Below are 91,675 nucleotides of genomic sequence, written 5' to 3'. Positions count from 1 at the left end.
CCTGTCCGCCTTCGCCAGCAACTGACCATCGGCGTGTTCGACTGGAGCGGATCACGGCCCGCTGCCGGTTGACAGCTTAGGCGCCTGAGGTGTCTACAGCGCGGCCAAGGCGGGACTGATGTCGCTCACCCGCACCCTGGCCGGCCACGCCGCCGCCCGGGGTGTCCGCGTCAACCTGGTGGCGCCGGGCACCGTCCGCACCACGGCCTGGCAGGGCCGCGAGGACGATCTCGCCGTAGCGGCCGGGCTGTATCCGCTGGGCCGGGTCGGTGAACCGGAGGACATCGCGGCCGCCGTCGCCTTCCTCGCCTCCCGCGACGCGTCCTGGATCACCGGCACGACCCTGTGCGTCGACGGCGGCCTGACCGGCGTGAACACCGCGTTCCGGCAGGCGGTCAGGTTGCACGGTGGCGACGGTGACGGCGACGGCGACGCCGGGAGCGGGAACGTCCGGACGCGCGGCTCAGTGCAGTGACGCTGGACCGCGTCGAACACCCGGTCCGTGGCCGCGTCGATGTGCCGGCGAGGAATGTCACTGTTTCGTCCCGGCCTCTTCGGCCGTACAACGAAATACCCTCAAGCACGGTCTAGTAGGCAGACAGAAGACGGACACGACAGGAAGGCTCGCCATGGGGGACACACGCAGACGAGGAGCGGTCGCGCTCGGGCTCACCGGGCTGGTCGCACCGCTCACCCTCGCACTGGGGTCGACGCCCGCGCAGGCCGCGAGCTGCACCACGGCCACCGGCCCGAACCAGAAGCAGGTGGAGAAGTTCCTCGGGCGGCCCGTCGACGGCCGGCAGTCCGCCGCCGACTGCAAGGCGATCCAGGCCTTCCAGACCAAGCACGGCATCACCCCGAACATCGGGTACGCGGGACCCGTCACCTGGGGCGTGATGGATCTCATGAACAAGCAGAAGGCCGTGGGGAACAACCCCAACCGGGACGGCAAGTGCCCCGTGAACAAGGGCCGTATCGCCTGCGTCAACCTCACGCTCCAGCTCAGCTGGATCCAGGACGGCAGCCGGCTGGTCTACGGGCCGGTCCCGGTCCGCACGGGCAGGGACGGCTACGAGACCCGCACCGGCCTCAAGAAGATCTACTGGCGTGACATCGACCACGTCTCGACCATCTACAACGTGTCCATGCCGTACAGCCAGTTCTTCGACGGCGGTCAGGCCTTCCACTCGGTGGGGCTCAGCATGTGGAACCCGCCCGGCTCGCACGGCTGCGTCAACATGACCCCGACCACGGCCAAGAAGTACTGGTCGCTGCTCAAGAACGGCGACGACGTCGCCGTGTACGGTCGCAAGCCCGGCACCTGAGTGACGAGCTTCACGGTCCGTTATGTCGCCTGATGAGCCTTTACTCACATCATCTTCACGTCAAGGACCGTATGCTTCACGCCATGTGCACCACTCTTGACAACGACACTCAGCGATCCGCTGCCGAAGTCAACGAGGAGATCCGGGCCCTCTGGTTCCGGGCGGGTGGGACGCTGAGCATGGAAGAGCGGCGCGAGTACCAGCGCCTCGTCCTCGAGTGGGCGGAAGCCGCCCCGTCGTCGGCGACGCGGGCCGCCTGACCTTCCGCGTCCCGGCCGGGCTCCCCGATCCAGGGGAGCCACCGCCTCGGACCTCGGCACCGGCCTCCGGCGGCTCGGCTCCAACTCCGGTCACCCGGACTCGACTCCGAGCCGCTCGGCCCCAACTCCGAACCGCTCAGCCCCAGCTCTGCGAATACTGCCGCCGATAGGCCTTGCGGTCCTGCTCGGTACGGATGAAGCGGGTCGCCACCAGCGCGATGACGCTTCCCCCGATGACGAGCAGGCCGGGGCCGACGTTCTGCGGGTCGGTGAGCTCGGACACGAACGTCTGGGCCGTCCCCGTACTGCCCACCGCCTCCACCGCACCCGGTGCCGCCGCACCCGGCGCTCCTCCCTGCGACGCCATGGCCGAAGCCGACGTGGAGGGCGCGAGGGACGGCCGGGCCGCACCACCGGCGGAGCCCTGCGGAGGCTGGCCCGCGAGCGTCACTCCCAGCGCTGTCAGCGCCTTGGTGACCGGCTGGAAGAACGTCGTACCGCCGCTCTTGCAGTCCCCGTTGCCGCCCGAGGTCACGCCCAGCGCGATGCCTTCGGAGAACAACGGGCCGCCGCTGTCGCCCGGTTCGGCGCACACCGTGGTCTCGACCAGTCCGGTGACCGTGCCCTCCGGGTAGTTGACCGTCGCGTTGAGCGCGGTCACCTTGCCGTCGTGCAGCCCGCTGGTGCTGCCGCTGCGGAAGACCCGCTGGCCCACGGTCGGATCGGCGGCGCCGTTGATCCGTACGCCGTTGCCGCCGCCGATGGCGACGACGTTGCTCCCGGCCGACGTCTGCTGCCCGGTGTCGTACTGGATCAGGGAGAAGTCACTGCCGGGGAACGCCGTGGTGACCGTGCGCCCCACCTGCTGGCGGCCCGTGTTGTCGGAGAACCAGACCGATCCGGCGGGGCCGCAGTGCCCGGCCGTGAGGATGAACTCGCTCTGCCCGTTGCTCACATTGAACCCCGCCGAGCAGCGCCCGCCGGTCGAGAAGATCGCCTGTGCGCCGTTCACCCGCGTGGTGAACGTGCCCTGGGTCCGCTGCATCTTCACCGAATCGCCGATGCCGTGCGCCAGTTTCGTCATGCTCGACCAGTCGGTGGCGGAGACCGTGCTGTCGGCCTGCACCACCACCTCGTTCTTCGTGTAGTCCACCGCCCAGGCCGTGCCCGGCACGTGGGGCGCCGAACTCAGAGTCTGCGCTGCGGACTTGAGGTCCTGCATGCTGTGCGTCACGACCTTCGGGCGAGCACCCGCCCGCTTCACCGCGTCCGCCGCGTCCGCGTCGGTGACCGCGACCACGGGACGCCCGTCGGCGGCGATCCAGTTGCCGGCGGTCCGCGAGGTACCCAGCTGGGACACGAGCCCGGCACCTGTCTTCGCTGCGGTCTGCGCCGAACTCGCCGTGGTACGCGACGCGTCGGACGGTTCGCTCGCCATGGCGCGCGTCACCATGAACCCTCCGCAGAGCAGCCCGCCGACGGCGGCGAGGCGCGCCCCCCGTCGGACGATCCGTCGTCGTGCGTGCCTCATGCATGGGCTCCCGAAGCCGTAATGAGCGGCGTCACCACCGCCGAGGGCCCCGGTCGAGGGCCCTCCACTCATACGTGCGCCCACGCCCGCGCGTTCACCACCACCGGGAGGTCTCGTAGAGGTGGCCGGTTCGTGTCGGAACCGGCTGACATGATGAGCGCATGCGTGTACTGATCCCGCTCCCCGACCACGACTTCGACGTCACCGAAGTCGCCGTGCCCTGGCGGATGTTGACGCGGGAGGGCCACGACGTCGTCTTCGCCACCGAGCGCGCGGGCACCCGGCCGGAGGCGGACCCGCGGCTGCTGACGGGCGTACTGTTCGGACAGCTCGGCGCGGAGCCGGAACCCCGCCGTTTCTACGGGGAATTGACCGAGTCCGCCGCGTTCCGGGCCACCGTCTCCTGGGCCGACCTGGACGTGGGGGAGTTCGACGGACTGCTGCTCCCGGGCGGACACGCGCCGGGCATGCGGCAATACCTCGGATCGGTGCCGCTGCAACGGCAGATCGCCCGGTTCTGGACCCTGCGGCGGCCCGTCGGCGCGATCTGTCACGGCGTCCTCGTCCTGGCCCGTGCCCAGGACCCCGCCACCGGCCGCAGTGTCCTGGCCGACCGCCGTACGACCTGTCTGCCGAAGTACATGGAACGGACGGCGTACTTCACCACGGCCTGGCGTCTCGGACGCTATTACCGCACCTACCCCGCCTATGTCGAGGACGAGGTCAGGGCGGCCCTCACCGAGCCGGGCGGGACGTTCGAACGCGGTCCGCGCACGCTCACCCGGCGCGGTACCGCCACCGACGACACCCATGCCTTCGTCGTCCAGGACGGCCACTACCTCTCCGCCCGCTGGCCGGGGGACGCCCATCTGTTCGGCCGCCGCTACCTCGCCCTGCTGCGGGGCACACCCGGCCGCGAGGGCGGCGCGACCTGATGGGTCCGGGCCACACCCGACCGCGGACCCGGGTCCGAGCGCCAGCATCTACCTGAGGGCCCGGGTCCGAGCGGCAACACCTGTGCGGGCCCGGGTCCGAGCGCCAGCACCTACGTGCGGGCCCGGGTCCTAGCGGCAACAGCTACGTGCGGGCCAGGGGCCGTGCGGCAACACCTAGCTGCGGGCCCGGGTCCTAGCGGCAACAGTTACGTGCGGGCCCGAGTCCGAGCAGCCGCACCTAAGCGTGGGCGCGGGTCCGCGCGGCCACCTCGTCCCGCGTCAGATACACATCCGTACGCTCGAAGTCCCGCAGGGTTCCCTTGCGGTCCGCGAGGAAGCCGGTGCGGACGAAGTCGTCGCCCGCGACCGCGTTGAGCAGCCAGTTGGCGCTCGTACGGAACCGGGCGGCACCCGTGCGCAGCGCGTACAGGTGGTATCCGCGGGCCACGACCTGCGCGGGCGCGCCCTTGAGGCCGATGCCGAGCGGTTTGGACACGGCGTCGTGGCCGCCGAGGTCGACGACCAGTCCGAGGTCCCGGTGCCGGTACGGAAAGGTGGGCTGCCCGCGCAGTCTCGCCGCCAGGACCTTGGCGGCGTGCCGGCCCTGCCGGGCCGCGTGCTGGGCGGTCGGCGGACAGGGGGAGCCGTCGTCCTTGGCCAGGTCGGGCACCGCCGCCGCGTCACCCAGCGCGAACACCCCGTCGAGCCCCGGCACCCTGAAGTCGGGCTCGGTGACGATCCGCCCGCGCACGGTCTCGGCGCCCAGTGAGTCGACCAGGGGGCTCGCCGCGACGCCGGCGGTCCACACCAGTGTCCGCGAGGGCAGCACCCGCCCGTCGGTGAGGGTGACCTCGTCCTTGGTGACGGAGGCCACGGACGTGCCCAGCGAGATCCGCACACCGCGGTCGCTCAGCATCCGCAGCGCGCTCAGGCCCAGCTTGTCGCCCAGTTCGGGCAGGAGTTTCGGGGCGACGTCGACCAGATGCCACTTGATGAGGCCGGGGTCGATGCGGGGGTGGTAGCGCTTGGCCGCCGCGGTGGTCAGGCGCTGCAGACAGGCCGCCGTCTCCGTGCCCGCGTATCCGCCGCCGACCACCACGAACTGAAGCCGCGCCGCCTGCTCGTCGTCGTCCGACGTGGCCGCCGCCAGGTCGAGTTGGGCGATCACATGGTCGCGCAGATACACGGCCTGGGCGAGCGTCTTCATGCCGCGCGCCTCGTCCGCGAGGCCGGGGATGTCGAAGGTGCGGGTGACGCTCCCCGGAGTGAGGAGCAGATAGTCGTAGCGCAGGTCGACGAGGTCCCCGGTGATCTTGCGGACGACGCAGACCTTCGCCCCGGGATCGACACCGATCACCCCGCCCGGCACCAGTGCGGTGCGACGCAGGATCCGGCGCAGCGAGGGTGCCACCGACTGGGGAGTGACGACACCGGCGGCGACATGCGGCAGCAGCGGCAGATACAACTGGTAGTCGGTGGGGCTGATCAGGGTGATCCGGCCCTCGCCGGGGGTGAGCGTCCGTTCGAGGCCCCGGGCGGCCTCGACTCCGGCGAAACCCGCGCCGACGATGATGATGTTAGGTCCTTGCATCCGAGCAGCCTCTTTCCACTGGTGCCAGCCGCTAGCCCCAGGCTCACACGGGTCACGGACGTCTGCCACTGCACCGCGGGTACCCCGAGTTGCGTGAAGCACGATCTCTACCGATCAGTAACTACCTCTTCCCCCTCCGTACACGCGCTGCCAGGATCATGTCTGCCGCGACGACGGTCCCGTGACCAGGCGCCGTCGCCGTCGCCGTCGCGATGTGCGGACTCGGCCAACAGATCTGAAAAGGGGACAGGCATGACAGGACTTGGTGTGGCGCGCCGGATGGGCGTGGTGTCGGCGGTCGTGGCGCTGGGGATCGGAGGGACGGTCACCGCGGCCGGGTCCGCCGCCGCGGCCCCGGTCCAGGCGGTGGCGAGCACGTCCGCGACGGCCGGTGTCGACTACGCCACCTGGCAGGTCGATGTCCAGGCCGTCATCGATCAGGCGGTGCCGTACGTCCAGCAGCGCACCGCGAACGCCGGCGGCCAGAAGCTCGCGGTCGTCTTCGACATCGACAACACCACGCTGGAGACGAACTTCCACCCCTGGTACGAGCTGCCCACCCCGGCGGTCAAGGCGTCGCTGGCGCTCGCCCGCTACGCGCACTCCCGCGGTGTCGCCGTCTTCTTCGTGACCGCTCGTCCGGGCATCATCGCCAGTGAGACGAAGTGGAACCTGAAGAACGTCGGCTACCCGGTCGACGGACTCTACGTGCGTGACCTGCCGGACCTCTTCGACGAGGTCGGCGCCTACAAGACCGGCAAGCGCGCAGAGATCGAGTCCCTCGGCTACACGATCATCGCCAACGTCGGCAACAACACCACCGACCTGGTCGGCGGCCACGCCGAGCGCACGTTCAAGCTGCCGGACTACGACGGTCAGCTGTCCTGACCCGGACGGCTCGGGGGCCGTGGGGTAGGCGGACGGGTCCGCCTACCCAAGGTCGCCCGCGCACACGCCCGCGTGGCCGACGCGCGGCGTGAGTTCCACCACCGGCTCTCCACGAAGTTGATCCGCAAGAACCAAGCGATCGCCGTCGAGGACCTGTGTGCCAAAGGACTTGCCCGCACCCGCCTCGCCAAGTCCGTCCACGACGTCGGCTGGTCGGCGTTCGTGACCATGCTGGAGTACAAGGCCGCCCGGTACGGGCGGCAGTTCCACCGGATCGGCCGGTTCGAGCCGACCTCCCAGGTCTGCTCGCATGCGGCGTCAAGGACGGACCCAAGCCCCTCCACGTCCCCATGTGGACGTGTGGAGCGTGCGGGACCGTCCTCGACCGGGACACAGATGCGGCGGTCAACGTCGCCAGGGCCGCCGGACTGGCGGCAACAGCCTGTGGAGCGCAGGTAGGACGGGCACCCGTGCCCGCACAGCGCGGTGAAGCAGGAACCACCCGAAGCGACCCACACGGCTTGTGCGGGAGCAGGCGGGAGTCCCAAGCCTTTGGACCCGGGAGGATGTCAAACTGCGGCCATGGACGAAGCCTCGCTGGACGCACTGGGATCGGGCAAGTACCTGCTGATCACCAGCTATCGCAAGAACGGTACGGGGGTGGCCACGCCGGTGTGGGTGGTGCCGGACGGTACGGCGCTCGGCGCCTGGACCGTCGCGGACAGCTGGAAGGTGAAGCGCATCCGCAACCGGGCCGACGTCATGGTCGGCCCGTGCGACGTGCGCGGCAGGCCCACAGGGGAGCCGGTCCCCGCCACGGCCGAGATCGTCGACGCAGCGCAGACCGCCCACTACCGCAAGCTCATCGCCCGCAAGTACGGGGTGATGGGCCGTCTCACCCTGTTCGGCAGCCGGCTGCGCCGCGGCGACAGCGGCACGGTCGGCATCCGCATCACCCTGTCTTCGTGACGCCGTCGCACCGTCGCACCGTCTCTCTGTGACGTCGTGACCGCGTGAGTTCCGCGGTCGTACGGGGGGTCCCTCACATCGGAACCCCCCGTACGACCGCTTTCGGCTTTCCGGGGCGAGCCGCAGTGCAGGCCGCGGCGCTCGGGGACGGGCAGGCGGCGGCGCGCGCAAGGACGGCCGGCCCGGTTCGTCGGGGTGTGGGTTGTCCATCTGGTTCGTGAGTTGGCCGGATGTGTTCTGTGGGAAGCGTTGACTAGAAAGCGCTTACCGTTTACGTTCCCGTTCAGCAGCGTGACCCGTGTGTGACATCTCGTATACGAGACATCAGATCTCCGAGCCGCACCACCTGGGCAAGTCGCCGTCCCCGGCCCGCGTTCAGTTCGTATATGTCGTGCCGCACGCCATGCGCCGTTCAGATACAGGGACGTAGTTCGTGTATCTGGCTCACGTCAACTCCGAAGGGACACCCCCATGCGTACTCGCCCCCCACTCAAGCGCTCCCGCCTCGCCCTGCTGACAGCCGGGGCCGCCACCCTGGCGGTCACCACGGCACTCGTCCTGCCGCAGTCGGCCGGAGCCGCGGAGACCACGCCGGTCGGTTTCGGCGCCGGGACCACCGGCGGCGGCAGCGCGACCGCCGTCACCGTCACGACGCTCGCCGCGTTCAAGACCGCCGTCACCGGTGACACGGCCAAGGTCGTGAAGGTCAGCGGTCTGATCTCGCTCAGCGGCCAGGTCGACATCGGCTCCAACACCACCGTCCTGGGCGTCGGTTCGGCGTCCGGGTTCACCGGCGGCGGACTGCGCCTGAAGAAGGTCACCAACGTCGTCGTCCGCAACCTGAACATCAGCAAGCCGGTCGCGCCCGCCGACGGCATCACCGTCCAGGCCTCGACGAAGGTGTGGATCGACCACAACGCCTTCTCGTCCGACCTCGACCACGGCAAGGACTACTACGACGGCCTGGTCGACATCACCCACGCCTCCGACTACGTCACGCTCTCCTGGAACACCTTCAAGGACCACTACAAGGGCTCCCTCGTCGGCCACAGCGACAGCAACGCCAGTGAGGACACCGGGCACTTGCGGGTGACGTACCACCACAACTGGTTCAACAACGTCAACTCCCGCACCCCCAGCCTGCGTTTCGGCACCGGACACTTCTACGACAACTACGTCGTCGGTGCCGACATCGCCGTGCACTCCCGCATGGGCGCACAGATGCTCGTCGAGAACAACGTCTTCCGGAGCACGTCCGTCGCCGTCACCACGAACCGCGACAGCGACGTGGACGGCTACGCCAACCTCACCGGCAACGACCTCGGCGGAGCCGCCACCGAGATCTCGCAGGTCGGCACGTTCACGAAGCCGCCTTACAGCTATACCGCCGAGCCGGCTTCGACCGTCGTCGCCTCGGTGATGTCGGGCGCGGGCACCGGAAAGCTCTGACGGCCTTCGCCATCGAGCATTCCCACCCGGCCCACCTCACCACGCTTACCCGACCACCCCACCTGGAAGAAGGCATCGGGACATGACGTCATCAGCACGCCCACGCCCACGCGCCCGGGCGCGCGCCCTCACCGGCACCCTCGCCGCGCTCGGCCTCTCGGCCGCCATGGTGATGGCAGACGGCGCTCTGACGCCGGCGAGCGCCGCCACCTGGCCCACCGCGACCGGCAGTCAGGCCGTCTCCTCCACCATCTCGGTCTCCGGTACCAAGGATTACGGGATGAAGCGGCTCTACGGCACGGGCGACCTGGGGTCGGACAGCCAGGACGAGGACCAGGGGCCGATCCTGGAACTGGCCGCGGGAACCGTCCTGAAGAACGTCATCATCGGCGCGCCCGCCGCCGACGGCATTCACTGCCTGGGCAGTTGCACGCTGCAGAACGTCTGGTGGGAGGACGTCGGCGAGGACGCGGCGACATTCCTCGGCTCCTCGTCGTCCAACGTCTACACCGTCAGCGGCGGTGGCGCGAAGGAGGCCAGTGACAAGGTGTTCCAGTTCAACGGCGCCGGAACGCTGAACGTGTCGAACTTCGCGGTGCAGGCCTTCGGCACGTTCGTCCGGTCCTGCGGCAACTGCAAGACGCAGTACAAGCGGACGATCAATCTCAACACCATCGAGGCGACCTACAAGGGAAGCAAGCTCGTCGGCATCAACACCAACTACGGCGACAGCGCGACCCTCAAGTCCATCAAGATCGTCGGGGACAGCAGCAAGAAGATCGTCCCCTGTCAGAAGTACATCGGGAACAACACCGGGGCGGAGCCGACGACGAACGGCAGCGGCCCCGACAGCACCTACTGCAAGTACGCGACGTCCGACATCACCTACAGCTGACGGTCGTCGCCCGGCGGCTGAACGGACCGGTCCCGCATGCCGGTTCGTTCAGCCGCACACGGCTGTCCGTTCGCGGCGCATCGGCGCATCGGCCCGCCATCGCGGGGCCCGGGCGGACGGCGGCATGCGGTGCGGACCGTCCGCCGTTCTCAGTTCCAGCCGCCGTAAGGGCCGTCGACGAGCTGGAAGACCGGCTGGCGGCGCACCGGATCCTGGGCGGTGGAGAGCTGGACCCGGTCGCCGCTGTGGACGGTGGCGGGCGATCCCATGACCCGGCCCCGTACCGTGAAACCCTCGGCCATCTCGATGAGGGAGACGTTGCGGGCCGCCGGGGTGTTGCGGTGGATCACCGTGGAGTGGCGCACGACGCCTGTGCCGGCGCTCGCTTCCGTCCGCAGGTCGCTGCCCGCGCACACGGGACAGAGGAGGCGGTTGTACATGGCGGTGGCGCACCAGTGGCACCGCTGGAAGAGCAGTACGTCCCCGGTCGGCTCCGCGGAACCGGTGTCGAACACGTCCGTCACGGGGCCGATGCCCGGGTGAAGAGCGATTCCTGGGTGGTACACGATGCCATCTCCCTGCGCTCAGCCGGAATCCGATGTGCGCGGATCGCCGTGCACGATCACAGGTTATGGCACTCAGTGTCACCAGTAAAGGCACTGCGTACCCTCAAAATTGAAGGAGGGTGCGAACGGTTCGGCTCCCGCTCAGTCCCGTCCGAGGGCCGACTCGATCTCCTGGACCACGCGCCACAAGGGTGCTCCGCGCCGCGAGACGACGACCACCACGTCCTCCGGCTCCTCCGGCTCCTCCGGCTCCTCCGGCTCCTCCGGCTCCTCCGGCTCCTCCGGCCCCTCGGGCTCCTGATGCGCCGGTTCGGCGGGTGAGGAGCCGAACGTGTTCTGCACGTACCCGAGCGCTCGATCGACCGCCACTTCGGCATCCCCCGTTCCGTCCGAACGCAGCCAGGAGCGCAGGGCGTTGTTGTGTGCGGCGACCACCGCCGCCGCGACGACATCGGCGCGCAGCGTGTCCTCGCGGGCCCCGGCGGAGCGCCGGCGCAGATACTCGGCGAGGGCACGTTCGTACCGCCAGACGACCGACAGTTCGTACGCGCGCAGGCCCGGGACCTTCTTGGTGAGGCGGTAGCGCTGGACGGAGAACGTCGGGTTCTCGGCGTACATGCGCAGGACGAGCCGGGCGGCGTCGCAGACGCGCTGCACCGGGTCGTCCGTGTCGGCCTCCTCGCTCAGGAACGCCGTCATGTCGGCCAGGCAGCGCTCGTGGTCGGGGAAGACCACGTCCTCCTTGGAGGGGAAGTAGCGGAAGAACGAACGGCGGCCGACGCCTGCCAGCGCCACGATGTCGTCGACCGTGGTCTCCTCGTAGCCGCGCTCCAGGAAGAGCTGGAAAGCGGCTCCCACCAGGGCGTCCCGCATCGGTGGTTTGACGGTGGTCGCGTCGGCGGGCTCGCGGCGCCCCGGTGCCTCGTTCATGGTCGGAAACTAGCATCGAAGCCGAGGAGGTGGCACTCGGTGCGCTCCGAAGAGGGAACTGAGTGCCCTGAACGATCCCGGGATCACATCCGGCACCGGGCCGCCTTCGCGAGGTGTCCGTGCCGGGCCGCCTTCGCGAGGCGCCAGCGCCCGGCCGCGCTCGTCGAACCTGTCTCGAAGGTCATTCCGCCTGCCGCCTGCCGCCTGCCGCCAGTCGCCTGCCTGTGGCACCTGTCGTCTCCCCGCTGGGCCGGCCGCCTCGGAGCACGCGATTCCTCATGTGGCTGATTCGTGTTCACTCGTGAAGTCCTGGCGTGTGCAGCGAAGTTGACAGCCCGTAGGCAGTGATCGAATATGTGGTCGAGCTGGCCCACATGACCAAGGGGTCCAGCGTTCTTCGACCACTCATCCCCGGGACGGCCCCAGGCTGCCGAGTGCTGCCCCGCTGCCGTCGACCGGGTCTCGCATCATCAGGATGGGATCCGCATGTCCAAAGCGAGACGTGTCACCCTTCGCTGCCTGCTGGGGACGGGCGCGGCGGCGTTCGCTCTCTGTGCGGTCACCACGACCGCGTCGGCGACCGACAAGCCCGGCGGTGACGGCTGGGACAAGACCGGCAGCGGTTTCGCCCCCGGGCAGGGAGCCGGTACGGCGACCGCGACCGACCGCTGCCAGTTCTCCCTGGACGGTACGCACTTCTACGACTCCGTCCGGGTCGACGACGAGAACCTGAAGCCGACCGACGACGGCAAGGTTCACATCAAGGTCCGCGCCGCGGACGACGCCGGCAACTGCACCGCCTCGCTGGCCGCGTACCGCACGCACGGCGACACCTTCAAGACCTCAGGAGTCCAGGTCTTCCACGACTTCGACACGGTCTCGGTGAAGTCGGGGGCCACCGACTCCCTCGACATCTCGGTGCCCGACGCCGGCTGCTTCGCGCAGATCGACCTGTACCGCGGGGCCGTCAAGTTCGACGGCAAGCGTGACGCCCAGGACGGTTTCGAGCACGGTGACCTGCCGGCGGGGCCGGACCACGCGGTCATCAAGGACAAGCTCATCATGGCGTGGAACGGCGGGAAGAAGGACTGCACCGCGCAGCCGACCACCCCGGAGACCCCGCCGGCCTCGACGTCGCCCGCGCAGACACCGGGTACTCCGGCCTCGTCTTCGCCCGCGACTCCGGCGCCTCCGGCGACGCCCTCGGCTCCCGAGACGTCCGCGGCCCCGTCCGCCCCCGAGTCGGCCACGCCGGCCGCCCCCTCGCCGAACGGCGGCGGGTCGACTCCGTCCGGCGGTCTCGCCGAGACCGGTGGCGGCAACACCCTGCCGATCGCGGGCGCGGCCGTGACCGTCCTCGCGGCCGGTGCCGCGATCACCGTCGCCACCCGCCGTCGGCGCGCGACGGGCACCCGCGCCTGACGCGCTGGGTCATCGCCCCCCGATGACCCGGTGAAGAGCCCCGGTACTCGCTTCCCGCGCGAGTGCCGGGGCTCGTCCGTGTCCTTGCCGGCCGTTCCGGGGTGACCGCCCCGGCTTCCGGTCCGGCTTCCAGGTCCGGCCGACAGCGCGAGGAGCGTTCGACCGCGACGTTCCGGACAGGGCCGGCACGGTCCTCGGCGGATTTCGACCTGGTCGGTCAGCGGTCGTTGCAGTCCGCCGAGAAGATGTCGGCGCCCGTCATGTGCCCGTTCAGATGGGCCTGCAGGGCGACGCTCACCAGGGTCAGCAGGAGGTCGATGTCCGAGTCGACTTCGAGATGGATGGTCACCCAGCGGGAGCCGGGCACCATGCGGATCGCCGTGGAGGTCTTGAGGTGGTCCTCGAAGCGCCGGATCGCCCGGTCCGTGAGGTGCAGGTCGACATCGTGGTCCGAGTGGAAGTGGACGATCTCGCACTGAGCCGCGCACAGCGCTCGTCCCGTGCCGCAACTCGGCAGGGACTCCGCGAGGTCGGGCCAGTTGGCCAGTCGCGTCATGGCTCTGGAGGCCAAGGTCATGCGCCCATCATGACGAGCACACCTCCCGGCCACCAGGACTTCGGGGAGATGTAATCCCTCCGCAGTCTGGGAATGTCCGGTTTTCGCCCCGAAATTGCAGCCGTTCCTCATCTGCCCGATCCGGCCCAGGGCAAAGGAGAGCGGCCCCGGACTCCATGGCCCGGGGCCGCGCCTGACGCTGGGAGCCGGCCCTGCGGCCGGTCCGGATCACGCCATCCAGAAGAAGACGGCGGTCATCCGTTTGTCCTCCATGGTGGTCCCGCAGTAGTCGGTGGCGCTGTGCATCAGGTTGGCGTTGTAGAGGAGCAGCCGGTTGAAGCGGTGCGGGACACTGATGTCCTCGATGAAGGAGTCCGGCGGTACGAAGCGCGTACCGAGGGCTTCGACCAGGTTGTTGTGCGGTGCGACGACGACGTTGCCGCCCAGCCGGCCGCCGGGCAGGCTCTGCCGGAAGAAGCTCGTTCCGCAGTCCTTGGGGACGTTCGGGTTCAGATAGAGCACCGCGGCGTAGCGGCACAGGGCTCGGGAGTCCGTGTGGGGACGGGGTTCACCCTCGTCCTTGCCGACGACCTGGACGCAGTTGTGGTTGAGCGTGGCGCCCGACGGAGTCGACTGCTGCCACAGCTTCTGCGCACCGGTGGCCTTCTTCACCAGTCGCTCTACGCGCGTCAATTCGTCCGGTTCCAGCCCGGGCATCGTCCGCAGACCCGGCCAGCTCTCCGAGGTGTACGGATGGCCCTTGACCCAGTCGTCCTTGCCGACGCACCGGGCCCGTACGGCATCCGCGTCGGGCAGTACGTTGTCGAAGACCCAGTAGTCCCGGTCACGGGTGGGTTTCCGATAGGGGAGGACCGGCAACGCCGGTGTTCTCGGAGGTTGTGGGGGCATGCGGCCGACCCTATAGACGGGTCCGTCAGCGATCTCCAGGGATTTGGTCAACCTTCCGCCAACTCGGCTTCATGGATTGTCCATGGTGAGGGCCTCCGCGTCCGCAATGACCTGTGTGCGATCCCCCGGCCGTCAACGTGACCTGAGACGAGCCGAGTTCGCAGGCGTCAACGTGACTTGAGCTCAAACGAGTTCGTAGGCCGTCAACGTGACTTGAGCTCAAACGAGTTCGTAGGCCGTCGACGTGACCTGAGCTCAACCGAGTTCGCCCCGCGAGCCTGAGTCGTGGGGCGGTGGTCGGCCCGGCCCGACGGTGATCATCGAGGTGCGTCGGCGCGCTGAACGTCCGGGCCCGCAGCCCCGTATCACTGCACAGGGACGGCGGGAGACCGCGTGTACGGAAGGAGAGCAGTGTGTCGACACGGCCCGAACGCGGGAAGTCCACCGGGCGCTCAGTGATCGAACCCACTCACATCGAGCGCCGCCGCCGCTCCGAGTCCCTGGCGGAGCTGCTGCGGCAGGTGCGCGAGAAGGAGGGGATGACGGAGGCGGACGAGGACTACGAGTCGATCGCCGCGCCCGCGGCCGCTGTACGGCTGCTGCCCGTCCCCGAGGAGGACGAGACAGAGGAACTGCCCCCGGTCCCGGCGGGGGAGGACTACACGGCCGACGCGCCACGGGCGGACGGAGCCGACGCGGCCGACGGACCCGCCACCGGAAGCGCACAGCCCTACGTAAAGAGACCCGGAGGAGCGCACGGCCTCGGGCGCGGTGCGGGCCTGCGCCGCGCCGCGATCACGGTCGCCGTCGTCGCGGCGGCCCTGATCGGCTTCGCCCTCGCCCTCCTGGTGCCGGGCGCGAGCCGGGACGACGCGTCCCCGGCGGGAGCCGGAGTGAACGCCTCGACGGCGCCGGCCGACCGCGCTTCGGGGGGCGCCACCGATCCGGACGGCGCCGGCACTCTCCGGGAGGGTGACAGCGGCCCCGAGGTGACGGCCCTTCAGCAACGCCTGCTCCACATCCCGAACGTGTACGACCACGGCAGCACCAGCGGCACCTACGACGCCACGCTCGCCGCGGCCGTCGCCCGCTTCCAGCTCTGGTACGGCATCCGGGGCGACGAGTCCGGCGTCTACGGCAATGACACCCGGGCCGACCTGGAATCCAGGACGGCGGCCCCCTGAAACGGCCGGGGCGGGCGGCGCGGTGACGGTCGCTCCCCCCGCCCCGGCCCCCTCTCGCGGACACCGTGATGTTCGTCGGGCCGACGCGCGCGCTCCCGCTCGCGCTCATCTGCCCACCCGGCCTCCGCGCGACCCTGACCGAGGACATGGCGACCTCCGGCACGAGGGGCTGATCGTGAGGTGCATCTTCCCTACCAGCGGGGCCCGTTGCACGATCTCCCCGACGATCCGGCCGCCTACGACGCCGTCCTCGGCGCCGTCGCCGAGGAGGCCCTCGCCCGCCTCGCCCCCGAGGGAAACCTCGAACACCCCGCCGCCGGCGACGACATCGGCGACACCTCGCTCGGGATCACCTCCCTGCTGGCCCTCGCCTGGCAGCGCACGAAGGACCCCCGCCTGCCGGAAGCCGTCCGCCGCAGCCTCGCCTTCCACCTGCGCGAGCGCGTCCACACCGAGGACAACCCCGGCTATCCGAATCTGCGCCGCCGCAACTCCGGTGAACCGTACGCCCGTTACGTACTCAAGGCGGGCGCGCACCCGCTCGGCGACTGGCCCAGCACGGTGTGGGCGCTGCTCCAGGCCCTGAACGTCCTGGACGCCGGGGACGGCATCCTCGATGCCGAACAGCACCGCGAACTGGTCGAGTTGGCCCACGGCTACTGGCGATGGCTGACCGAGGTGACCTTCTTCAACCCGCAGGAAGCAGGCAACCAGGCGATCGGCTGTGTCGTCGGCGGCCTGACGCTCGCGCGGCAACTCCCCGCCCCGGACGCCGCGTCGGTCCGCGCGTGCGCCATGCGGCTGTACCTGGAGGAGATCCGCGCCCGCCGTGTGCGCGACCGGGGCGCTCTGCTGCCACCCGAGCACGGCGGCGCGTACGACAACAACTACGGGCCCATCTCCCTGTCCTTTCTCGCCCAGGCCCACCGGATCAGCGGCGAGGACGTCTTCGCCGAGGACGGGGAGGTGCTCGCCCGGTACATCGACGCGCGGCTGACCGTCGGCGGGTTCGACGTCGGTGGCCCCCGGTACAGCGAGCAGCACTGCGGCTTCGAGGCCGTCCTCGGCCTGCGCTACTTCGGCCGGCGCGTCGGCGCCGACCTCGGCCGCTACCGCGGCGACACCCGCTGGGGCCGGCACGCGGTCCACCGCGACGGCGGCGTCGACGGCCACTTCGCGTTCATGCTGGTCTGGCAGATCCAGGACGGCACACGCTGGCACCGCCTCCCCTCGAAGGACCCGGTACGGCACCAACTCCGGGCGGGCCGCGTCTCGGTGGCCTTCGACGACCGGATGACGCCCGCCCTGGTCGAGGCCGCCGGCACCTACTGCCTGCCCGCCGCGGTGCACCGGCAGCACGGCTTCGGCCCGGTCGTCGACGGCTTTCTGTACTGCCGTCCCCTGGGCGAGGTCCGCGTCCGTGATCTGCGCACCGGCCCGCTGACCGGCAAGCTGGTCACCAAGCCGGTCGTCGGCCGCGACCACGTCCTGCGCCACGTCCGGTCCCTGTACGTCACCGACGGCACAGGCCTGTGGCTGACGGTCGCCGTGGAACGCCTTCCGGGCAGTCCCTATCTGCTCGCCGGGCTGCCGTACGCCGTGGACGACGGCGAGCGGGTGCGCAGAACAGCCGAGGCCGAGGTGATGTCCGCCGCCGCCCTGCGCCTGACACACCCGCGGGCCGACGGCGTGGACCACTTCGACGCCCGGTCGGATTCCACGCAGGAGCAGGCGGCCTTCGCGCTCGCCGCCGACCCGCGCGTCTACGGCAACCCGGACGAGGGCTGGCGCCACCTCGTCTCCTCCACGGCCCTCGAAGCGGACCCCGCGCCCGGCGCCCCGGACGACCTGCACGTCTTCGCCGTCCGGTACGGACCCGGAGGCCCCTATGCCCCCACGTTCGCGGGCACGTCGGCCCAACTGACCGTCCGCACCGAGGCGTTCACCGCGCGGATCGGCGATCCCGCGGGTGATGCCCACGGGGAACCCGAGCTGGAGATCAGCCCTCGGTGACCGCCGGCCCCGTGACCGCGTCTCCGGTGACCCCCGACCCCACGACCCCCGACCCCACGACCCCCGACCCGACGACCGCCGCCCCGACCACCAGGTCGGCGCGGTCCCGGGTCGCGGAGACCAGCTCCGCGTTGCGCTGATCCGTTCCGAGCACCCACGCCGTCGCCGTGTCGTGATCCTTCCCGAACTGCTCGTGGCGTGCGACCAGCCGCCGGATGCGGTCGGCCTCGTCGAGCTCGCAGAACCAGACCTCGTCGAGCTGCGCGCGGGCTCGCGTCCACCCGTCCTCGGGCAGCAGCAGGTAGTTCCCCTCGGTGACGATCAGACGGGCGGCCCGCGGAATCGGAAGCGCTCCGGCCAGAGGCTGTTCGAGGACCCGCTCGAAGCCGGGCGCGTAGACGAGATCCTCCTCGTCCTCGCGGAGCCTGCGCAGCAGCGCCGCGAACCCCGCCGCGTCGAACGTGTCCGGAGCCCCCTTCCGGTCACGGCGCCCCAGCCGGTCCAGCTCGGCGTCCGCGAGATGGAACCCGTCCATCGGCACGTGGGCGACGCGGAAGGGCCCGTCCTCGTCGAGCCGCCGGACCAGACGCTCGGCAAGCGTCGTCTTGCCCGCCCCGGGGCTGCCGGCGATGCCGAGGAGGGCGCGTCGGCCGGGACGTACGAGCGCGGCGGCCCGCTCCACCAGGTCGTCGAAGGTCGGACCCGCCTCGGTCATACGAGCCCGGGCCGGGGCGCGAGGACAGCGATTTCCATGCGCCCAGTATCGACGACGCGGGACGCGGGGGAAGTCCTGTGCCGGAGGGGGGCGATCGCAGCACGACGGAAACCCGGCGCACGGCGATGTGGCGCTCGCCACCCGCTGGAGTCGGTTCCCGGGGGCAGACTGCGAGTATGACTGAGCTCGGCCTGCCGAAACAGATCCTGGCCTGCCTCTTCGACCTCGACGGGGTCATCACCAAGACCGCCGTGGTCCACGCGGCCGCCTGGAAGCGGACGTTCGACGACTTCCTGCGCGGCCGCGACGGCGACGGATTCCGTCCCTTCGACGACGCCGACGACTACGCCGCGTACGTCGACGGGCTGCCACGCGCCGACGGCGTCCGTTCCTTCCTCGCCTCGCGCGGCATCGAACTCCCCGACGGAACACCCGACGACCCACCGGACCGCGCGACCGTCCACGGCCTGGGCAACCGCAAGAACGAGCTGCTCCTCGACATGATCCGCACGGACGGAGTCGAGGCCTACGACGGCACCCTGCGCTATATCGAGGCCGTCCGGGCGCACGGCCTGCGGACCGCGGTCGTCTCCTCCAGCGCCAACTGCCGGGACGTCCTGCGCTCGGTGGGGGCGGAGTCCCTCTTCGACGTGCGCATCGACGGTGTCGTCGCCACCGAACGGCGGCTGCCGGGCAAGCCGCGCCCCGACACCTTCCTGGCCGCGGCGAAGGACCTCGGGGTCGAGCCGTCCGAGGCGGCCGTCTTCGAGGACGCGCTCGCCGGCATGGACGCGGGCCGCTCGGGCCACTTCGGGTACGTCGTCGGTGTGGACCGTGTCGGCCAGGGCGCCGCCCTGCGTGCCCACGGCGCCGACATCGTCGTACGGGATCTGGCGGAACTGGGGGAGCGCGCGTGATCACCCATTCGTCGTACGGAGTCGAACCGTGGGCCATGCGCGAGAGCGAGCTGCACCTCGGGCTGCTGCCGCAGAGCGAGTCCGTGTTCGCCCTCGCCAACGGCCATGTCGGCTGGCGCGGCAACCTCGACGAGGGCGAACCCCACGGCCTGCCCGGCTCCTACCTGGGCGGCGTCCACGAAACGCATCCGCTGCCCTACGCGGAGGCGGGCTACGGCTACCCGGAGTCCGGGCAGACGGTCATCAACGTCACCAACGGAAAACTCATCCGGCTGCTCGTGGACGACGAACCGTTCGACCTGCGCTACGGACGACTGCGTTCCCACGAGCGCGTCCTCGACCTGCGCACCGGGCTGCTCACCCGCACCTGCGAGTGGACCTCACCGGCCGGCTCCACGGTCCGGGTGCGCTCCACCCGGCTCGTCTCCTTCACCCAGCGGGCGATCGCGGCCGTCGCCTACGAGGTGGAGCCCGTCGACAGCCGTACCCGCGTCGTCGTCCAGTCGGAGCTGGTGACCAACGAGCAACTGCCCGGCCGCACCGGCGATCCACGGGCGGCGATCGCCCTGGACGCGCCGCTGGTGGCGGAGGAGCACTACGCGGCGGGCCGCCGGCTGCGGCTCGTGCACCGCACCCGGAACAGCGCACTGCGGGTCGCCGCGGCCGCCGACCACGCGGTCAGGGGACCCGACCGGACCACCATGAGCAGCGAGAGCAGCGACGACGTCGCCCGCCTGACCGTGACCTCCGTGCTGGAGCCGGGCCAGACACTGCGGCTGGAGAAAGTCGTCTCCTACGGCTGGTCGGGCAACCGGTCCCTGCCCGCTCTGCGCGACCAGGTCGACGCGGCGCTCGCCGCCGCCCAGCACGGCGGCTGGCAGCAGCTCGTCGACGAGCAACGCAGCTATCTCGACGACTTCTGGGCCCGCTCCGACGTCGAGATAGGAGGCGACGAGGAGATCCAGCAGGCCGTCCGCTTCGCGCTGTTCCACGTTCTCCAGGCCGGTGCCCGCGCCGAACAGCGCGCCATCCCCGCCAAGGGCCTGACCGGCTCCGGCTACGACGGCCACGCCTTCTGGGACACCGAGACCTTCGTCCTGCCGCTGCTCACCTACACCTCGCCCGGTGCCGTCGCCGAGGCGCTGCGCTGGCGCCAGAACACCCTTCCTGCCGCACGTGAGCGGGCGGTCCAACTCGGCCTGCGGGGCGCCGCGTTCCCGTGGCGGACCATAGCGGGCTCGGAGGGCTCGGCGTACTGGCCGGCCGGCACCGCCGCGTTCCATGTGAACGCCGACATCGCCGACGCCGTCGTCCGCTACACCGCAGCCACGGGCGACGCGCACTTCGAACGCGACACCGGCGTCGAGCTGTTGACCGAGACGGCCCGGCTGTGGCGCTCCCTGGGACACCACGACCATCAGGGAAGGTTCCACATAGACGGGGTGACGGGGCCCGACGAGTACAGCGCCGTCGCCGACGACAACACTTACACCAACCTGATGGCCCGCGCGAACCTGCTGGCCGCCGCGGACGCCGTCGAGCGGCACCCCCGGCGGGCCGCGGAACTAGGCGTCGACGAGGAGGAGAGCGCGGCATGGCGCGACGCCGCCGACGCCATGCACATCCCCTACAACCACGAACTCGGCGTCCACGAGCAGAATGCCGGGTTCACCCGATACCAGCGCTGGGACTTCACCACCACCCGCGCCGACCAGTACCCGCTGATGCTGCACTTCCCCTACTTCGACATCTACCGCAAACAGGTCGTCAAGCAGGCCGACCTGGTGCTCGCCATGTACAAGTGCAGCCCCTTCTTCGACGAGGAGCACAAGGCCCGCAACTTCGCCTACTACGAGCCCCTCACCGTCCGCGACTCCTCCCTGTCGGCCTGCTGCCAGGCCGTGATCGCCGCCGAGACCGGCCATCCGGGCCTCGCCTACGACTACTTGGTCGAGGCCGCGCTGATGGATCTGGAGGACCTGGAGCACAACACCCGCGACGGCCTGCACATCGCCTCGCTCGCCGGGACCTGGATGGCCCTGGTGGCGGGCTTCGGCGGCCTGCGCCACCACGGGGACACCCTGGAGTTCGCGCCCCGGCTGCCGGAGCGGTTCAGCCGTCTAGCCTTCTCCCTGGAGGTCCTCGGCCGCCGACTGCGCGTGGAGATCGAGCAGGACGTGGCCACGTACACGCTCGCGACCGGTGGCCCCCTGGAGATCCACCACTACCGCGAACCCTTCACGGTCGACGCCGACAAGCCGCACAGCCTGCCCATTCCGGCGCCGAGGCTGCGCCCCGCCCCGGACCAGCCGCGGCACCGGCGGCCGAACTCTCAGGGGTGAGACGCAGCGCGGGGGCCGCCGGCGCGTCAGTCGCGGGTGATGGCGGGTGCGATGTCCTCGTGCCGCTCCAGGGGCGCCGCGTCGGGTGCGGCGACCCGTGCGGCGGCCGTGGTCGCGGGCTTGCCGCAGAACGCGGACTCCAGTGTGCGGTACATGGTGTTGAGCACGGTGATGTTGTTGGAGGTGTTGGCCAGCGCGGTCAGGCTGCGTTTGCCGTCCTTCGTGGTGAAGGCGTACGTGTAGTAGCCCTGCACGGTGCCGGTGTGCCCGTACACCGAGATCCCGCACGACAGATCGCGGCGGCGCAGTCCGAGACCGTAGGACGTGTTGCTGTTGACCCGCGTCCACTTCGTCATCTGGGTGAGCTGGGCGGCGGAGACGAGCTTGCCGCGCAGCAGTGCGGAGAAGAAGGCGTCGAGGTCGTGCGGCGTGGAGATGATCGCGCCCGCGCTCTGCGCCCACGAGGCGGTCTGCTTGGTCGAGTCCACCAGGGCCGCTCCCGCCGTGTCGGGGTTGAGATAGCCGTTGGCGTGGCGGCCCGGGATCGCGGTGCCGGGATGGACGTAGAAGGTGTTCGTGAGGTTCAGCGGGGTGAAGATGCGCTTCTGGTACTCGGTGCCGACGCTGTGCCCGGTCAGCTTCTCGATCAGCATGCCGGCCACGACGAAGTTGGTGTTCGAGTACGAGTAGGCGGCGCCCGGCGCGTTGGTGCGCGGATTCTTCAGCGACAGCTTCACCAGGTCGCGGTAGCTGAACACCTTGTTGCGGACGGCTTCGAAGCCGGGGACCGTCCGGGCGAACATGTCGTTGGTGTAGTCGTACAGACCACTGCGGTGGCTCAGTACGTGCCGGACGGTGATCCTGCTGTCGGGGAGGAGACCCGGCAGATAGCTGTTGACCGACTTGTCGAGCTTCAGCCTGCCCTCGTCGACCAACTGGAGCAGCACCACGGCGGAGAACGACTTGGTGACGCTGCCGACGCGGAACCGGTCGTTCGTGCTGATGGTCCGTCCGGTGGCCCGGTCGGCGACCCCCTCGACCAGCCGGTGCACCGTGCCGTTGTCGTCGATTCTCGCCATCGCGCCGGGTGCTCCCTGGCTGCGCGCCGTACGCAGGATCGCGCGCAGCCCCGCGTCGTCGGGCGCCGCGGCGGCGGCCACCGCGGCCCGTTCGGTGCCGGCGTGATTCGTGCCCGTCGGCGTCGCGGCCTGCGCCGGGGCCGCCAGCAGGGACACCACGACCGCGCCCAGCGCCGTGCCCGTACCCACCGTTGCTGAGACCATCTGATTCATCTCCCGAGTGCCGTCTGCCGGTTCGACGTCCCGGCTCGAACCGCGCCGCGGATGCGGACGTCGGCACCATCTGTACGCGCTGAAGAGGCGCGCGGGTTGCATTGCCCGGGGATGAAGCGCAAACGGTGAAGGGGAATCGGCGAATTGGCGGAAAGGCGCCGCGCGGGGCGCCGCATCAGACGGGCGCCTGTCCGGACAGGCGCCCGTTCACACGGGCTGTGGGAGACGGCGGGCAGGAGGTGACGCCGGGTCAGCCGCCGAAGAGCTGAGTCCAGTACGTGCCCGCCCGGCTGCCGCCGGCGAGGCCGATGCCTATGTGGGTGAAGTCGCGCTTGAGGATGTTGGCGCGATGGCCGGGACTGTCCATCCAGCCGCGGACCACCTCGGCGGGGGAGCGCTGCCCGCAGGCGATGTTCTCGCCGATGGAGCGGCGGGTGCAGCCCGCCGCGGCGGCCCGGTCCCAGGGCCGGCTGCCGTCGGGGGATTCGTGCGCGTAGAAGTCACGGGCCACCATGTCGGCGCTGTGGGCCTGGGCCGCCGTGGTGAGCGTCGCGTCGGCGGCGAGGGGCGGCAGGCCGGCCGAGGCCCGCTCGGTGTTGGTGAGCGCGATGACCTCGCGTGCCGTCCGCTGCAGGCCCGCCGCGCTGAACGGCCGGGCCCACAGCGCCGTCCAGTACAGGTCGCCCGAGCGGGCGTCGGGGACGCACGCCAGTCCTGCCTGGTCGAACGCGGGATCGCACAGCGTGCGCCGGGACTGCTCGGAGGAGAGGGAGTACTCGACGAACTCGCGCGGGGTGCGTGGGCCGGAGACCAGATGCTCGCCGATGGTCAGGTAGGGGTAACCGGCCGCGATGACGCGCTGGTAGACGGAGATGCCGTCCGGGCTCTCCGAACTGAGCAGACCGCGGGCCGCCATGGCACCGGCGTGGTCCCGTGCCGCAGCCGTCAATCGGGCATCGAGGCGGACGGGCGGGGAACCGGCGGAGGCGCGCGCGGAGTTCACCGGTCCCAGGAATCCGTCCGGGTCGGGCCCGCCATCCGGCGTCCCCATGAGTCCGCCCCTCACCTGGCCGCCGCCCGCAGTCACGAGGCGCCCGGCGCCCGGAGCGGAGGTCTGCCCGGCCCCGGGTGCGGAGAATCGCCCGGCCCCGGGTGCGGAGGCCTGTCCGGCTCGGGGTGCGGAGTCTTGTCCGGCCCAGGGTGCGGAGAATCGCCCGGCGCCCGGCCCGGCGCCCGGCTCCGTGCCCCGCCTCGTCGGGGGCCGGCCACCCGGTGTCGCTCCCCGCACCGCGCCCGGTGCGGTGTTCGGTGCCGCGTTCGGCGTCGCCCCCCGCGGCGTGGTGTCCTCGGTGACGTCGACCCCGAAATCCCGCGCGACGCCCGCCAGTCCGTCCGCGTACCCCTGCCCGAGGGCACGGAGTTTCCAGGCTGTGCCGCGTCGGTACAGCTCGGCGAGGAGCAGCACGGTCTCGCGCTGTGGCCGGGGCGGGGTGAACCGGGCGAGGGCGCGGCCGTCCGACGCTGTGACCTGCACGGTGGGGGAGGGCAGCCGGCCCAGCGGAGTCGCGGGGTCGGCGGGGCTGACGACGACGGTGACGCGGGTCGCCCCGGGCCTCAGCCGCGCCGGATCGATGGTGAGCCGGTCGCCGTCGAGACGGGCGCCGGGCGCGGCCGGCTGGTTGTAGAAGACGAAGTCGCCGTCGCCGCGCACCTTGCCGCCGTCGTCGGTGATCAGCGCGGACACGTCGAAGGGGCCCGGCACCCTGAGGGTCAGGACCCCGTCCGGCAGGGGCGTGTTGCCCCCGGGAACCAGCTCGCTCATGCCGCCGCCCGTCGATGTGATGATCCGTGCCCGCCGCGCCATCGGGCCCGGAGCACGGGCCGTCGACCGCTCAACGGACCACCCGTGCCCTAGGGTTCCCGCGACCTGCGCGCGGTCGGCCGCGTGCCGGGCATGGCCCGGAGGTCGCCGGGGGCGGCCGGCGGCCGGAGCGATGACACGGCGGGTGCGGCGGCGCGCAGCGAGCGCAGGGCGAGCAGCATGACGCCGATGTCGTCCAGGTAGATCGGGTCGGGCAGCAGGTCGGTCGGCAGCACCAGATAGATGACGGCGCCCCAGAACACCCAGCGGGGTCCGGTCGGCAGTCCGGCCAGCCGCAGATCACGACGGGTGCGTACGAGGCGGCGCAGGAGCACTAGCGCCCCCGCGAGCGCGGCGGCTCCGAGGACGGCGACGATGAGGACCAGGGTCCATGCGGTCGAATCCATGCGTCCGTCCAGAGATCTCGTCGGGGTGTGCTTCCCTTCCGTGTGCCCGCTCGCGCCCAGGCTACCGCCCCGGGTACCCCCATCCGTGCCCGCGTTCCGGGACAAGGGTGCGTACGGGTCAGCCCTCGCCGGGTGTGTCCTGGCAGCAGATGACGAAGTCGTCGAAGGCATGCCGGCCGGGTCGCGGGCCGACGGACTCGATGGCCCGGCGGATGTCCCGCAGTTGATCCGTGGTCATCTGCAGGGGCGGCTCGTCGGGCTGGTAGGTGGTGCGCACGGGGTAGTCACGCCCCGGTTCCCGGGTCATCTCGATGTGGCAGCCGAGAACGTGGGTGACGGGGCGGCGCCCGCAGAAGTCGATCAGGCGGTCGACGGTGCGGGTGAAGGCGGGCCAGTCCTCGACGTAGAGGCGCCCCGGGTAGACCGTGTCGCCCGTGAGCAGGAACCCGGTCCAGGGGTCGAAGAACGTCACCGCGGCCTCGTGGTGCCCCGGCGTGGCCAGACATTCCAGCACCCGGTCGCCGAGATCGACCCGGGCGACGGCGTCGGGATCGTCCCGGAAGCCGAAGAAGTCCCAGGCGCTGTCGAGCGCGGCGTCCACGACCTCGGTGCCGGGACGGCCCGTGAACTGGCCGTCCCCCGCGATGTGGTCGCCGTGCGCGTGGGTGTGCAGCACCAGCAGCCCGTAGTCGTCCCGGGGATGCCCGGCCAGCCAGGACTTCATCACCTCGTCGACGACGCGACGCAGGGGGAAGTGGTCGGCCGAGGCCGTGGCGCCCGTGTCGATCAGCACGGCCCGCGCCGTCCCGAACAGCAGGAACATGAAGGGCGCTTCGTAGTCGATCGCCATGTTCTGGCGAAGGATCACCGTGTGCTCGTCGTAGGCGTGGACCTGGATGTCCGGATCCGTGTTGTGCTTGGCCGAGGGCGAGCCGTGGATCCACCGCACGTCGAGAGGTGCGGCAGGTGCGGAATCGTCGCTTCCACGGGCGCCGTCGGTCTGCTGCCCAGCAGTGTCCACGCTGTCTCCTCGGGCTCGGTCCTGCCGGGCCATGGCAGGACCCGGGACCTCAGTTTCGCGGGTGGGCGTGGTCCACCAGCGCCTGGGACACCGTACGGATGCTCCGGGCGATGTGCTGGAGCTGCATGACCTCGGCGGCATAGAGCTTGATGGTGTGCTCGATGACCCCCTCCTGCAGCCCGAGGCCGGGCAGCTCGGAGCGGGCGGTCTGCAGTGCCGTGCGGGCGACCCGTATCTCCTGCTGCACCTGGAGGTGCGCGTGGCGGGCGAGCAGGACGGGGTGCTTGTGCAGGACGGGATAGCTCGCGTAGCGGCTCGGCACCAGCTCGCGCAGCCATTTCACCGCCGATCGCTCCCAGTCGAAGCTGCCGGGGGTCTTGACCTGGCACGGCCAGTCCGAGGTGATCGGTGAATACGTCAGGGCCATGTTCATCGCTTCCGGGTTACGTCGGCGGGGGACTCTGGGGCGGCCCCGGCATAGGGGATGACCGGGGCCGCCACCACGGGTCTCGCAGGCGAGACCCGCTCGAACACCCGGGACCCGATGCGGGTAGGAGCGGACGGCCCCGGGTGGTCATGGGTCGTGACCTGGAAGCATCCGGGGCACGATCCGAAAGAAGTATTTATATATACCTCCGGATGCGCAAGGGCATGAAAACATTCATGCGTGCTTTGATGTGAATGATCCCGTGATGCCGTGGTGACAGCCGGTACGGGAGAGGGGGGTCGGCGGGTGCCGTGAGGTGGTTCGCGCCGTGGCCGCAGGTGCCGCGGGGTGGCTCGTGCCGTGGGGTGGCTCGTGCCGTGGGGTGGCTCGTGCCGTGGGGTGGCTCGTGCCGTGGGGCGGCCCGTGCCGCGGGGCGGCCCGTGTGGTGAGGCGGCCCGTGTGCTGAGGGGGCCCGCGCCGCCGCGTGAGCCCGTCCTCGGCGTGCTGCCGGGGGTCAGTCCCGCAGGAAGAACTGGTGCTGCTCGGCGACCTGCTCGTACTCCTCCAGGCGGGCCTGGGTGCGCTCCGGATCGGCGTCGGTCATGGCCTGGAGCAGCGCCGCCGACAGCACCACGGGCGCCGCGTAGGAGTCGAAGACGAGGCGGGAGCCGGTGCCGGTGGCGAAGGTGACGTCGGCCTCGTCGGCCAGCGGGCCGAGCCCGAGGTCGGTGATCAGGGCCACCTGGAGGCCCGCGCTGCGCGCGACCCGCATGGCCGTGAGCGTCTCCTGGGCGTGCCGGGGCATCCCGAAGGCCAGGACCCAGGTGCCGCCCGCCTCGCGCGACTGGAGCAGCGCGTCGTAGGCGACCGAGCCGCCGCGCGTCACCACCCGCACGTCCGGGTGGATACGGCGGGCGGCGTACGCGAAGTACTCGGCCAGCGAGACGGAGATCCGCAGTCCGAGAACCGTCAGCGGCGCCGACTCCGACATGGCCCGGCCGACGCGGATGATCTGGTCGGGGTCGGCGAAGTCCCGCCGCAGGTTCTCGAGGTTCTCGATCTCGGCGTCCACCGCGGCCTGGAGTTCGTTGCTCGTGACCTCGGCCGGGGTTCCCGGTGTGCTGCCGAGGGTGCTGAGCGCGATGGCCTGGAGGCTCTCCCGCAGCGCGGGGTAACCGCTGAACCCCACCGCCGCCGCGAAGCGGGTCACGGAGGGCTGGCTCACGCCCACCCGCTCGGCGAGGTCGGTGATCGACAGGAACGCCGCCTCGGTGATGTGCTCGATCAGGTAGTGGGCGATGCGCCGCTGGCCCGGGGAGAGCCGGGGGCCGTCGAACAGTTCCCTGAGCTGGGACGTGGGTGCGGCGCCCGCCTCGGGAGCCGTCTTTCCCGAGGTGATCGCGGATGCCTGGGCGCGTGCCTGCTGCGGCGATGGCACCGGTGCGCCTCCTTCATGTCCCACGAGAACTCAACATAGCTCACGGACCCTTCTGACCTGGGCCGGTATTGGCGCAAGCAATGCGTCGGTTCCTCGTTTCGCGCGGGATCGCGGGGTACTCGCACAGGCACCACGACGTGCTCGTTCGCGGGCGCGCGTGCCTGTACGCCGGCGCGAGGGAGAGGGTTTTCATGAGCGTGCAACAACTGCCCGCGTCAACGGTTCACGTGATGCTCGGGGACTGTTCCGCCGTTGATGCCAAGAGCGTGCTCGCCGTCCTGTCCGGCCGCTTCACCGCGGACCGGGAGAGCGCGGACGAGCCCCACGAGTCCGCGAGCGGCAGACCGACGGTGTGGACCGCGCTGTTCGACACGGCCGGTGAATCCGGAGGAGCCGGAGGAGCGGGAGGAGGTGCCGGGCCTGTCGTGGAACTTTCGGGGCAGCCGACTGTGGAGGCACAGGGTGGTCCCCGCGCGACACAGCGTCTGCGCGAGGCCCTCGGTGCCGCCTTCACCGTGCACGAGCTGGGCACGGAGGCCGGTGACCAGGAGGTTCAGATGAAGCTGCGGCTGGATTCGAGTACGGCGCACGAGACACGGTCCGGGTGAACGCCGGGACGGCGGCGCGCGGCGGAGAGATGGGCGCCCGCCGCGCGGCGACCGGATCGGCGCGGGAAGGCGCGGCCCGCGCGGGACTGGCCGCGCGAGGGGTGATCTACGCCCTGGTCGGCGTGCTGGCCCTGCGCATCGCCTTCGGCGACAGCGGCGGGCGGCAGGCGGACCGGGGCGGGGCCCTGGAGGAGATCGCCTCCAAGCCGTTCGGCGCGGCCCTGCTGTGGGCCCTCGGTGCCGGGCTCGTCGGCATGGCGTTGTGGCGGCTGTCCGAGGCGCTGTTCGGTGCGGCCGGGCAGGACGGCGGCGCGGCGGGCAAGCGACTGATGTCGGCCGCGCGGTGCGTGTTCTACGGGTTCGTCGCCTACTCCGTGCTGGCCTTCGCCGCCGGCTCGCGCGGCAGCGGTTCGGGCGACCGGCAGTCTCGCGACGTCACGGCCAAGGCGCTCGGTATGCCCGGTGGCCAGTGGATCGTCGGCATGGCCGGCGCGGGACTGGTCGTGGCGGGCGTCTGGATCGCCGTGCGGGCCGTCATGCGCAAGTATCACAAGCACCTGAAGCTCGGTGAGATGTCGCGACGGGTCCGCAGGGCGGTCGACACGGCGGGCGTGGGCGGCGGGGCCGCGCGTGGCGTGGTGTTCGCCGCGGCGGGCGCCTTCGCGGTCCGGGCCGCCGTGGACTACCAACCCGACCAGGCCAAGGGGATGGACGGCACGCTGCGGTCCTTCGCGGGAACCCCGGCGGGTCCCTGGCTGCTGGCCTGCGTCGCCGCGGGACTGGTCCTGTTCGGTCTGTTCTCCTTCGCGATGGCGCGATGGCGGAAGGTGTGAAGCCGCCGGGGCGCTTCCCATGCGAGGGTGCCCCCGCCGCACGCACGCGACGGGGGCACCCTTGGTGGGCATGGCATGGGCCGGTCAGGGCTGCGCGGTGAGTGCGAAGCTCTGCGTGGCCGAGCCGTCACAGGTGCGCTGGGTGAGCTGCACGCTGTTCGTCGCGGAAGCCGCCGCGCTCAGACACTTGCCGCTGTGCCGGGCGGTGAAGTGGTAACGCCCGGTGCTCTCCTTCACCGGCTGCCACTGCTGGTTCTGGCCGCTAGACCAACTCCACAGCTGCAACGGTGCGTTGTCGGCAGTCGAGCGGTCGGTGACGTCGACGACCTGCTGCGGATTCGGGCGGAGCGTGATCCGCGTGTAGCCGCTGTCCGTCGAGCGGAACTCAAACTGCTGTGCCTGCGTGCCGTTGCACGCGTACTGCTGGATCGCGGTCCCGTTCGCCGTGCCGGCCGAACGGGCGTCCACGCAGGTGCCGTTGCCGGAGTTGGCCAGTGAGTACCAGGTGGTCTCGGAGATCGGGTCCGCTGGTGGCACCGATGTGTCCGCCCCGCCGAGCCACTTGAGCCCGTCCAGCAGGAACCGGTTCTGTGTCGCGCTGGCGAACGTCGACGACAGCGTGGTGTTCGTCGCGTAGTCCATCGCGTTGTGGCCGAAGTTCGCGTAAAGCATCCGGTACTTCGAGTTGGTCCACAGAATCGGGTAGTAGCCGCTGTTCCAGGTCTGGTTGGGGTCCGTGCCGAGCGGGAAGCTGCTCGGGTCGATCGAGGCGAGAATCCTGATGTCCGGGTTCTGCCGCAGGTCGTTGGACCAGCTGTACCACTCGCTGACCGACGAGGTGAAGGTCGCGGGCAGGTTGGCGGTGGAGGGATGCGTCCGGTCCTCGACCTTCAGGACGGCCGTGGTCGGCCCCCAGGTGTTGGACTTGAAGTCACCGCTGCCGAGGAACTGGTTGTGATACCAGGACCAGCTCTGCGCGTCGGTGGTGAAGGCGGAGACATGGAAGCCCAGCCAGCCGCCGCCACCGCGCATGTACTGCTCGAAACCGGAGCGTTGGGCCGCGGTCTGCGGCAGGTCGTCGAGGAACAGGACGACTTGGTACGCGTTCACGCCTCCGTTGCTGAGCAGGTCCCAGTTGTTGCTTGCCGTGTAGGTGAAGCCGTTCGCCGCGGCCTGCTTCGGGAACCAGTCGTTCGCCTCGTGGACGAAGCTGATGTGGGCCGCGTCCCAGGTGCCGTTGTAGAGGGCGAGCACCTTGAACGGGGCCGCCGTGTCGCTCGCGTGCGCGGCGGGCGGCGCCGCGAGGCCGAGCAGGGTCGCCAGCAGGACGAGGACCCGCAGGACACCGCGCGCCGGACCGGATTCGCTGATGCGCATCGGACTCTCCTTCCCGTACGTGTCAGGGGTAGCTGACGAGGTCGGCGACGTTGGTCGAGGAGTTGGACGGACCGCCCCGGTCGTTGACGACGTGCCGGATGGTGCCCGTGCCGCCCAGCGAGACGGTCACCATGTCCTTGAAGCGCACGTTCGCGTTGACGGGCGCCTCGATGGCGTGCTCGGCGGCGACCGCGGAGTTGACGTTGAAGTAGCAGTAGCTGCCGAAGCCGTAGACCTGATGGCTCGTCACGGAGGCGGCGACCTTGTAGGCGGCGTAGCCCTGCGTCGAACCGTTCATCCACGCCGCCTGGTTGGGCGGGTCGTACGGCATCTCGTTCTGGTAGAAGTACGTGCGGCCGCCGTTGCCGTTCCAGACGGTCTGGTACTTCTGGTAGTGCTCGACGAACAGGCCGTACATGGTCACGTCGTCGCCGTTCACGACGAGCCCGGTGTCGGCGGTGTTGCTGGTCCAGCCGACCCCGCTGCCGTGGTCCGCGCGCCACAGCCACAGGTGGTCGCCGATGACGTCGTCGCTGTTGATGGTCAGGCTGGTGGTGGCCTTGCCGACGCCCGCGCCGCCGATGCGGAAGAACACGTCGTGCAGGGAGCTCGGGTCGGCGCCGTGGTCGGCCGAGGAGCCGCTCGGGCCCATCTCCAGCAGCTGCGCGGAGTTGGTGGTGCCCGCGTCGATCAGCAGCCCGGCGAGCTGGACGCCGTTCACATCGGCGACCGTCATCGCGGTGATGCCGTTGTCGGGGACGAGCGTGGCGAGACCGAGGCCCAGTACCACGGTGTCGGCCCGGGTGACCTTGAGCGTCTGGTCGAGGTGGTAGACGCCGGGCGTCACCAGCAGGTTCTTGCCCTGGGCCAGCGCGTCGTTCAGCTGCGCCGCGGTCGCGCCCGGCTTCACGATGAAGAAGTCGGAGAGCGGCAGGGACGTGCCCGCGGGCGTTCCCGAACTCCAGCTCGTGCCCGTCGAGTTGGTGCGTACGGACGGTACGAACACCTTCCAGGCGCCCGCCGGGTCGACGTACAGGAAGGGCTTCTCACGCGAGACCGGCGTCTGGTCCACCGTGGTGTACGGCGGGCTCGGGAAGCTGTTCGCGGGGGCGTTCTTCGCGCCGACGAACACCATGTTCCAGTTGGAGCCGGTCCAGTTCGACCACTCGGTGTTCCGTGACAGCCACTGCTGCTGCGAACCGGAGTTGACCTGACCGTCGATCTTCGTGTCGGCCATGTAGCCGCCGCTGGACCAGCCGCCGTCGTCCAGCGCCAGGTTGCCGCGCAGATGCATCCGCCGGTAGGGGGCCGCCTGCGACACCGCCCACCGGTCGGAGCCGGACGTGGGGGTCACCGACAGGTTCTCCGCCGAACGCCAGAAGTTCTGGGTCGCGTTGCCCTGGAACCAGTCCGCCTCGGCGTGCACCGCGCCCTGGATGTTGACGTCGTCGGGGGACAGGCCGAGACCCGCGACCTGGGTGTAGAAGCCGACGTTCGCGTTGGCGCTGTAGGTGCCGGGCTTGAAGAGGAAGGCCTTGCGCGCGGTGCCGAACTGGTTGGTCTCCTGCTGGGAGAACGCCGAGTCGAGGCTGCTCTGGATGGTCGCGGCCGGGGTCGACGGGTCGAAGACGGTCACGTTCGGGCCCAGGTCCGGTGTCCCCGGCGGCTGTTGGGTGTCCACCGCGTTGACATAGAAGGACTGGGCCGCGGTGCCGTTGCAGGTGTACTGCTGGAGCTGCACGCTGTCGGCGGTGGAGGCGCTCGGCACGTCGAGGCACTTGCCGCTGTTGCGGTTCACGAAGTGGTAGGCGCCGCCGGCCTCCGCCACGGCCTGCCACTGCTGGTTGGTGCCGCCGCCGTACGCCCACAACTGCACCAGCGCGTTGTCGGCGGTCGAGACGTCGGTGATGTCCCAGGCCTTGGTGGCGTCGGCCCGGTTGTCGACCTGGGAGTACCCGCTCGACGTGGCGGCGAACTGCCACTGCTGGGCCTGGCTGCTGTTGCAGGCGTACTGCTGGACCGCCGTGCCGTTCGCCGTTGCGGCGGCGCGGGCGTCGACGCACTTGCCGTTGTCCGCGTTGACGACGGTGGCCCAGCCGGTCGGCACGGCGGCTGCCTGCGTGACCGTGTCGTTCTGGGCGGCGGCGTTCTGCGAGGCGACGGTCAGGCCCGACACCGTCGTCGCCACGAGCGCGGTCACCGTCAGCAGCCTGGCCGTTCGGTGGCGCCCGGACTCTCTTCCGGATCCGGGCAGGGGGAATCTGGACATGGGGGACACTCCTGAACTGGTGGGGGGTTCATGTCCGTGAACATCGAATGCATTCATGGAGTCGTGGTGATCGGTGAACCTAAAGGTCTGCACCAAAGACGTCAAGATATGAAACAAAGAACCCTTTGAAATCGGCTGCGGGCGCAAGGAGTTGAACATCCTGTCAACAGGTGGGCCCTGAACTCGGTGCTACGCCAGGGGTGTTCACAGGTTCGGTGAAGTGGGACCTGCTGTCGAAGTGCTGAACCGCCGGCCGGCCGCGCGGCCGCGAAGGGCTCGCGACGACGTGCGCGCTTCGTCCCGGTGGATCGCGGTTCAATTCTTGAATCCCGGTCACCTGCGGGCTCCGGAACGGCGTCCCAGGTGTGGGGTTTCTTACAAGGTGGTGACAGGGCGGCGAACCACACCCTCCTCACCCGCATCTCAGGGCACTCTGGTTCCGGGTCGGTGACTCCTGTCTGGAGAGACACGGGAATCCACCGGCCACCGCGCCGACCGGCACCGCCGGTTCGTGTCCTGCGGCAAGGGAAGCGGCTGCCGCGGAACAGCGCCCCGGAGCACTTCCGGGGCGCCGTGCGTGTCTTGTCGCCGTGACCAGTGACCAGTGACCAGTGACCAGTGACCCGTGACCTGTGACCAGTGACCCGTGACCTGTGGCCGTGGCTCGTGGCTCCCGTGGTTCGTATGCCGCTAGTCGGTGGTCGTGTCCCGGCGTTCGGACTCGAAGGCGGCAAGGGCGGTCTGTACCCGGTCCAAGATCGTCTCGGTGTCGCCCGTGGCGTCGACCGTCAGCCCCGGTTCGTCGCCGAGCAGCGGCTGCAGGGCGTCGTACTGGGATGCGAGGAGTTCCTCGGGCATGAAGTGGCCGGTGCGGTGCGTGATGCGCCGACGGGCGATCTCACGCTCCAGATCCAGATGCACGAACCACACGCCTGGTCCGGCCGCACGGAGCAGCTCCCGGTAGGTGAGTTTGAGGGCGGAACAGGACACGACCGCGCCGCGCCGGGCCCGGGTGGTGTCGCGGATCCAGTTCGCGAGCGTGTGCAGCCAGGGTTCGCGGTCGGCGTCGTCCAGCGGCCGGCCAGCGCTCATCCTGGCGATGTTCCGTGGTGGGTGGAAGTCGTCGCCCTCCACGAAGGGCACGTTGAGACGCTGGGCGAGCTTCTTCCCGAAGGTGCTCTTGCCGGACGCCGAGACGCCCATGACGACCACGATCGTCGGTCCCGCCCCGGGTGATGGCATGCGGCTCCTCCTGGATCGGTCCGGCAGGACGTGGGTGCCCTCGCCGGAATCCTGGGGGAAGCCCTGGACGCCGGGCCCGCGCGACGACGTGGTCCGGCGGAATACACCCGGACGGGTGCGCCGCGGACGGAGCCCGGTGTCGTTCCGCGCGGTGGATTCGGTGCCGAGGCGGGCCCGCTCGTGCGGCGCTTTCGCTCCGCCGGGCACCGGAGCCGGGCGGTTGCTCCGACGGAGGGACCCGGCTACTTCCAACGGCCGAGCGGGCCGCGCCCGCCCTCGCCGACTCCGGGCGGGAGTGGTTGCCTCGGTGCGGGGTCCGCGGACCGGAAATCGACGTGGCGCGGCGGACAGGACCGCCCCGCGGCCCAAGGAGACCGGCGCTGTGCCGAGCGGGCCCGCGCGGGGTGGGCCGGCGGAGCGACGGCAGGTCGGGTCCCCGCACATGGCGCACCGACGAATGGGAGACGGCAGTGACCTCAGGCGTGGACATCAGTGGGCAGCTTGCGACACTGCCGCTGCTGCGGGGCCAGAAAGCTCTGGTGACGGGGGCGAACTCCGGCATCGGACTGGCGACGGCGATCGCGCTGGGCCGGGCGGGCGCCGACGTGGTCGTCAACTACGTCTCCGGGCAGGAAGCGGCCGAGGACGTGGTCCGGCAGATCCAGGCCTTCGGCGTGCGGGCCTTCGCCCATGAGGCGGACGTGTCCGACGAGGGCCAGGTCGTCGGGATGTTCGCGCGCATGCTGGAGGAGTTCGGCACGATCGACATCCTGGTGGCCAACGCGGGTCTGCAACGGGACGCGACGGTGACGGAGATGACCCTTGCGCAGTGGCACAAGGTCATCGACGTGAACCTCACCGGCCAGTTCCTGTGCGCCAGGGAGGCGACCAAGGAGTTCCTGCGGCGTGGTGTCGTGCCGGAGGTCTCCCGCTCCGCCGGAAAGATCGTCTGCATGAGTTCCGTGCACCAGATCATCCCGTGGTCCGGTCACCTGAACTACGCCGCCTCCAAGGGCGGCGTCCTCATGCTCATGCAGACGCTGGCACAGGAACTGGGCCCCCATGGCGTCCGGGTCAACGCGGTCGCGCCGGGTGCCATCAAGACCCCGATCAACCGCAGCGCCTGGGAGACCCCCGAGGCCGAGGCGGAGCTGCTCAAACTGATCCCCTACCGCAGGGTCGGTGACCCCGAGGACATCGCCGCCGCGGTGACGGTACTGGTCTCCGACCTCATGGACTACGTCGTCGGCACGACCCTGTTCGTCGACGGCGGGATGACCCTCTTCCCCGGCTTCGCCACCGGCGGCTGAGGCCGTGGCACCCGCGCTCACCTCGAGTTCCCCGCCAACGCCCTCACCCGCGTCCACCGCCGGCACCAGCCGATGAGGCCCGCGGGCGCGGGGGTCGGCGGTGCGGCCTCCGGCCGGGCCGCCCCGGGGGTCACCGTCTCCGCCGACGTGTGGGTCGAAACGACCTCGATCGTCGCCGGACTTCTCCCCGTAGCGGCCACCCCGTTCCTCGGGGCGGTCTTCCTCACCGCGGACGCCCGCCGTTTCGACGCCCCGGACCCGATCGCGTACTTCCGGCGGCGCGCCTGGTGCAGCCTCGCCGCCGTCGGCGTCCTGCCCCTGATCGGCCTCGCCGAGACCCGCGGCGCGGGCCGCCCCGACGTGAGCTGACCGCCCGGCCCACCCCCGTACGACGGACCGTGAGAACCGACCGTCGGCCAAACCACCGGCAGGGAGGCAGCCGTGACGGAGAATCAGATCCTTGAAGGCCTCGGACTGATCGTCGTCCTGGCCGTCGGCTCCCAACTGCTGGCGAGCCGGCTGCGGATCCCCGCCCTGATCGTCCTGCTGCCGGTCGGGTTCACCGCGGGTGCCCTGACCGACATCGTCAACCCCGACAAACTGCTCGGCGACGCCTTCTCCCCGATGGTGTCACTGGCCGTGGCGGTGATCCTCTACGAGGCCGGGCTCGGCCTGAACGTGAGCAGGCTCCACGGCCACATGCGACGGGTCGTGGCGCGCCTGATCTGGATCGGCGTCCTGATCACCTGGGCGGCCGCCGCGGCTCTCGCGGTCCCGCTGCTGGGCATGTCGAAGAGCGCGGCGGTCATGCTCGGCGTGATCCTCGTCGTCTCGGGGCCCACCGTGGTCGGCCCACTGCTCCACTTCGTGCGTCCGACCGAGCGCTTGCAGCGCATCCTGATCTGGGAGGGGTCGCTGATCGACCCGGTCGGAGGCATCCTCGGGGCGCTCGTCTTCCACGCCGTCGTCGCGAGCGGCAGCAACGATCTGCGCGGCAAGTTCGCTCAGTTCGCGGAGAGTTCGGCCGTCGGACTGATCGGGGGCGCGGTGGGGGCCGCCGTATTGTGGTTCCTTCTCAGCCGCCTGCACCTGGGCGAGGTGCTGGGCACGACGGCGCAGCTCGCCGCCGCGGTGGGGGTGGCCGCCGCCTGCGACGCGATCCGGGACGACACCGGGCTCATCGCCGCGGTCGTCACGGGGATGGCCCTCGCCAATCTGCCGGGCGTGTCCCTCCCGGCGCGCCGCCCCTTCCTCGAGACCCTCGTGTCGCTGATCATCGGGCTGCTGTTCATCTCCATCTCGGCCACGGTCACCCCGGCGTCGCTGCGGCACGTCATCCTGCCCACGCTCGGTCTCGTCGCCGCCCTGGTCCTGGTGGTCAGGCCACTGGTCGCGTTGCTGTCCACCTTGGGAACGGACCTGCTCCGCGGCGAGAGAGCGTTCATCGGATGGATGGCACCCCGCGGAATCGTCGCCGCGTCCACCGCCTCGACCTTCTCCGCCGCTCTGGTCTCCGATCACGTCGGCGGCGCCCAGAAGATCCTTCCCGCCACCTTCCTGGTGATCGTCACCACGGTGACGCTGTACGGGCTGAGCGCGCACCCCGTCGCCCGGCGGCTGGGCGCGCTGCGCCCGGCGCGGGCCCGCCCGCTGCTCGTGGGCGGCGACCCCTGGGCGATCGACCTGGGACGCGCCCTGCACTCCGCGGGCCTCGACGTGCTGATGTGGGCCGGACGAGAAGAGCAACGTGACCTGATCCGGGCCGCCGGACTGCGCCTCGCACCGGGTGAGCTGCTCGCCGCGGCCACCGGCGAGGGAGCGGAACTCGAAGGGATCACCGGCGTCCTGCTGCTCACCGAGGAGGACGACTTCAACGCGCTGGCGTCGGAGACCCTGCGCGGCACGGTCGACGGGTTCGTCCACCGGCTGGGGCCGCCCGGTCTGAGTCACGGCGTGGTCGCCCCCTATACGACCGGCGACACCCTGTTCGGGGCCGAGCTGAACAGGCCGGAACTGGCCCGCCGCTACGAGAACGGCGCCCGGATCACCCTCCGCTCCGCCGAGCAAGGCATCCCTGCCGGACACGCGCTGCTGTTCCTCGTACGGCCGGACGGGCGACTGGACCCGGTCACCGAGACCCGCACCCCACAGCCCGGGGCCCATGACAAGGCGATCCTGCTCGGTCCGGCCCGGGTACCCGGCATGGCACGGACCGAATGACGACGGCGACTGACGACGGGGACTGACGAAAGACACAGACGACGGGGACTGGCGAGAGAGGCAGACGGCGGCCGGTGCGGGCCACCCGCCCCGGTCGTGTCCGAACACCAACGGGCCAGCACGGATTGCGGTCTGCCGTCCGGCTGGATCTCATGGTTCTCATGTAGCAACAAGCCTCTGACCCAGACGACCTCGTGCCGCCGATGGAGCGTTCGCACTGGGTGGCCTTCGCCGGGATCCTGCTGATGGTCAGCGCCCTGTTCAACCTTCTCAACGGCTTCGTGGCGATCTTCAACCACGGCTACTACTCGACCGTGTACTCCCAGGGCAACCGGCTGCTCATCCTCAACTACACGGCCTGGGGCTGGATCTTCGTCGTCATCGGCATCGTGATGGCGCTGGCGAGTCTCGGTGTGTTCGTGGGCTCCAGGGGGGCGCGGCTGACGGGCATCTTCCTGGCCGCGTTCTCTCTGATCGCGCAGATGATCTTCCTTCCGGTCTACCCGTTCTGGTCGGTGTTCACGATGCTCGTGTCCCTGCTGGTCATCTACGGCCTGCTGGCCGAGCCGAAGCATGTGCACGGGGCCCGGGTCTGACCGGATCCGGATGAGCCCGGGAGCCGGGCTCTCCGCAGGCCAAGGGCGCCGCCCTTTCCCGGAGCCGACGGAGCCGGCCTCTCACAGCAGGGCGATCGGGTTGACCGGTGAGCCCGTGGCGGCCGGAAGCCGCAGGGGTGCGACCACACACAGGAAGGACCAGCGGTCCTCCTGTTCGACAGCGCGGTCGCCCCGTCGGCCGTCAGCGAGGACGTCGGGACGCCGCCGTGCAGGGTGCCGTCGTGGATGACGTGGCAGAGCGCGTCGAGATGGCTGTCGGCGGTCTTGGTCGGGCGTGGGCCGGCGGTCTCAGCCGCGCAGCCCGTCGAGTGCCTCGTCGAGCGTGGTGGCCGCCATGATCAGCGACAGATGGGTGAACGCCTGGGGGAAGTTGCCCAGTTGCTCGCCCGTCGGGCCCACCTCCTCGGCGAAGAGACCGACGTGGTTGGCGTAGGTATGCATCTTCTCGAACGTGTAGCGCGCCTCGGCCAGCCTGCCGGAGCGGGCCAGCGCGTCGACGTACAGGAAGGTGCACAGACTGAAGGTGCCTTCCGAGCCGCGCAGTCCGTCCGGGGAGGCGGCGGGGTCGTAGCGGTAGACGAGGCTGTCGGAGACCAGGGTCCGGCTCATCGCGTCGAGGGTCGACAGCCAGGTCGGGTCCTTCGCGCCCAGGAAGCCGACCCGGGGGATGAGCAGGAGCGAGGCGTCCAGTACGCCGCCGTCGTAGTACTGGACGTACGCCTTCTCCTTGTCGTTCCAGCCGCGCTCCATCACCTGCTCCAGGACGGCGTCGCGCGCCCGGGTCCAGAGCGCGGTGTTCGCCGGCCGGCTCCAGTCGTGGGCCAGACGCAGGCCGCGGTTGAACGCGGCCCAGCACATCACCCTGCTGTACGTGAAGTCCTTGCGCCCGCCGCGGGTCTCCCAGATGCCCTCGTCGGGGCGGTCCCAGTTGTCGGCGAGCCAGTCCAGGCTTCGGGTGACGGCCTTCCAGCCCGCGTAGTCGGCCTGGATGCCGATCTCCCGGCCCTCCGACAGGCCGTAGAGAGCCTCGCCGTAGATGTCGAGCTGGAGCTGGTCAGCGGCGGCGTTCCCGACCCGTACGGGGGAGGAGCCGCGGTAGCCCTCGAAGTGGTCCAGGATCTCCTCGCCCAGCAAGGGTGTCCCGTCCACCCGGTACATGATCTGGAGGGCTTCGCCTTCCTGGTCCAGGCGTTCCATCAGCCGTTCGCGCAGCCAGTGGGTGAACGCCGTCGCCTCCTCGACGAACCCGAGGTCGAGCAGGGCGCGCAGCGACAGGGAGCCGTCCCGTACCCAGGTGTAGCGGTAGTCCCAGTTGCGTTCGCCGCCGACCTGTTCCGGCAGGCCCATGGTGGCCGCCGCGACCGGGGCGCCGGTGGGCGCGTAGGTCAGGAGCTTGAGGGTTATCGCGGAGCGGTGCACCATGTCGGGCCAGCGGCCCCGGTACCTGGAGGTCCGCACCCAGCGCTGCCAGAACTCGATGGTCTCCGCCAGGTTCTCTTCGGTCCCCGGCACGGTGGGCGGCGGCGGTGCCGTGGCGTCCGGCCCGTCCACGGTGAACACGGCCGTCGCCATCTCGCCGGCGTTCAGGGTGACGGAGCTGCGGACGTCCTGTCCGTCCCGCTCCAGAGGGAAGGTGCTCTGCAGGAACGCGGTGATTCCCGGGCTGCGGAAGACGGCGCCGTCCGGGCCGAGGGCGAGGTCGTGACCGGCCCGCCCGTAGTCGAAGCGCGGGCGGCACTCCAGGACGAACCGCATCGTTCCCCGCACCGTCCGCACGGCGCGGACGAGCCGGTGCCGGGCGGAGACGGTCCCGGTGCGGTCCGGGGGCATCCAGTCGAGGACCTCGCCCACCCCGTCCGGTGACATGAACCGGGTCACCAGCACCGCCGTGTCCGGGTAGTAGAGCTGTTTCCAGGCGCCTTCAAGGTGGGAGGGCGCCAGCCGGAAATAGCCTCCGCCGTCGTGGTCGAGCAGCGCGGCGAAGATGCTGGGGGAGTCGAAGCGCGGGGCGGCGAACCAGTCCACGACGCCCTTGGAGGAGACCAGAGCGGAGGACTGGAGATCGCCCACCAGGCCGTGGTCGGCGATGGGCGGATAGCGGTCCATGGCGATCCAATCTCGAGGATCCAGGCATCTTCACTATCCGACATGGCGGACGTGTCCGCTTGTTCACCCAGGGAAGGACGGGGATCGCGGGGGGACGTGGCTGGATTGCCGAACACCGGGCGGCCGGGGTTACTGGAGTGGACCGCTCAACGTCGACGAGGCGCGCGCCGGTGCTCCGGGAGGCAGCGCCGGTGTCCCGGGAGGTAACCGCATGGACATGATCCATGTGCGCATGGTGAGTCCCGCCCGGCTGACCGACGCGGCGGTCGCCCTTCTCACGGCCGACCCCAGTGTCCTCAACCTCGTGGTGCAGCCCGGCATCGCGCGGAACCCGGACGGCGACGCCCTCGCCTGCGACGTGCTGACCGGAGGGGCGAACGGCGTGCTGCGCGGTCTGCGCGAGCTGCGCCTCGACCAGGCGGGTTCCATCGTTGTCGAACCCGTCGACATGGCGTTCTCCGGACGCGCCGAACAGGCCGGTGCCGATCGGCTCGGGGCGCTCTCCCGGGCGCCCGTCTGGGAAGAGGTGGAGGCCCGCATCCGAGCGGAAGGCACCTACGCCCCGAGCTTCTACCTCTACCTCGTGGTCGCCGGTCTCATCGGCGCGGTCGGCATCGTCACCAACTCCCAGATCCTCATCGTCGCGGCCATGGTCGTCGGGCCCGAGTACGGTGCCATCGTCAGTGTCGCGCTGGGGATCGACCAGCGCTCGGCGCCGCGCGTCCGCAAGGGACTGACTGCCCTGACGGCAGGGTTCGCGCTGGCCATCGCGGCCACGTACCTCTTCGCTCTGCTGATCCGCGGATTCGACCTGGAGTCCAAGGCGTTCGACGTCGGCGTGCGTCCCGTCTCCCATCTGATCGACACACCCGACTTCTTCTCGTTCGCGGTCGCCACGCTGGCCGGGATCGTGGGCATCGTCTCCTTGACCGAGGCCAGGACGAGCGCTCTGCTGGGCGTCTTCATCTCCGTCACCACCATCCCCGCGGCGGCCGACTTCAGCGTCTCCGCCGCCTTCGGCAGCTGGACCGAGGCGCGCGGAGCGTTCATCCAACTCCTCATCAACGTCACCGTGTTGATCGTCGTGGGCACGCTCACGCTCAGGGGTCAGCGCGCCATCTGGCGCCGGGTCGGCCGACGCGGCCTCCGGGCCGCCGACGGGTGAGGGACGCACCGGCACGCGAGGACGCGCGGGGCGGGGCGTCCTGTCCGGCAGGCGGGAAGTGTCAGACTGACGCCATGGACGAGCGCGTATTCGACAGGTCGGGTCAGCAGGCTTCGGTCATCGGTCTCGGCACCTGGCAACTGGGTGCCGACTGGGGCGACGTGAGTGAGAAGGAGGCCCTGGCCGTGCTGGAGACGGCGGCGGAGTCGGGGGTGACCTTCTTCGACACCGCCGATGTGTACGGCGACGGGCGGAGCGAGGAGATCATCGCCACCTTCCTGAGCGGCCGGCCGGACCTGCACGTCATGGTCGCCTCCAAGATGGGCCGCCGCGTCGACCAGATCCCGGAGAACTACGTCCTCGACAACTTCCGCGCCTGGAACGACCGTTCCCGCCGCAACCTGGGCGTCGACCGCCTCGACCTGGTGCAGTTGCACTGCCCGCCGACACCCGTGTACTCCTCCGACGCGGTGTACGACGCCCTCGACACCCTGGTCGAGGAGGAGCGGATCGCCGCGTACGGCGTGAGCGTCGAGACGTGCGACGAGGCGCTGGCCGCCATCGCCCGGCCGAACGTGGCGAGCGTCCAGATCATCCTCAACCCCTTCCGCATGAAGCCCCTGCGGCAGGTCCTGCCGGCCGCCCGGGAAGCCGGCGTCGCCATCATCGCGCGGGTCCCGCTGGCCTCCGGGCTGCTCTCCGGCAAGTACACCAAGGACACCGTCTTCGCCGCGGACGACCACCGGACGTACAACCGCCGCGGTGAGGCCTTCGACCAGGGGGAGACCTTCTCCGGGGTCGACTTCATGACGGGCGTGGAGGCGGCGGCCGAGTTCTCCGCCCTCGCCCCCGAGGGGTACACCCCGGCCCAGCTGGCGCTGCGGTGGATCGTCGGGCAGCCCGGCGTCACCACGGTGATCCCGGGAGCCCGTTCACCCGAACAGGCCCGCGCCAACGCGGCGGCCGCGAAGCTGCCCGAGCTGTCGCGCACGACGCTGGACGCCATCGACGAGCTGTACGAGCGGCGGATCAAGGAGCAGGTGGAGAGCCGCTGGTAGCAGCGAGACCGAACCCGGCGGCGGTACGCACGCGTTCCTGGCGGTCCCTGCCGCCGGGCATGCCGTCCTGTGCGGGCCGGTGCCGCCGGGGCGGGTGCGTTCTTGCTGGTCCGCGTCACCGGGGTATGCCCGGTCCCTGAAGGCCCGTACGGCCGGGACGCGCCGGCTTGTCGGTGGTCCGCCCCGCCGGGGCACGTCGACCTCGGGGGCCGGTGCCGCAGGGACGCGCCGGCTTCTCGGCGGCTCGTACCCCCCGCGCAGGCCGGCCCGGAAGCCCGGTGCCGCCGGGGCGGGTCAGTCCCCGGCGGCCCGCGCCGCCGGAAGCGCGTCGAGCTGCCGGTCGTGCACGCGGCTCAGCACCAGGACCGAGACGCTCGCGCCGATCAGCGCGCAGAACATGTCCCACTGGGTGTCCCACACATCGCCCTGGGTCGCGAGGAAGGCGTCCGCGCCATGGCCGCCGATCACGGCGGCCGCCCACTCGAACATCTCGAAGAGGGCGCTGAAGGCGAGGCACGCGCACACGGTCAGCGGCGCCAGCCACCTGCTGCCGCGCAGCGGTGACGTCCTGCTGAGCAGCTCCCGCACCAGGACGGCCGGCACGAAGCCCTGCATGAGGTGCCCGAACCGGTCGTACGGATTGCGGTCGAGCCCGAACGTGTCGCGCACCCAGTCGCCCAGCGGCACCTGTGCGTAGGTGTAGTGGCCGCCCACCGCGAGCACCAGGGCGTGCGCCGCGAGGAGGCAGTACAGCAGGCTCGTCAGCGGGAACCGCCGCCGGCCGATCACCACCAGCGGCAGCCCGACGAGTACCCACACGGTCTCCAGCAGCCAGGTCGTTCCGTCGTGCGCATGCCATGCGGAGAGCGCCATGCCCGCGATCACCACCGCGAGGAGCACGGCCGGGAGGGTCCGGCCGGGGGCGCGCTCCGGGGAAGCCGGGTGCGGGCCGGGCGGGGCGAGGACTGTTCCGGGCATGGCGGGCTCCTTCGTCCAGGTGGCCCCATCGTGGTGGAGGGCCGGGGCGGGTGGCATGAGTACGGGTACTCACCGGCGGACGGGTAATTTCGACGAACACGTTCGTGACGTACTTGTTCGCAACGAACATGTTCGTTATCTTTGAGGGGTGACAGGACAACCAGCTCCCCGCCCCAGCCGCCGCGAGCGCCCGGCGAAGCCGGCCCTGACCAGGGCCGGCATCATCAGTACCGCCGTCGCGCTGATGCGCGCCGAAGGTCTCCCGCGCGTCACCATGCGCCGCCTGGCGCAGGAACTCGACACCGGACCGGCCTCGCTCTACGTCTATGTGCGCAACACCGCAGAACTGCACGCGGCGGTGCTCGACGACCTGCTCGGCGGCGTCGACCTGGGCCCGGCCCGCGCGGACGGCGACTGGCGCGACCGGCTCGTGAAGGTCCTCACCTCGTACACGGCCGTGCTGTTCGAGCACCCGGGGCTCGCCCGCTCGGCCCTGGTGGCCCGCCCGTCCGGTGAGCGCTACCTCGACCTGGCCGAGGCGCTGCTGTCCCTGCTCGACGAGGGCGGTGTCCCCGGTGACAGGGCGGCCTGGGGGATCGACCTGCTGCTGCAGTTCGCCACCGCCACCGCGGCGGAGCACTCCGCGGGGGAGAAGGACACGGTCGACACCGAGGGCGAGTGGGCGGCGCTCGCCGCGGCGGTGCGCGGTGCCTCCCGCGAGCGGCACCCGCACGTCGCCGCGCTGGGCGCGGACCTGCTCTCCGGGCCGGGCGTGGCTCGTCTGAACTGGGGCTTCCACGTCCTGATCAACGGTGTCGTGCTCACGCCCCGGCCGGACACGCCGGAGGCGCCGACCTCCCCCACGCCACCCGACACGCCGTGAGCCCCACCAGCCGACGGCCGTCACCACCCCGCACCGTCACCGAAAGCGGACGGTCAGCCCCGTACCGACCCTTACAAGGAGAACCAGCCATGACGAACACCCACCACCCCATCGCCGTGATCGGCGCCGGTCTCGGCGGCCTCACGCTCGCCCGCGTCCTGCACCTGAACGGCATCGAAGCCGCCGTCTACGACCTGGACGCCTCACCGACCGCCCGCCCCCAGGGCGGCATGCTCGACATGCACGAGGAGTCCGGCCAGGCCGCGCTGCGCGCCGCCGGGCTCCACGACGAATTCCGCGCGGCCATCCACGCCGGCGGCGAGGCCATGCGCATACTCGACAAGAACGCCACCGTCCGGATGGAGGACGCGGGCGAGAACGAATCACGCCCGGAGATCTCCAGGGCCACCCTGCGTGACATCCTGCTCGGCTCGCTGCCGGAGGGCACCGTCCGCTGGGGCGCCAAGGTCACCGGGACACGAACGGCCGGGGACGGCCGCCACGAGGTGAGCCTCGCCGACGGGAACAGCTTCACCGCCGACGTGCTGATCGGCGCCGACGGCGCCTGGTCGAAGGTACGGCCGCTGGTCACCGACGCCACCCCGGTCTACGCCGGAATCTCCTTCGTCGAGATGCATCTGTTCGACGCCGACACCCGTCACCCGAAGGGCGCGGCCGTCGTCGGAGGCGGCATCCTGTTCGCGCTCGCCGAGGAGAAGGGCCTGCTCGGCCACCGTGACCCGGACGGCTCCCTGCATGTCTACGCGGCCCTGCGCACGCCCGCCGACTGGGCGGTCTCCGGCGCCGTCGACTTCACCGACACCGAGGCGGCCAGGCGGAGCCTCCTGGAGCACTTCGACGGCTGGGACGAGAGCCTGCTCTCCCTCATCGCGGACGCGGACGGCGAACTCGTCGCCCGGCCGATCCACGCCCTGCCGCCCGGCCTGCGCTGGGAGCGCGTCCCCGGCGTCACCCTGCTCGGTGACGCCGCGCACGTGATGTCCCCGTTCGCCGGAGAGGGTGCCAACCTCGCGATGCTCGACGGCGCCGAAGTCGCCGCCGCCCTCGTCGCCCACCCCGGCGACACCGAGAAGGCCCTCACCGCCTACGAGGAGGCGCTCTTCCCTCGCTCTGAGAACGCGGCCACCGAATCCGCCGCGAACCTCTCGATCTGCTTCAGTCCGGACGCCCCGCAGAGCCTGGTCGACCTGATGAACCAGTACCGGGGCGACGCCAACTGACGTACAGAGCAGTAGTTGTGACGATTGGTCAGTGAATTCCGGTTCTCGTCGGCCGACGGCGCGACCCCCTTCACCACCGGGTGGGCCCACCCTTCACCACGCCGTCACCCTCCGGACGCGCACGTCACTTCCGGCACTCCCGGGCGCCCTCTATTCTCGCGCCCGGGCCGGGGTCCGGGGAAGTCGCCGGACATCTCCGGTCCGACTGTCCTCGCACCCTGTCCGTCGGAAGGCGACACCTTTTATGCGCCCCTCATGGCCGCGCACAGCAAGACGGTTCGGCAGCAGGTCCGCCGCCGTGCTCGTGACCACCGCCCTCGCCCTGGCGACCCCGTTCCCCGCCGACGCGGGCGGCACCGCCGTGGAGCGGCCGGCGTCCCTGGTGGACCCGCTGATCGGATCGGCGAACAGTGGCACGACCTACCCCGGAGCCACGCTCCCGCAGGGGATGATCGGCTGGTCCCCGACCAGCACGACCGGCGACCAGACCAGCACCGGGGCCGCCAACGGCTACCAGTACAACGTCACCCGCATCCGCGGTCTGAGTCTCACCCATGTCAACGGCGCCGGATGCAACCCCGGTGCCGCGGGCGACGTCCCGATCATGCCGTACGTCGGTGACGTGACCTCCTCGCCCTCCGCCGACACCAAGGACGCCGTTTACGCGTCCAACTTCTCGCACACGGCCGAGAAGGCCGTGCCCGGGCGCTACTCGCTCGGCCTCGCGTCGGGCGCGTCGGCCGACCTCGCGGTGAGCAGGCGGGCGGGCGTCGCCGACTTCGCCTTCCCGGCCGACCGCCCCGCCAACCTGCTCTTCCGGGTCTCCAACTCCCTGAACGGCAGCGAGGACGCGCAGGTCGACATCGACACCGCGCACCGCAAGGTGACCGGCTCGGTGCAGACCGGCGCGTTCTGCGGCCGCCGCGCCAACGGCGGCACGAACAACCGCAAGAGCTACTACCGGCTGTACTTCAGCGCGTCCTTCGACCGGGACTTCTCCTCCGTCGGCACCTGGAAGGACGGCACCCTGTTCGCGGGGTCCACCACCGCTTCGGGCGGGGAGGGCTACGCCACCGGCGCGGACCGGGCGGGCCGGGGCTCCGGCGGGTACGTCGGCTTCGACACGAGTGCTGACAACGATGTCCACATGCGGATCGGCATCTCGTACGTCAGTCTCGGCGGCGCCGAGGCCAACCTGCGCCGGGAGATCGCCCCGAACGCCGGCGTCACGGACGTGGCAGACGCGGGCACCCGCGCCTGGAACCGTGAGTTGAGCACCGTCCGGGTCGACGGCGCCACCACCGACCGGCGCACCACGTTCTACACCGCGCTCTACCACGCGCTCATGCAGCCCAACCTGATCAGCGACGCCGACGGCCGCTACTACGGCATGGACGGCGCCGTGCACCGTCTCGCCAGGGGCCAGCGCGCGCAGTACAGCAACTTCTCGGGCTGGGACCAGTACCGCGCCCAGATACAGCTCCTCGCCCTGCTGAAGCCGCGGGTCGCGGGCGACTTCGCCCAGTCCCTCTACAACTTCGCGCGGCAGAACGACGGGGTCTGGGACCGCTGGGTGCACATCAGTGGCGCCACTCACGTCATGACGGGCGACCCCTCGGCGGCGACCGTGGCCACCCTCTACGCGATGGGTGTCCGCAACTTCGACTACGAGGGAGCGTTCGACTCACTAGTACGGCAGGCCACCGTGCCGCGCCCCGAAGGACTGCTGGACGCCGGCTGCCCCGGCCAGTGCGTGGGCCAACGGCCCAACCTGGCACAGTATCTGACGTCGCATTACGCGGCGCAGGACGTGTGCCACTGCTGGGGCGGCGCCGCCGAGACGCTGGAGGACGCGGTCGCCGACTCGGCACTCGCCAAGTGGGCGCGGCTGCTCGGTCGCGACCAGGAAGCGGCCGTCTTCGCCGAGCGGGGCGCCTACTGGCGGAATGTGTTCAACCCCGCCGCCACGGCCGACGCCGGCTACATCCAGGCCCGCAGGCTCGACGGGTCCTGGGTGACGCCGTTCAGCCCCGGCAGCGATCTCGGCTTCGCGCAGGGCACCAGCGCCACGTACACCTGGATGGTCCCGCAGGACGTCCAGGGGCTGGCCGCCGCCATGGGTGGCCGGGACACGGCCGCGGCACGGCTGGACGGCTTCTTCCACAAGGCCGACGGCTCCTGGTCCGTGCGCGGCGGGGACGCCCTGCGCTACGACCCGACCAACGAGCCCGGCATCCACGCGCCCTGGCTCTACAACGGGCTCGGACAGCCCTGGAAGACCCAGGCGACCGTCCGGCAGATCCTCGACACCGTGTACGGCACCGGCCCCTCGGGCCTGCCGGGCAACGACGACCTCGGGACCATGTCCGCCTGGTACGTCTTCTCCGCGCTCGGCCTGTACCCGCAGACCCCGGGCAGCGCGACGATGCTCCTGGGCGCCCCGGTCTTCCCGCGCGCGGTGGTGCCGCGGCCGGGCGGGAAGAGCATCGTCATCAGCGCGCCCGACGCGGATGCCACGCACCTCTACATCGACGCCGTACGGGTCGACGGGCGCCCCACGCAACGCTCCTGGACCGGCGCCGGTCTCACGACCGAGGGCGGCACGGTGAGATTCCGACTCGGCGAGCAGCCCGACGCCGAGTGGGCAACCGCCCCCGAGGACCTGCCGCAGTGACCGCGCGGCCGCGCGGGAACGGATGTTCCCGCGCGGCCGAACGGCCCGCTCAGTCCCGGCCGGCCGCCCCGCGCAGCGCCGCGATGGCAGTGCCGATCGCCTGCTGGAGCTCCTCCAGGCGCTGCACCATGTCGTCCTCGTAGATGTCGTCGGCGTCGTCGAACGTCAGCTCCTCGAACACCTTCGTGGCCTTCTGCAGGCTGCTGTAGAACTTCGTCCGGCGTTCCTGGACGCGCAGTTCGGGGTCGGCCTCCACCGTCTCGACGACGAGGTTCTTCATCGTGTCGTACGCCTCCGTGGCCCACTCGCCCGCGTCCTCGCCCTCGTCGAGCTCGTCGAGGAGGGACAGATGCCGCTCGGCCTCGGAGCGCAGTTCGGCCGGAGCGTCCAGGGTCTGCCCGGCCGGTGTCCTGATCTGGCCCTTCTCCGCGATCTGGCGCACATAGCCGATACGGTCGGCCGCCCGGTTCTCGGTGGCGACCGCCTTCTTCAGCTCCTCCGTGCGGGAGATGTCGCGGGCCAACTCGGTCTGGAGCGCCGGGTCTTCCTTCACCCGGTCCAGGAGTGCGGCCCGCGCCGCCTTCGCCGTGGAGGGGTCGGCGAGGATCGCGGCCCGCAGCGCGGTCGGGTTCTCGGCCACCTCCAGGGCCTTCGTGGGACGGATGCCCTCGGCCTCCGCGGCCTCGGCGATGGCGGTGCCGCGCTCCGAGGCGGCACTGGAACGGGACGCGTAGTAGGCGGACCAGGCCTCCGCGTCCGGCAGTTCGACGTCCGCGCCGGGGAGCAGGGTCTCGAAATGGGGGACCAGGCCGTCGTCGGCGGCTCTGTCCCAGGCCTTGTAGTAGCGCATGACGCGCTCGGGCGAGCATCCGGCCAGTTCCGCGAACTCCTTCGCGGACACCTTCTGCGTGTCGTCGGCGGACTGCCCGCCGGGACGGACACTGCGGGCCACCTTCAGCGCGAAGGCCCAGCCGCCGTTCCGTGCGTAGGCGCCGAAGTCATGGGCGTCGCGCTCGACGGGGTTCGGCGTGTCGGCGCGCGCGGCGGATTCTTCGGACGAGGCGATGGCTGCGGTCAACGGGAACTCTCCTGGGATGGCGGGGCGTTGATGTCACGGAGGATGAAGCATTGGCCTAAGGTTTGCGTGGAATCAAGCAGTCACGCGTGGACCGGAACCAAGCGGACACCCAAGTAAATCCGAAATGTGTAAGCCAGAAACGACGCGATGTGATGACCTTCACCCCGATGTGGCAGAAAGTGATGAATTCCTTACGGCCGTGTCACGTACGGCTGGGTATCGACCATCGCGCGACCGCGGGAGGATCTTTCGTGCGACCGTTCACTCTCAACTACGCCCAGCCCTCAGGGCAGTCGGCCGCAGTACCCCCGTACCACTTCGACGTGTCCCTGCAACTGAACGTGCTGCCCGACGGCCGCCCGGCCGTCAGCGACCGCGCGTTGCTGATGGCGACCGGCACCACGACGTCGACGGCCGGTTCCCAGACGCACTTCGACGACTGACGGATGCCGCGCGCATGACGGTTCTCATACTCACGGCCGAACAGGACGTCACCGCCGACATGGTGGTGGCCAAGCTGCATGAGCGGGGCGTGCCCATGGTGCGCCTCGATCCCGCCGACCTGCCCGGCAAGGCGGTGCTGTCCGCCGACTACGCCCACGGTGACTTCGACGGCTATCTGTCGGTCAACGGCCATGTGCTCAGCATGGGTGGCCTGCGCTCCGTGTGGGTGCGCAGACCGGGCGAGCCGGCGGCCCATGCCGCCGAACCATCCGCATGGCTCACCGCCGAGACCAGGCAGGCCCTGTTCGGCATGCTCTACTCGGCCTCGACCCGCTGGATGAACCACCCGCGCCGGGCCGAGCAGGCCCGGCACAAGCCCTGGCAGCTGAGGGTGGCCCACAGCAGCGGATTCGCGGTGCCGCCCACTGTGATCACGACCGCCCCCCGGGTGGCCCAGCAGTTCGTCCAGGAGTACGGGGACGTGGTGGTGAAGTCCGCCTCAGGGCCGCCGCCCGGCGAGCCTCCGGCGGCTCTGCCCACCACGCTGGTCGGACCCGACACGGACTTCTCCGGCGTGGCGGCCGGCCCCGCGTTGCTCCAGCGCTACATTCCCAAGCGCGCCGACATCCGCCTCACCGGCATCGGCACCCGGCTGTTCGCCGCCCGCAAGGCCGCCGAGCCCGGTCAGGTGGACGGCCGGTTCGGCGAGACGGGGAACGGCTGGGAGCCCACACCGGTGCCGCATCGCATCGCCCGTGCGGTCCACGACTACCTCGCCTTCACCGGACTCGCCTACGCCGCCTTCGACTTCGCCGAGGACGCGGAGGGCATCTGGTGGTTCCTGGAGTGCAACCAGGGAGGCCAGTTCGGCTTCGTCGAGCTGGAGACCGGGCAGCCCATCGCCGACGAGGTCGCCGTGTGGCTGGCGCAGCGGAGGCCCGGTCTCCGTATCCCGGAAGGACATTGACCTGAGCGTCCGGTGACGGTCGATCATTTCGTGCTTGTCCGGAAGGAGTTGAAGAAGGTCTTCAGCGCCAGCCGGTTGGCGGCGGTGTCCCAGTCGTCCGCCGGGGTCGTCCAGCGCAACGAGAAGCCCCGGTGGTCGCCGATGAGGAAGCCACGGCCGAGGGTGCGCACCCGTACGCCCCGGGACACGGAGTACCACTCCATGTCGGCGCCCTTCATGCCCCGGTAGGTCACCGGCTGGATGTCGCCCACCCGTTCGTAGCCGGTGGAGACGGCACGCAGGGACGGTTCCAGGTCGCTCCAGACGGCCACGGGGTCCGGACCGAGCTGGGTGCTGTAGGTGACGGCCAGGGTGCGCGGGTCGCCGCTCGCGCCGAAGGTCACCCGGTAGGCGAGGTCGTCGGAGGACTGCGTCTCAACCGGTTTCCAGCCGAGCGGGAGGGCGACGCCGAAGCCCTGGGGCGCCCGGTAGAGGGAGAAGCCGGACGGCAGCGTCGCGCCGGCGGTGGCGCTGGGGGAGGGGGACGGGGAGGAGGACGGCTCGGGGGACGCCGTGGGCGTCCGGGCGGGGGTCGTGCCGGCAGAGGTGGGGGCCGCGGACGGCGCGCCGGCTGCCGCCCGTGACGGTGTGGAGCCGGAGGCGTCGTCTCCGCCCGGCAGTCCGCCCATCGTGGCGAACACCGCGACGGCGACGACGGTGACGGCGAGGGCCCCGCCCAGCAGTACCGGCCGGCCGACGGGCAGGCCTCCCCGGGTCCGTCCCGTTCTTTCCTCGTCCGCGCCCTTGGAGCGGAAGTCCCCGGCGGGATCCAGGAGATCGGGCAGCGGCTCCGGCGGCGTGGACTCCTCGAGGTTCTGCCGGAGGATGCGCGTCAGCGCCTCGCGTACGACGGCTTCGGGCACCCGCTCCACGGGGTCCCAGCGCAGCAGGCCCAAAATGGCGGGCGCGAGCGGGCCCGCGTGCCGCGGTGCCCTGACCGGCAGCCGGTCCACCGCCCGCAGCGTGGCCTCCGTCTGCCCCCGGTCCCGCACGGCCGGCTTGCCCTCCACCAGCGCGTACATGATCGCGCCCAGTGCCCAGAGGTCCGCCGCGGGTGCGCCGCCCTCACCGCGGGCCTGTTCGGGGGAGGCGTACGAGGGAGCGGTGACGCGCGTAGCGTCGGTGGCCGCGGTCAGTCCGAACCCGGTCACCGTGACCGTGTCCTGGTCGTCGGCCCACACCTGGCTCGGGCCGAGTTCGCCGTGGAGAACTCCCTCGCCATGGGCGGCGGTGAGGACATCCAGGACGCCGAGCCCGATCCGGGCCGCCCGCACGGGGGCGACGGGGCCGTGCAGGAGGAGTTCGGACAGCGGGACGCCCGGGGGCCGTTCCGTCACGGTCCACACGAAGCCGGGCTCCTCGACCACATCGAGGACCGCGGCCACCAGGCCGGGACAGGCCGGACCGAGAATCTCGGCCGCGCGCAGGATCCGGTCGGCGGCGGGCTCCCGCACCTCCTCGCCCCGGTGCTCGGCGACGTGTGACCGGGTCAGGACGACGGGCCGTCCGAAGGCCGTGTCCTCGCCGTGCCATACGGCCCGCCCCTCTTCGCGCAGGGCGACTTCGAGCAGCCGGTATCGCCCGGCGATCAACTCGCCCGCGGAGTCTTGCGCCTTCGCCATCTTCATCCCTCGTTGCGTACCGGGCACTCACCTTTCCCAGAAGTACGCGGGACGTGACGAAGAGTGTTCAACGGAAGACGGATCGAGATACCTGTTTTTACTCGGCCGCGCCGCCGTCGCGCACCCGTACGAACAGTGCAGGCCCGTGTTCCCCGTCGACTCACCGCACAGCCTCCTGGCCGAGGTAGGAGTCCACGGCCCGCTGTGACCGGCAACTCGCCCTCAGGGGACGGCAGTTGACATCGGACCCGGAACGCGGGGCACTGTCGCCGCCGGGACATGGACACCAGGGAGCCGCCCGGGAAAGATGCCAGATGCACACAGTGCCCTCTGCTCACCGTGTCCGTCCGCTCACCGCCCGAGCCACCAGGAGGCCGCCCGTATGAGTGCCCGACCGCTGCCCGTCAGCCAGCCCGCCGAGCAGGGAGTCGACGCCTCGGGCATCACCGCGTTCCTCGACGCCGTCGAGGCCGACCCGGACATCGAACCGCACAGTCTGATGATCCTGCGCCACGGGCACCTCGTCGCCTCCGGCTGGTGGGCGCCGTACACACCCGAGCGCCTCCAGCTGCTCTACTCGCTCAGCAAGAGCTTCACCTCCACGGCGGCCGGATTCGCCGTGGCCGAGGGCCTGTTGGACCTGGACCAACCAGTGATCTCGTACTTCCCCGAGTTCGAGGCCGACATCACCGATCCGCGCAGCCGCGCGATGCTCGTCCGGCACGTCGCGGCCATGGCCAGCGGCCATCTCGCCGAGACCTACGCCGACGCGCTCCGGCTCGACCGGGAGGAGGCGGTACGCGGCTTCCTGCTGATCCCGCCGGACCGTGACCCCGGCACCGTGTTCGCGTACAACCAGTCCGCCACGTACACGCTCGCCACGATCGTCCAGCGGGTGACCGGTCTGTCGCTGACCGCGTATCTGCGGCCCCGGCTGTTCGACCCGCTGGGCATCGGGGAGACCGCCTGGACACGGAACCGGGCCGGCCGGGAGATCGGCTTCAGCGGGCTGCACGCCTCGACCGACGCGATCGCCCGGCTCGGCCAGCTGTATCTGCGCGAAGGTGTCTGGGAGGGGCAGCGGCTCCTGCCGGCCTCCTGGGTCGCGGAGGCGACCCGCGCGCACATCGCGAACGCGGACGGCACCCCCGAGGGAGCCCGGTCGGACTGGCAGCAGGGCTATGGACTCCAGTTCTGGCGGGGGCGGCACGGATACCGCGGCGACGGCGCGTTCGGGCAGTTCTGCGTCGTGCTGCCCGAACACGACGCGGTGATCGCGACGACCGCGGCGACCGACCGGATGCAGGAGCTGCTGGACCTGATGTGGCGGCATCTGCTGCCCGCGTTCGGAACGGCGCCGCTGCCGCCCGGGGGCGAGGCCGACCACGCGCTGCGCGGACGGCTCGCCCGGCTCGCCCTGCCGCCGGTCGAGGCCGGGCCCGAGCCCGCGGAGCCCGCGGACACCTGGTGGGACGCGGAGTTCGTTCCCGCCGGAGGCGTCTGCGCGGAGCAGCGGACGCTGACGGGCGTGGTCGTCACCGAGGGCGACAAGGGCCCGTGCGTCACCCTGGTCGAGGGCGACCGGCGACTCGAGCTGCGACTCGGCGGAACCGGCTGGACCGTCGACCCCGGCCCGACGCCCACGGCGGTGAGCGGGGGCTGGACCGACCCGGTCACCCTGCGCGTCGACGTGCTGTTCCTGGAGACCCCGCATCGGTTGACCGTGACCTGCTCCCTCCCCGATCGCACCTTCACGGCCCGCTGGCACACCACCCCGCTCCACGCCCGCTCCCTGGCGTCCCTTCACGCACCGTCACGGCTGGCGTGAACGGGCCATCGGAAAACGCCATACCGCGCCACCCCTTCCGCCACGTAGAGATATCTACCAACATGCAAAAGCCGAGGTCCTGGCGGGCAACCGCGGGTCTTCGGCCGGTGCCTCCCTCCGCGCCTGCCGAGCGGAGGGGACTATCTCCGGGGTGATCCGTGACGAACGTGATGTGGATGCAGAGCGTGGAGTGGCTGGCGGCGGCCGCCAGGAATCCGAGAGCGTGCAAACGGGAGTGGGACCAGGGGAACGGTGGCGTGCTCCTGGAGGCCGGACGCTACTGGGACGTGCTGAGCGTGCCCGAACAACTCGGCCTGCTCGCCCTGGACATCCTGTGGTCCGACCCGCTCCAGGTGCCGGGGCCCACCCTGGTCGACTGCACGGCCCGCCGCGTCGGCTTCTTCCTGCCGCCCGACCCCGCCAGCCGATGGGAGGGATCGGGGCTCCGCCACCTCGGCAAGGGCTCGTGGATCGCCGTACCGCCCCCGTACCGTTCCGCGGGACCGCTGGAGTGGATCATCCCGCCGGACGGGACGGGCGCCCTGCATCCGGCCCTCTCCCTGGAACTGGCGCTGCGCCAGGCCAACGGCACCCTGGCCGTCCTGGCACCGTCGGCCGAGGAGTAGCACTCACCAGTCGGCCAGGCCACGCGGCACGGGAACCGCGGGAACGCATCCGTCCTGGTCCTTCTCCGGAACGGGTGCCGCGAAGCTCGCCCACAGCACCTCGCGGGGTTCCGGGACCAGCCGACCCTCGGCCCGCCACTCCGACACGAGCTGAGCGTAGATCGGCGGATGGCCGCCCGGATGAGTGCCCTGATGACCGGGACGGCCGGACGGCTCGGCGTAGGGCCGGCCCGTGCCTGTTCCCATGACCGTCCCCGCGCTCGTACGGGTGCCGGCACCGGCTCGCAGAGCGGGAACGTGTCGCAACGCTTTGTGAGTGCTGTCCATGCCGGAGCAACGTGTGCGTCCGCGCCGGTGGAACGCGCCTCGCCGACCGCCCACCGGGTCGGGTGACCACGTCCCCCGTTCGGCGCAACGCTACGACCCGCCGCTCGCGAAGACCTGTGCCCGCTATCCGGCCCCGTAGAAGTGCGCCTGGCCTCCGCGCCACTTCACCCATGCCGGATCGTCCAGCAGATCCTCCGCGTCCGGCAGACCGGCGCGGCCGAGGAACTCCAGCAGATCCTCGTCCGAGAACGCCACGCCGAGGTTCTCACCCCGCGCGGTCACCTCGCGGCCACTGGTACCCAGGGTCGGATGCACAACCAAAGGAGCCCGTCCGGACATGTCTCCAGGATCGTCCTTCGCGCCGCGCCGCGCATCCGGACGGGCGGATGCGAAGTCGTCGTATGGCGTGAAGTGGTTGTATTCAGTGAAGTGGTTGTCTTCAGTACTGAGTGCGTTGCTACTTCTCTGGGCGAGGAGCTTTCGATGGGCGCGTTGGACCTGACAGCGATCGAAGCGGAGCGTCAGCGGATCCGGGACGCCCATCTGATGCCGGAAAGGCCGGCGAGCACGGCCCGCGGCGTGCACCATGTCGCGCTGCTCTCCTCGGACGTGGAGCGGACCGTACGGTTCTACCAGGGCGTCCTGGGCTTTCCCCTCACCGAGATGATCGAGAACCGGGACTACCAGGGCTCGACCCACTTCTTCTTCGACCTCGGCAACGGCAATCTGCTCGCCTTCTTCGACTTCCCCGGACTCGACCTCGGTCCGTACGCGGAGGTCCTCGGCGGACTGCACCACCTGGCCATCTCGGTCGACCCCGTCACCTGGCGCGGGCTGCGCGAGCGACTCGACGCCGCCGAGGTCACGTACATGGAGGAGAGCGGCACCTCGCTCTACTTCCGCGACCCCGACGGCGCCCGGGTCGAACTGCTCGCCGACCCGCTCGGCGAGATGTACGGCAACGCGGTCCTGTGAGCCCGGGGCCTGGGCCTCAGCGCAGTGTCTCGGCCCAATTCGCCGGGACGCGCCCCGCGGGGCCGGGTGTGGGCTGGTCGAGCGGATGGCTCACCGGGGGAGCGAGCTCGGGACCGGACTCGTACAGCTCCGAGGTGTCGTAGTCCCAGAACCAGTTCTCGCCCGGTTCGAAACTCTGGATGACCGGGTGACCCGTGCTCCGCGCGTGGGCGGTGGCGTGCTTGGCCGGGGAGTCGTCGCAGCAGCCGATGTGCCCGCACTGGGCGCAGCGCCGCAGGTGGAACCACCATCCGCCGACGGCGTCGCACTCGGTGCAGCCGGTGCCGCTCGGCGGGACGGAGGGGTCGATACCGTTGGGCGTGGTCATGACGGCTCCTCGGAGGTCTCCGTGACGGTCAGGGGGAGGCGGACCTGGAAGCGGGTGTCGCCGGGCACGGACTGCACCATCAGACTTCCGTGATGCTTGTTGACGACGATCCGCCAGGAGATGTCCAGGCCGAGCCCGGTGCCCTCACCCACCGGCTTCGTGGTGAAGAACGGGTCGAAGATGCGGTCACGGATCTCGGCGGGTACTCCGGAACCGGTGTCGTGGAACTCGACGAGCACCTGGTCGCCGTCGAGCGCGGTGCGCACTGTCAGCTTCCCCTCGCCGTCCATCGCCGAGACGGCGTTGTCGATGAGGTTCGTCCACACCTGGTTCAACTCGCCCGGATAGGCGGGGATCCGCGGCACCGAACGGTCGTACTCCTTGGCGACCTTGATGCCGGAGCCCATCTTGCCGGCGAGCATCATCAGGGTGCTGTCCAGCAGTTCGTGCACGTCGGCGACCTGGTAGGGCGCGCGGTCCATCTGTGAGTACTGCTTGGCCGCGTCCACCAGGTGCGAGATCCGGGTGGTGGAGTCCTCGATCTCGTTCATGAGCAGCTCGGTCTCGACCGTGTAGTTCAGCCACCGGACCGCGCCTTCGAGAGTCGGCCCGTCCACCGCCGCCGCGACCTGGTCCAGCCAGTCGGTGTCGAGCCCCGCCTGCACGAACGTGGGCGCGAGCTGCCAGCCGCCCGTGATCTCGTGGTCGTCGAGCCAGTCGGCGAGCGCGTCCTCGCGGTCGGAGGCCTCCAGCGGGGTCAGCGGCGTGGCCTTGGCGACCTGCTCGGCGGTCCGCTCCTGGATCTCGACCAAGGTCTCCAGAGTGTCGCGCGCGTACGATCCCGCAGCGATCACCCCCAGCTTCTGCCGCATGTGGGCCACCCGGTCGCGCAGCGCGGAGGTGGCCCGTACGGCCGCCGCGGCCGGGTTGTTGAGCTCGTGCGTGAGCCCGGCGGACAGTGAGCCGAGCGCCAGGAGCCGTTCGCGCTGTCCGATGGTCCGCTGGGTGTTCTGACTGCCGAAGAACATGCCCTCCAGCAGATGGACGGCCATCGGGAACCAGTCCCGCAGGATGGCGGAGAACGTCGCGGCGGGCAGGACGAAGAACCGCGAGGGCTCGGTGACCCGCATGGAACCCTTGTACTGGGCGTCGTCCGGGCCGCTGAGATACGCCTGCATCGCGCCCGCGTACACCCCGCGCTTCGAGGTGCGGCTGATCTCCACGTCGTCCGCGCCGACCCGGCGCGACATCACCACCGTGCCTTCGAGGAGCACGTAGAAGCAGGTGGCCGGATCACCCTCGGTGTAGACCGGCCCGGGGTCGAACTCCTCCGTCCGCCCCTCCCGGCACAGCCGGTCCAGCTGGTCGTCGTCGAGCTTCTCGAACAGGAAGAGCGTGCTGAGTTCCGCCGCGTCGCACGGCACCGACCGCCTGCTCACGACTGCTCCAGATAACGGTGGACGAGCATGACGGCCATGGCTCCCTCTCCGACCGCGGACGCGACCCTCTTCGCCGACTCGGCGCGCGCGTCCCCGGCCACGAACACGCCGGGCACATTGGTTTCCAGGTGGTACGGGGGCCGGTCCAGCTCCCAGCCCCGGGGCGGTTGCCCGTCGGGTGTCATGTCAGGGCCCGCCACGATGAATCCGCGGCCGTCCCTGAGCACCGTGCCCTCCAGCCAGTCGGTGAGCGGGGCCGCGCCGATGAACAGGAACATCCACTGCGCGTCGACGAGTTCGGTGTGGCCGCTCTCCACATCGCGCAGGGTCAGCTGCTCCAGATGGCCGTCGCCGTGCGCGGACTCGACGACCGTGCCGGTGCGCACCGAGATGTTGGACGCCTCGCCGATCTGCTCGACCAGATAGTGGGACATCGAGGCGGACAGCGAGGGGCCGCGCACCAGGATGGTGACGGACTTGGCGCCCCGGGCCAGATACATCGCCGCCTGGCCGGCCGAGTTCGCCCCGCCCACGATGTACACGTCGTGGCCCTGGCAGGCGGCCGCCTCGGTCAGCGCCGAGCCGTAGTAGACGCCGCAGCCCGTCAGCTCGGCCAGACCGGGCGCCTGGAGCTGCCGGTACGACACACCGGTCGCGAGGATCACCGCGTGCGCGGAGATCGCGGAGCCGTCGGAGAAACGGATCGTGCGCGAGGCCCCGGTCACCTCCAGTCCGGTCACCTCACGCGCGGTGAGGATCTCGGCGCCGAACTTGGCCGCCTGCCGCCGCGCCCGGTCGGTGAGCTGCCCCCCGGAGACGCCGTCGGGGAAGCCGAGGTAGTTCTCGATCCGTGAACTCTGGCCCGCCTGCCCACCGGTCGCGGACCGTTCCACGAGCACCGTGCGCAGCCCCTCGGACGCGCCGTACACGGCCGCTCCGAGTCCGGCGGGACCGCCGCCGATCACGACGAGGTCGTAGAACTCCGAGGTGGGCGTCGTGGCGAGCCCGACGTGCGCCGCGATCTCGGGGTCCTCGGGCTCGACGAGCGGCGTGCCGTCCGGGGTGACCACCAGCGGCAGCCTCTGCCCGTCCTGTCCGGCGGCGGCCAGCAGGCGCTGTCCCTCCGGGGTGTCGGACGAGTACCACCGGTAGGGCACCTGGTTGCGGGCGAGGAACTCCCGGACGCCCGACGAACGCGCCGACCACCGGTGTCCGACCACCTTGCAGGCTCCCACCGGCCGGTAGTCGCTGGCCCGCCAGGCGTCCAGGAGATCGTCGACGACCGGATAGAGCTTCTCCTCCGGCGGATCCCAGGGCTTGAGCAGATAGTGGTCGAGGTCGATCACGTTGATCGCGTCGATCGCCGCGTTGGTGTCCGCGTACGCGGTCAGCAGCACCCGGCGGGCGCCCGGATACACATCGAGGGCCTGCTCCAGGAACTCGATGCCGTTCATCTGCGGCATCCGGTAGTCGGCGAGGATCACGGCCACCTGATCACCGCGCAGCTTCAGCTCGCGCAGGGCGTCCAGCGCGGCGTCCCCGGACTCTGCGCGCACGATCCGGTGCGCCTCGCCGTAGCGGCGCCTGAGGTCCCGCGCGACGGCGCGCGACACCCCGGGGTCGTCGTCGACGGTCAGAATGACGGTCCGCGCCGGACTGGCGGCCTGGGTCATACCTCTCCCACCCCGAGAAGGTCGGTTGCGTTCCGGCCGAGCGGACACCGCGGGCGCCGCAGGGCGGGTACAGAGCCAATCGTATGTACGATCGGTCACCTTTGCTCGGGAACGGGGTACCCGTGGGATGGCTCCGGCGCGTCCGCCGGGACCGGCAGGGGGTCGCGGACCTTGGGGAGGATGTTCGTGACGTAGTCCTCGACGGCCGCGTCCAGGCCGATGTCGTGCTGGGCGCGCTCGGACAGGAACCAGCGGTGTTCGAGGAGCTCGTGGTACAGCTCGGCCGGATCCATGGAGCCGCGCAGATCCTGCGGTACCGCCCGGACCGTCGGCCGGAACACGTCCCGGACCCAGCGGTGGGCGAGCACCTCCGGCCGGGCGGCACGCGGGTGCCCGCCGCCCGGACCGGGCCGGGAGCCCGGGCGAGGGCCGCTCGGCGCGTAGTCGTCCTGGGTGGCCATCCAGCTCTCCAGGTCGTTCAGGAGCCGGCGGGCCTGGTTCTCCTCGGTGTCAAGGCCGGTCAGCCGCAGCAGCTGGCGCTGGTGGTGGCCCGCGTCGACGACCTTGGGCACGAAGGTCACGGTGTCGCCGTTGGAGGAGCTCGCGATCTGCATCTCGGCGACGTCGAAACCGAGGTCGTTGAGGCGGCGTATGCGGCGGTCGATGTAGTGGTACTTGCCGGCCGGGTAGACGGAGGTGCGGGTCAGCTCCTCCCACAGGCCCCGGTAGCGCGCGCAGATCTCCCGGCCGAACTCGATCGGGTCCACCGAGGGGTGCAGGGCGCCCGCCGCCTCCAGGTCGAGCAGTTCGCCACTGATGTTCACGCGGGCGAGATCGAGGTCGTACTCCCGCTGCCCGGTGCTGAGCCGCGGGTGCAGCTCGCCGGTCTCGGCGTCGACCAGATAGGCGGCGTACGCTCCCGCGTCGCGCCGGAACAGGGTGTTGGACAGCGAGCAGTCGCCCCAGGCGAAGCCGGCCAGGTGCAGCCGCACCAGCAGGACGGCCAGCGCGTCCATCAGCCGGTGCATGGTGGCCGGCCGCATGGTCGTCTCGAACATCGACCGGTACGGCAGTGAGCCGCCCAGGTGCCGGGTGATCAGCACGGACTCCAGTGGCTCGCCCGCCGTGTCGGTGCGGCCGGTGACCACGGCGAGCGGGTCGACCGCGGGGATCCCGAGCCGGTCCAGGCCGAGCAGCAGCTCGTACTCGCGCACCGCGGGCCGCTCGGCGAGTTCCTTGACGGCCACCACCTCGTCACCGGCGCGCGCGTAGCGCACCACGTGCCGGGAGATGCCGCGCGGCAGCGGCACCAGCAGGTGCTCGGGCCACTCCTCAAGGGGCTGCTGCCACGGCAGTTCGAGCAGGAGCGCGGGATGCTCCGGGTTGGTGGCGCTGATCTGCAAAGCCATGGCCGGGCTGCCCTCACCTCGACGTCGGACGCTGGTCGGGCTCCAGCATCTACGAATGATCGGGGAGGCGGAAGACGCGCCGGGCGTTGTCCGACAGGAACAGCGCGGTGGTCTCCTCGTCCAGGCCCAGTTCACCGAGGTGTTCCAGTGCCCGACTCGGCTCGATCATGGGGTAGTTGGAGCCGAAGAGGACCTTGCGCCGTCCCCGGCCGCGCAGATACCGGACCAGCTCCGGGGGGTAGCGGCGGGTCGTGTAGGCGCTGGTGTCGATGTACACGTTCGCGTGCTTGTCGGCGACCGCGATCATCTCCGTGGTCCACGGGTAGCCGATGTGCCCGCAGACGATGGTCAGTTCGGGGAAGTCGAGGGCGACCTGGTCGATGTACGGGATGGGCCGGCCGGTCTCGGAGGGGCGCAGTGGTCCGGTGTGCCCGACCTGGGTGCAGAAGGGGATGCCGAGTTCGGCGCAGGCCGTGTACAGCGGGTAGTAGAGCCGGTCGGTGGGCGGCAGTTGCCACAGCCACGGAATGATCCGCAGTGCCACGAAGTCCAACTCCTCGACGGCCCGCCGCAGTTCCCGCACCGCCGCGACAGGGCGCGTGAGGTCGACGCCCGCGACGCCGCGCAGCCGGCCCTTCGACCGCGCCACGAATCCGGCGACCTCGTCGTTGGTGATCAGGGCGCCCTCAGGCCCGTACCAGGCCGAGGACAGACCGGTGTCCACGTCGGCAGCCGCCAGCGCGGCCAGCGTGACCTCGACCGGCATCTCCTCCTCCAGCACCTTCATGCCGGTCCAGCGGCGCAGGGACTCGAACATCTCGTGGTTGGAGTGACGGAGAGTGGGGTGCTGCATCCACGCGTCGACGACCGGCATGGTCCTGTGCCCTCCCTGGATCGGCGGCTGAGCGCTTGCTTACCGCTGACCCTAGGATGTCCCGTGCCCCGCGGCTACCCGTCCACGGCGTCGACGCTCCGGGTCTACCCGTCCACGGCGTCCACCAGCGTGGTCAGGGCCGCGACGAGACGCGAGAATCCGGCGCCCACCGGGCCACCCGGCTCCTTCATGTACGTGTCCCGCCGGATCTCCACCATCAGCGCCGCGACCTGCGGTTCCCGCTCGTAGTGCCGCAGGGGGACGTACGCGCCCGCGAACGGGCTGTCGATCCCCACACCACCGAGCCCCGCGAACGCCTTCTCCGCGAGCGCGACCAGTTCCGGCGGCGTGTGGAAGGAGTCGGTCCCCAGGCAGATCGGCGGCCGCGGCCCGTCACCGTGCAGTTCGTAGGGCAGCCGGGCCGTCGGATACGAGTGGACGTCGATGATCACGGCCCGCCCGGTGGCTGCCAGCCGGTCGGTGACCGCGGCCGTCATCGCCCGCGCGTACGGATGGAAGTAGCGGTCGATCAGCGGCCGCGGATCGAGGTCCGCGGGCCGCAGCGGCGCCCGGTGCGTCGTCCGCGTGTAGACCGCGCCCATTCCGACCGCGAGCATCTCCTCCCGCTCGTCCGGGAAGCGCTCGGGATCGACGACCAGCCGGGACAGCCGGTTGACGAACCGCCACGGCGTCAGCCCGGCCGCCTCGGCGGCGGCCGCCGCCAGTTCAGCGGTGTGCGCGTCGGTGATGTGGTCCAACTCGCCCGCCAGCGCCGCGTCGCCGAGGAGGATGCCGTCACGGACCGGCGCCGGAATCTCCCGAGAGGAGTGCGGGACGTGCAGGATCACGGGCGAGTGGACCGCACCGGGCAGGAGTACGAAGGAGTCCTGGGTGTCGGGGGAATCGAGGATGTCGTTCATAAGAGATCACTGTCGCAGCCGGGTCCGACAGTGGGCCGGACCGGCCGGCCGGCGGCGGCCGCGCGCCCTCAGTCGGCGCCCCCACGGCGCGCGTAATGGTCGATGAGCGCCGCCCGGGTCGTCTCGAGACGGTGGGCCAGGATGGCGCCGATCGTCCGGGTCAGCGACAGCTCCAGCGTCGGATCCTGGTCGAACAGGGTCCGCACCTCGCCGGCGTCGAACTCGTAGGCGCGCACCGGACTGAACGCCTCGGCGCCGAAGTCCCAGGTGTGCGGGCGGAACAGCCACGACCAGCCCAGCAGGTCACCGGGCCCGAGCTGCGCGACGGTGATCCGTCGTTCGGCGATGACCCGCTGGTACAGGGAGACCGTTCCGGAGCGGATCACCCAGAAGCGGTCGGCGGTACCCCCCTCCTCGAAGATCGGCCCGTCGGCGGGAAAGGAGACCTCGCGCGCCACGCTCATCAGCCGTTCGCGGTGTTCGGGGGAGAGAGCGTGCAGGAGCCGTAGAGCAGTGGGCATTGCGGACCTCCATCGGGTCGCCGCGCGACCGCGGAGGTCGTCGGCGCCTGTCGTACCGGGGGTATCCCGTCATCCTCTATTGGAGCCCGAACGGCGTAATCCGTCGCGTCGTGGGCCGGGCGACTTCGCCGAAGGGCGGTCGTGTGCGCCTCGTCCGAGGTGTCATTGGGCGGCCCGGGAGGTCACCGTGAAGCGGGCTCCGTCGGGGTCGGTGAGGACGGCTTCCATCGAGCCGACACCTTGCTGATGGGCGGTGCCGCCGTGGGCGCGCGCCGCGCGGACGCAGGCCTCCACGTCGTCGACCGCGAAGTGGATCTGCCAGTGCGGTCTGACGCTCGGGTCGGGGGCGGCTCCCACCGCGCCGGAGTAGATCCGGGCCACCACGTCGCCGAGGCTGCGCAGGACGACCTCGTTCTCCTCGTAGCCCACCTCGCAGCAGCCGGGGACCCCGGATTCCCAGCCCAGTACCTCCCCGTAGAAGATGGCGGCGTCGAAGGCGTCGCGGGTGTGCAGGCGGATGAAGGCCGGGGCTGCGCTGCGCCAGCGTTCCCACCCTGACACCAGGGCGCCCTCCCAGATGCCGAAGACCGCGCCGTCCCGGTCGGCCAGCAGCGCGGCCCGGCCCGGTGGCAGTGAGATCGGCCCCACCGCGGTCGTACCGCCGCGTTCCTGGCTGCGGGAGACCGTCTCGTCCGCGGAGGCCACGGCGAAGTACGGGGTCCAGGCGACCCCCATCCTCGCCACGAAGTCGACCTCGGAGATTCCGGCGACCGGAATCCCGGCGACGCGGGCGATCCGGTACTGGTCGCCCATCCGGGTGCCCGAGGCCCATCTCCAGCCGAGAACCGCGGTGTAGAAACGCTCGGCGGCCCGCAGATCGCGGGTGGTCAGGCTGACCCAGCACGGGGCGCCGAACACCGACTGGCTGGTGACGACACCGGTGGGGAGTGTTCCGTCGCTCTTCATCGCCGTCCGTCCTGACCTCACTGGGCCGTCCGTCCCGACCGCACCGGTCGGCAGCGGTCGCGCGGGGTGCGGGACCCTCGTCGGGTCCCAGGACGTGAGTTCAGCCGTGAGAGGCCTTCCGCGCCGGAAGGCCTCTCACGGCATCAGTAGCACCTGCGGATCCGCTGTCCCATCAGCAACAGCATCTCCCGCCTCGGCGCCGCTCGCACCGCACGAGCGTCAGGCGCGCGGACGCTCCAGGGTGAGCAGCAGCCCCTCCACGGCGCCGGGGCCTATGCGGCCCTTGACGTCCGCGGCCGTGATCGCCTTGAGCGCCCAGCCGTCCTCGGCGTGCTTGTTCAGGACCTTTTCCAGCTTGTCGCTGTCCAGCGCGTCGCCGATCAGCGACTCACGGAACGTGACGACCTTGTATTCGAAGGTGTACGGGGTGCTCATGGTTGCGGAGCTCTCCTGCGTGTTGGATGGCATGGCCGGGGCCCACCCAATCACTCTTCGCAGCCGTGGCACAGGGGCGAACCGGACCGTACGGATACCTTTGTTGAAACTTCATGATGTGCCTGGCCGTGGCGGGGGCGGCCCGGCCGGCCGGGCTCCGCCTCGAACGGTCCGGCCGTACGGCGCCGTAGCGTGGGCTCCGGACGGCAGGATCTTGTGACGGCGGATTCAGGGGGGCGCGATGTGCTGGAGCGCGACGGCCGATCTGGCGGCCGGTGCCGGTGTCGCCGCTGTCGGGGTGGCCTGTGTGATCCGCGCGCGGCGCAGGCAGGATCTCCCGCTGGCCGCGCTGCCGCTGCTGCTCGGCGCCCATCAGATCGTTGAATCCCGGGTCTGGGAGGCCGGTGGCGGTACGGGACCCGCCACCGTGGTCTGGGCCGTGATCGCACTCCCGCTGCTGGCGGTGTGGGTGCCGGCGGGCGTGCTGTGCGCGGCACCGCGCCGTGCCCGGCGCCGGCTGCCGTTCCCGCTCGCCGTCGGTATCGCGACCACGGCGGCGCTCGCGCACGCCATGGCCGTCCATCCCGTGCGGGCCGAGATCCGGGGCCACACCATGGGCTATGCCGTCGACCTGCCCCAGCACGAACTGGTCATCGTGGGCTACCTCTTCGCCACCGTCGGCGCGCTGCTCATGTCCGGCGACCGGGGGCTGCTGCTGCTCGGTGTCCTGGTCGGGGTGGGCGCGGCTGTCTGCTGGTCGCTGTGGGAGCTGGAGTTCGTCTCGACGTGGTGCGCGTTCGCGGCGGTCGTCTCGGTGTCCCTGCTGGGCTGGGTGAACTCGCGGGAGGCCGTCGCCCCGTACGAGCGGGTCGATCACGCGTGATGTGACGGTCACGGGGACGTGAAGATCACGACAGGCCGGAGCACCGGTGATCCCGCGCGTCCTGGGTAGTCGGCGGACCATGGACGACCTGACGAGTTCCTCATATGTGTCGGCCAGGGTCGACGGATGATCAACCCCGTACACCGTGTTCCGGCGGCGATCGTCGCCGCCTCGTTCCTGTTCTTCGGCTGCGGGAGCGGCCCGGCCGAGCGGCTCGGCCCCGGAGCCGGCGGCTCCCCGGCGCGTCACGGCGTGGCCACACCGGCCCCCGCTCCGACCGGCTCGCGCGCCGTGGCACCGCGGCGACTGCCGGGCCTCGGCCCCCGGACCTCGGCCGCCGTTCCGTCGCGGACCCGTCAGGCCGTCGTGGTGACCGGCGAGGGCAGGAACTCCCCGTTGTCGACCGTGGTGCTGTACGAGCGCACGGAGGCCGGCTGGCAGGCGGGCCCGAGCCGGTCCGCGCACAACGCGCTCAAGGGCTGGACCGACCACCATCACGCCGGTGACCTGCGTTCTCCCATCGGTGTCTTCACGCTGACGGACGCCGGCGGGCTGCTGCCCGACCCCGGCACCCGGCTCCCGTACGACCGCTCGGGCGCCTTCACCTCACCCGGCACGGGCTTCGAGGGCGAGTCGCTGGCCGGCTCCTTCGACTACGTGGTCGCCATCAACTACAACCGCAGCCCCGGCACCACACCCCTGGACTGGACCCGGCCGATGGGCGCGGCCCGCGGCGGAGGCATCTGGCTGCACGTGGACCACGGAGGCCCCACACACGGCTGCGTCGGTCTGCGCGAGGACGACCTGAAAGAGCTGATGCGCGCTCTGGACCCGGCCCTTCACCCCGTGGTGGTCATGGGGGACGCGGCCTCGCTGGCACGCTGACACCTTCCGGGAGGCCACGTCGGCACCTTCCGGGAGGCCTCACGACGTCGGACCCACCCGGAGTGTCCCTGGAGGATGTGAGGAAGGTGTCAGGGTGTGGGAAGCCCCTCTCGCCGGCCGTTTCGTGCCCCGCAGCCCCTAACATCGGCCGCGTGTGCGCATATGTGCTGGTCGCGGAGGACGATGAGAAGCAGGCGGAGCTGATACGCCGCTCGCTGTTGGGCGAGGGGCATACGGCGACCGTGGTCCACGACGGCGGGGCCGCTCTCGACGAGGTCCGACGGCACCGGCCCGACCTCGTCGTCCTTGACCTGATGCTCCCGGTGGTCGACGGCTTCGGGGTGTGCCGGGCGCTCCGGGAGAACGACGACATCCCCGTCCTGATGCTGACCGCCCGCTCCACCGAGGACGACGTACTGCTCGGCCTGGAGCTCGGCGCGGACGACTACATGACCAAGCCGTACAGTCCGCGCGAGCTGATGGCCCGTATCCGTACGGTCCTCAGGCGCAGCGGACGGCCCGCCACCGAGCGGCGGGGCGATCCGGTCGTCAGGGCGGCCGGGATCGCGGTGGACCCGGAGCGGCACACGGTCCGGTGCGACGGCTCGCCGGTGGACTGCACCCCGGGCGAGTACGAGATCCTGCTCGCGATGGCCGCCGAGCCCGAACGGGTCTTCTCCCGGCGGCAGTTGCTGCACCGCACCCGAGGCATCGACCGGGCCTCGACCGAACGGGCCATCGATGTCCACATCATGAACCTGCGCAAGAAGATCGAGGCGGATCCGCGCCGGCCGACGCGTCTGCTGACGGTGTTCGGCGTCGGGTACAAGCTCAGGGGCGACCGGGCGTGAGCCGCGCCATGCCCCTGCGCAAGAGCCTGCTGGTGCGGCTGCTGATCACCTCCGTGCTCATCGCCCTGTGCTCCGTGGCCGCGACCGCCTGGCTCGCGGTGCAGACCACCACCCGGGCCATCCAGGAGGAGCAGGGCCAGGTGCTCGCCGAGGACATGGACATCCTGCGGCAGCTCAGCGGATACGCGGCCGGCCATCCCGACTGGTCCGGTGTCGCCGGTACGCTGCGCACGATCTCGCACAGGACGGGCCGGCGCATCGCCCTGACCTCGGGCGACCGCACGCCGTTCGCGGACTCCGCGGCCCGCGGGACCTCCCTGCCGCCCCGGGCCGCCGCCACCGTCGACCCGCTGCGCACCGACACCTACACGGAACCCGGAGCACAGCTCGCCGGCGTCGACCCCCGCGCGGTGGGGCCGTACCGGCTGCCGACGGCCGAGCGCCTGCGGGTGGCCAAGCTGGCCACGGTGCGCCAACTGTGCTTCGCGCGCAACGGTATTGAGACCCGTCTGGAGCGGATGCCGAGCGGCCGTACCGTCCTGACGGACGGGGACGGGAGGCGCGACTCCGGCTATGTGCCGACCGAGTGCGCCGACGGGCTGCTCAACACCCCCACCCCGACCGAACAGAAGGCCCTGGACGCGCTGTCGGCGCTCACCCGGATGTGTCTCGACCGGCACAACGTGCACCTCGACCACGACGTGGGGCTGACGCTGGAGGCCACCAGCGGGGCCACCCCGGCCCCCTACCTGATCGGGAAGAGGGCGGTCGACCAGCACGGCGCCCTGGCCCGGACGGCGAACGCCTGCGTCGACGACTCCCGGCGTCGCCAACTCGCCCCCTACGTGGCCCCGGTCGCCGAACTCTTCCTCGGCACGGGGGACAGGCCCGTCCCCCACTTCGACATGTCCACGGCCAACAAGGCCAAGGTGTTCGGTGTCGCCGGACTCGTCCTCGCCCTCACCGTGGCCGTGACCGCTCTGGTGGCCACCCGGCTCGTACGGCCCCTGCGGGCGCTGACCCAGGCCGCGCAGCAACCGCCGGAGCGGCATGTACGGGTGCCCGTCACCACCCAGGACGAGACCGGCATCCTGGCGCTCGCCTTCAACGAACTGACCGAGCGCCGCGAGCGCATGGAGGCGCAGCGCAAGGCGATGGTCAGCGACATCGCGCATGAACTGCGCACTCCGCTCACCAATATCCGCGGCTGGCTGGAGGTGGCCCGCGACGGGCTCGTCGACCCCGACCCGGAACTGCTGTCCTCCCTGCACGAGGAGGCCGTGGTCCTGCAGCGCGTCATCGACGACCTCCAGGACCTCGCGGCCGCCGACGCGGGCACCCTGCGACTGCACCGCGAGGAGGTGCGCGCCGACGAACTCCTCGAACAGGTCGCCGCGGCGCACCGGGTCGGGGCGGAGGCCGCCGGCATCCGGCTGGTCACCGAGGTGGCCGGTACGCCGTGGCTGGACGCGGACCCCGTACGGATGCGGCAGGCGCTCGGCAACCTGGTGTCCAACGCGACCCGTCACACCCCGGCCGGCGGCACGGTCACCCTCGCCGCGCACGACGAGGACGGTCAGGTCGTGTTCGAAGTGGCCGACACCGGAGCGGGCATCGACCCCCGAGATCTGGCCAGCGTCTTCGACCGGTTCTGGCGGGCGGAGAAGTCCCGCAGCCGGCGTACCGGCGGCAGCGGTCTGGGCCTCGCCATCGTCCGGCAACTCGTCGCGGCCCACGGCGGAACCGTCTCCGTCACCAGCGAAGTCGGCACCGGCACGGTCTTCACACTGCGGCTGCCCTGCGCACGGGAGCCCGCCTCGCACGCCACCGGGTCGGGCTGAGCGAGGAGTGCCGTATTCCCCGTGATCGTGGTGGTGTCGGTACCAGGACCGGTGGTCCTGCTCACAGGAGGGGTCTGGTCGCTCAGGCCGGTCCGGCGGAAGGTGGGCGCATGAACATCACCGAGCAGCCGGAGACCAGGAGCCGCGTCACGCCGCTGAGGTCACTTCTGGGAGGCACCTACGTCCCGCGCCGCGCCGTGGGCCGCCCGTATCCGGATCACCGGAATACGTTGTCCGAGTCGTCGAGGATCGACGGCTCACCGATCGCCGCCTCCCGCGGGACCCGCGACGAGGTCTGATACATCGCCTCGATCTCGGCGGCGTACCGCTGGGCGATCGCGTCCCGGCGCAGTTTCAGCGAGGGCGTCAGCAGCCCGTTGGACAGGTCGAAGGGCTCCGGGAGGACACGGAAGACCCGGATGGACTCGGAGCGGGACACGGTGGTGTTGGCCGCCGCGACCGCGCGCCTGACCTCCTCGCGCAGTTCGTTCTCCTCCCGCGCGTCCCGGGCGGGCGTCTCGCCCTTGGCCCGGGAGGCACGCCAGTGCGTCACGAACTCGGGGTCCAGGGTGATGAGGGCGCCCACGCAGGGCCGGTTGTCGCCCACGACGGCAGCCTGATGGATGAGCGGGTGGACCCGCAGCCGTTCCTCGAGAGCGGCGGGGGCCACGCTCTTGCCCCCGCTGGTGATGATGATGTCCTTCTTGCGCCCGGTGATGGTCAGGTATCCGTCGGCGTCGACCTGACCGAGGTCCCCGGTCGCCAGCCAGCCGTTCCGGAACGAGGCCCGGGTCGCCGCGGCGTCGTTGATGTAGCCCTGGAACACGGAGGGCCCCCACACGTGGATCTCCCCGTCGTCGGACATCTGGATCTCCGTGCCCGGCAGGGGGCGTCCGACGGTGCCGGACTTCTCCCGGCCGACCGGCTGGGCGGTGATTCCTCCGCTGGTCTCGGTGAGCCCGTAGCCGTCGTGGATGAAGATGCCGATTCCCGCGAAGAACAGGGCGAGTTCACGATTCAGCGGGGAGCCGCCCGAGACCGCGCCGCACACCCGCCCGCCCAGCGCGCCGCGAAGCCGCTTGTACACCGTCTTCTCGTAGAGGGAGTGCTGGAGCCGCAGATCGAAAGCCGGGCCCGTCCCCGTGCCCAGCCGCTGCTGCTCCTCGGCCAGGGCGAAGTCCTGCGCCGTGCGGACGGCGCGCTCGAACAGCACACTGCGGCCGGCCCGCTGGGACGCCTTCACGAAGTTCTTGTAGATCCTCTCGAACACGGACGGGACGGCGTACAAATAGGTCGGCCGGAACGTGAGCATCGCCTCGGAAAGCGTCTCCTCCCGCAGATCCGGTTCGTGCCCCATCAGGATGCCGCCGCGCAGACAGAGCCCCTGGACCATCAGGCCGTAGACATGGGAGAAGGGCAGGAAGGCCAGGACGGCCGGCTGCACACCCGGCGGCGCCGCCGTCTGTCTCCAGCCTTCGAGCAGCGTGTCGCAGGGGCTCGCCAGGCTGCGGTGCGTCAGCGCGCAGCCCTTGGGCTGTCCCGTCGTGCCCGAGGTGTACGCGACGACCGCGGTGGAGTCGGCCAGCACGATCCGGCGCAGCGAGTCGACCGCGGTCACCGGTATCGCACGACCGCGCTCCACCAGTTGCGCGATCGCTCCGGTGTCCAACTGCCAGACATGGCGCAGGAACGGGAGCGCGGCGCACGCCGAGCCGACCGTCATGACGCCCTGCTCGTCCTCTACCACCACGCCCACGCAGTGCGCGTCCTTCAGGATCCACGCGACCTGTTCGTGCGACGACGTCGGGTAGATCGGCACGATCTCCACGCCGACCGACCACAGGGCGTAGCTGAGCACCGTCCACTCGTAGCGGGTGCGCGCCATGATGGCCACGCGGTCGCCGGGCCGGACGCCGGACCGGACGAGCCCCCGCGCCACGTCGACCACTTCGCCCCACAGCTCGGCCGCCGTCACCTGCGTCCAGGCGCCCGAGCGACCCTCGGCGCGGCGCGCGAGCTGCGGCAGATCAGGGGTGCTGAGCGCCGTTGCACGGAGGCTGTCGGCGAGTCCCCCCTGGGTGAGTGCGGTTGGCGGTGGAGGAAGGTGGGACTGGTGCATTCGCCGCTCCGGAATTCTCCTCGACGTGACCTCACCCCCGGAGGCGCCGATGTCAAGGATTCCCGAATGTAGCCCACACCGGCGACGCCCGCGCCCCCATTCCGGCATGCGTTCGCCCACCGCTGAGTTTCCGTTCCCCGGACCCTCCCTTTCGCCCCGCCGGAGCACCAACAGCTGTCCATCCGGCCGCCGTTGACGCCCGACGGCCTTTCCAGGACGCCGCCGCACGAAGGGGGACAGCACGGGCCGGGGCGGAGGCGGTCGGCTCGGGCGGTGACCGTGCGGAGGGCTGTCGCACGGGCACGGGAGCGTACGGGGGGATGGCAGCGGCGGCACTGCGAGCCGTCGCTTCATCCGTCACTCCGGCGACTGATCACCCGTTCACCCTTTCGGGAAGCGGTCCCGGGCTGACAGACTCCGCAGGTGCGCGACTTCGACATGCTTGTCATCGGATCCGGCCCGGGCGGCCAGAAGGCCGCCATCGCAGCGGCCAAGCTCGGCCGTCGGGTCGCCGTCATCGACCGCCCCGACATGGTCGGCGGGGTCTCCATCCACACCGGAACGATCCCGTCCAAGACACTGCGTGAGGCGGTCCTGTATCTCAGCGGCCTCAGCCAGCGGGATCTGTACGGGCAGAGCTACCGCCTGAAGGAGGACATCACCGTCGCCGATCTGACCGCTCGCACCGAGCACGTGGTCAGTCGCGAGGTCGACGTCATCCGCAGCCAGCTCTCACGCAACCACGTGTCGCTGTTCGCCGGCACGGGCCGCTTCGTGGACGACCACACCGTCGCCCTGGTCGAAGTGAACGGCAACGAGAAGCTGTTGAGCGCCGACCACATCGTCATCGCCACGGGTACGCGTCCGGCGCGGCCCGGAACCGTCGAGTTCGACGGGCGGACGATCATGGACTCGGACAACGTCCTGAACCTGGAGCAGGTGCCGCGCTCCATGGTCATCGTCGGCGCCGGCGTGATCGGCATGGAGTACGCCTCCATGTTCGCGGCCCTCGGCTCCAAGATCACGGTGGTCGAGAAGCGCTCCGGGATGCTCGACTTCTGTGACGTCGAGGTGATCGAGTCGCTGAAGTACCACCTTCGGGATCTCGCCGTCACCTTCCGGTTCGGTGAGACCGTCGCCGCCGTCGAGCGACACGCCCGGGGCACCCTCACGGTCCTGGAGAGCGGCAAGAAGATCCCCGCCGACGCGGTCATGTACTCGGCGGGCCGACAGGGCCTCACCGATGAACTCGACCTGGACAAGGCGGGGTTGTCCGCCGACCCGCGCGGCCGGATCACGGTCGACGAGCACTACCGCACCGAGGTGCCGCACATCTACGCCGTCGGTGACGTCATCGGCTTCCCGGCGCTCGCGGCCACCTCGATGGAACAGGGCCGTACGGCGGCGTACCACGCCTGCGGAGAGCCGGTGAACCGGATGCTCGACCTGCAGCCCATCGGCATCTACACCATCCCGGAGATCAGCTTCATCGGCCGGACCGAGGATCAACTCACCGAGGACTGCGTGCCGTTCGAGGTGGGCATATCCCGCTACCGCGAACTGGCCCGGGGGCAGATCATCGGCGACTCGCACGGCATGCTGAAGCTGCTGGTCTCGCCCGACGACCGTAAACTCCTCGGCGTCCACTGCTTCGGTACCGGCGCGACCGAGCTCATCCACATCGGTCAGGCCGTCATGGGCTGCGGCGGAACGGTCGACTATCTGGTCGACGCCGTCTTCAACTACCCGACGCTCGCCGAGTCCTACAAGGTCGCCGCCCTCGACGCGACCAACAAGATCCGGCAGATCGACCGCCTCAAGGGCTGACCGCCGCGAGACGCTTCCGCCCACCCGCGAGACGCTCCCGGGTGGGCGGGGACGACGTGTTCGACGTCGACCCGGGCCCGCCAGGGGCGATCACGCCACCCGGCGGGCTCTCCGGCATCCTTCAGGCGGTCGGCCGCCACCCCAGCGCCGGGCCCAGCTTCGTGGCGATGTCGGTGAGGATCTGGACGTAGTCCTCGTGGCCGAAGGTGAACGGAAGGGCGAACGCCACCTCGTCGATCTCCCTGAACGCGGCCTGGGAGTAGAGCTGTTCGGCAATGTGCTCGGAGCTGCCGACGAGGTCCGGCGCGAACATCAGGCGCGCGGGCCCCTGCGGTGTCGTCGTGCGAGGCAGCCGCTTTTGGGCGTACTCCTCGTACCTGGCGCGCTGTTCGGGCGAGGCACTGTCGGTGGGGATCACGACGAGCCCCTGCGAGACGCGGGCGCGGTCGCCGTCCGGGTGGCGGGCGCGGAAGGCCCGCACATGGGAGAGCTGGACCTCGGCGAAGTCCTCGGACTCCTCCGCCTTGACGACGCTGCTGGTGAGGAAGTTCATGCCGTGCTCGCCCGCCCACCGCGCCGACCGCAGGCTGCCGCCGCCGTACCACATACGGCGGCCCAGGCCGGGGGAGTGCGGCTGGACGCGGTCCGAGAACACCTCGAAGCCCTCCGTCCCGCTGAAGTCGGTGGCCGGCTTGCCGCGCACGAAGTCCAACAGCCTTTCCAGGCGGGCGTATCCGAAGTCCTCGCTCTCGCCGGTGTCGGGATAGAGAGCGTGTTTCACCCGCTCGTAGTGCAGGGGCGGGCCGACGCTGACACCCGGATTGAGGCGGCCGTCGGCCAGCAGGTCGACGGTCGCCAGGTCCTCGGCGAGGCGCAGCGGGTTCTCCCAGCCCACGGGGATGACCGCCGTCCCGAGCTCGATGCGGCGGGTGCGCTGCGACGCGGCGGCCAGGACGGCGACGGGCGAGGAGATGCCGTACTGGAGATGGCGGTGTCGCAGCCACGCGCTGTCGAAGCCCAGCCGCTCGCCCAGTTCGATGATGCCGAGTGTGGACTCGTGCCCGCGCCCGGGGTCGTCCTCGTCGAACAGGCCGATGGTCAGGAAGCCCAGCTTTCGCAAGGGGCGTGAAGGCAGTGGCACAGGCTCCTCCATCGTTCGCGGCGCGCCGCGTCGCACACCGGCACTACCGCAGATTGTCGCAGGCGGTCATTGCGGGCCGGGAGGACCGGGCAGGTCAGGGGGCCAGGGCGCCGGGGGTCCGTGAACCGGTCCGCGCGGGACTTCGCGAAGGCACTGCGCGACACGGTCCGGGCATGGCACCGTGGACGGAGGGTCTGGCCCGTCGCTCCCCCCGTGGTGACGGGTCAGACCTCTCTGCGTCCGACGGCCCCCCCCCGCGGTCGACCGGGGGCCCGTTCCCGGCGGGCGCTCGCACTGCGCCCCGCGGGCCTTGACGACCCAGGAGCCCGCTCTCGAGGCGGAACGAGGACGAGTCGAGCCCGGCAGGAAGCCGCCCGTCCCGCTCCCGCGACGGCGGGGCGCACGAGCCCGGCAGGAAAGCCGCCGGTCCGGGACCTATCGTGAAGAACGGCCGGTCCGTGCCGGAGCCGGAGGACCCATGGCGATCGACTCGACGGCGGCCCTGTGCCGTCCCGATGAGGAGGAACCGGATGAACGGCACGATGCACGCGGTGCGCGGTCATCGGCGGGGCGGGCCGGAGGAGCTGATGTACGAGGTCGCGCCGAAGCCGGTCCCCGGTCCCGGTGACGTGCTGGTCGAGGTGCGGGCGGCGTCGGTCACCCAGGGGGAACTGGGCTGGGACGCCACCTGGACCGACAGCTTCGACGGCGGCGGCAGCACGCGACTGCCGATCGTGCCGTCCAAGGAGGTCTCCGGTGTCGTGGCCGAGCTCGGGCACGGCGTCGCGGACTTCAGGCCCGGGGAAGCGGTCTACGGCCTGATTCCCTTCACCCGGGACGGGGCCGCGGCCGAGTACGTGACCGTTCCCGCGGCGGATCTCGCCGCGAAGCCGGGGTCGCTCGACCACGAGCGGACGGCCGCGCTGCCGCTCGCGGGTCTGACGGCATGGCAGGGGCTGGTGGCTCATGCCGGCATCGCGCCGGGGCAGCGGGTGCTGGTGCACGGCGGAGCGGGTGGCGTGGGCTCGTTCGCGGTGCAGGTCGCGGCCGCGCTGGGGGCCGAGGTGGCGGCCACCGCGGCGGCCCGGGACGCGGACTTCGTGCGTGGCCTGGGCGCGGAGACCGTGATCGACTACGCCGGACAGCGCTTCGAGGCCGAGGTGAAGGACGCGGACATCGTCTTCGACACCGTCGGAGGCGACACACAGGCCCGTTCCTGGCAGGTACTGCGCCCGGGCGGAGTCCTGGTCAGCGTCGTCGCGCCGTCGGCGCCGCCGGACGGGGCGGACGCCCGCGCCGTGTTCTTCGTGGTCGAGCCGGACCGCGCCGGTCTGGAGGAGCTGACGGCACTCGTCGAGGCGGGCCGGCTGGTCCCGCAGGTCGACCGCATCGTTCCGCTGGAGAGCGCCCCCGGGGCCTACGCGGCCCTCGAACGGGAGCACCGGCGCGGCAAGATCGTACTGCGCGTCTCCTAGGCCGGGACGCCTTCCCGGGGCCTCCCGCAGTGGTGCCGTGGAGTCGGCGCATGTGACAGCCGCCTGTGCTGTGGTGCCGTAGGGCCGTCCCGTGTGACAGCCGCCTGTGCTGTGGTGCCGTAGGGCCGTCCCGTGTGACAGCCGCCTGTGCTGCGGGGCCGTCGTCCCAGGAGACGGTCGGCCCTTGTGCCGTGGGGGCCGTCACACGTGACAGCGAGGGTGAACAAGCGCTTAGATAGTGAGCCCGACCTGGTCCGCGCGTGCTGGAGGCCCCGTTGTTGTTCACGTCCGTCGACGACGTCTCCGCACGGCTCGCCGACGCGGGCTATCTGGCGTCGCCAGCCGTCGCCACGACGGTCTTCCTGGCAGACCGCCTCGGTAAACCCCTGCTGGTGGAGGGCCCCGCCGGCGTGGGCAAGACCGAACTCGCCAAGGCCGTCGCACAGGTCGCCGGGGCCCGGCTGATCCGCCTCCAGTGCTACGAAGGCGTCGACGAGTCAAGGGCGTTGTACGAGTGGAACCACGCCAAGCAGCTGCTGCGCATCACCGCGGGCCGCGACGAGACGTGGGACGAGACGCGCACGGACATCTTCAGCGAGGAGTTCCTGCTGGCGCGCCCGCTGCTGACCGCCATCCGCGGCGACGACCCGAAGGTCCTGCTGATCGACGAGACCGACAAGGCCGACGTCGAGGTGGAGGGCCTGCTGCTCGAAGTGCTCAGTGACTTCCAGGTCACCGTCCCCGAGCTGGGCACGATCTCGGCGACCCGTCGTCCCTTCGTCGTACTCACCTCGAACGCGAGCCGCGAGCTGTCCGAGGCCCTGCGCCGCCGCTGTCTCTTCCTCCACATCGGCTTCCCCGACGAGGAGTTGGAGCGCCGGATCGTACGGCTGAAGGTGCCCGGACTCGACGAGGCGCTCACCGAGTCCGTGGTGCGGGTCGTCGGGGCGCTGCGGGAGATGGACCTGCGCAAGGTCCCCTCCGTCGCCGAGACCATCGACTGGGCCCGCACGCTGCTCGCGCTCGGCGCCGACACCCTCGACGAGAGCGTCGTACGCGACAGCCTCGGTGTGATCCTCAAGCACCAGGACGACGTGCTGAAGGCGGCGGCCAAGCTCGACCTGGGCGCCGTGTGAACGCCGCCGTGCCGACGGCCGGTGTCGCCGACCGGCTGACGGGACTCGTCGGCGCGCTGCGCTCGCACGGCGTGCGGATCGGTACCGGTGAGACCGTGGACGCCGCGCAGGCGGTGGCGGCGCTGGGCTTCGCGGACCGTGACCGGCTCCGGGAGGGGCTGGCCGCCACCCTGCTCCACAACCCGGGACAGCGCCGGGTGTTCGATCCCGTCTTCGACGTGTACTTCCCGCGGGGTGTCGGCGGCCCGGACGGCGTGCCGCCCGCGGACCGGGACGATCTGCGGGACCGTCTCACGGCCGCCCTGGCCGCCAACGACCAAGCCCTCATGGGTCAGTTGGCCATCGAGGCCGTGGACGGGTTCGGCGGCTACGGGGGCACGACCGGCACGGACGGCTGGTCCTCGTACCAGACGCTCGACCGGCTGCGACCGCAGACGCTGATGGCCCGCGCAAGGGACACGGTCCGTGCGCGGGGCGGCGGGGCCGGGTTCACCGACAGGCTGCTGGAGGACGAGATCCGGCGGCGCATCGAGGTGTTCCGCGGACAGGTCGCCTCGGAGGCGCGGCGCCGGATCGCCGAGCGGCGCGACCGTGACGAGATCGCCCGGCGCGCGGTGGCTCCGACCGCCGACCGCGTCGATTTCCTGTTCGCCGGCCGGGACCGGCTCGCCGAACTGCGCAAGGTCGTACAGCCGCTCGCGCGCAAACTGGCCACCCGCCTCGCCGCGCGCCGACGCCGTGCCAGCCGCGGCACCATCGATCTGCGCCGGACGCTGCGCGGATCGCTGTCCACGGGCGGGGTACCGATGCGTCCCGTACTGCGCAGACGCCGTCCCGTGCGGCCCGAACTGGTGCTGCTGTGCGATGTGTCGGGGTCGGTGTCCGGCTTCTCGGACTTCACGATGCTGCTGGTGCAGGCGCTGCACGACCAGTTCAGCAAGGTGCGGGTGTTCGCCTTCGTCAACCGGGTCGACGAGGTGACCGGGCTCATCGGGCCCGGCGCCGCCGACCCCGAGGGGCTGAGTGCCCGGATCCGCTCCGAGGCGACGATCACGGGCTGGCACGGCAGCAGTGACTACGGCGTTGCGTTCGGCGAGTTCGCCGAGCGGTACACGGGTGCGGTCGGCTCCCGGACGACCGTCTTCGTGCTCGGTGACGCCCGTACGAACATGAGCGATCCGAACCTGCCCGCCGTCCGGCAGCTCACCCGACAGGCCCGCCGTGCCTACTGGCTGAATCCCGAGGCCCGCTCGCAGTGGGGCACGGGCGACTCGGCGGCCCTCGCCTACGCCGAGCTCGTGGAGATGCACGAGTGCCGCAACGCCCAGCAGCTCAGCGCGCTGATCGGCCGCCTCCTGCCCGTCTGAACAACAACCTTGGGTGCGGCGGTGTCGAGCCCTCACGGGGTGAGGAGCCTGTGCAGCCACGCGACGCGGGCGGCACGGGCGGTCCGCGCGAGCACGGTGTGCGGGGCGAAGGAGTCGAAGCCGTGGAATCCGCCGGGCCACACATGCAGTTCGGCCACTCCGCCGGCCTGCCAGATCCGCGACGCGTAGTCGACGACCTCGTCCCGGAAGGTCTCCGCGGACCCGACGTCGAGAAAGGCCGGGGGCAGTCCCGACAGGTCCGAGGCCCGCGCCGGAGCGGCATAGGCGGGCACGTCCGGGCCGCCGCGGGATTCGCCCAACACGGCGGTCCAGGCGGTCGAGTTGGCCGTACGGTCCCAGGCGCCGACGCCCGCCATCTGGTGCGCGGACGGAGTGTCGTTGCGGTCGTCGAGCATCGGATACATCAGGACCTGCCCGAGCGGCCGTGGTCCCTCGCGGTCCCGGGCGAGCAGGGCGAGTGCCGCGGTCAGGCCGCCGCCCGCGCTGGCGCCCGCGACGACGATCCGCTCCGGGTCGCCGCCGAACTCCCCGGCGTGCCGTGCCGTCCACAGCAGACCGGCGTAGACGTCCTCCACCCCGGCCGGGTAGGGGTGTTCGGGCGCCAGCCGGTACTCCACGGAGACCACGATCGCGTCCAGTTCCTGCGCCCATTCCAGGACGACCTCCACCCCGGCCCGGTTGGTACCGAGGACCATGCCTCCGCCGTGGGAGTGGTAGATGACCGGGAGCGGTCCGTCCCTCGAGGGCGCGAGAGGCCTGATGACGAACAGCGAGATGTCGGGAGCGCCGGTCGGACCCGGAACCGTCAGATCGGTGGTCTCGAAGGCGCCGCCGCCGGTGAGGTCGTACACGGGCACCGCGAGCTCCGGTTCCGCGCGCAGGGCGGCGATGTCCGCGAGGCTGGGCCCGGAGGGCGTGGACCCGCCGACCGCCGCGAGGGCGACACCGAGCTCCGGGTCGAACGGGGGCGGTACCAGCAGCATGACTTCTCCTCGCGCCGAGCCCGGCGGCTCACCCGGCCATGATCGGGCGGGTGCTCCCGGACCGGGAGCCGCCGTACGGCGGAACCTGCCCCCGACCTGGCGGACCATGCGCGCCGCGGTGACGCCCGAAGGCGCCACCGCGGCGAACCGGGGGATCAGTCAGCTCTCGGTACGGTGATCGGTCAGCCGTCGATCCGGTGGGTCGTCCAGAACGACGTCAGGTCCGTCGTCGTGGCGGCCTGGGCGGCCGCCTTGAACTCGGCCGTGGTCGAGACGCCGTACCAGTGCGACGTGGCGTAGTCCTTGAGGAGCTTGGCCATGACGGTGTCGCCGAGCACGCGCCGCAGGTCGTGCAGGGCGCACTTGCCGTAGCCGTAGACGACGGTGGAGTAGCGGGACGAGTGCGCGTCCCAGTAGGCCATCGAGTTGGTGATCTTCTCGGCGGTCGAGGCCCAGGAGGTGCTGTTCCAGCAATTGGTGCCGGTGAGGCCCTGCGCCAGGTCGGTGGCGTAGTCGGTGAAGGCCTCGTCGAGCCACGGGCTGTTGTACTCGTCGTCGCCGACGATCCCGTAGAACCACTGGTGACCGATCTCGTGGGTGAGCGCCGTGGTGCTGACCAGGTCGAGGACGAACCCGGGGTACTCCATGCCGCCGAACCAGTAGTTGTTGTCGATCACCGCGTCCAGCTCGCCGTACGGGTAGGCGCCGAAGCGCGCCGCGTGGGCGTCCACGGCGGACTTGGCGGTGGTGAGCATGGACTGGGCGTTGGCCGAGCTGATGCCGGTCACGGAGTAGATGTTGATCGCGGTGCCGGCGGGGGAGGTGCCGGAGATCTTGGTGAACGGCCCGGCGGCCCAGGCGAAGTCACGGACCTTGGCCGCGGTGGCCGTGGTGATCGTGCGGCCGCTGGAGCCGGCGGTGTCGACCGAGGTGCCGGTGGCCGGGACCAGCAGGCTCGTCGGGTGGTCGAGGGTCACCTTGAAGTCGGCGGCCAGGGAGTAGAAGGACTCGCCGTTGTTGGTGTACGGGTCCAGGTGCCAGCCGGAGCCGTCCTTGACCGCGAGCACGGGCAGCGCGTTGCCGATGTTGTTGAAGGCTCCGTCGTAGCCGAACCGGTCGGCGCCGCTGGGCACGGTGATGGCCAGGTCGAAGCCGATGGTCGCGCTCTGGCCCTGTGCCACCGGTGACGCCAGGCTGATCTGGAGCGCCGTGCAGCTGACGGAGAGGGCGCCGGCGGTGCCGCCGCTGACGTTGCTGACGGCGATGGGCATCGCGGAGCAGGTGCCGTGGTAGTTGTCCCACAGCCTCAGGTACACCTCGCTGAGCGCGGTGGAGGAGGCGTTGGTGAAGGTCACGCTCTCGTGACCGGTCCAGCCGGTCCCGCTCGTGTTGCTGGTCAGACTGACCGTGTACGCGGGCGCGGCCGGGGTGCGGGTGGAGTCGGCCGGCGGGGTCGTGTCACCGGAGGTGTTGAGGGCGATGTCGTCGAGGACGAAGCTCGTCTGGAGGCTGGAGTCCTCGGTGCCGGTGAAGGCGACGGTCACCGTCTGGCCCGCGAAGGCCGACACGTCGAACGTCTTCTGGGCGTACCCGGAGGCCTTGTTGAGGTTCGAGTACGTCGCCAGCGTCGTGCTGCCGATCTTCGCCGTGAGCTTGTCGTAGGCCGTCGACGAAGTCGTCTCCGCCGTGTCGATGTGCAGCCAGAAGGTGAGGCTGGCGCTGCTGCACCCGGACGGGATCGTGACGCTCTGCGAGAGCGTGTCGGTGTGCGTGCTGCCGACGCCGTCCAGCCAGGCGAAGCTGGTGCCGCCGTGGGCGCTCTGGCCCGTGCGGCTGGTGATCACAGTGGTCGAGGACTGGGTCCAGGGCGAAGTACCGCTCTCGAAGCCGCCGTTGGTCACCACCTGGGCCGGGGTGCAGGCAGCCGCGGCCGCCGGTGCGGTACGCGGCGAGGCCGCCGCGGGGGTGCTGGGGAGCGAGACTGCGGCCAGGGCGGCGACGACGAGGACGCGTGCCGCCAGGGCCTTGAGGGGGGTCGGTCTCACACGAAACTCCTTTGAAGCGACCGGGATTCCGGCCTGCTCGGTGGCCGCCCGGGACGACTGGGGTGCGCCGCTGGGTGGCCGCGGACCGCGCGCGGGTGCGCGCGGCCGCTTGGTGAGATTTCCGTGCCGTCACCCTGGGGTCAGGGCGACGGCACCAGGAAGCCTCGCAGATTTGACCGAGACATGCCATCAAAGGGATGGAAAGGAGGTCCGAGTCCTGGAAAGGAGGTCGGGGCGCTGGAAGGGTGATCGGGGATATGTGCCGCTCAGGACTCCGTTTCGCTCAGGGCAGGCGTCAACCGCGCCCACGGATTGGGGAGTTCGCCCGTCACCGGCCCGGCCACCGCCGCGCCGCGCTCACGCGCGGTGCGAACGGCGAGCGGAACGAGCGCCTCGGGGACGCCGTAGACCAGATGACAGAACCGCTCGGGCGGATGCCGTGCGGTCCAGGCCGGTCTGCTGAACGCCGACACATAGGTGGACCAGTGACCCTCGAACGTGACGAGCAGATCGGCGAAGCGGGCGTACCCCGGCGCGGGGTGGACACCCGTGTTCAGCACGATCGGAGCCGCGCCGAGCCGGCGCAGGCTCTGCACCAGCCGCCTGCAGCCGGGCAGCGCCTCCGGGGTCGACGCCACCTGGTCGAGGAAACACCCCTCGGCCCCGTACCAGTCCCGGTGGCGCAGCACCTCGTCCGCGACGAGGTCCGGATCGCGTGCGCCGTAGTCGGTGTCGACATAGCCGAGCAGCCGGGCGCCCGCCGACCGCAGCGCGTCCGCCGCCGCGGTGAACGCGGGATCCGGTCCCTCGCCGGGCCCGTCGGCCGGATTGATGACGACCCCGTACGTACGGTCGGCCGACCTGATCAGACGGTGCCAGGCGCCGGGGTCCTCGCCCGGGTGGACATACAGCGGAATCAGCAGGCTCATGGCGTCCGGTCGTCTTCGGGACGCGGTGCGGGAGCCGTCCCCGTCACGGCCGTCCAGAGCGCCGCCAGCGAGTCGTCGAGAGTCAGAGACGGCCGCCAGCCGAGGGCTTCCCCGGCAGCGGTGATGTCGGAGCACTGCCACGACACCTCGCCCGAGCGGGCGGACCCGCCGCCGTTCTCCTCGATGCGCCCGCGGAACCCGGCGGCGCGCGCCAGGCCGTCCACCAGGTCGCGCACGGGAACGGCCCTTCCGCCCCCGATGTTGAGGACGCGTGGCAGCCGTCCGGCGGTGGTCGCCGCGGACACCGCCGCCCGCGCCACATCGCGTACGTCCACGAAGTCGCGGTACGCCGACAGGTCGCCCAGACGGATCACCGCGTCCGGATCGGAGCCGGCCTCGCGGAGCAGTCCCGCGATCCGCCCCGGCAGCCCCGCGGCCGGAGCTCCGGGCCCCACCGGGTTGCCCACCCGCAGCACCACGGCGTCGAGGCCGGAGGTGGTGACGGTGACCGTGCCGGCGAGCTTGGTGGCCCCGTACGGGGTGACGGGACAGGTGGCCGCGGACTCCGTGACGCTGGTGTCGCGGACACCGGGACCGTACTCGGCGGCCGAGCCCAGATGGACCAGCCTGGCGGCCGGTGCCGCCTCGCGCAGCGCCGCGCAAAGAACAGCGGGACCACGGGAGTTGACCTCGGCGAGAGTCACGGCGTCACCGCCGGTCGCGCCGGCGCAGTTGATCACGGCGTCGGGTGCGGCCGCCGCCAGGGTCGGAACCAGTCGCTCCTTGCGGGCGGTGGCCAGGTCGATGCCGAACTCCGCGGCGGGCGAGCGGCCGCCGCCGAGCACCTGCACACCCGGAAGGGTGTGCAGGTGCTCGACGACATGGCCGCCCAGATAGCCGGTGAAGCCCAGGACGAGAATGCGCATGCGGTGGTCAGGCTCCCTTGAGCAACAGCGACTTGCGGGTGGTGAATTCGGCGTTGGCCCGGTCGTAGTCGTCCGGGCGGCCGATGTCGAGCCAGTAGCCGTCGAAATCGTAGGCGTGCGGCTCGTTGCGGCTTCGCAGCAGGTCGAGGACCAGCTCGTCGAAGCCCAGCGGCAGCCCCGGTGTATAGCCTACGAGCGTGGACCGCGACAGACCGTAGACGCCCATCGAGACGCGGTAGTCGATGCTCGGCTTCTCGGTGAAGGCGACCACCTTGCTGTCGTCGGTGGTCAGCACACCGAAGTCGATCTGCACCTTGCGCGCGTACGTCGCGATGGTCAGCGGCGCGCCCGAACTCCGGTGCTGCACGAGGACGTCGGCGAAATCGAGATCGGTGAGTACGTCGCCGTTCATGACGAGGAACGACTCGGGCAGCCGGTCGCGCATGGTCAGCAGGGGGCCCATCGTGCCGAGCGGGCTCTCCTCGGTGGAGTAGTCGACGGCCATGCCCCATTGGGTGCCGTCGCCGACGTAGGCACGGATGATCTCGCCCAGGTGGCCTATGGCGATCGTGCAACTGGTGAACCCGGCCGTGGCGAGCTGCCGGAGAACGATCTCCAGGATGGCGTGCTGGTCGCCGATGGGAACGAGCGGCTTGGGCAGGGCGGTGGTGTAGGGCCGCAGCCGGACGCCCTTGCCTCCCGCCAGAATCACTGCGTGCATGGGGCTCCTCCTTCGTGGGACGTGCCGGACGGGTCAGATGTTGTAGATGCCGGTCTTGTAGCGGGCCAGGTTCGCCGGTTCGCGGAAGAACTCCACGGTCTGCGCGAGTCCTTGGGGCAGGTCGTGGGCGGGGCTCCAGCCGGTCGCCTCGGTGAGCCGGGTCGCGTCGGCGACCAGCCGCATCACCTCGGAGTTGGCCGGCCGGATGCGCCCCGCGTCCTCGCGGACGTCGAGGGCGGTGTCCATCACCTTGCCGATCAGCGCCACCAGGTCGCCGACCGAGATCTCGCCGCCCGTACCGGCGTTGAAGGTCCGCCCCACGACCCGCTCCGCGGGCGCCGTGCCCACGGCGAGGAACGCCTGCGCGGTGTCCTTGACGAAGGTGAAGTCGCGGGTGGGCCGCAGATCTCCGAGGGTGATGGTGCGTTCGCCCGCGGCCACCTGGCCGATGACGGTGGGGATGACCGCACGCATCGACTGGCGAGGGCCGAAGGTGTTGAACGGCCGCAGCGTCACCACCGGCGTGTCGAAGCTCGCGTGGTAGCTGTCGGCCAGCCGGTCCCCGCCCGCCTTCGAAGCGGCGTACGGGGACTGGGTGTTGATGGGGTGGTCCTCTGTGATCGGCACGGTCCGCGCGGTGCCGTAGGTCTCGCTCGTGGAGGTGTGCACGAGCCGGGGCGTGCCGAGCGCGCGCACCGCCTCCAGCACATTGAGGGTGCCGGTGACGTTGGTGTCCACATAACTGTGCGGCGCCTGGTAGGAGTACGGGATCGCGATGAGCGCGGCCAAGTGGTAGACGCAGTCGGCGTCTTCGACGAGACCGCGGACCGAGCCCGGATCCCGGACGTCACCGAGGACGATGTCCACCTGGTCCAGGACTTCGGGGTGCAGGGTCTCCAGCCAGCCGTACGAGGAGAAGGAGTTGTACTGCGCCATGGCCCTCACGCGATGCCCTGAGGCGACCAGCGCCTCGGTGAGGTGGGAGCCGATGAAACCCTCGGCTCCGGTGACGGCGGCGAGTGGTTCGGTAGTCAACTCGTAGGTCCTTCCGGTTGGTTGTTCATGTGACGTGCGATTTCGGATGGGTGCACGGCGACGCGTGGTGATTCAGGCGTGCTGTGCGCGGTGGTTCGGGCGTGCCGTACGCGGTGGTTCAGGCGTGTGGTGCCGGTCGCCCCAGCAGCCGCACGGCACAGGCCGTGAGACAGAGGGCAGCCGTGCCGCAGAACAAGGTCAGTGCGACGGCGCTCGGTGGGGAATGGAGTACGGCGGTGGAGGCGGCCCCGCAGGCCGCCGCCAGGCAGACCGCGGCCGGCGGCCAGGCCACCCCGAAGGCCTGGAGCAGCAACGCGGTCCACAACGTGGCCGCGAGCAGCAGCAGCGGGGCCGGCTCCGTGCCGGTGAGCAGGGTCGCGGGCAGCAGCGGGAGGACGTAGACGAGCAGACAGAGGCCGAGGATTCCGGTCGACCGCAGCAGGAAGGCGGCCGGAGTCGCCGTCGCCCGCAGTGCCGCCACCGACATCCCGCGATACCGGTACAGCAGCCACTCCGCCGGTCCCATGCTCACGGTCAGCACGATCACGGCGTAGGGGTGCTGTCGTCCCTCCAGCAGCACCAGCACCCCGGCGGACAGTCCGAACAGACCGTAGGGCAGCGACCGCAGCAGCGACGGACGGGCGCCGTCCGGGACCGGCGGGGCGGCGAGCGTGGCCCGCAGTGCCCAGCCGGCCGCGGCGACCGCGCCGAGCACGGACAGCAGTGGCAGGGCGATGCGCCCCGTGGTCCCCGGGTCCCACCAGGGCAGCGCCACCGCCCCGGCGATCAGCGGGGTGAGCGCGGCCAGCAGGAGCCGTTCCGCGCCCAGTACCAGCAGCACCCCGGCCGCCGAGAGATACACCGACTGTGCGGCGGCGATCCCGATCGCCGTGCCGGACCCGGCGATCAGCGCCCCGGACGCCGTCGCGGCGAGGGCGCCGAGCGGCGCCCCCTTCAGCAGGGTCCGGCCCGCCTCGCGTCGGCCCGTGGTCATGCGCAGGTAGGCGCGGTGTCCGAGGGCCTGGCCCCACGCCCAGGAGACGAGTCCGGCCACCACCAGGACGTCGAGATCCCGGCCCGCGTGCCACAGCCGCCCGGTCAGCAGGTAGGCGAGGCCCGGCAGGGCGAACAGCGCCCCGCGCAGCCCGCAGCGGACATGGTCCGGACGCCACGGGTTGGCCGGTCGCGGCGGCTCGGGAAAGGTGCGCGGCACCCGTTCGTACAGCGCGGAGGCGAGCGAGAAGAGGTTCGGGTGCCCGTACCGCTCCTGGATGACCTCGGCGGTCAGCCCCTCCGACTCCAGCAGCGCCGCCACCTCGTACGGGTGGACGGCCGGCCCGATGCCGTCCGCCAGCTCGGCGGCGAGCCGGTCGACCGCGTCCCGGTCCGGGCCCTGGCGGGGCCTGGACAGGGCGAGCGTACGGTCGTCGGCGAGCCGCAGGGACAGGGTGTCGCCCGGGCCGCCGGGTTCCAGGGCCATCGGTCCGCTCATCCGGCCAGGCTCCTCGGCTTGGCCGGAGCCGCCGGGCCGACCGGTACCGCGAGCACGGCGTCGGCACTCTCGGGAACTCCGGGGACGATCCGGCCGAGCGCCGACAGTTCCAGGTAGATGGTCCGGAAGGTTTCGACGGTCTGCCGCAGGGTGAACTGCTCGATGACCCGCAGCCGGGCCGCCTCGCCCATCGAGCGCCGCCGCCCGGGATCGCCCAGCAGCTCCAGCGCGGCGGCGGCCATGGCACCCGGATCGCGCGGCGGGACGACGAGACCGCTGTCGCCGACGGCCTCGCGCACCCCGCCCACGTCCGTGGACACGGTCGCCCGTCCGCACGACATGGCCTCGATCAGGGTGAACGGGAAACCCTCGCTGATGCTGGAGAGCATCACGATGTTGCCCGCCGCGTAGGCGTCCTTGATGTCGTCCACCCGGCCCTCGAAGGTGACCGCGTCCGCGTGCCCCAGCTCGGCGGCCAGGGCCTCGCAGCGTTCGCGGTAGGCCTCGCCGCCACGCGGTGTACCGCCGAACAACCTCAGCCGTGCGTCCGGGAGTTCGGCCCGTACGAGGGCGAACGCCCGGATCAGGGTCTCCAGGTCCTTGATCGGGTCGACGCGTCCGGCCCAGCTCAGGGTCGGCCGCTCCGGCTCCGGACCCGCCGGTGGGAACGCGGCGGGGTCCACGCCGTTGTAGACGGTGCGGATCGACTCGGGTGCGGCGCCGCCCTGTTCCTCCCACAGCCGGTTGTAGCGATTGCCCGGGGTGATCAGGGCGGCGCGCCGGTACGTCTCCTCCGCGAGCAGCCGGAAGAAGCCCAGCACGACGGCCTTCACCGGCCAGCGGTACGGGCCGGTGCGGTAACCCAGATAGCGCTCGCGCAGATAGACGCCGTGCTCGGTCAACAGCAGGGGTACGCCGTGCCGTTCGAGCGCGGCCAGGCCCGGCAGTACGGCGACACCGCCGCTGACCGCGTGCGCCACCCCGTGCTCGGGCAGCGGCGCGGTCAACGGGCGCAGCGCGTGCTCCAGCAGGGCCGTCGCGGTGATGGCGTCGTGCAGGGTCGGCCGGGCCTCGCGGACGGCAAGACCCGGACGGTTCCACACCCCGGTCAGGATGCTGATCGCGCGGTCGCCGCGCAGGAACGGACTCAGCATCCCGTCGGCCGCGGCCTGCGCCATCGCGTACAGGGCGGTGGCGAACCGGTCCTCGGCGCACGGGTCGAGCAGAGAGGTCAGGAACTGCTCGTAGGCGGCGGTGAGTTGGTTGCGGCGCCGCCCGCGGGGCGGGCGGCCGTCGGGCGCCGGCCCCCACATGGGGACCGCGACGATGTCCCGTACCTGTGCGGGGATGTCCCACACGATCGGTTCGCGTCCGGTGCCGGTGACGGCGATGACATCGAAGTCGATGTCGGGCATGCCGTCGACGAGTTGGTCGCACCAGACACTGACGCCGCCGTGACTGTGCGGGTAGGTGCCTTCGGTGAGCAGGGTGACGCGCGTTGAGCTGAGGCTGCGCGCGCCGTGGGGAACGTGCATTTGATGTGCTCCACGGCCGAGTTGGGGTGGTCGAGCCCGTCCCGGCCGCGGATGGCGGCCGGGACCTTCGGTCGGTGCGCGGCTCAGTTGTCCGGGCTGTAGGGGACCTGCTCGGTGACGCCCGCCGGCACTCGGGTGTCCGGCGCGCCGCTGGTCGCGGGCTGCCGTGCGGCGTCGACGGCCGAGGACAGGGCGGGGGCGGACGACGGCAGGCCGAGCGTGAGCGAGGTGCCGGCCGGTGTCGTCCATCCGGAGACCTCGCCGGCGTAGGCGTCGCCGAAGCCCGCCGTGCCGTTCGTGGTGCCCGTGGGCATCGTGGCGGTGACCGCGACCCCGCTCGGCGCCTGGACGGTGACGGTGTCACCGACGCGGTACGCGGTGACCTGGCCGGCGTCGACAGCGGTCTTCCAGGCGGCCCGGCGCCGCAGTTCGACGCCGATGTCCTTCATCCGCAGGTTCACCACCGGGGTGTCGTCCGCGAACAGGCTGTCGTAGCCGTCGAGTACGCCGTCGAGCACCGGGTAGGCGATGCGCTCCTCGGCGAGGTTCGACTGGTGGATGAAATGCGGCTTGGGGTCGTTGGCGAGCACATGCCCCAGGTCGATCCGGGTCTCCAGCGGCACGATGTGGTCGGTGTAGCCGGTACTGGTGCTCAGCGGCGCCGACAGACAGGTCGAGGTGTCCGGGTGGTCCTCGCAGATACCGCTGCCGCCCTGGGCGCGGCCGGTGTAGATCCAGTTGTACTCGTCGACCTCTTCGGCCGCCTTCCCCGCGTTGTAGAAGACGTTCATCGGGTAGCGGGGGACGGTAGTGGCGGGACCGACCTGACGCTGGTCGGGCTCACGGGAGTTGTCGGAGCCGAGCCAAGTGACACCCGTGTCGTTGAGAGCGAGTGCCAGGTTGGGGTTGTCGACGGGCTGTTGCGGCGAGACCTTCAGACCGGAGTGCTCGCCGGTGATCAACTCCTGGTTGTCCAGCGGGAGTCCGGCGCTCTGGCCCCAGACGCGGTTGTTCGCGATCTCGTCGGCGATCGTGGTGCGGCTGACCCACTTGGTGCTGCCGTCGGCGTTCGTCGCGCACTTCCACGGCACCACGGCGGTGTCCTGCTCGCAGCCGAGGAACGCGTGGGTGTAGGTGTGGTTGATCCAGCGGAAACTGTTCCGGTCGGCGATCAGTTTGTCGGCGAGCGGGTCGGCACCGTTGTTGTCCTCGCGCTGGTCGACGCTGCCGGCGCCGTTGTAGGCCAGGTCGAGGGTGAAGTTCCGTCTGGTCTCCCAGTCGGTCGCGTGGTCGACGTCGGCCGGGGTCATCCGGATCGGGTTCGCGACCCCCTCGCCCTGCGGGCAGTCGACGTCGCCCGGCGTGCAGTTGAGCGCGGTGTCCCAGCGGTCGTCACCGGCGAAGACATCGTCGACGTGCACGGCGAAGTAGTTGCGCGAGGCGCCGAGGTGCACGCCCCCGGTCATCCACTCCACGATTCCGCGTGCCAGCAACCGGAACTGCTGCTGGTACTGGTTGTAGACGAACGTGACGACGAGCTCACGCCGTCCGTCGTGCCGGTACTCGCCCACGAGGGACCCTCGCGTCGACCCCCCGGGGATCGGCGCGTCGACGTACGGAGTGAAGTCCGCCCCCGCGGCGGGCGTCGACAGGTAGGCGTAACTCTCGCCCACGTCCGGTGAGTTGTCCTCGAACGGCACCGACCCGTCCAGATAGCCGAAGGGCCCGGCCTTGCCGGCTGTGGTGACCTGCGCCTGTACGCCGTCGAGGCTGCCGGAGTAGCCACCGTGGACGGGGTACTGGAGTCCGGCCTCCGGACGCGCGTAGGTGTAGGCGTCAACCTGTGGGATCGCGTACGTCTGTTCGTAGGCCGCGAGGGCCGCCATCTCGGCCGAGTTCGCCGCGAACGGGTTGTCGTTGGGCAGCACGACAGCCTGGAACTTGGCGCGCGGCACACCGCCCACGGTGTCCGCGAGGAAGCCGGCGTCGATCACCGGCCGTCCGGACTGCCGCAGGTCGACCACGGTGTACGGCGTGCCGGCGGTGCTGAGTTCGGCGGCGATGGCGTCGGTGGCCGGACCGCCGTCGGTCACGATCAGGACCCGCAGATCGATGCGGGGTGTGGCGGTGTCCGCGTGCGCCGCGCCGGCTGGTAAGCCGAACGAGGCGATGAGCGCGCCGACGGTGAGCGCGGTCGTGCGAATGGTCCGCTTCATGCGGTGAAGTCCCTCCCCGGGCAGGGGTGAGTGCTGCTCGCATGGAGCCGACCACCCCCTGGCGCGACGCCACTGCCCCCCTCAGACGTGGTCGTCAACGCGTTCGTCGCGTCACATAGTGGTGTCTCTGTGTAGCTTTCGTGCGCCTGCTGCGAAACATGACGGAAAAGAGCGGGTGTCGATCGGGTGGTCGTCGCATGCTGAGACGGAGACGTGGCCGTCACTGTGGGGCATCGGACGGTTACCAACAGAAACGTTCCTGTGCTGGCCACGGCGCGGGACGGACCGGATCCGGAACGCCGAGGTCCGCCCCGCCGGGGCGCCAGTGGTCCAGACCGCGGCGGGTTTTGGCTGAATGATCGGTTTTAGGTCACGCTGACCCGTACCTGTGGATCGCCTGTGTGCCGACGGGGCGGGGGGGGGGGCGCCCCCCCCCGGGGCCCCCCCCCCCCCCGCGCGCCGGGGGGGGGGGGGGGTGGGCCGGGGGGGCGGGGGGGGGGGGCGCGCCCCCCCCCCCCCGGGGGCCCCCCCCCCGCCCCGTGGACGGCTCGTCAGATCTGCGCTGCGCCGCGTGTCGTGCGACGTCTGGCCTGTGTTTCCGCGCCTGTGGTCAGGCGCAGAGCACGCGGGTCTCGGGTGTGTACACCGGACCGCCGTTGGTGTTCGTGCTGTCGCTGAACTCGGCGTAGTAGTACGAGTAGAAGCCGATGTTGCCGTTGCAGCCGGAGTCGGCGGCGACCTGGAGGCTGAGCGTCACGGTTCGGCTCTGGCCGGGCGGGATGGTGGACCCGTAGTTCGGGCCGAGGTTGGTGGGTCCCGTGCCCGAACACGGAACGCTGCCGGCGGTCGAGGCCAGGTTGCAGCCGGTGAAGCTGTACTTCAGATCGGGCCGTTGGGTGGTCAGCCAGGTCGGCTCGATCGTCTGGTAGACGAACCAGACGTCGTACGTCCTGTGGTTGGTGATCGTCATCGACAGGTTCACCGTGCTGCCGGGGAGGACCGTCGCGCTGTCCGTGGTGAACGTCAGATCGGCCGGGGCCGGGTCGGCCGCGCTCGCGGACGGGGCCAGGCCGAACAGGGCGAGGGCGAACGCGAGGACGAAGGCGAGGGCGGAGGCGAGACCGAGACGTCTCAACTGTGTTGATCGCATGGCCCGGGAGGCTAGGCAAGCCGCGAACGCACCGTCTGCCCCGATGCGGGCACGGAGAGTGATGTCCGGCCGGAAGTGGATGTCCCGTGGGGAGGGCGTGGAGACGTCGGGGGGAGCGGCCGCTTCCCTCGATTCCCGCACGGTGATGGGGAGCCGGGGAACC

Annotated in this window: 80 protein-coding genes and 3 pseudogenes; 39 read left to right on the top strand and 44 right to left on the bottom strand. The window is 71.0% G+C overall.

Going from position 1 to position 91,675, the window contains the following annotated elements:
* Positions 1-94: 94 nt before the first annotated feature.
* From ACFYR3_RS15590 to ACFYR3_RS15580, 3 genes and pseudogenes are all read left to right on the top strand, one after another.
* A pseudogene (locus tag ACFYR3_RS15590) lies at positions 95-475 on the top strand (SDR family oxidoreductase); the annotation flags it as partial.
* 154 nt (positions 476-629) lie between these two features.
* Positions 630-1,325 carry a L,D-transpeptidase gene (locus ACFYR3_RS15585; RefSeq protein WP_355840430.1) on the top strand — a complete coding sequence of 232 codons (696 nt, stop codon included), beginning with the start codon at positions 630-632 and terminating at the stop codon, positions 1,323-1,325.
* A gap of 71 nt (positions 1,326-1,396) precedes the next feature.
* A complete protein-coding gene (locus ACFYR3_RS15580; protein WP_355840429.1) occupies positions 1,397-1,585 on the top strand; it encodes a hypothetical protein in 189 nt (62 codons plus the stop codon).
* 136 nt (positions 1,586-1,721) lie between these two features.
* On the opposite strand, the gene ACFYR3_RS15575 is transcribed toward ACFYR3_RS15580, so the two are convergent.
* A complete protein-coding gene (locus ACFYR3_RS15575) occupies positions 1,722-3,116 on the bottom strand; it encodes a S1 family peptidase (protein ID WP_389283315.1) in 1,395 nt (464 codons plus the stop codon).
* 161 nt (positions 3,117-3,277) lie between these two features.
* Here ACFYR3_RS15575 and ACFYR3_RS15570 point away from each other — a divergent pair, with 161 nt between their 5' ends.
* Positions 3,278-4,051: a type 1 glutamine amidotransferase domain-containing protein gene (locus tag ACFYR3_RS15570; protein WP_356780903.1), complete on the top strand. Its 774-nt coding sequence runs from the start codon at positions 3,278-3,280 to the stop codon at positions 4,049-4,051.
* A gap of 238 nt (positions 4,052-4,289) precedes the next feature.
* On the opposite strand, the gene ACFYR3_RS15565 is transcribed toward ACFYR3_RS15570, so the two are convergent.
* Positions 4,290-5,642 carry an NAD(P)/FAD-dependent oxidoreductase gene (locus tag ACFYR3_RS15565; protein WP_389283313.1) on the bottom strand — a complete coding sequence of 451 codons (1,353 nt, stop codon included), beginning with the start codon at positions 5,640-5,642 and terminating at the stop codon, positions 4,290-4,292.
* A 252-nt stretch (positions 5,643-5,894) separates the two neighbouring features.
* On the opposite strand from ACFYR3_RS15565, the gene ACFYR3_RS15560 reads away from it, so the two are divergent.
* From ACFYR3_RS15560 to ACFYR3_RS15540, 5 genes and pseudogenes are all read left to right on the top strand, one after another.
* Positions 5,895-6,530: an HAD family acid phosphatase gene (locus ACFYR3_RS15560; RefSeq protein ID WP_389283311.1), complete on the top strand. Its 636-nt coding sequence runs from the start codon at positions 5,895-5,897 to the stop codon at positions 6,528-6,530.
* A 39-nt stretch (positions 6,531-6,569) separates the two neighbouring features.
* A pseudogene (locus ACFYR3_RS15555) lies at positions 6,570-7,036 on the top strand (RNA-guided endonuclease TnpB family protein); the annotation flags it as partial.
* A 76-nt stretch (positions 7,037-7,112) separates the two neighbouring features.
* Positions 7,113-7,499: a PPOX class F420-dependent oxidoreductase gene (locus ACFYR3_RS15550; RefSeq protein ID WP_355840424.1), complete on the top strand. Its 387-nt coding sequence runs from the start codon at positions 7,113-7,115 to the stop codon at positions 7,497-7,499.
* A gap of 471 nt (positions 7,500-7,970) precedes the next feature.
* Positions 7,971-8,948 (top strand): polysaccharide lyase family 1 protein, encoded by a 978-nt coding sequence (locus ACFYR3_RS15545; RefSeq protein WP_389283309.1) that lies wholly within the window; start codon positions 7,971-7,973, stop codon positions 8,946-8,948.
* An 82-nt stretch (positions 8,949-9,030) separates the two neighbouring features.
* A complete protein-coding gene (locus ACFYR3_RS15540; protein ID WP_389283307.1) occupies positions 9,031-9,843 on the top strand; it encodes a pectate lyase in 813 nt (270 codons plus the stop codon).
* Positions 9,844-9,992: 149 nt separating this feature from the next.
* On the opposite strand, the gene ACFYR3_RS15535 is transcribed toward ACFYR3_RS15540, so the two are convergent.
* Positions 9,993-10,367, bottom strand: a complete 375-nt coding sequence (locus ACFYR3_RS15535) for a Zn-ribbon domain-containing OB-fold protein (protein WP_389283334.1) — start codon at positions 10,365-10,367, stop codon at positions 9,993-9,995.
* Between the two features lie 183 nt (positions 10,368-10,550).
* Positions 10,551-11,282: a TetR family transcriptional regulator gene (locus ACFYR3_RS15530; protein ID WP_389283332.1), complete on the bottom strand. Its 732-nt coding sequence runs from the start codon at positions 11,280-11,282 to the stop codon at positions 10,551-10,553.
* Positions 11,283-11,825: 543 nt separating this feature from the next.
* Here ACFYR3_RS15530 and ACFYR3_RS15525 point away from each other — a divergent pair.
* Positions 11,826-12,761 carry a hypothetical protein gene (locus ACFYR3_RS15525; RefSeq protein WP_389283306.1) on the top strand — a complete coding sequence of 312 codons (936 nt, stop codon included), beginning with the start codon at positions 11,826-11,828 and terminating at the stop codon, positions 12,759-12,761.
* Between the two features lie 217 nt (positions 12,762-12,978).
* On the opposite strand, the gene ACFYR3_RS15520 is transcribed toward ACFYR3_RS15525, so the two are convergent.
* Together ACFYR3_RS15520 and ACFYR3_RS15515 are read right to left on the bottom strand one after the other, a co-directional pair.
* Complete coding sequence (locus ACFYR3_RS15520) at positions 12,979-13,338, bottom strand: luciferase family protein (protein ID WP_355840419.1); 360 nt, start codon at positions 13,336-13,338, stop codon at positions 12,979-12,981.
* A gap of 207 nt (positions 13,339-13,545) precedes the next feature.
* The gene (locus ACFYR3_RS15515) at positions 13,546-14,226 is read right to left on the bottom strand and encodes a DUF6445 family protein (protein ID WP_355840418.1); all 681 of its coding nucleotides are present in this window, start codon (positions 14,224-14,226) and stop codon (positions 13,546-13,548) included.
* A gap of 413 nt (positions 14,227-14,639) precedes the next feature.
* On the opposite strand from ACFYR3_RS15515, the gene ACFYR3_RS15510 reads away from it, so the two are divergent.
* Positions 14,640-15,410 (top strand): peptidoglycan-binding domain-containing protein, encoded by a 771-nt coding sequence (locus ACFYR3_RS15510; protein ID WP_355840417.1) that lies wholly within the window; start codon positions 14,640-14,642, stop codon positions 15,408-15,410.
* A gap of 180 nt (positions 15,411-15,590) precedes the next feature.
* Positions 15,591-17,423 carry a hypothetical protein gene (locus ACFYR3_RS15505; RefSeq protein ID WP_389283303.1) on the top strand — a complete coding sequence of 611 codons (1,833 nt, stop codon included), beginning with the start codon at positions 15,591-15,593 and terminating at the stop codon, positions 17,421-17,423.
* Here ACFYR3_RS15505 and ACFYR3_RS15500 read toward each other — a convergent pair.
* Positions 17,410-18,138 (bottom strand): nucleoside/nucleotide kinase family protein, encoded by a 729-nt coding sequence (locus ACFYR3_RS15500; RefSeq protein ID WP_389283301.1) that lies wholly within the window; start codon positions 18,136-18,138, stop codon positions 17,410-17,412. The genes ACFYR3_RS15505 and ACFYR3_RS15500 overlap by 14 nt on opposite strands.
* A 176-nt stretch (positions 18,139-18,314) precedes the next feature.
* Between ACFYR3_RS15500 and ACFYR3_RS15495 the strand changes: the two genes are divergently transcribed.
* Together ACFYR3_RS15495 and ACFYR3_RS15490 are read left to right on the top strand one after the other, a co-directional pair.
* On the top strand, positions 18,315-19,055 hold the full coding sequence (locus tag ACFYR3_RS15495) for a beta-phosphoglucomutase family hydrolase (protein ID WP_355840414.1): 741 nt from the start codon (positions 18,315-18,317) through the stop codon (positions 19,053-19,055).
* Positions 19,052-21,397, top strand: a complete 2,346-nt coding sequence (locus ACFYR3_RS15490) for a glycosyl hydrolase family 65 protein (RefSeq protein WP_355840413.1) — start codon at positions 19,052-19,054, stop codon at positions 21,395-21,397. The genes ACFYR3_RS15495 and ACFYR3_RS15490 overlap by 4 nt, the downstream gene beginning before the upstream one ends.
* A gap of 26 nt (positions 21,398-21,423) precedes the next feature.
* Here ACFYR3_RS15490 and ACFYR3_RS15485 read toward each other — a convergent pair whose 3' ends face one another.
* The 6 genes from ACFYR3_RS15485 to ACFYR3_RS15460 all read right to left on the bottom strand — a co-directional run bounded on the left by ACFYR3_RS15485 (position 21,424) and on the right by ACFYR3_RS15460 (position 27,843).
* Complete coding sequence (locus ACFYR3_RS15485) at positions 21,424-22,680, bottom strand: serine hydrolase domain-containing protein (protein ID WP_389283299.1); 1,257 nt, start codon at positions 22,678-22,680, stop codon at positions 21,424-21,426.
* A gap of 259 nt (positions 22,681-22,939) precedes the next feature.
* On the bottom strand, positions 22,940-24,511 hold the full coding sequence (locus ACFYR3_RS15480) for a CAP domain-containing protein (protein WP_389283297.1): 1,572 nt from the start codon (positions 24,509-24,511) through the stop codon (positions 22,940-22,942).
* Between the two features lie 89 nt (positions 24,512-24,600).
* Positions 24,601-24,957, bottom strand: coding sequence for a YkvA family protein (locus tag ACFYR3_RS15475; RefSeq protein ID WP_355840410.1), 357 nt, complete (start codon positions 24,955-24,957; stop codon positions 24,601-24,603).
* 118 nt (positions 24,958-25,075) lie between these two features.
* On the bottom strand, positions 25,076-25,978 hold the full coding sequence (locus tag ACFYR3_RS15470; protein ID WP_389283294.1) for an MBL fold metallo-hydrolase: 903 nt from the start codon (positions 25,976-25,978) through the stop codon (positions 25,076-25,078).
* Between the two features lie 49 nt (positions 25,979-26,027).
* Positions 26,028-26,411 carry a hypothetical protein gene (locus ACFYR3_RS15465; RefSeq protein WP_261706304.1) on the bottom strand — a complete coding sequence of 128 codons (384 nt, stop codon included), beginning with the start codon at positions 26,409-26,411 and terminating at the stop codon, positions 26,028-26,030.
* A gap of 508 nt (positions 26,412-26,919) precedes the next feature.
* Complete coding sequence (locus ACFYR3_RS15460) at positions 26,920-27,843, bottom strand: MurR/RpiR family transcriptional regulator (protein WP_355840408.1); 924 nt, start codon at positions 27,841-27,843, stop codon at positions 26,920-26,922.
* A gap of 191 nt (positions 27,844-28,034) precedes the next feature.
* Between ACFYR3_RS15460 and ACFYR3_RS15455 the strand changes: the two genes are divergently transcribed.
* On the top strand, positions 28,035-28,451 hold the full coding sequence (locus ACFYR3_RS15455) for a hypothetical protein (protein WP_355840407.1): 417 nt from the start codon (positions 28,035-28,037) through the stop codon (positions 28,449-28,451).
* Positions 28,452-28,480: 29 nt separating this feature from the next.
* The gene (locus tag ACFYR3_RS15450) at positions 28,481-29,284 is read left to right on the top strand and encodes a DUF1206 domain-containing protein (RefSeq protein WP_389283330.1); all 804 of its coding nucleotides are present in this window, start codon (positions 28,481-28,483) and stop codon (positions 29,282-29,284) included.
* A gap of 84 nt (positions 29,285-29,368) precedes the next feature.
* On the opposite strand, the gene ACFYR3_RS15445 is transcribed toward ACFYR3_RS15450, so the two are convergent.
* The 3 genes from ACFYR3_RS15445 to ACFYR3_RS15435 form a co-directional block, all read right to left on the bottom strand.
* Entirely contained in the window at positions 29,369-30,661 is a 1,293-nt protein-coding gene (locus ACFYR3_RS15445) for a ThuA domain-containing protein (protein WP_356780914.1), read from the bottom strand.
* A gap of 22 nt (positions 30,662-30,683) precedes the next feature.
* Positions 30,684-32,930, bottom strand: coding sequence for an RICIN domain-containing protein (locus ACFYR3_RS15440; RefSeq protein ID WP_389283292.1), 2,247 nt, complete (start codon positions 32,928-32,930; stop codon positions 30,684-30,686).
* 690 nt (positions 32,931-33,620) lie between these two features.
* Positions 33,621-34,172, bottom strand: a complete 552-nt coding sequence (locus tag ACFYR3_RS15435; protein WP_355840404.1) for a gluconokinase — start codon at positions 34,170-34,172, stop codon at positions 33,621-33,623.
* 515 nt (positions 34,173-34,687) lie between these two features.
* On the opposite strand from ACFYR3_RS15435, the gene ACFYR3_RS15430 reads away from it, so the two are divergent.
* The 4 genes from ACFYR3_RS15430 (at position 34,688) to ACFYR3_RS15415 (ending at position 38,298) form a co-directional block, all read left to right on the top strand.
* Positions 34,688-35,482 (top strand): SDR family oxidoreductase, encoded by a 795-nt coding sequence (locus tag ACFYR3_RS15430; RefSeq protein WP_355840643.1) that lies wholly within the window; start codon positions 34,688-34,690, stop codon positions 35,480-35,482.
* A 72-nt stretch (positions 35,483-35,554) separates the two neighbouring features.
* On the top strand, positions 35,555-35,851 hold the full coding sequence (locus ACFYR3_RS15425) for a hypothetical protein (RefSeq protein ID WP_355840403.1): 297 nt from the start codon (positions 35,555-35,557) through the stop codon (positions 35,849-35,851).
* A gap of 72 nt (positions 35,852-35,923) precedes the next feature.
* The gene (locus tag ACFYR3_RS15420; protein WP_389283289.1) at positions 35,924-37,702 is read left to right on the top strand and encodes a cation:proton antiporter; all 1,779 of its coding nucleotides are present in this window, start codon (positions 35,924-35,926) and stop codon (positions 37,700-37,702) included.
* Positions 37,703-37,905: 203 nt separating this feature from the next.
* Positions 37,906-38,298: a hypothetical protein gene (locus ACFYR3_RS15415; RefSeq protein WP_355840402.1), complete on the top strand. Its 393-nt coding sequence runs from the start codon at positions 37,906-37,908 to the stop codon at positions 38,296-38,298.
* A gap of 81 nt (positions 38,299-38,379) precedes the next feature.
* On the opposite strand, the pseudogene ACFYR3_RS15410 reads toward ACFYR3_RS15415, so the two are convergent.
* Both ACFYR3_RS15410 and ACFYR3_RS15405 read right to left on the bottom strand, forming a co-directional pair.
* A pseudogene (locus ACFYR3_RS15410) lies at positions 38,380-38,475 on the bottom strand (cyclase family protein); the annotation flags it as partial.
* Between the two features lie 132 nt (positions 38,476-38,607).
* Positions 38,608-40,431, bottom strand: a complete 1,824-nt coding sequence (locus ACFYR3_RS15405) for a glycoside hydrolase family 15 protein (RefSeq protein ID WP_355840642.1) — start codon at positions 40,429-40,431, stop codon at positions 38,608-38,610.
* A 205-nt stretch (positions 40,432-40,636) separates the two neighbouring features.
* Here ACFYR3_RS15405 and ACFYR3_RS15400 point away from each other — a divergent pair, with 205 nt between their 5' ends.
* Together ACFYR3_RS15400 and ACFYR3_RS15395 are read left to right on the top strand one after the other, a co-directional pair.
* Positions 40,637-41,590, top strand: coding sequence for a DUF389 domain-containing protein (locus ACFYR3_RS15400; RefSeq protein ID WP_355840401.1), 954 nt, complete (start codon positions 40,637-40,639; stop codon positions 41,588-41,590).
* A 74-nt stretch (positions 41,591-41,664) separates the two neighbouring features.
* Complete coding sequence (locus ACFYR3_RS15395) at positions 41,665-42,648, top strand: aldo/keto reductase (RefSeq protein ID WP_389283286.1); 984 nt, start codon at positions 41,665-41,667, stop codon at positions 42,646-42,648.
* A 294-nt stretch (positions 42,649-42,942) separates the two neighbouring features.
* Here ACFYR3_RS15395 and ACFYR3_RS15390 read toward each other — a convergent pair whose 3' ends face one another.
* Positions 42,943-43,626 carry a DUF2238 domain-containing protein gene (locus ACFYR3_RS15390; protein WP_389283284.1) on the bottom strand — a complete coding sequence of 228 codons (684 nt, stop codon included), beginning with the start codon at positions 43,624-43,626 and terminating at the stop codon, positions 42,943-42,945.
* A gap of 148 nt (positions 43,627-43,774) precedes the next feature.
* Between ACFYR3_RS15390 and ACFYR3_RS15385 the strand changes: the two genes are divergently transcribed.
* From ACFYR3_RS15385 to ACFYR3_RS15375, 3 genes are all read left to right on the top strand, one after another.
* Entirely contained in the window at positions 43,775-44,509 is a 735-nt protein-coding gene (locus tag ACFYR3_RS15385) for a TetR/AcrR family transcriptional regulator (RefSeq protein WP_355840399.1), read from the top strand.
* An 89-nt stretch (positions 44,510-44,598) separates the two neighbouring features.
* Positions 44,599-45,750 (top strand): NAD(P)/FAD-dependent oxidoreductase, encoded by a 1,152-nt coding sequence (locus ACFYR3_RS15380; RefSeq protein WP_355840398.1) that lies wholly within the window; start codon positions 44,599-44,601, stop codon positions 45,748-45,750.
* 244 nt (positions 45,751-45,994) lie between these two features.
* Positions 45,995-48,424 carry a GH92 family glycosyl hydrolase gene (locus ACFYR3_RS15375; protein ID WP_389283281.1) on the top strand — a complete coding sequence of 810 codons (2,430 nt, stop codon included), beginning with the start codon at positions 45,995-45,997 and terminating at the stop codon, positions 48,422-48,424.
* 49 nt (positions 48,425-48,473) lie between these two features.
* Here the strand turns inward: ACFYR3_RS15375 and ACFYR3_RS15370 are convergent, their stop codons facing one another.
* Entirely contained in the window at positions 48,474-49,502 is a 1,029-nt protein-coding gene (locus tag ACFYR3_RS15370; protein WP_389283279.1) for a hypothetical protein, read from the bottom strand.
* 251 nt (positions 49,503-49,753) lie between these two features.
* Between ACFYR3_RS15370 and tgmA the strand changes: the two genes are divergently transcribed.
* Positions 49,754-49,945: a putative ATP-grasp-modified RiPP gene (gene tgmA, locus ACFYR3_RS15365; RefSeq protein ID WP_261706291.1), complete on the top strand. Its 192-nt coding sequence runs from the start codon at positions 49,754-49,756 to the stop codon at positions 49,943-49,945.
* 14 nt (positions 49,946-49,959) lie between these two features.
* Positions 49,960-50,913 carry an ATP-grasp ribosomal peptide maturase gene (gene tgmB, locus ACFYR3_RS15360; protein WP_355840395.1) on the top strand — a complete coding sequence of 318 codons (954 nt, stop codon included), beginning with the start codon at positions 49,960-49,962 and terminating at the stop codon, positions 50,911-50,913.
* Between the two features lie 23 nt (positions 50,914-50,936).
* On the opposite strand, the gene ACFYR3_RS15355 is transcribed toward tgmB, so the two are convergent.
* Positions 50,937-52,574, bottom strand: coding sequence for a serine/threonine-protein kinase (locus ACFYR3_RS15355; protein ID WP_389283277.1), 1,638 nt, complete (start codon positions 52,572-52,574; stop codon positions 50,937-50,939).
* Between the two features lie 382 nt (positions 52,575-52,956).
* On the opposite strand from ACFYR3_RS15355, the gene ACFYR3_RS15350 reads away from it, so the two are divergent.
* The gene (locus ACFYR3_RS15350; RefSeq protein WP_389283275.1) at positions 52,957-54,402 is read left to right on the top strand and encodes a serine hydrolase domain-containing protein; all 1,446 of its coding nucleotides are present in this window, start codon (positions 52,957-52,959) and stop codon (positions 54,400-54,402) included.
* Positions 54,403-54,572: 170 nt separating this feature from the next.
* A complete protein-coding gene (locus ACFYR3_RS15345) occupies positions 54,573-55,028 on the top strand; it encodes a hypothetical protein (protein ID WP_389283327.1) in 456 nt (151 codons plus the stop codon).
* A gap of 3 nt (positions 55,029-55,031) precedes the next feature.
* On the opposite strand, the gene ACFYR3_RS15340 is transcribed toward ACFYR3_RS15345, so the two are convergent.
* Both ACFYR3_RS15340 and ACFYR3_RS15335 read right to left on the bottom strand, forming a co-directional pair.
* Positions 55,032-55,355, bottom strand: coding sequence for a hypothetical protein (locus ACFYR3_RS15340; protein WP_389283273.1), 324 nt, complete (start codon positions 55,353-55,355; stop codon positions 55,032-55,034).
* 123 nt (positions 55,356-55,478) lie between these two features.
* On the bottom strand, positions 55,479-55,694 hold the full coding sequence (locus tag ACFYR3_RS15335; RefSeq protein WP_355840390.1) for a hypothetical protein: 216 nt from the start codon (positions 55,692-55,694) through the stop codon (positions 55,479-55,481).
* Between the two features lie 144 nt (positions 55,695-55,838).
* Here ACFYR3_RS15335 and ACFYR3_RS15330 point away from each other — a divergent pair, with 144 nt between their 5' ends.
* Entirely contained in the window at positions 55,839-56,330 is a 492-nt protein-coding gene (locus ACFYR3_RS15330) for a VOC family protein (protein ID WP_356780928.1), read from the top strand.
* A 16-nt stretch (positions 56,331-56,346) separates the two neighbouring features.
* Here the strand turns inward: ACFYR3_RS15330 and ACFYR3_RS15325 are convergent, their stop codons facing one another.
* The 9 genes from ACFYR3_RS15325 to ACFYR3_RS15285 all read right to left on the bottom strand — a co-directional run bounded on the left by ACFYR3_RS15325 (position 56,347) and on the right by ACFYR3_RS15285 (position 64,934).
* Entirely contained in the window at positions 56,347-56,697 is a 351-nt protein-coding gene (locus ACFYR3_RS15325; RefSeq protein ID WP_355840388.1) for a UBP-type zinc finger domain-containing protein, read from the bottom strand.
* A complete protein-coding gene (locus ACFYR3_RS15320; RefSeq protein WP_355840387.1) occupies positions 56,694-58,136 on the bottom strand; it encodes an ATP-binding protein in 1,443 nt (480 codons plus the stop codon). Before ACFYR3_RS15320 ends, ACFYR3_RS15325 begins: the two co-directional genes overlap by 4 nt.
* Complete coding sequence (locus ACFYR3_RS15315) at positions 58,133-59,809, bottom strand: FAD-dependent oxidoreductase (RefSeq protein ID WP_355840386.1); 1,677 nt, start codon at positions 59,807-59,809, stop codon at positions 58,133-58,135. Before ACFYR3_RS15315 ends, ACFYR3_RS15320 begins: the two co-directional genes overlap by 4 nt.
* 95 nt (positions 59,810-59,904) lie before the next feature.
* The gene (locus ACFYR3_RS15310; RefSeq protein ID WP_389283270.1) at positions 59,905-61,218 is read right to left on the bottom strand and encodes a DUF4032 domain-containing protein; all 1,314 of its coding nucleotides are present in this window, start codon (positions 61,216-61,218) and stop codon (positions 59,905-59,907) included.
* A gap of 49 nt (positions 61,219-61,267) precedes the next feature.
* Positions 61,268-62,092: an amidohydrolase family protein gene (locus ACFYR3_RS15305; protein ID WP_389283268.1), complete on the bottom strand. Its 825-nt coding sequence runs from the start codon at positions 62,090-62,092 to the stop codon at positions 61,268-61,270.
* Positions 62,093-62,196: 104 nt separating this feature from the next.
* Positions 62,197-63,012, bottom strand: coding sequence for an N-formylglutamate amidohydrolase (locus ACFYR3_RS15300; RefSeq protein ID WP_355840383.1), 816 nt, complete (start codon positions 63,010-63,012; stop codon positions 62,197-62,199).
* 68 nt (positions 63,013-63,080) lie between these two features.
* Complete coding sequence (locus tag ACFYR3_RS15295) at positions 63,081-63,533, bottom strand: cyclic nucleotide-binding domain-containing protein (protein WP_389283266.1); 453 nt, start codon at positions 63,531-63,533, stop codon at positions 63,081-63,083.
* Positions 63,534-63,695: 162 nt separating this feature from the next.
* Positions 63,696-64,499 (bottom strand): VOC family protein, encoded by an 804-nt coding sequence (locus ACFYR3_RS15290; protein WP_355840381.1) that lies wholly within the window; start codon positions 64,497-64,499, stop codon positions 63,696-63,698.
* 219 nt (positions 64,500-64,718) lie between these two features.
* A complete protein-coding gene (locus ACFYR3_RS15285; RefSeq protein ID WP_151467464.1) occupies positions 64,719-64,934 on the bottom strand; it encodes a DUF4177 domain-containing protein in 216 nt (71 codons plus the stop codon).
* A gap of 241 nt (positions 64,935-65,175) precedes the next feature.
* On the opposite strand from ACFYR3_RS15285, the gene ACFYR3_RS15280 reads away from it, so the two are divergent.
* The 4 genes from ACFYR3_RS15280 (at position 65,176) to ACFYR3_RS15265 (ending at position 69,394) form a co-directional block, all read left to right on the top strand.
* A complete protein-coding gene (locus ACFYR3_RS15280; RefSeq protein WP_355840380.1) occupies positions 65,176-65,817 on the top strand; it encodes a DUF6629 family protein in 642 nt (213 codons plus the stop codon).
* A 126-nt stretch (positions 65,818-65,943) separates the two neighbouring features.
* Positions 65,944-66,702, top strand: a complete 759-nt coding sequence (locus tag ACFYR3_RS15275; RefSeq protein WP_389283263.1) for a L,D-transpeptidase family protein — start codon at positions 65,944-65,946, stop codon at positions 66,700-66,702.
* Between the two features lie 152 nt (positions 66,703-66,854).
* A complete protein-coding gene (locus tag ACFYR3_RS15270) occupies positions 66,855-67,553 on the top strand; it encodes a response regulator transcription factor (RefSeq protein WP_355840378.1) in 699 nt (232 codons plus the stop codon).
* A complete protein-coding gene (locus tag ACFYR3_RS15265; RefSeq protein WP_389283260.1) occupies positions 67,550-69,394 on the top strand; it encodes a sensor histidine kinase in 1,845 nt (614 codons plus the stop codon). The genes ACFYR3_RS15270 and ACFYR3_RS15265 overlap by 4 nt, the downstream gene beginning before the upstream one ends.
* A 217-nt stretch (positions 69,395-69,611) precedes the next feature.
* Here the strand turns inward: ACFYR3_RS15265 and ACFYR3_RS15260 are convergent, their stop codons facing one another.
* Complete coding sequence (locus tag ACFYR3_RS15260; protein ID WP_355840376.1) at positions 69,612-71,513, bottom strand: AMP-dependent synthetase/ligase; 1,902 nt, start codon at positions 71,511-71,513, stop codon at positions 69,612-69,614.
* A gap of 423 nt (positions 71,514-71,936) precedes the next feature.
* Here ACFYR3_RS15260 and sthA point away from each other — a divergent pair, with 423 nt between their 5' ends.
* Positions 71,937-73,340 carry a Si-specific NAD(P)(+) transhydrogenase gene (sthA, locus tag ACFYR3_RS15255; protein ID WP_355840375.1) on the top strand — a complete coding sequence of 468 codons (1,404 nt, stop codon included), beginning with the start codon at positions 71,937-71,939 and terminating at the stop codon, positions 73,338-73,340.
* A 121-nt stretch (positions 73,341-73,461) separates the two neighbouring features.
* Here the strand turns inward: sthA and ACFYR3_RS15250 are convergent, their stop codons facing one another.
* On the bottom strand, positions 73,462-74,481 hold the full coding sequence (locus ACFYR3_RS15250) for an LLM class flavin-dependent oxidoreductase (protein ID WP_389283258.1): 1,020 nt from the start codon (positions 74,479-74,481) through the stop codon (positions 73,462-73,464).
* Positions 74,482-75,011: 530 nt separating this feature from the next.
* Here ACFYR3_RS15250 and ACFYR3_RS15245 point away from each other — a divergent pair.
* From ACFYR3_RS15245 to ACFYR3_RS15235, 3 genes are all read left to right on the top strand, one after another.
* Positions 75,012-75,956, top strand: coding sequence for an NADP-dependent oxidoreductase (locus ACFYR3_RS15245; RefSeq protein ID WP_355840373.1), 945 nt, complete (start codon positions 75,012-75,014; stop codon positions 75,954-75,956).
* A gap of 278 nt (positions 75,957-76,234) precedes the next feature.
* Positions 76,235-77,092: a MoxR family ATPase gene (locus tag ACFYR3_RS15240; RefSeq protein ID WP_356780957.1), complete on the top strand. Its 858-nt coding sequence runs from the start codon at positions 76,235-76,237 to the stop codon at positions 77,090-77,092.
* A complete protein-coding gene (locus tag ACFYR3_RS15235) occupies positions 77,089-78,459 on the top strand; it encodes a VWA domain-containing protein (RefSeq protein ID WP_355840372.1) in 1,371 nt (456 codons plus the stop codon). Before ACFYR3_RS15240 ends, ACFYR3_RS15235 begins: the two co-directional genes overlap by 4 nt.
* 32 nt (positions 78,460-78,491) lie before the next feature.
* On the opposite strand, the gene ACFYR3_RS15230 is transcribed toward ACFYR3_RS15235, so the two are convergent.
* Positions 78,492-79,463, bottom strand: coding sequence for an alpha/beta hydrolase (locus ACFYR3_RS15230; protein ID WP_389283255.1), 972 nt, complete (start codon positions 79,461-79,463; stop codon positions 78,492-78,494).
* On the opposite strand from ACFYR3_RS15230, the gene ACFYR3_RS15225 reads away from it, so the two are divergent.
* Entirely contained in the window at positions 79,462-79,641 is a 180-nt protein-coding gene (locus ACFYR3_RS15225) for a hypothetical protein (protein ID WP_389283251.1), read from the top strand. The genes ACFYR3_RS15230 and ACFYR3_RS15225 overlap by 2 nt on opposite strands.
* A 4-nt stretch (positions 79,642-79,645) precedes the next feature.
* Here ACFYR3_RS15225 and ACFYR3_RS15220 read toward each other — a convergent pair whose 3' ends face one another.
* From ACFYR3_RS15220 to ACFYR3_RS15180, 9 genes are all read right to left on the bottom strand, one after another.
* Positions 79,646-81,508, bottom strand: a complete 1,863-nt coding sequence (locus tag ACFYR3_RS15220) for a M1 family aminopeptidase (RefSeq protein WP_355856973.1) — start codon at positions 81,506-81,508, stop codon at positions 79,646-79,648.
* 266 nt (positions 81,509-81,774) lie between these two features.
* Positions 81,775-82,437, bottom strand: a complete 663-nt coding sequence (locus ACFYR3_RS15215) for a spherulation-specific family 4 protein (RefSeq protein WP_355856970.1) — start codon at positions 82,435-82,437, stop codon at positions 81,775-81,777.
* A complete protein-coding gene (locus tag ACFYR3_RS15210; protein ID WP_389283249.1) occupies positions 82,434-83,363 on the bottom strand; it encodes an NAD-dependent epimerase/dehydratase family protein in 930 nt (309 codons plus the stop codon). The genes ACFYR3_RS15215 and ACFYR3_RS15210 overlap by 4 nt, the downstream gene beginning before the upstream one ends.
* 7 nt (positions 83,364-83,370) lie before the next feature.
* Complete coding sequence (locus ACFYR3_RS15205; protein WP_355856964.1) at positions 83,371-84,084, bottom strand: sugar phosphate nucleotidyltransferase; 714 nt, start codon at positions 84,082-84,084, stop codon at positions 83,371-83,373.
* Positions 84,085-84,117: 33 nt separating this feature from the next.
* Positions 84,118-85,119, bottom strand: a complete 1,002-nt coding sequence (locus tag ACFYR3_RS15200; protein WP_355856961.1) for an SDR family NAD(P)-dependent oxidoreductase — start codon at positions 85,117-85,119, stop codon at positions 84,118-84,120.
* A gap of 118 nt (positions 85,120-85,237) precedes the next feature.
* Entirely contained in the window at positions 85,238-86,611 is a 1,374-nt protein-coding gene (locus ACFYR3_RS15195) for a hypothetical protein (RefSeq protein ID WP_389283246.1), read from the bottom strand.
* Entirely contained in the window at positions 86,608-88,146 is a 1,539-nt protein-coding gene (pelF, locus tag ACFYR3_RS15190) for a GT4 family glycosyltransferase PelF (RefSeq protein ID WP_389283245.1), read from the bottom strand. Before pelF ends, ACFYR3_RS15195 begins: the two co-directional genes overlap by 4 nt.
* Positions 88,147-88,229: 83 nt before the next feature.
* Positions 88,230-90,362, bottom strand: coding sequence for a hypothetical protein (locus ACFYR3_RS15185; RefSeq protein ID WP_389283243.1), 2,133 nt, complete (start codon positions 90,360-90,362; stop codon positions 88,230-88,232).
* 610 nt (positions 90,363-90,972) lie between these two features.
* On the bottom strand, positions 90,973-91,512 hold the full coding sequence (locus ACFYR3_RS15180; RefSeq protein WP_389283241.1) for a hypothetical protein: 540 nt from the start codon (positions 91,510-91,512) through the stop codon (positions 90,973-90,975).
* Positions 91,513-91,675: the final 163 nt, after the last annotated feature.

The sequence above is a fragment of the Streptomyces sp. NPDC005784 genome (assembly GCF_042871525.1).
In the GTDB taxonomy this organism is placed as follows: Bacteria; Actinomycetota; Actinomycetes; order Streptomycetales; family Streptomycetaceae; genus Streptomyces.
The sequence above is the reverse complement of the archived record's forward strand: the minus strand, read 5'-3'. Positions and strand labels throughout refer to the sequence as shown.

Excerpts from the sequence above, each read along its gene's own strand:
- ACFYR3_RS15585 (WP_355840430.1), top strand. The coding sequence starts at position 630 with ATGGGGGACACACGCAGACGAGGAGCGGTCGCGCTCGGGCTCACCGGG.
- ACFYR3_RS15580 (WP_355840429.1), top strand. The coding sequence starts at position 1,397 with ATGCTTCACGCCATGTGCACCACTCTTGACAACGACACTCAGCGATCC.
- ACFYR3_RS15575 (WP_389283315.1), bottom strand. The coding sequence starts at position 3,116 with ATGAGGCACGCACGACGACGGATCGTCCGACGGGGGGCGCGCCTCGCC.
- ACFYR3_RS15570 (WP_356780903.1), top strand. The coding sequence starts at position 3,278 with ATGCGTGTACTGATCCCGCTCCCCGACCACGACTTCGACGTCACCGAA.
- ACFYR3_RS15565 (WP_389283313.1), bottom strand. The coding sequence starts at position 5,642 with ATGCAAGGACCTAACATCATCATCGTCGGCGCGGGTTTCGCCGGAGTC.
- ACFYR3_RS15560 (WP_389283311.1), top strand. The coding sequence starts at position 5,895 with ATGACAGGACTTGGTGTGGCGCGCCGGATGGGCGTGGTGTCGGCGGTC.
- ACFYR3_RS15550 (WP_355840424.1), top strand. The coding sequence starts at position 7,113 with ATGGACGAAGCCTCGCTGGACGCACTGGGATCGGGCAAGTACCTGCTG.
- ACFYR3_RS15545 (WP_389283309.1), top strand. The coding sequence starts at position 7,971 with ATGCGTACTCGCCCCCCACTCAAGCGCTCCCGCCTCGCCCTGCTGACA.
- ACFYR3_RS15540 (WP_389283307.1), top strand. The coding sequence starts at position 9,031 with ATGACGTCATCAGCACGCCCACGCCCACGCGCCCGGGCGCGCGCCCTC.
- ACFYR3_RS15530 (WP_389283332.1), bottom strand. The coding sequence starts at position 11,282 with ATGCGGGACGCCCTGGTGGGAGCCGCTTTCCAGCTCTTCCTGGAGCGC.
- ACFYR3_RS15525 (WP_389283306.1), top strand. The coding sequence starts at position 11,826 with ATGTCCAAAGCGAGACGTGTCACCCTTCGCTGCCTGCTGGGGACGGGC.
- ACFYR3_RS15520 (WP_355840419.1), bottom strand. The coding sequence starts at position 13,338 with ATGACCTTGGCCTCCAGAGCCATGACGCGACTGGCCAACTGGCCCGAC.
- ACFYR3_RS15515 (WP_355840418.1), bottom strand. The coding sequence starts at position 14,226 with ATGCCCCCACAACCTCCGAGAACACCGGCGTTGCCGGTCCTCCCCTAT.
- ACFYR3_RS15500 (WP_389283301.1), bottom strand. The coding sequence starts at position 18,138 with ATGACCGAGGCGGGTCCGACCTTCGACGACCTGGTGGAGCGGGCCGCC.
- ACFYR3_RS15495 (WP_355840414.1), top strand. The coding sequence starts at position 18,315 with ATGACTGAGCTCGGCCTGCCGAAACAGATCCTGGCCTGCCTCTTCGAC.
- ACFYR3_RS15485 (WP_389283299.1), bottom strand. The coding sequence starts at position 22,680 with ATGGTCTCAGCAACGGTGGGTACGGGCACGGCGCTGGGCGCGGTCGTG.
- ACFYR3_RS15480 (WP_389283297.1), bottom strand. The coding sequence starts at position 24,511 with ATGAGCGAGCTGGTTCCCGGGGGCAACACGCCCCTGCCGGACGGGGTC.
- ACFYR3_RS15475 (WP_355840410.1), bottom strand. The coding sequence starts at position 24,957 with ATGGATTCGACCGCATGGACCCTGGTCCTCATCGTCGCCGTCCTCGGA.
- ACFYR3_RS15465 (WP_261706304.1), bottom strand. The coding sequence starts at position 26,411 with ATGAACATGGCCCTGACGTATTCACCGATCACCTCGGACTGGCCGTGC.
- ACFYR3_RS15455 (WP_355840407.1), top strand. The coding sequence starts at position 28,035 with ATGAGCGTGCAACAACTGCCCGCGTCAACGGTTCACGTGATGCTCGGG.
- ACFYR3_RS15450 (WP_389283330.1), top strand. The coding sequence starts at position 28,481 with ATGGGCGCCCGCCGCGCGGCGACCGGATCGGCGCGGGAAGGCGCGGCC.
- ACFYR3_RS15445 (WP_356780914.1), bottom strand. The coding sequence starts at position 30,661 with ATGCGCATCAGCGAATCCGGTCCGGCGCGCGGTGTCCTGCGGGTCCTC.
- ACFYR3_RS15440 (WP_389283292.1), bottom strand. The coding sequence starts at position 32,930 with ATGTCCAGATTCCCCCTGCCCGGATCCGGAAGAGAGTCCGGGCGCCAC.
- ACFYR3_RS15435 (WP_355840404.1), bottom strand. The coding sequence starts at position 34,172 with ATGCCATCACCCGGGGCGGGACCGACGATCGTGGTCGTCATGGGCGTC.
- ACFYR3_RS15425 (WP_355840403.1), top strand. The coding sequence starts at position 35,555 with ATGAGGCCCGCGGGCGCGGGGGTCGGCGGTGCGGCCTCCGGCCGGGCC.
- ACFYR3_RS15415 (WP_355840402.1), top strand. The coding sequence starts at position 37,906 with ATGGAGCGTTCGCACTGGGTGGCCTTCGCCGGGATCCTGCTGATGGTC.
- ACFYR3_RS15400 (WP_355840401.1), top strand. The coding sequence starts at position 40,637 with ATGGACATGATCCATGTGCGCATGGTGAGTCCCGCCCGGCTGACCGAC.
- ACFYR3_RS15395 (WP_389283286.1), top strand. The coding sequence starts at position 41,665 with ATGGACGAGCGCGTATTCGACAGGTCGGGTCAGCAGGCTTCGGTCATC.
- ACFYR3_RS15390 (WP_389283284.1), bottom strand. The coding sequence starts at position 43,626 with ATGCCCGGAACAGTCCTCGCCCCGCCCGGCCCGCACCCGGCTTCCCCG.
- ACFYR3_RS15380 (WP_355840398.1), top strand. The coding sequence starts at position 44,599 with ATGACGAACACCCACCACCCCATCGCCGTGATCGGCGCCGGTCTCGGC.
- ACFYR3_RS15375 (WP_389283281.1), top strand. The coding sequence starts at position 45,995 with ATGCGCCCCTCATGGCCGCGCACAGCAAGACGGTTCGGCAGCAGGTCC.
- tgmB (WP_355840395.1), top strand. The coding sequence starts at position 49,960 with ATGACGGTTCTCATACTCACGGCCGAACAGGACGTCACCGCCGACATG.
- ACFYR3_RS15355 (WP_389283277.1), bottom strand. The coding sequence starts at position 52,574 with ATGGCGAAGGCGCAAGACTCCGCGGGCGAGTTGATCGCCGGGCGATAC.
- ACFYR3_RS15350 (WP_389283275.1), top strand. The coding sequence starts at position 52,957 with ATGAGTGCCCGACCGCTGCCCGTCAGCCAGCCCGCCGAGCAGGGAGTC.
- ACFYR3_RS15345 (WP_389283327.1), top strand. The coding sequence starts at position 54,573 with ATGTGGATGCAGAGCGTGGAGTGGCTGGCGGCGGCCGCCAGGAATCCG.
- ACFYR3_RS15340 (WP_389283273.1), bottom strand. The coding sequence starts at position 55,355 with ATGGACAGCACTCACAAAGCGTTGCGACACGTTCCCGCTCTGCGAGCC.
- ACFYR3_RS15335 (WP_355840390.1), bottom strand. The coding sequence starts at position 55,694 with ATGTCCGGACGGGCTCCTTTGGTTGTGCATCCGACCCTGGGTACCAGT.
- ACFYR3_RS15330 (WP_356780928.1), top strand. The coding sequence starts at position 55,839 with ATGGGCGCGTTGGACCTGACAGCGATCGAAGCGGAGCGTCAGCGGATC.
- ACFYR3_RS15325 (WP_355840388.1), bottom strand. The coding sequence starts at position 56,697 with ATGACCACGCCCAACGGTATCGACCCCTCCGTCCCGCCGAGCGGCACC.
- ACFYR3_RS15315 (WP_355840386.1), bottom strand. The coding sequence starts at position 59,809 with ATGACCCAGGCCGCCAGTCCGGCGCGGACCGTCATTCTGACCGTCGAC.
- ACFYR3_RS15310 (WP_389283270.1), bottom strand. The coding sequence starts at position 61,218 with ATGGCTTTGCAGATCAGCGCCACCAACCCGGAGCATCCCGCGCTCCTG.
- ACFYR3_RS15305 (WP_389283268.1), bottom strand. The coding sequence starts at position 62,092 with ATGCCGGTCGTCGACGCGTGGATGCAGCACCCCACTCTCCGTCACTCC.
- ACFYR3_RS15300 (WP_355840383.1), bottom strand. The coding sequence starts at position 63,012 with ATGAACGACATCCTCGATTCCCCCGACACCCAGGACTCCTTCGTACTC.
- ACFYR3_RS15295 (WP_389283266.1), bottom strand. The coding sequence starts at position 63,533 with ATGCCCACTGCTCTACGGCTCCTGCACGCTCTCTCCCCCGAACACCGC.
- ACFYR3_RS15290 (WP_355840381.1), bottom strand. The coding sequence starts at position 64,499 with ATGAAGAGCGACGGAACACTCCCCACCGGTGTCGTCACCAGCCAGTCG.
- ACFYR3_RS15285 (WP_151467464.1), bottom strand. The coding sequence starts at position 64,934 with ATGAGCACCCCGTACACCTTCGAATACAAGGTCGTCACGTTCCGTGAG.
- ACFYR3_RS15280 (WP_355840380.1), top strand. The coding sequence starts at position 65,176 with ATGTGCTGGAGCGCGACGGCCGATCTGGCGGCCGGTGCCGGTGTCGCC.
- ACFYR3_RS15275 (WP_389283263.1), top strand. The coding sequence starts at position 65,944 with ATGATCAACCCCGTACACCGTGTTCCGGCGGCGATCGTCGCCGCCTCG.
- ACFYR3_RS15260 (WP_355840376.1), bottom strand. The coding sequence starts at position 71,513 with ATGCACCAGTCCCACCTTCCTCCACCGCCAACCGCACTCACCCAGGGG.
- ACFYR3_RS15245 (WP_355840373.1), top strand. The coding sequence starts at position 75,012 with ATGAACGGCACGATGCACGCGGTGCGCGGTCATCGGCGGGGCGGGCCG.
- ACFYR3_RS15225 (WP_389283251.1), top strand. The coding sequence starts at position 79,462 with ATGACTTCTCCTCGCGCCGAGCCCGGCGGCTCACCCGGCCATGATCGG.
- ACFYR3_RS15230 (WP_389283255.1), bottom strand. The coding sequence starts at position 79,463 with ATGCTGCTGGTACCGCCCCCGTTCGACCCGGAGCTCGGTGTCGCCCTC.
- ACFYR3_RS15215 (WP_355856970.1), bottom strand. The coding sequence starts at position 82,437 with ATGAGCCTGCTGATTCCGCTGTATGTCCACCCGGGCGAGGACCCCGGC.
- ACFYR3_RS15210 (WP_389283249.1), bottom strand. The coding sequence starts at position 83,363 with ATGCGCATTCTCGTCCTGGGCTTCACCGGCTATCTGGGCGGCCATGTC.
- ACFYR3_RS15205 (WP_355856964.1), bottom strand. The coding sequence starts at position 84,084 with ATGCACGCAGTGATTCTGGCGGGAGGCAAGGGCGTCCGGCTGCGGCCC.
- ACFYR3_RS15195 (WP_389283246.1), bottom strand. The coding sequence starts at position 86,611 with ATGAGCGGACCGATGGCCCTGGAACCCGGCGGCCCGGGCGACACCCTG.
- pelF (WP_389283245.1), bottom strand. The coding sequence starts at position 88,146 with ATGCACGTTCCCCACGGCGCGCGCAGCCTCAGCTCAACGCGCGTCACC.
- ACFYR3_RS15185 (WP_389283243.1), bottom strand. The coding sequence starts at position 90,362 with ATGAAGCGGACCATTCGCACGACCGCGCTCACCGTCGGCGCGCTCATC.
- ACFYR3_RS15180 (WP_389283241.1), bottom strand. The coding sequence starts at position 91,512 with ATGCGATCAACACAGTTGAGACGTCTCGGTCTCGCCTCCGCCCTCGCC.